The following is a 115,343-nucleotide window of genomic DNA, read 5'->3' as shown; positions in this document are numbered from 1 at the left end:
TAAGGGTGGATGGTTTGAACGAGGCAGCAACGACAATCACAGCTTGGCTATGGTCACCCGAAAGTGAGCCGATAGATTTTACCCATTATTCTAAACGGGACCATATGTTAAGTGCTTATGAAGGTATGGAAGAAATTCGTTCTACTCCAATAGGAATTGCGAACACTAGTAGGCTAACAGTTGCTTTGTATGATGAAAGTCCTACAAGTGAGGATTTATGGAATATGACGTTAGATACAATTGACGCTCCTTTAATTGTTATGGCACCAGAAAGGTACTATGAAACGAAAGTTTTCGGAGTCTGGAGTCTTCCAAACAAAGAAAATAAAACAAAAAAGTTTTTAGAAAAGCAGATGGAAGAATTATTCAATTTTTATTATAAAGAGGTTGAGCAACGAGACTGGTATGGCTTTTGGAATTATGGTGATGTGATGCATACTTACGATCCATACCGCCATATGTGGCGGTATGACTTAGGGGGATATGCTTGGCAAAACACGGAATTAGTACCGAATATGTGGTTGTGGCAATATTTTTTAAGAACAGGAAAAGAAGAAGTGTTTCGACTGGCTGAAGCGATGACAAGACATACATCAGAAGTAGATGTTTATCATTTAGGTGAGTACAAAGGTCTAGGATCACGCCACAATGTCCTGCATTGGGGATGTCAGTGTAAAGAAGCTCGAATATCAATGGCTGGTCTTCATCGCTATTACTATTACTTAACTGGAGACAGCAGGACAAAAGATTTGCTAGAAGAAGTAAAAGATAATGAAGGCGTTTTCGAAAAGCTGGAACCACTAAGAGAATTTTATTCTTCCAATGAAACCACGGTTCCAATTAGAGTGGGTCCTGATTGGGCAGCATTAGTATCTAATTGGTTTACATACTATGAATTGACGGGGGAGAAAAAATATCTCGATCAAATTATGGTTGGAATTGATTCAATTTATCATACTCCAATGAAGTTATTATCTGGCCCAACTTATCATTTTGATCCAAAAACAAAACAATTGCATTACTTTGGAACGGGAAATGTAGGTGGTTACCATATGGTTATTTCATTTGGTGCTCCGCAAGTCTGGTTGGAATTAGCTGAAAATATAAAAAATGATGGTTGGAATGAGATGTTGGCTGAATTCGGGCGTTTTTACGCTCTTTCTGATAAAGAAAAGTTAATAGAAAGTGGAGGTGATCTGAATGATAAGCATTTTGCTTGGCCAATGTTTGCAACTGGAATGATGGCTTATGCTGCAAACTACTACAAAGATGAGGATTTGGCAAAGAAAACATGGGATATTCTTCTTGATCCAGACAAGTCTGGGATTCCAGTACCGGTATTAGAAACACTTAATGAAGTAAAAACTTGGAAAAATATTAGAGAAATGCCTTGGATTTCTACAAATGTAGTATCGCAATGGTGTTTGAATTTGATGTTATGTTTAGAACTAATAGGTGAATATTTACCAACAATAAATTTTATGGAGGAAGAACATGAATAAGAAGAGAATTTTAGCGATATCATCAATGGCATCTTTAGCTTTGTTAGTAAGTGGATGCGGAAGCAGCAGCGCAGAGAGTGATACTGCAGAATCTAATAATGAAATTACTATTATGGCACCGTATATAGAAACAGAACCACCTGCTCCTGGCAATCGATTAGAGAAGGAGATTGAAGAAGCTACTGGAACAGATATTAATATTTCTTGGGTTCCTAATACATCTTATGAGGATAAAATGAATGTTACGTTAGCTTCTGACGATTTACCTAAAATCATGATTATACAAGGGAAATCAGGAGGTTTTGTAAAATCGGCAAACGCGGGGGCATTTTGGGAATTATCTGATTACCTTGATGACTACCCCAATCTTGCAAAGTACGATGAAAATATTTTGAATAACTCTAGTGTTAATGGGGAAGTATATGGTATTTATCGTCGACGTGACGTAATGCGAACTTCCGTAATGATTCGGAAAGACTGGTTAGATAATTTAGGGCTGGAAGTTCCTGAGACAACTGAGGATTTATACGATGTAGCAAAAGCATTTACTGAAAGTGATCCGGACGGAAATGGTCAAAATGATACTACTGGTTTAGTTATTCCTAAATGGCCAGGTTCAATCAATTCTAACAGTCCTTATGATGTGTTAGCAACATGGTTTGGTGCTCCTAATGCTTGGGGAGAAGAAGGCGGGAAGTTAATTCCTAGTTTCAAAACGGAAGAGTATTTAGAATCATTAATTTATCTGAGAGACATGGTAGAAAATGGCTATATTAATAAAGATTTTGCAACATTAGCTGCAGATAAATGGAATGATCCTTTCGTTAGTGAGACTGGTGGGGGAATTATTATTGATACTTTTTCCCGTGCAGGTTCCATTACAAGTATCTTTAAAGAAACTAATCCAGATGATTACAGTCAATTTATTACAGTGATAGGTAATCTAAAATCTTCTGATGGAGAACTTTTTGCACATCCAACAGACGGATATTCAGGCTTCTTGGCAATTCCAAAAGCAAGCGTAAAAACAGAAGAAGAATTAAAAGAAGTTTTATCATTTATTGATAAGACAAATGAAAAAGAAATTCAAGTTCTTTTGAATAATGGTATTGATGGAGTGAACTTTAATAAGTTGGATGATGAGTATATTGAAATTGTTCAACCAGAAACAGAAGAAGCAGCAGAAATCAACATGGCTGTCAAAAACTATGCACAAATTGGAACGAATGTGGCTGGGAATGATTACTATACTTCTAAACCGGCCGAAGGATATGAGTTAGAAGCTTGGGAAAGACGTCTAGGCTTTATGGAACATGATGCTGAATATGCAGTATTTAATCCTGCCGCTCCGTATATAAGTGAAACATACACAGAAAAAGGCGCTCAGCTAGATAATATTATTTCAGATGCAAGAATTCAGTTTATTGCTGGTCAAATTGATGAGCAAGGATGGAAAGACGCAATAGAATTATGGGTAAAGAGCGGCGGAGACGACATTGAAGCAGAAATAAATGAATTATATCAAGGTAACTAAAATCTAGGAATACATGATAAATGGGAAAAACTAAGCCCAGGTAACTAAAATTTCCTGTTATCTGGGTTTTATTGTAAACGATTAGAAATAGTAAATAAGGAGGAGTTGAAATGATTCATTCCATTGAGACAAATGATAAACCATTAAAAGTATCCAAAGTTAAAAAGATACAAAAAAATATAAAAGAAAATAAGTGGCTGTATTTACTAGCTATTCCCGGTTTATTGTATTTTTTACTTTTTAAGTATGGTCCGATGTTTGGTTTAGTAATTGCGTTTCAAGACTATGTCCCACATTTAGGGATTGCAGAAAGTAAATGGGTAGGTATAGAGAACTTCAAAGACTTTTTTATCAATCCGGACTTCTTTAGATTAATGCGTAATACACTGATGTTAGCTTTTCTAAACATTGCCATTGTTTTTCCAGCGCCGATTATATTAGCGCTTTTGTTAAATGAAATTCGAAATGCACTGTATAAAAGATTCGTCCAGACCTTAGTATATATTCCTCACTTTTTATCCTGGACGATTGTTGTCAGCATCTTTTATATTTTATTCACGGTTGATGGAGGAGCAATTGTCACTTTGGTTAATCAAATAACTGGACAAGAAATCGACTTTTTGACCAATCCAAATTGGTTTCGTCCGATGATTATTTTGCAGAACATTTGGAAAGAAACAGGGTGGGGGACCATTATATTTCTAGCTGCTCTTGCTAACGTAGATCAAGAACAGTATGAAGCGGCCATTATGGATGGAGCAGGACGATTTGCCCGTTTGTGGCATGTTACATTGCCAGCCATTCGAAGCACTATTATTTTGATGTTGATTATGCGCGTAGGGAGTATTTTGAATACTGGATTCGATCAAATCTATTTAATGACAAACGCTCTTAATAGAAGCGTAGCAGATGTATTTGATACATATGTCTATATGCTGGGGATTACTCAAGGGGCGTATAGCTATAGTACAGCTGTAGGCTTATTCAAGTCAGTCGTAGGTGTTATTTTAGTTTTCAGTACAAATAAATTAGCAAAATATTTTGGACAGAGTGGTCTTTACTAGGAGGGATACAATGAATAAGCGATTCAACACACCAGCAGGAAAAGTTTTCGATTTCTTTAATCATATTTTAGTAGCTTTTTTAGGGATTATTATGTTGCTCCCTTTTGTCTATGTGCTAGCAGCATCTTTCGCTACAGAAGCAGAAATTTCTTTACGACCATTCTTTATTTGGCCAGAAACATTTTCTTTTGAATCTTATAAGTACATATTTTCAACCAATACATTTTTAAGGAGTTTAATTGTCACAATTTGCGTGACCTTAGTAGGAACAATCGTTCAGTTAATATTAACTGTAACGTTTGCATATCCTTTATCTAGAAAACAGATGCCAGGGAGAAATTTATTATTAAATCTAGTAATTTTTGCGATGTTATTTTCTGGGGGAATGATTCCAACTTATTTAATAGTGAAAGGACTAGGTTTGTTAGATTCTTATTGGGCATTGATTTTACCAGCTGCAATAAACCCCTTCAATATGATGATTATAAAAAATTATTTTCAAGAACTTCCAGTTGAACTTGAGGAATCTGCAAAGATGGATGGTTGTACGGATATTGGTGTTTTTTGGAGAATTTTCTTACCTTTATCAAAACCAATTCTTGCAACATTCTCTTTATTTTACGCAGTAGGAATATGGAATGATTTTATGAGTGGGCTTCTTTATATTAATGACAGCACGAAATGGCCAATTCAAGTATTATTACGTCAAATTACAATGAGTTCAAATGCAGCAAATGCAATGGGAATGCTAGATCCGAATTACGTTCCGCCTGAGCAAGGGATCAAATTTGCCGTGATTATTGTTGCAACATTACCGATTTTAATTTTTTATCCATTTCTACAAAAACACTTTACAAAAGGAATGCTTGTAGGATCTGTAAAAGGATAATTTATGATCAATAGAAGGAGAAGAAAATCATGAAAGATTACTACTATGGAGCTTGCCTTTATCCCGAACATTGGAATAAAGAAGTTTTCATAAGAGATGTCCAGCATATGAAGCAATTAAATATGAATGTAACCAGAATTGGAGAGTTCATATGGTCTCTTTTAGAACCGGAAGAAGGGAAATATGATTTTCAAATATTGATTGACTCGTTAAATATCTTAAAAGAATACGAAATGAACGTAATAGTGGGGATACCGACGCCTACACCACCTCGTTGGATGACCTATAAAAATGATGATCGATTGGTAAAAAATGAATTCAACCAAACGTTGATTCATGGATCCAGACAACATGTCTGTACGAATAATGCTTTCTTTAGAAAAAAAGCAAATCAATTGGCTTCTAAAATAGCTGAAGTAATAAGAGACTATGATCATATCATTGGTATTCAGTTGGACAATGAATTTAAAGCTCATACTGATTTATGTATTTGTGATAGCTGCGTAAAGTTGTGGGGAAAGTGGTTAGAGAGAGAGTATAAAGACATCGAAAGGCTGAATGACGCATGGGGGACGAATATTTGGAGCGAAAGCTATCGATCGTTTGAAGAGGTTGTCCCTCCTGCGACCACTCCTTTTCTTCACAATTTATCTTTGAAAAATGCTTATAGAAAGTTTACAGAAGAACAACTTGTAGAATTTGTGGGGGAACAAGTAGAAGCAATTCGGGAGCATTGTATATTTCCCATTACACATAATTCTGCTTTGGGATTTAATATAGATAACTATCGGATTTTTGATCAATTAGACTTTGCCAGCTTCGATACTTACGCATCTTCAGATAACTATTCAGCTTATACACTTAATTTAGATTTTTGGAGAAATATGAAATCAAACGGAGATTTCATGCTATTGGAAACTTCTACTTCACATGGTGGGCACAGTAACTCATATGGCATTCCTCATCCAGAAAATTATCTACAAACAGAAGTTTTTTTAAATTATGCAGCTGGAAGCAGGACGTTTAATTACTGGCATTTTAGAAGGCATCGTAATGGATGTGAACAACCTCATTCAGCAGTTGTTACCCCTGTTGGGGAACCTGATATAAGCTATCGAGATGTAAAAAAGGCAGGAAGCCTGTTTACAGAAATCAAGCCACTTTTAGAAAAAAGTACTTTTGAAAGACCAGATGTTGCTGTTATTTATTCTGATAGGGCAAAGAGGTATTTTTTGAATGAACCAAGTAAAAATTACGATTACCGAAGTGAAATGACGAAGCTGTATACAAGTTTGCTAAACAAAGGAATTACGGTGGACGTAATACCGGAACAAAATGATTTTCTAAAATATAACTGTATTTTCGTCCCTTATCTACATCATGTTTCGGAAGATTTATTAGAGAAGATCACTCATTTTGTAAATCAAGGTGGAACATGTATTATCGGTCCAATGACAGGTGATCGAACAGAGGAACATAGTTGGCCAAGCGAGAATGGACTAAGCAAATTAGGAAAATGGCTCGGAATTAATAATTTTATCCAAACAGAAGCCAAAGGTATTGATATTTATGGAAAAGCTTTTGGAGAAAATGAAAAGCTAAGTGGATTAAGTTCATTTTTAACGCCTCCTAAAAACAGTAACATACTTGGAGTTGGAACAAGTGGGATTACGAAAAATAGGGTTTATAGTTTTGAAAAATCGATTGAAAAAGGAAAAGTCATCTACCTGGGTGCAGTTGCCGAAGATTTATTTTCGAGTATACAATGGAATAGATTAATTGATACTTATCTTATAAAACATAATGAACAGATAGAGTTAGAAATTGAAGTCGGAATTGTTAAGTATATCCGGAAAACAGTAGATGGTAAAACTCAAATTTGGATGGCAAATATGCAAGCAGATAGAAAAAAATATAATTTGAAAAATTCCCATCAAATCATTTGGACAAATCACAAAGATAATTTTTCTTCAAATGAATTGAATCCCTTTGAGTGTCGGATTATTGAGTTAGATAAAGAAGAAATAAAGCTGCAAACTTAAAAAAGTTTTGCAGCTTTATTTATTTTGTTCTCTAAATTTTCCAGGTGTAATCCCGATTTTTTTCTTGAAAAGTTTATTAAAATAACTACTGTTATAGCCAATTTCTTCGGCAATCGTATGAATTCGGTTATCTGTATTAATTAAAAGATATTTTGCTTGTTCAATTCTTAATTCAGTAATGAAGTCAATATAATTTAACCCCACATATTTCTTAAATTCTCGACTTAATAAAGACAAATCTAAATTTAATTCTGCGGCAGATTGTTCCAGTGATAAATTAGGGTCGTTGTAATGCAATTGTAGATAGTCACGCAGTTGCATAACCTCTGTTTGAAGTCCTTCATTTGTTCTAGAAATATAAATATCAAATACCTCGCCCAAGAATTTCTGGAACAGTTGATTTTCAATTTGTGTAGAAACAAAGTGGTCTTCTATAGAAGACAAAAGGTCATGTTTTGAAATGTATTCGTTATGAAAGATTCCATTTTCAAGAAGGAAAAACGAGAGAGTATTGTATAACTGCTTCACTGCTTCTAAAATAAAAATTTGAATATTCGAATGTTTGAGAACTGAAACTACAAATTCAGAAGTGTTTTTTTGCAGTTCGTCTTTATTCTTATTTCTAAAACTATTAAGTATTCGTTCTTCATAATGAGAAGGATAAATTGTTCGAATATTTATTTTTCTTTCTTGTTTTTCGGGAAGAACTAAGATTTGATTTTCTTTTTTCATCTCATGGAACAGACGATAGTAAGATAGATTATCAAATAGTGTTGGTAACGCTTTAAGTTTTACATAAGTAGCACTTTTACAAATGGTAACGTAGCGTTTTACGACTCTATTAATATGATGAAAAATGTCGTCAATCAGCTCTTTTTCACTTATTTTATTACAATCACTCGAAGTAACAAATAAAAAGGAGCAATTATGAATGCTATTTAAAATGGTGTAGTCGGAAAAGTACTGTTCAGCAATATCCGTAATTATATTGTGGAGAATAAAGTCAGTAACTTCATGTCGCTCTTGTTGTCGCTCACCTGCTTCAATATATTCCGTTATTTGAATGGAGTACATATGGAAACCTTGATCAATTGTATTCCAACCACTTGATTTTAATTTTATAAGTAGTTCACTTTCAGAATAATAATTAAATTCACCTCTGATCGTTCGAGAAATTAAATTCTTTTTAGCCTTTATAGCATGATTATTGGATTGAGCGATTAAAAAAGATTTCTCTTCTTGTAAATCGAGCCATTGTTTTTTCAAGTATTCTATCGCATTTTTTGAAGTTTGGTTTAAACTGTTTTCTCCAAAAATCTCGCCTATCAGCTGGAAAATAGGTTCATATTGTTTCTTAGAAAGATAATAGTTAAAAAAGATTGTAGCAATAATCAAAATTATCGATCCATAGAGAAGAATCGTGGACACAAATTGAATGGGCTGTATCAAATTGCTTACTGGAATAACAGAATAAAAAGCCCATTCATGATTAAAACGATTTTTTGTTATGGAAACCATGCTTTTTTCCATATGATTATGAGAAAATAATTCAATGGAGTGAGTAGAATGTTTAATTTTCTGCCATATTTCTTCTGGGAGTGATTCCGAAGAAACAATGGGAAGGCCATTCATTAAGTATGCGTAGTAATCGTTTTCATTTTTTGTGATTCCTGTCAACATATTGGATAGATTTTGTAAATCAATATTAACAAGTAGATGGATAGGGGAATCATTGTCTGAATCACCTAAATTTAAAGCAAAGAAGAGATTCACTTTTTCATTCGTTGCTTTTCTGATCCACTGAAAAGACCTCTCGCTTTCTAATTCGGTAAGAGATGGGAAGGAATCTTCTCCAGTATTAGGCCATGTTCCGCCAGTATCAATATAGAATGGTTCATTTCCGCCCACTGAAATAAATGTTGATTTGATTAAAGGAGAAGTATTCTCAAGAAAAAAGAGACGTTTATTAATTTCATCAATTAGTTGGTAACTTTCAGCAGTAGAAGAGAGATCAATAAAAAAGTCGTCTTTAAAAGTCTCCCCCCAATTAGAAATATATGTCTCTAATTGCTGTAAAGTATAATCAATGGAATCTACTTTTTGAGAGAATTCTTTACTGTGCTCAGCTACAAATTCCCTCTTAATAGGTCCTTGTACTAAATAAATCATAAGTGAAGATATAAATACCACAGGGATAGAAAAAGAAATAGCGATTAAAATTATTTTTCTTTTCATTACTTACCTCAACCTATTCAATGTATTTACTCCAAATAAAAAACTTCCGTCAAAGGCGTGGAAATTGGGCTGTTGTCAGCGTTTGTTTCCATCAGCGGCTCCATGTATGCCCACCATTTCTGGCAGATATCTGTTGCGCTGATTTGGTTATAATGATCTTCATCATTCACTTCAAGATAAGCAAATAGCTTTCCAGAGGCTGGTTCTAAAAAAATGGAATAGTTCGATGCACCGTGCTCCTTCAATGTGTCTTTCATCTCCGGCCATAATTCGTCATGACGTTTTTCATATTCCTCTTCCATACCAGTTTTTAGATACATAATAGATGCAATTCTTTTCATAATGAGAACTCCTTTATTCAGTATATTAAGGTTATATTTTTTTCTTCGCAAATAGCTATCCACTCTTGAGAAGGTTTTTTATCTGTAATCAAATAGTCGATTTGTTCCAATGTAAATACATTTACGAATGCAGGGACATCGAATTTGCTGGAATCTACTAACAAGATGATCTTTTTGGCACGGCTGCCCATTATTTTTTTAATTTCTGCTTCGGGTTCATTAGAATCCATTACACCGCTTGTTAGGGAAAGGCCCTTACAGCTAAACACCCCAAAATCCACATTGTATCGATTCAAAATTGATTCTGCAGAAGAACCCACCATAGCTTGGGATTGTTTGCGTATGTTGCCGCCAGTTGAAATAAGTTGAAACTCACTATTTTTGAAAGTATAGAGTATTTCAAGTGAATTGGTAATAATCGTTATATTATTGCGTAAATGCTTCAGAGTATCCATTGCTTCAAAAACAGTTGAACTAGAATCTACCATTAAAGTAGCATTGTCTGGAATGATACTCAGTATCTTTTGAGCAATGGTAGTCTTTAAGTCTTTGTTTAAAGTATTTCGCGTAATGTATGGAATATCCTGGCTGGTTTGGGAGTTCAAGGTAGCGCCGCCGTGGGTACGTGTTAATAAACCTTCCTTTTCTAGCTTTTCTAAATCTCTTCGAATGGTTTCTTCGGATACATCAAAAAGAATCGATAATTCAGAAACTAAAATTTTCTTTTCACGCGTTATTTTGTTTGTAATTGCGTCTCGTCTCTCGAAAGCTAACATCGCTTTTACCTCTTTCATTTTATCTTTCTTCTATTTTATAGAAAAATATGTTTTTTTGCAATATTCCTTTGTTTTTATCTGGATTATTCTTTTATTTCCTTGGTATTTTGTTGAATAAGCTTTGGAAATGTGGGATAATTAGGATGTAATGAAGAGGATAATCAAAAATGTTGCTTTTTCTATGAGGATTTGCGTTAGGTTTTACAATAAAAAAGGCTATGTTGAGATTAGCCGTAAAAAAATAAAGAGGTGTACTGGGATGACAAAAATGAATATTTTAGAAGCTCCATTTGTAAAGGAAATGATGGAAGTTACTGCAAACATGTATCGTTTAGGATGGGATGAACGAAATGGCGGAAATGTCAGCTATCTTTTAGAAGAGGAAGAAGTAGCAAATTATTTAGATTTAACGAATGTAAAAAGAGTGATTCCGATTCCGTTTGATGGAGAAAAATTAGCTGGGAAAATATTTATTGTAACGGGTTCAGGAGAATACTTTAAGAATGTAATCAATCATCCAGAGAGAACACTGGGGATTATCCGAATTTCCCAAGAAGGAAATAGTGTAGAATTACTATGGGGGTATTCAGAAGGAGGAATTCCAACAAGTGAATTGCCATCCCATTTGATGAGTCATATGGCTCGTTTAGAAGTGGATCCCGAAAATCGAGTGATCATGCATTGCCACACAACTCATTTGCTAGCAATGACCTTTACTCATCCATTGAATGAACGTGATTTTACGAGAACTTTATGGCAAATGTGTACTGAATGCTTGGTAGTATTTCCTGAAGGGGTTGGAATCATACCTTGGATTGTTCCTGGAACGACAAAAATTGGAGAAGCGACATCAAATAAAATGAAAGAAACACGAGTAGTTATTTGGCCGCATCATGGAGTATATGGTGCTGGAAAAGACATTGACGAAACATTTGGCTTAATTGAGACTGCAGAAAAAGCAGCACAAGTTTTCACTTATGTTCGTGCACAAGGTGAAATTTTACAAACGATTACAGATGAACAACTAGCAGCGTTAGGAAAAGGATTTAACGTTGAACCGCACGAAGGATACCTAGAAGTATAAATAAAGATGGAGGGAATATTTTACATGGAACTAAATTTAGCAGTTCGTGGACATGATTTTTATAGAGAAGACACCGCTGAAAGGTTAGCTGAAAAAATAGCTGAGACAGGATTGAAAAATATACAATTTGCTTTGCCTTTTTCTTTTCCAAGTGTGCCGTCACAATTTGAAAACATGAACCCAGGAATGGGAAATTATTACCAAAGAATTTTCTCAAAACAAGATATCCAAATTACTGTATTAAGCTGCTATATTAACATGATTCATCCAGATTTAAATGAAAGAGAAAAACTTATTGATAAGTTTTGCAGCTATTTACGTGTCGCAAAAGCGTTTGGAGCCTCTATGGTTGCCACAGAAACAGGTTGTGTCGATGAAGAAATTCATTACACGGAAGAAAACTTTACAGAGGAAGCCTTTGAAAAAGTTGTCGAATCTGTGAAAAAAATGGTAACTTATGCCGAAAAGCTGGGAATGACGGTCGCGATTGAAGGTGGACTTAATCACCCGATCTATTCACCGAAAAAAATGAGAGAGTTATTGGATCGTATTCAGTCTCCAAATATGCAAGTTATTTTGGATGTCACGAATTTTTTACGGCCTGATACAGTTCAAAATCAAAAAGAAGTAATTGATGAAGCGTTCAATTTATTTGGAAGTGAAATTGCGGCAATTCATTTAAAAGATTTTGTTGTTGAAAATAATCTTGTAAAACCAGTAGCGATTGGAACTGGTGAAATGGACTTTGAATATTTGCTGAAAAAAGTCTCTCAAGAAAAACCTTACCTCCACTTAATAATGGAAGAAACAAAAGAACCGGATATTCCAAATGCGATTGCTTATTTGGAAAAAATAAACAAGTAATTGTCATTCGGCTAAAAGTGTTTTTCATGCCGTATTTTACAAGCTTTTTCTTTATAAATTCAATCAATTCATGTAGTATTGAATAATAAAGGGGGAAGCGGAATGGAATGGGTAGAGCGAGCGCCAGCGAAAATTAACTTAACGCTTGATGTTTTATATAAGCGAGAAGACGGCTATCATGAACTAGAAATGATTATGTCTTCCGTAGATCTTGCTGACCATTTAACATTCACTCCTTTAATGGAAGATCGAATTGAAGTTTATACAAATAAAGCGTTTTTACCGGTTGATAAGCGGAATCATGTATACCAAGCAATCAAGTTATTAAAAGAAAAATATCAAATTCCGATGGGGATAAAAGTTGATATTGATAAACAAATACCCGTTGCCGCCGGACTAGGGGGAGGCAGTACGGATGCTGCTGCTACCTTACGTGCTTTGAACAGGATATGGGATTTACAATTGAGTATAGAAGAATTAATTGATATCGGCATGCAAATTGGTACAGATGTTCCTTATTCGATTGTAGGTGGAACGGCTTTTGTATCGGGAAGCGGAGAAAATGTACGACCGATCAAAGACATTCCTCCTTGTTGGGTGATTCTTGCAAAACCACGAATTAGCGTGTCGACAAGAACGGTTTTCCGTTCTTTAGAAATTGAAGCGATTGATTACACTCCGAAATCTAAGATTGTAGAAAATGCGATTGAACAAAACGATTATTATGAAATGACCAGCCATTTAAGCAACGCTTTAGAAGCCGTTACTTTTGAGCGGTATCCTCAATTAAAACAATTGAAGGACCGGATGTTACGGTATGGATTAGACGGGGCCACGATGAGCGGAAGCGGACCAACAATCATTGGCTTTAGCAGGAATTACACGCGCGTGAAACGTGTCTATAACAGCTTAAGAGGTTTTTGCGAAGAAGTGTATATATGCAGGACGTTAAAATAGAAAATTTTAAAGAGCAATTAACTTTATCTTGATAGGTAGGTTAATTGCTTTTTTGGTGTTGATGCTTCGAAAGAATCTTCATTTGGAATAACATGAAAGTTTTCTTATAGACTAGGGGATTATAAGTTCAGCCATCAATGTCTAGCTCCCAAGTCTTGACCTAGTGAAAAAAAGATAAATTTGCCCCATTGCGCGCTTCGCTGCTCGCTAACGCATATCATTCGACTAACCCGCTGAAGCGTGAAGTCTCCTGACAATTCAGGGTCAAATTTCCTATTTTTTCATAGGCCAAGGCGGACTTGTCGGTTTTTCTTATCAGTTTATTGCTCATCTTTTATGAATGAGTTTTCATTTGTTTAGATAAAATGATTGCTTTTAAAATAAAGAATTTTAAAATATTTCATTTAAGAATAAAAGCAATTATTTGATAGTTGAAAAGAGAGGTTGATTCTATTGACTAAGGAAAGAGAGCTGTGATAAAGTCTTCTTTATGAGTAAACAGGAATCGTTACGATTTATGAAGGAGAAAAAAATGAATCATTTAAAATTAAAAAAACTTGTATTAATATTTGTTATGACTATGCTCGTATTAGTTGGTTGTAATAAAGAAGAGGGCGCGGCAAACGATGAGAGCAATGGAATAACTGTCATTACAACTTTTTATCCTGTGTTTGAATTTACATCTCAAGTAGTGGGAGAGAATGGCACAGTAAGCAGTCTATTGTCGGCAGGGCAGGATTCACACAGTTACGAGCCTACGCCGAAAGATTTGGCTGCAATAGCTGAAGCGGATGTTTTCATCTATAGTAGTGAATATATGGAAACTTGGGTTCCGGATGTTCTTTCTACATTAGAAGACAGCGATGTATTAGTTATTGAAGCGGCGGAAGATATTCCATTTTATGAAAATGTGGAAGAAGCTCACAATCATGAACACGAAGAGGAACACGAACACAACCATGCAGTTGATCCGCATGTTTGGTTAGATCCTGTATTTGCGCAGGAAATGGTATCAAAAATCGCAACAGAACTATCGAGTCTTGATAATGAAAATGCGGGAAGCTATGAAATCAATGCAAATGAATATAAGCAAAAGTTACAACAATTAAATGACGACTATGAAACTGCCTTCTCTAGTGCTGAACACCGTATATTTGTTGTTCAACATGCCGCTTTTGGGTATTTGGCTAGAAGGTATCAATTAGAAGAGCTAGCAGTTTCTTCCTTAACCTCTGGCCAAGAAGTAAGTCCATCTAAAATGGCTGAAATCGGTACATTTATCAAAGAAAATGAAGTCAAAGCGATCTACTATCAAGATTCAGCGAATTCAAAAATAGCAGAAACTTTGGCTTCTGAAACAGATGTGGACTTAGAAGTTTTAAGTGCACTTGAAGGAATTACTGAAAGTGATCAAGAGCAAGGAATCGATTACCTTTATGTGATGAAAGAAAATTTAGAGGCTTTGAAAAAAACGATTCGATAAAAAATGGACGAAAGGAGAGTTTCAATGGAATATATTAATGTAGATCAGTTATCCTTTTCTTATGATGGAGAACCGGTGTTAGAGGACATCAGTTTCTCTGTTCAAGCAGGAGAGTTTGTCATTTTAACAGGGGAAAACGGTGCGGCAAAATCAACACTCTTAAAAAGTATTTTGGGCCTCCTTCATCCACAAAAAGGATCCGCTTCTATTTCAAAAAAGAATACTCGAGGAGAGAAATTAATGGTGGGGTACGCTCCCCAGCAAATATCTTCTTTTAACATTGGTTTTCCCAGTAAAGTATTGGAATTTGTTCAGTCAGGAAGATATCAAAACAATCGATGGTTCAAAAAACTGGATGAAGAAGATCATGAACATGTCAGAAAAGCACTCGAGTCTGTCGGCATGTGGGACATGCGTGATAAAAAGATTGGTGAACTTTCCGGTGGACAAAAACAACGGATTGCTCTAGCAAGAATTTTTGCGACTGATCCAGATTTATTTGTTTTGGATGAGCCAACGACAGGAATGGACAAAGAGTCACGGGAAGGCTTTTATCGTTTGCTGCGTCATAACTCAAGATTGCACAACAAAGCGATCCTAATGGTAACCCATGAACACGAAGATATTAAAGAGTATATGGATCGTCAAATAAAATTAGTGAGAAAGGAGAATTCGCCGTGGAGATGTTTTTCTATGGATTCATGCAAAGAGCATTCCAAGCATCAACATTAATTGGAATAATGGCTCCTATTTTAGGTCTAACATTAATTTTACGTAGACAATCGTTAATGGCAGATACTCTTTCTCATGTTTCGCTGGCTGGAATTGCCTTAGGAATGTTAATAGGGATTAATCCTACGATTACGACGATTTTTGTAGTTATTTTAGTGGCGATTGGCATCGAGTATCTGCGCACTGTTTTTCGAGGTTATTCAGAAATTTCGGTTGCAATCTTGATGTCTACAGGAATGGCAGTGGCGCTTGTATTAATGAGTTTTGTTTCGGGACAGCAGACAGCAAATATTGAACAGTTCCTGTTTGGTTCAATCGTTACAATCGACCAAGGGCAAATTGTAACTTTGTTTGTATTAACAGTCATTATTGCAGCACTTTATTTTATATTTCGCAGACCGCTATATGTGTTACTCTTTGATGAAGATACAGCTTTGACTGCTGGACTGCCTGTTAGATGGATTTCACTCTTTATCTCAATTATTACTGGGATTGCAATTAGCGTTATTATGCCGATTACCGGCTCGCTGTTGGTTTCTGCTATTCTGGTACTTCCAGCAGCCGTTGCCATGCGGTTAGTAAATAGTTTTAAAATGGTAATTTGGACTGGGATTGGCATTAGCTTAATCGGGATGTACGGCGGCTTGTTCGTTTCCTATGAGTTTGGGACGCCTCCTGGAGCAACAATTACTTTGATGTTTGTTGGATTGTTTGTCATTGTAAGTATTTTTAAAGCAATAAAAATTCCTAAAAGAGCTGAATAATGAGAATTTGACAAGAGCGGAACATTGCTCTTGTTTTTATTTAATAAATACAAATAAATACGAACGTTAAGGTAACAAAAGCTTTCATTTTTAAGAAATAACAGCTATAATACTTTTAGTTAAAATAAAGGAGAGTCAGCCTGTGAAAATTAAACGTAGCGATCGACTTGTGGATATAACCTACTATCTACTGAATCATCCCCATAAATTAATTTCTTTGACTTATTTTGCACAAAAATATAAGTCTGCTAAATCATCAATTAGTGAAGACCTAACTATTATAAAACGTACTTTTGAAACGAACGGCTTTGGATTTATTGATACTTTACCAGGAGCGGCTGGAGGGGTGCGTTTCACTCCTTCTATTCCAGCAGATGAAGCGAAGGTCTATGTTGAGGATTTGTGTGCGTATATGACTTCCAAAGAACGTTTGCTTCCCGGAGGATATGTGTATCTTTCTGATATATTAGGCGATCCGGAAATTTTACAGCAAGCCGGTAGAATTATTGCTGCAGAGTATAAAGACAAAAATGTAACAGCAGTCATGACGATTGCGACAAAAGGAGTTCCAATTGCTCAAGCTGTAGCGAATTACTTGAATATTCCTTTTGTAATTGTTCGCCGTGATTCGAAAATTACAGAAGGATCTACTGTGAGCATCAATTATGTTTCGGGATCTTCTGATCGAATTGAAAAAATGGAGTTATCCAAACGTAGTTTACCAAGCGGTTCACGTGTCCTAATCGTCGATGATTTTATGAAAGGCGGCGGAACTGTAAATGGAATGAGAAGTATGGTGGAAGAATTTGATTCAGAAACAGTTGGAGTTACAGTGTTTGCTGAAGCAGCTTATACAGATAACAAAGAAACAGAAGACTATACTTCATTGATTCGTGTAAATGGCATTGATTTACGCAACCGTACAATGGAAGTGGGATTAGGAAGTTATTTTGATTAAGAATCACCTTCATACAGTGAGTGTATGAAGGTTTTTTGGTTCTTATGACGATTTTCGTTGTACAGACTCAAAATAATATGAGAAAATGGAGAAAAATCGTTATTCAAGCCCTTACAAAAGTTGATTGTTCGCTTTTTTTCAGGTACGATATTTTGGTGTGATTCAGATAAACGAAGGAGAAAGTTATATGACGAAACGTTATGCAATTGTTCTTGCTGCTGGTCAAGGAACTCGAATGAGAAGTAAATTATACAAAGTCCTCCACAAGGTTTGCGGAAAGGCTATGGTAGAACATGTGATTGATCAAGTCGAAGTAGCTGGAGTAGATAAAGTAGTAACCATTGTTGGACACGGTGCTGAGACAGTTAAAGAAACTGTTGGAAATCGTTCTGAATTTGTTCTTCAAGAAGAGCAATTGGGAACTGGTCATGCTGTTTTACAAGCGGAATCGGTTATTGGTAAAGAAAAGGGAACAACCTTGGTAATCTGTGGTGATACACCTCTGCTTACGGGAGAAACTCTAAACAAATTAGTAAAACATCATGAAGAGCAACAAGCGAAGGCGACTGTTCTGTCTGCACATGCGGAAGATCCGTTTGGTTATGGACGAATTATTCGAAATAACGATCAGCTTGTAGAGAAAATCGTGGAACAAAAAGACTCGACCGAAGAAGAAGCAAAAGTAAATGAAATTAATACAGGAACGTACGTATTTGATAATGAAGCACTTTTTGAAGCACTTTCTCAAGTGAAAAACGATAACTCGCAAGGTGAGTACTACTTACCAGATGTGATTGAGATTATCAAAGCACAGGGGGAAATTGTCTCTGCTTATCAAATGGCCGACATGGAAGAAGCATTAGGCGTGAATGACCGTGTTGCATTAGCTGAAGCAGCTAAAACAATGAAAAAGCGTATCAATGAAAAACATATGCGTAATGGAGTTACCATTATTGATCCAGATCATACTTACATTGACTCAGAAGTAGTGATTGGATCTGATTCCATTATTGAGCCAGGAGTAGTGTTAAGAGGGAAAACCATTATCGGTGAAGAGTGCTTTATCGGCTCTCAGTCTGAAATTTGTGATTCTACAATAGGAGACTATGTAAAAGTAACGAGTTCCATGATTGAACATTCAGAAATGGCATCGAATAGTAATGTTGGACCTTACAGCCATATTCGTCCAAATAGCAAAATCGGCGAAGCCGTTCATATCGGAAACTTTGTTGAGATAAAGAACGCGACAGTTGGTAAAGACACGAAAGTTGGCCACCTGACTTATGTTGGAGATGCGGATCTTGGCGAGAATATCAATGTTGGTTGCGGCACAGTGTTTGTAAACTACGATGGAAAGAAAAAACATCGTTCGACAATCGGGGATAACACTTTTATCGGATGCAATGTAAACGTAGTTGCGCCAGTGACCATAGATAAAAATACGTTCTTGGCAGCTGGTTCAACCATCACAAAAGACGTACCGGAAGGCGCTATGGGAATTGCTCGTGCTCGGCAAGAAAATAAAGAAGGATATTGGGATAAATTACCACCTTCAAATAATCAAAAAGGATAGTTGTTTTATTTTTTTAAAAGCTTATTATAATAACTGAAGGGTATTTCAAAAAAAGAATAGATGGTTAGCGGAGGCAGATATGATAACAGAACAATATAAAGACCCAAAATTGAAAATTTTTTCCTTGAGTTCCAACATTCCATTGGCTGAAAAAATTGCAGAAGAAGTTGGCGTAGAATTAGGTGTTGTATCATCTACACAATTTAGTGATGGCGAAGTAAAAATTAACATCGATGAAAGTATTCGTGGAGCGCATGTCTATGTTATCCAATCAACAAGTTTTCCAGTAAATGATCATTTAATGGAACTGCTTATCATGATTGATGCATTGAAACGCGCAAGTGCAAAAACAATTAACGTTGTTATTCCTTACTATGGTTATGCACGTCAAGATCGTAAAGCTCAGTCACGTGAACCAATTACTGCAAAACTCGTTGCGAATATGATCACAATGGCGGGCGCAGATCGTGTGTTGGCACTTGACTTGCATGCCCCTCAAATTCAAGGTTTCTTTGATATTCCAGTAGATCATTTATTGGGCTCACCATTATTAGCAAATTATTTCTTAGACAACGAAATGCTAGCAAATGATGACGTGGTAGTTGTTTCACCTGACCATGGTGGAGTAACACGTGCTAGAAAACTAGCAGAATTTATTCATGCACCAATTGCTATTATCGATAAGAGACGACCAAAAGCGAACGTTGCTGAGGTAATGAATATTATTGGAGACGTAAAAGGTAAAAAATGTATCTTGATTGATGATATGATTGATACTGCAGGAACAATTACGCTGGCAGCTCAAGCATTGAAAGATGCTGGAGCAGTTGAAGTGTATGCTTGCTGCACGCATGCAGTACTATCAGGACCCGCAATGGAGCGTCTGGAAAACTCTGCTATTAAAGAAGTAATTGTAACAGACTCAATTAATTTACCAAAAGAAAAACTAACCGATAAAATTGTGCAAATCTCTGTCTCTCAATTGATTGCAGAAGCAATCAAACGAATTCACGAAAACCGTTCTGTTAGCCCATTATTCCAAGAAAAATTTAAAATGCTAGATTAAGAAGTCGTTAAGCACTTTATCTTATTATGAGATAGAGTGCTTTTTTAATTGTTGAGGATTTCTGCCATAAATGTCTAACGAAACAATCCTGGTTGCCTTATTCTGTTTACTGAACAATGATTTTGTCCCCACTAGATGAAATTAATACCTAATATCGTCAAGTGAAGGCTGAGTCGAGTTGCCACTGAATGAAATTCGTCATTATTCTCATACAGTGAAAGCATAGAAAGCTTGCCACTGAATGAGATTGGCAAAAGAACATTATAAAAAGACCCAGAATCATCGGACCGAGAATCTTTTTAGCTTTCATCTGAAGTATTCTCCAAGAAAACAAAAAAAGCAGTTAAAGGCACCTTCTAAAGCACCCTTAACTGCTAAAAAATTAATTATCCTCGCTCAATTCTAATTCTGCAAAAGAATCTCTAATGACTTTGCGCAATGTATCCGCGGAATGTTGGAGATTACCCTTTTCAACCTCATTTAACGGAATTTCAATTACTTTTTTAATTCCGTCGCGGTTAATCACTGAGGGAACTCCGATATAGACATCGTCTTGCCCATATTCTCCATCTAAATAGACAGATAAGGGTAAGATAGCATTTTCGTCATTGAAAATGGCTTTTGTAATTCGGGCTAGAGAAACTGCGATTCCATAGAAGGTCGCTCCTTTTTTCTCGATAATACGATAAGCAGCATCTCGAACAGAATAAAATACTTCTAAAAGAGAATCTTCATCTACTTCTTCATCATTTTGTTTAATCCATTCGTATAATTGCAGCCCACCAATATTTGCATGAGACCATACAGGGAATTCTGTATCACCATGCTCACCAAGAATATAAGCATGAACGTTTCTTGCATCCACATGTACTTTCCGAGCGATTTCCTGACGGAAACGAGCGCTGTCTAAAGAAGTACCTGAACCAATAATACGGCTGGCAGGTAAACCAGAAAACTTCCAAGTAGCATACGTTAAAATATCAACGGGATTTGTTGCAACTAGAAAGATTCCGTCAAAACCAGTCGCCATAACTTGATCGACAATGCTTTTGAAGATTTTTAAATTTTTATTTATAAGATCAAGGCGTGTTTCACCAGGTTTTTGGGCTGCGCCTGCAGTTAGAACGATGAGATCTGCGTCCGCACAGTCTGAATATTCTGCTGCATAGATATTTTTAGGGCTTGTAAATGCTAAAGCATCAGATAAGTCAATAGCGTCTCCTTCAGCTTTTGCAACGTTCATATCGATAATACCTAATTCACGACCGACATTTTGTGTAACAAGAGCAAAGGCGTAGCTCGATCCAACTGCCCCGTCTCCGATGAGGATAATCTTTTGACCATATTTTCTTTTTTTATCTACCATTTTGTTCCCTCCATTTGAAAATACATAATCCTACTGAGTTAAGTATAACACTTTGTTCTCAAGTATTTCATTAATTATCAGTCTTTCTTTCAGGAATTAAAAACCATCTAAACGAATAAAAATAGGATTTTCTTTCTGCATTTTATGAAATGTGTTATACTATTGAAACTACTGGACGATTACGTGCAGCTTTTTGCACGTACACACGAAAAATGAAATTAAGAATGGATGAATCTAATGAAAATGATCATCGGGCTAGGGAACCCCGGCCAAAAGTATGTAAACACCAAGCATAATATTGGGTTTATTACCTTAGATGAATGGGCTTATCAAAATAAGACAACTTTTAATAAAAATAAATTTGATGCACTTTATATGGAAGAACGCGTAAAAGGCGAAAAAATTCTCTTTATCAAACCCATGACCTACATGAATGAATCAGGAAGAGCAGTGAGACCGTTTATGGATTACTTTAATGTTGCTACTGATGAAATTGTTGTAGTTTATGATGATATGGACATGCCGGTTGGACGAATACGGCTGCGCCAAAAAGGCAGTGCAGGCGGTCATAATGGAATAAAAAGCATCATCCAGCATATTGGTACCCAAGAATTTAATCGCATTCGGATTGGTGTCGGCAGACCCAAACAGAATATGTCGGTAGTCCAACATGTTTTGAGCCCGTTTCCAGAAGAGGAACACGGAGATGTGTTGTTCTCTGTGAAGGAAAGTGTGAAGGCAATTGACGATTATATAAGTGGGAATGATTTTCTCACCAGCATGAATAAATTTAATCAAAGAAAGTAGGTTCAGCCGGTGCTGAGCCTATTTGTACGTAACCTTTCAGAGGGAATACGGATAAATCAAGGAGTGTATTATGAAAGATATTAAATCGTTTTTAAAAAAATCGCCAAATATAAAAGCAATCTTGAGTCAAATGAATGATGCTGGAAATCAATTAGTTACAGGAATTTCAAGTTCAGCTCGAAATCTTTTAACCTCCATGATTTATGAGGAAATTCAAAAGACGATAGTTGTGTGGGCGCCTAACTTACTGCAAGCTACGCAAATATTTGAAGATATTAATCAAATCAATCCAGAAATACCTAGTTTTCTTTTTCCGGTGGAAGAATCACTGCCGGTTGAGTTAGCCTTTTCTTCTCCGGAATTTCGCAGCCAGAGAATCGAGGCCTTGCACTTTTTGGAAAGTGGACAAAAAGGAATTGTCGTAATTCCAACAGCCGGTTTTAAAAAGCTGTTAGCACCCGTTTCTGTGTGGAGAAATCATATTCTTTCTTTCGTAGAAGGAGAAGAAACGGCTTTTGAAGAATTAGCTGAAAAGCTAATTGCCATGGGATATGTACGTGAAGGGATGGTCGCTTCGCCTGGTGAATTCAGCATTCGGGGAGATATTGTCGATATTTACTCACTAAATGAAGAATATCCTGTACGGATTGAATTTTTTGGTTCAGAAATCGATCGCATGCGTTTCTTTGAACCGACTACCCAAAAATCATTTGATGATCCGGTGAAGAAAGTAGTGGTATTACCAGCTCAAGATACTGTCTTTCCGCCGAACATTCTGGCTGAACAAGCGGATAAGATTGAAAAACGAATAAAAAAAGCTGAAAAATCAATAAAAAATGAAGAAGTAAGGGACCGGCTTACTGTCTTTTTCCGCGATTTTATCGAGAAAGCTCAATTAGGAGAGTTGCCCGAAAATCCTAAAATGTATACGTCTTTATTTTTTCCTGAAACAACGACAATTATGGACTATATTCCTGAAGATGCTCTGCTTATTATGGATGAATATGGCAGAACATTAGAAAGCGACCGAACTCAGGAACTTGAAGCAGCTGATTGGCAAGAAATGAAAATCGGCGAGGGTATTCTCCTCCCCAAACAAAAGATGACTGCAGAAGTTCGGGAAATAGTGAAGCAAAGCAATCACCCCAAACTGTTTTATTCTCTATTTCAAAAGGGATTAGGGAACATTCGTTTTACTGCTATCCATCCACTCCAGTACCGAGGAGTTGTTCAATTCTTTGGGCAAATGCCAATGGTGAAAGTTGAAATGGATCGTTGGTTGAAACAAGAAATGACCGTATTTATGGTTGTCCCAGATACAGAACGTGCGAACAAAGTTCATCAGATATTTGCAGATTTTGATATTGAAAGTGTCATAAAAGGGCATGACGTAATTGTGGAAGGGCATGTAAATATTGTTGTGGGGAATTTAGCGAATGGTTTTGAAATGCCATTAGAAAAAGTAGTTTTCGTAACGGAAAAAGAACTTTTCAACAAAGCTGCAAAACGGCAGCCTCGCAGACAGAAGATGTCAAACGCCGAACGACTAAAAAGTTATACAGAATTAGCACCAGGCGATTATGTTGTTCATGTGAATCATGGTATTGGGAAATATACTGGAATGGAAACCATTGTTATAGATGATGTCCACCAAGATTATATTTCGATTACTTATCAAGATGGTGCGAAGCTGTTCATACCTGTCACCCAGCTGCACCTTGTTCAGAAATATGTTTCTTCTGAATCGAAAACGCCTAAAGTAAACAAATTAGGTGGAACAGAATGGGCTAAGACAAAAAATAAAGTTGCTTCTAAAGTAGAAGATATTGCCGATGATCTGATTGAATTATATGCAAAACGCGAATCAGAAAAAGGCTATGCTTTTCCTCGAGATACCCAAGATCAAATTGATTTTGAGAATAAATTTCCTTTTACTGAAACGGAAGATCAGCTAAGAAGTATCGAAGAAATTAAAGTGGATATGCAAAAAGAGAAACCTATGGATCGTCTATTAGTGGGAGATGTAGGCTACGGGAAAACAGAAGTAGCTATGCGGGCAATTTTTAAAGCTGTTCTGGATGGGAAACAAGCAGCATTCTTGGTTCCGACAACCATTCTTGCTCAACAACACTATGAGACATTGGTTCAACGTTTTGAAGAGTTACCATTTGAGATTGGATTGCTGAGTCGTTTCCGCACGAAAAAACAACAAGAGGAGACGATTGAAGGAGTCCGTAAAGGCAGCATTGATATTGTGGTAGGAACACATCGGTTAATTTCAAAAGATGTTGTATTTTTTGATCTGGGCTTATTGGTTGTAGATGAGGAGCAGCGCTTCGGTGTCAAACATAAAGAACGCCTGAAGTCTTTAAAAGCGACTGTGGATGTACTTACATTGACCGCAACGCCGATTCCGCGTACTTTGCATATGTCTATGTTAGGAGTGCGGGATCTTTCTGTTATTGAAACTCCTCCAGCGAACCGTTATCCTGTACAAACTTATGTAATGGAGCAAGATATGGGAGCTGTACGAGACGGAATAGAGCGAGAGATGGCACGAGGCGGGCAGGCTTTCTATGTCTATAATCGTGTAGATACAATCGAAAGGAAAGCCGATGAGATTCGCTTGCTTGTACCAGACTGTCGAGTAGGAGTTGCACACGGTCAAATGACGGAAGTCCAGTTAGAGAATATTATGATGGATTTCGTAGAAGGGGCTTATGATGTACTGGTTACGACAACAATTATTGAAACAGGTGTAGACATTCCAAATGCAAACACGCTCTTTATCGAAAATGCTGACTATATGGGGCTATCTCAATTGTATCAGTTGAGAGGAAGGGTGGGCAGGACGAATCGAATTGCTTATGCCTATTTAATGTACCAACGAGATAAGGTACTGAGTGAAGTGAGCGAAAAAAGATTGCAAGCAATCAAAGATTTTACTGAATTAGGCTCTGGTTTCAAAATTGCGATGCGTGACTTATCAATCCGTGGTGCAGGTAATTTACTAGGAGCGCAACAGCACGGATTTATTGATTCAGTTGGTTTTGATTTGTACTCTGAAATGCTGAGTGAAGCAGTGGAGAGGAAACGTGGAAAAACACCTCGAAGAAAACGAATCAATGTAGAAATCGACCTAGGTGTCAACGCTTATATTCCTAACGATTATATAGAAGACGAACGCCAAAAAATTGATATGTATAAACGTATCCAACAAATGAAGAATGAAGAAGAATTTTACGAGATTCAAGATGATTTCCAAGACCGTTTTGGAGATTTGCCGAACGAAGTAACCTATTTAGCACAAGTCGGTCTGATTAAACACTATGCAGAGCTGGCAGAAGCAGAAAATATCAGACGGAATGACGATACCATTTATATTACTTTTGATAAGGATGGAACAAAGCGCCTGCAAGGAGTTACGATATTTGAATCATTAAGCAGTATTCCATTACGGGCACAAGTAAATATGAAGAAAGAAAAGCTAGTCGTCTCGATTCAAATTCACAATGTTGAAGTTCCAGCTTGGATGGATCATCTAAAAGTCTTCTTAGAAGCAAGCGCTCCTGAGAAGGAAAAAGTAGAAAGTTGATTGCTTATGAAAAATAATCAGTTAAAACAAATGATGAGTGGGGCACTACTGCTTTCGGTTGCTTCTTTATTTGCAAAAATATTAAGCGCCGTTTATCGCGTGCCATTCCAAAATATGGTCGGAAATACTGGCTTTTATGTATATCAACAAGTCTATCCCATTTATGGAATTGGAATGACTTTTGCTTTATCGGGATTTCCAGTGTTTTTTTCAAAAACGATTGCGGAGGCTAAAAGCCGTGCAGAACACCGATTGCTAATAAAACAAAGTTTGTTGATTCTATCCGTCTTTTCAGTGGGATTGTTTGGTATTCTTTACCTATTTTCCAAACAGATTGCACAATTCATGGGGGATGAACAACTCACACCGATTCTTCAATCTGTATCCTGGATGTTTCTGTTCATGCCGGTCTTAGCGACTTTTCGAGGGTATTTCCAAGGAACCTATCGAATGAAGCCGACAGCGATTTCTCAAGTAATGGAACAAATCATCCGCGTAGTAGTCATATTATTTGTGGCATACCTTTTTACAGTAGGGGGAACTGATTTGTATCAAATGGGGGCAGCTGCCATGAGTGGTGCTACTTGGGGAGCAATTGGCTCAACGATTATTTTGTTCTATGCAATTTTAAAAGAGCGGAGAGAGCACCCTTTTGAAACGGACATTTTTGTGAGTAAAGAAAGGCATTCTGAGCGTTTATCAGAACTTGCGAAGCGTTACTTGACAGAAGGGATGACCATATGTTTATTAACATCCATCCTTGTTTTATTTCAATTGATAGATTCTTTTACCTTGTATAAAGGATTAGTTGAAAATGGCATGATGGAAGAAGCTGCTAAATCTTTAAAAGGAATCTATGACCGAGGACAACCGCTTGTGCAATTGGGAATGGTAGTGGGCACAGGCTTTTCTGCCAGTTTTATCCCCATGATGACACAAGCATTCGTCGCTGAACAAAGCGATCGATTTCATTATGCAGCAAAGTCGTTAATTCGAATGACCGCCACTTTTTCTATTGCAGCTGCAGTAGGACTGCTGGCGATATTGCCGGAAGTAAACCATATGCTATTCGGGGATCGAAATGGAAATTCAGTGCTCGCTGTCTATATTTTATCGATTGTGGCGGCTTCCTTAGTAATGGCTTATCACTCCATCCTCCAAAGTGAAAATCAGTACCGGATTACGCTTTACGCACTGGGAATAGGACTGTTGATAAAGTATACGGCGAACATATTCCTTGTCAGTCATTACGGCACAATGGGAGCAAGTGTTTCAACGTTACTTGGATTAATCGTGATGACGCTGTTTCTGGGCAGTAAAATGCGTCTTTCGTTAAAGAGGGTATGGAAAACCGATCATTTTTTAGCGAAATTATGTGGTGGAAGTGTTCTGCTTTACTGCGGAGTTTATCTGAGTAAATTTTTATTAGGATGGTATTTTGTTGATGTGAATCGAACAAACTCATCCATTATAGCCTTAATAGCTGTTGCAATTGGAATGGTTATCTTCGTTGCCTATGTGTTAAGCGTGAATCTTTTTACTGCTCGTGAATGGTTAACACTCCCTTTTGGGAAAAAAATCTTAAGAAGATTGAATAAGGGATCTTCATAAAGGAGTAGAATATGCCAAAAATAGAGATTGTAGGTTTGGGTGCCGGAGACTTTAATCAGTTGCCGATCGGCGTTTATCAAAAAATAAAAAATCACGCCAATCTTATTCTTCGTACAAAGGAACATCCACTTGTAAGTGAACTAGTATCAAAAGGAATTAGCTTTCGTAGTTTTGATGAAATTTATGAACAAGAAAGTCAATTTGAATCGGTATACGAAAAAATTAGTGAGCGGTTATTGAAAGAGGCAGAAAAACAAGATATTCTGTATGCAGTGCCGGGACATCCACTTGTAGCCGAAGATTCGGTGCAATTGTTATTAAAAAATCAGCAAGGAATTGAAGTAGAGGTATTGGGCGGAAAAAGTTTTATCGATGATTTTTTTCAGGCTGTTTCAGTGGATCCGATTGGCGGGTTTCAGCTGGTAGATGGTTTATCTTTTGATGCAAATCAAATTGATTTAGGAAGTCATTTAATTATCATGCAGGTCTATAATGATCTTGTTGCAGGAGATGTAAAACTCACTTTGATGGATAAATATCCTGATGAGCACCAAGTTGCCTTGGTGGATGCGGCAGGAACCACTTTTGAAAAAGTAACATGGGTTCCTTTATACGAATTAGATCATTTAGAAGGAATACACAATTTGTTGTCTGTATATGTGCCTCCATTAGAGCGTGACGACCAGACAAAATCATTTGCGACGACTCAATTTTATATGGATGCTATCATGAACGGAGATATGTGGGTTCAAGAACAGACCCATGAGAGCTTGTTACCTTACTTAGCGGAGGAAACAGAAGAAGTCGCAGAAGCAATCAAAAAAGATGATACTGAAAACTTGATAGAAGAGTTGGGCGATGTATTATTGCAAGTCTTTTACCACGCTGGCTACGCAAAGAGCCAAGGCATGTTTACCATGGAAGACATTCTTGATACGTTGAATAAAAAACTTCGTCGCCGTCACCCGCATATATTTGACGGATACGAGGTGAACTCGATTCAAGAAATCGATGACATGTGGCAAGAAATAAAGAGAAAAGAACGGGAGGAAGAATCATGAGATTAGACAAATTTCTAAAAGTATCACGTATTATCAAACGGAGAAGTGTTGCAAAAGAAGTTGCGGATAAAGGAAGAGTACTTATTAACGATAAACAAGCGAAATCAGGTGCCAATGTAAAAGTCGGTGATGAATTAACTCTTCAATTTGGAAATAAGACATTGGTAGTGCGTATTGACAAAATACTGGACACTACTAAAAAAGATGAAGCGCAAGAAATGTATACTGTTTTGAGTGAAACGGCAAATATAGAAGAATAATGCCAAGTTCAACGTGACTTTTTTTTCATTTTCTTCTATACTGAAACCATATATGAAATTATTCGAATGAACGTAAAAAAATGTCGGTGACAGGATAGAAGACAGTGAAAGTAGGAGATGGCCTATGCTTCAAAAACAAGCCAAAACTCACAATGAAGTACCCAAGCAGAATATTACTCCAATAAAAAATGACTATACCCAAGAACAAACACTGAAAAAGAAAATTAATAGAAGTATTCAGCAAAAAGCACGAAGACGGATGATTGTTATTTTGTTAGCAGGAATGCTTATCATAGTGCCGTTAGCAGCAAATATAATCAACAACCTATTTGAAATTCAAACGATGGGTGAGAAAATATCACAAGCAAAAGAAACAAATCAGACGTTAGAAGAAGAGAATCAAGACTTGAAAGTCCAAGTAGGATTACTACAAGACGAAGAATACATTGCGAAATTAGCTAGAAGCCGATATTATCTGAGCAAAGATGGAGAAATTATCTTTAGCTTGCCAGAAGATAATCAAAGTAAAGTAGCTGAAAAAGAAGCACTTAAAGAGAAATCGGAGCAATAAGCGCTTTAGCAAGGATATCCAACTGTATTTATATTGAAGAACATGATATAATAAGCATACAAAATTTAAGGAGGAAATCTTTTTTTATGTCAATTGAGGTTGGTAGCATTGTATCAGGAAAAGTAACGGGTATTACAAATTTTGGGGCTTTTATTGATTTGGGTGAGAGAAAAACTGGACTTGTTCATATTAGTGAAATTTCTGATAGTTATATTAAGGACATTAATGATGTTTTAACTGTTGGTGACGAAGTAAAAGTAAAAATATTATCGATAGCAGATGATGGGAAAATAGGATTATCGATTCGTAAAGCGGAAGAGAAATCCGAAGAAGTTTCCCGACCTCAACGTGATTATAAACCTACCCAACGTAGCTCTGCTCCAAGAAAGACATCTTCATTTAACCAAGATAGAGGAGATCGTCCTTCACAAGGAAAAGATAACAAAAAAGAAAGCTTTGATAATTTGATGAGCACATTCTTAAAAGAGAGCGATGATCGTTTAACTTCTTTAAAACGCAATACAGAAGGTAAACGAGGCGGCCGAGGCGGAAGACGTAGTTAATAGGCTAATAATAAGAGGGGTTGAACGATAGGGGGTACTTGCCTCTGGGTTCTTCCTCTTTTTCTTTTTTAAGGGGGACGAAGTAATTGGATGAATTGCTTGAGAAAGTATGGTCAGATGTAAATTCGTATCGATATTGGGAAAAAAATGAACGAATACTTCTTGCTGTTTCTGGGGGAGTAGATTCGATGGCTCTGCTTGATGTTGTCAGAAGAATTCCCGAAGAAAGCCGACCGACCATTGAAGTGGTACATGTTCATCATCATTTACGAGAAGACTCAGATGCTGATTTATTATTGGTTAAGGAATACTGTGAAAGGTATAATTTTCTATTCCACGAAAAACATTGGGATCCTCATTTTCATCCAAAAAGTGATATAGAAGCAGCAGCGAGAGAATTTCGATATGATTTTTTTTCAGAGAAAATGAAAGAGCGAAATGCGGCTATTCTTCTTACTGCCCATCATGCAGATGATCAAATGGAAACAATATTAATGAAGCTGACTCGAGGCAGTGCCCTAAGCGGTTATTCTGGTATTCTGAGAGAGAGAAAATTCTCCATAGGAAAATTAATTCGTCCGTTATTAGAAACAGAAAAAGAAGAATTGTATCGATATTGTTTGGAAAATAATGTTCCTTATCGAGAAGATTCTACTAATCAAGAATTAAATTTCACGAGAAATCGTTATCGCAATCAAATTCTTCCTTTAATAAAAAAGGAAAATGAACAAGCTGCTCGTCATTTTCAAGCATTTTCTCAAGATTTCCTTGATATGACAAACATAGTCGAACCAGTACTAAAAGAAAAAATAGCAACTTATTTTGAAAAGAACCATGCTAGCTGGCAGTTTTCCATCCGTTTATTAGAAAATGAACCAATTGCTTTACAACGATTGTTGCTCACTTATTTTTTAGAAAAAATTTGGTCAAATGAAGGGGTTATTGCAAAAAAAATCCATGTAGCCCTTATCCTTGAACTGATGTATAATAAAAACCCTCAAAGCGAACTTTCACTTTCAGGAGGTTTGATTAAAAAGCGATATGACACCGTTATTTTTGAAAAAACTTCTGGACTAGAAGAAGATTTAAAAAAATTCCCAACGATTTATAAAGAACTTAAACTAAATCAATGGTTACAATTGCCGATTAATGGTAAAATAGGATTGTTTTCATTTAGTAAAAAGAGTGTGGCAGTTGGAAATGAAAAAATAAAAGTTTTTCAACTTTCGAACAAGAAAATTCAATATCCGTTGGTGGTCCGTAACTGGCAGCCCGGCGATCGAATCCAATTGAATCCGCGCGAACCTTTTACTAAAAAATTAAATAGAATTTTTATTGATAAAAAGATTCCAAAAGAGGATCGCGATAAAATTCTAGTCATCAGTGATGCAAATGGAATCATACTTTGGATCATTGATTATGCAGCATCTATTTGGCTGACGCCTATCGAGAATGATTTAACAAACAATGAAGATCCCGAACATCGATTTGTGGTGTTTGAAAAATAATAATGAGGTGAAGATGTGAACCATCCCGATATTAAAGAGGTTTTATATACGGAGGAAGAGATAAAGAAAGTAACGCAAGAACTGGGTGCAGTACTAACGAAAGAATATGAAGGGAAAAATCCTCTCGTAATCGGTGTTTTAAAAGGTGCAATCATGTTTATGACGGATTTATCCCGTGCAATGGATTGTGACTTGGAGCTTGACTTCATGGATGTTACCAGTTATGGGGCAGCAATCGAATCAAGCGGAGATGTAAAAATACTAAAGGATCTAGATACTTCTGTTGAAGATCGTGACTTATTGATTGTGGAAGATATTATTGACACGGGACGTACATTGAGTTATTTGATTGATATTTTCCGTTATCGGAAAGCAAAATCGATTAAGATCGTTACTCTTTTAGACAAAAAAGAAAGAAGAGCGGTTGACTTGGAAGCAGATTATGTTGGAATCAATGTTCCAAATGAATTTGTTGTCGGATACGGTCTTGATTACATTGAAAAATATCGTAACCTGCCTTATATCGGTGTGCTGAAAGAAGAGATTTATCAATAAAATAGATAGTGAAAGATGGTCAGGTATGTTATTATTATCGAGATACATAAAATAACTATCGAATAATAGGATAAGAGAAGATATAAGCCATATAGGCATACTATCTGACAGGGAGGGTCAAATGAAAAAGAATAATTTCCTCAAAAGCAGTGGTTTTTGGATTCTAATCTTCCTGGCAGTCATCGCAATCGTAACTATGATGACAAGAGGGGTAGGGAACCAATCAAGCCAAACGATATCAACTACTGAATTTTTAACTGCATTGGAAAATGAAGAAATAGATGAATTCAGTATGCAGCCCGGAGCTGGCGTTTGGGAAATCGTTGGAGAGTACCGAGAAGAAAAAACAATTGAAAGTGATTCATCTACAAGCGATCTATTGTTGTTTGACGAACAGAATTTAACAACAACCTCATTTCGTTCACGGGTATTACCAAATGACTCCACCTTAGCACAAATCGGAGATTTAGCTGCAAACTCAGATACCGAGGTAACCATCATTGAGCAAGATCAATCAGGTGCTTGGGTAAGTATTTTATTTAGTATTTTACCACTTATTATTTTTGTCTTCTTCATGTATATGATGATGGGGCAAGGCGGCGGACAAGGTGGCGGCGGCCGCAATGTTATGAATTTTGGGAAAACGAAATCAGAAGATGTTTCTAAAAAGAATGTCAAAGTCCGTTTTTCAGATGTTGCTGGCGCTGAAGAAGAAAAACAAGAGTTAGTCGAAGTAGTGGAATTTTTGAAAGATCCAAGACGTTTTACCGCATTGGGTGCACGTATCCCGGCAGGTGTTCTGTTAGAAGGACCTCCTGGTACAGGGAAAACTTTACTAGCAAAAGCTGTTGCAGGTGAAGCAGGCGTTCCTTTCTTCTCTATTTCAGGTTCTGAATTTGTGGAGATGTTTGTCGGAGTAGGGGCAAGTCGTGTACGTGACTTGTTCGAAAATGCTAAAAAAGCAGCTCCAGCAATTATCTTTATTGATGAGATTGACGCGGTTGGTCGTCAACGTGGAGCTGGAATGGGCGGCGGACATGATGAACGTGAGCAAACACTGAACCAGTTGCTAGTTGAAATGGATGGTTTCTCCGGTAATGAAGGAATTATTGTCATTGCTGCTACAAACCGTTCGGACGTTCTAGATCCGGCTTTGCTTCGTCCAGGACGTTTTGACCGTCAGATTTTAGTCGGCCGTCCAGACGTAAAAGGCCGTGAAGCAATCTTGAAAGTCCATGCTCGAAACAAACCATTAGCAGATGATGTGGATTTGAAAGTAGTTGCACAACAAACACCAGGTTTTTCCGGTGCAGATTTAGAAAACTTATTAAACGAAGCGGCATTGGTGGCTGCTCGTCGAGATAAAGTGCGAATTGATGCATTAGATATTGACGAAGCACATGACCGTGTTATCGCTGGTCCAGCCAAGAAAGATAAAGCGATCAGCAAGAAAGAAAGAGAAATGGTTGCTTATCACGAAGCAGGACATACAATTGTTGGTATGGTATTAAGTGACGCACGTACAGTTCATAAAGTAACGATTGTTCCTCGTGGACGTGCTGGTGGTTACGCAATCATGCTTCCAAAAGAAGATCGCTTCTTAATGACCAAAGATGAAATGTTCGAACAAGTTGTTGGATTGCTTGGTGGACGTTTGGCGGAAGAGATTGTCTTCAATGTTCAAACAACTGGTGCAAGTAATGACTTTGAACAAGCAACAGGACTTGTGCGCAGCATGGTTACGGAATATGGTATGAGCGACCGTTTAGGAACGGTCCAATATGAATCAAACCAACAAGTGTTTGTTGGCCGTGATTATGGAAATACTCGTTCTTATTCGGAAGACATTGCTTATCAAATTGACTCAGAAGTACGTCGTATTATGAGTGAAGCACACGAAAAAGCTCGTCAAATTATTAATGACCATCGTGCTCAATTGAATTTGATTGCTGAAAAACTTCTTGAACTAGAAACATTGGATGAGAAAACAATCAAGAGTCTCTTTGAAACTGGAAGAATGCCAGAAGACAAACAGACAGAAGAATATCCAAGCGAAAAAGCAGCTTCTTTTGAAGATGCAAAAAGAGCGCTAGAAAAGAAAGAAGCAGAAAAAGCACAGCGCGATAAAGAAGACCACGAAGAAGGGCAAGACTTTGCTTCCGGCGAAGAAGATTCAAATGAAGCAGAAGCAGATAAAAATGAAGATTACTTCTCTTCCTGGTTGGATGACCGCAAAGATGACGATTCACAAGAATAAATAAAATTAGCAGTAGAGCAGAGAAGAAAATCCTTCCTGCTCTATTTTTTTGGCAGAGGGATGTATAAGTCCTTCTCCAGTTTCAATAGTTGTTCTTTCTTTTAAAATGTAAGTTGTCTAGTTTGGTTTTTGAAGAAGCTATAGTAGAATAAGGATAGAAATAGAAAATAGGTATACTTCGGGAGGATATTAAATGTCGGATTATTTAGTAAAAGGGATGGCTTATGGTGGGCAATTCCGTGTATATGCAGTGGATGCAACAAATACTGTTGCAGAAGCTCAAAGGCGCCATGATACGTGGAGCGCGTCTTCAGCAGCGTTGGGAAGAGCGATGATAGGATCAATCTTGATTGCAACAACAGGATTGAAAGACGATCAAAAGATGACGGTAATGATCAATGGGAATGGACTAGGCGGCCGCATCATGGTGGACGCAAATGGAAAAGGCGATGTAAAAGGGTATATCGTTAACCCGCATGTGAACTTGCCGTTAAATAGTAATGGGAAATTAGACGTGCGCGGTGTGGTTGGGACAGAAGGCCTATTAACAGTCATCAAAGATTTAGGCTTAAAAGAACCATTTACTGGACAAGTTCCTCTTGTCAGCGGTGAGCTAGGAGAAGATTTCACCTATTATATGGCAAACTCAGAACAAATACCTTCAGCAGTAGGATTGAGCGTATTGGTTGATACAGACGATTCAATCAAAGTTGCCGGAGGTTTCATGATTCAAGTGTTGCCGGATGCGAGTGAAGAGGCGATTTCTTCCATTGAAGAAAACCTGGCTGAAATGCCATTAGTATCTCGTTTAATGGAAAAAGGTGTTACACCTGAAGAAGTGCTTGAAAAAATAATTGGTAAAGAAAATATCCACTTTATTGAAAAAATGCCGGTCCAATTCAAATGTGACTGCTCTCACGATCGTTTTAAAGATGGACTGGCAGCAGTTGGAAAAGAAGAATTAGAAGAAATTATTCGAGAAGATAAAGGCGCGGAAGTAATTTGTCATTTTTGTGGTGAAAAATATTATTATTCGGAAGAAGAATTAACAGAATTACTGGAAGAAATTCAAAAATAAGTTTGTATCTAGAAAGAGTGGAGGGAATCTAATGGAAAAAATCGTTAGCCATATTTCAGAACTGATTGGAGAAACACCGCTTTTTAAACTAACAAAAGTTGTTCCGTCTGGAGCAGCGGATGTGTATGTAAAATTAGAGTCACTCAATATTGGTCATAGTATTAAAGATCGCGTGGTCCTTAATATCTTAGAAGTGGCTGAAGAACAAGGTAAAATAAGTCCTAGTGATGCGGTTGTAGAAGTGACCGATGGCAATGCGAGTATTTCTTTAGCTATGCTAGCAGCTGCAAAAGGTTACCGTTCTATTTTGGTTATGCCTGAAGGGACGAGTGCTGCCTACTTGCCACAACTAAGGATGTATGACGCAGAAGTGATTGAAACACCAGAATCTGAAGGCATAAATGGCGCAATCAAAGCAGCAGTAGAACTCAGTCAACAAGATGGCTACTTTTACTTAAACCAATACCGTAATCTTGCCAATACAGCTGTTCATGAAGGGATGACAGGTCCAGAAATTGTCGATGCTTTTGATGGGAAATATCCCGATTCATTCGTTGCGACTGCAGGAACGGGTGGGACTTTGACAGGGGTAGGGAAATATTTAAGGGCTGGAAATCCCAATATTGAACTCTATGCCGTTGAAACCGAAGAAGCACCAATATTGAGCAATGAATTAAAAGGTGAGAGTGCGATTAGTGGAATCAGTTCAGATTATCTCTCACCACTCCTAGATCAAACATTGTATAACGGAGTCATTCGAATTTCTTCTCAAGAAGCAGTCGAAATGACGAAGCGCTTAGCAAGAGAAGAAGGTCTTCTACTAGCACTATCAAGTGGGGCAGCAATTGCAGGTGCCATTGAAGTTGCTAAAAAATTAGGAACGAATAAAAAAGTAATCACCATTTCAAACGGCGACTACTGATAAAAATAGAAGAACTGTACGGAAATTCCATCTGTACAGTTTTTATTGTGGGGCTTGATTTCTAAAAATTCTCCTGAGCTTGGTATTTGTCCTACTTTTCTTGTTTTACAAGAAAGAAGGTGATAGAATAGCTTGGGAGTTTTGAGTCGTTGCCATACATATAGAAAAAACAATCCAATTAAATCTCTAAGAAACCTTGCATTTTCATGCATTTCTTGGCAAGATAGATTAGATAGAATATTGATAGGAAGAGAACGGAGTGACCTCATTGAGTCAAGAAAAACATTCTGAAGAAATGAATGATCAATTGCTCGTTCGTCGTGAGAAAATGCAGAACTTACGTGAAGAAGGTACAGAACCATTTCATAGTGGTTTTCGTCGTACCCATATGTCACAAGAATTGCATGATACATACGACAGCTTAACGAAAGAAGAAATTGACGAGCAAAACATAAGTGTATCCATTGCTGGTAGAATTATGACAAAGCGTGGCAAAGGGAAAGTAGGATTTGCTCATCTTCAAGATAACAATGGACGTATCCAGATATACGTTCGTAAAGATGCGGTTGGCGAGGAAGATTACGAGATCTTTAAGCAAGCAGACTTGGGGGATATTGTCGGAGTAACCGGTACTGTCATGAAGACAAATACTGGGGAAGTAACCGTTAAGCCAAGCAAATTTGTCCATTTAACAAAAGCTTTGCGACCACTACCTGATAAATATCATGGTTTAACAAATGTAGAACAAAAATATCGTCAACGCTATTTAGATTTAATCAGTAATCGTGAAAGCTTTGATCGTTTTGTAGACCGCAGCCGGATTATTACTGAAATTCGAACATACTTGAATGGTCTTGGATATCTAGAAGTTGAAACACCCGTTTTACATAATTTGGCAGGTGGGGCAACAGCGCGTCCATTTATCACGCATCACAATGCTTTGGATATGGAATTATACATGCGTATTGCATTGGAGTTGCATTTGAAACGCCTTGTTATCGGTGGAATGGAAAAGGTTTATGAAATTGGTCGCGTATTCCGTAACGAAGGAATCGATACAACCCATAATCCTGAGTTTACGATGTTGGAATTGTATACTGCTTATACGGATTATGAAGATGTGATGAACTTAGTAGAAGGAATTTTCAAGACTGTAACAGAAAAAGTAAAAGGAACAACGATGATTTCTTATGATGGTCAAGAATTAAATATGGGCGGATCGTATGCTCGTATTCATATGGTTGACGCGATTAAAGAGCAAACGGGTGTTGATTTCTGGAAAGAGATGACGGACGAAGAAGCTCGCAGCCTAGCAAAAGAACATAAGGTTCCAATTACTGAACACATGACAGTAGGACACGTAATTAATGAATTCTTTGAAGAATTTGTTGAGGAGACATTGATCCAGCCAACATTTATCTATGGTCATCCAACTGCTATTTCTCCATTGGCACGTAAGAATGAAAAGGATCCTCGTTTTACTGATCGTTTTGAATTTTTCATTATGGGAAATGAATACGGAAATGCCTTTACTGAATTGACCGATCCGATTGATCAAAGAGAGCGTTTTGAAGCACAAGCAAAGGAAAAAGAACAAGGAAACGATGAAGCACATGGTGTGGATGAAGAATTCTTGGAAGCTTTAGAACACGGTATGCCGCCAACAGGGGGGCTAGGAATTGGAATTGACCGCATGGTTATGTTACTAACAGATAGCCAATCCATTCGCGATATTTTACTATTCCCAACGATGAGACCGCATGACGATCAACAATAAAAAATCAATTTACCAAACTCGCTTTAATTGCTGAGTTTGGTTTTTTGTTTTATTAGTGGTTATGCTTCCTGGTACAGAATAGAAACCGCAAAATGATTCCCCTAATAACATCTAAAGACAATAGTTCTGTAAAAATTCAAAAATTCATTAAAAAAAATGATTGAACAGGTTGACGGATATTATTATTCATGGTATTATTTCAAAGGTGCTTTTATACACAGTTTCCTGAAAAGAAATTCAGTCGTGCTGACTGACTGTATGGAGAGCATACCTTACTAGAATCGAAAAAAACTTCGATTTATTATTTTTTGCTAATAAATGGACCACCTGGATGTGTGGACCAAGAACAACCTATTAAGGAAGGAGGAAAAAATAAATGCCTACTATTAATCAATTAGTTCGTAAACCTCGCAAATCAGCGATTGAAAAATCTAAATCTCCTGCTTTGGGAAGAGGATATAACAGTTTCAAAAAAGCTCCAACAAATACAAATTCACCTCAAAAACGTGGTGTTTGTACGCGTGTTGGTACAATGACTCCGAAGAAACCTAACTCTGCGTTACGTAAGTACGCTCGTGTACGTTTGTCTAACCTTTTAGAAGTGACAGCTTACATTCCAGGTATCGGTCATAACCTACAAGAACATAGTGTGGTGCTAATCCGTGGTGGACGTGTAAAAGACTTACCAGGGGTACGTTACCATATCGTTCGTGGTGCATTGGATACTGCTGGTGTAAACGGTCGTATGCAATCCCGTTCTAAATACGGTGCTAAAAAACCTAAAAAATAAATCATAAATAAAAAAGAAAATTGAGGAAGGAGGAGTCAGAATGCCTCGTAAAGGTCCAGTCGCAAAACGCGAAGTTATGCCAGATCCAATTTACAATTCTAAATTAGTTACTCGCACAATTAACCGCATCATGGTTGATGGAAAACGCGGAAAAGCAGCAACTATTTTGTATAATGCATTTGACATCATTAATGAATCTACTGGTAATAATCCATTAGAAGTTTACGAACAAGCTATGAAAAACATCATGCCTGTTCTTGAAGTAAAAGCTCGTCGTGTAGGAGGTTCTAACTACCAAGTGCCTATTGAAGTACGTCCAGAACGTCGTCAAGCATTAGCACTACGCTGGTTAGTTAACTATTCTCGTCTACGTGGTGAAGATACCATGGAAGAAAGACTTGCAAAAGAAATCATGGATGCTGCTAACAACACAGGAGCTTCCGTTAAGAAACGTGAAGAAACACATAAAATGGCAGACGCTAACAGAGCTTTCGCTCATTATCGTTGGTAAGATTGTCACAACTTATGTATTCTTTCAGTTAAAAAAGAGCAGGGTATCCTGCTCGTGTCATTAAATAAATTAGAAAGAGGTGTACGAAGCAGATGGCAAAAAGAGAATTTACTCTTGAAAATACGAGAAATATTGGAATTATGGCTCATATTGACGCTGGTAAAACAACGACTACTGAGCGTATTCTATACTATACTGGTAAAATCCATAAAATTGGTGAAACCCATGAGGGTGCTGCACAAATGGACTGGATGGAACAAGAGCAAGAGCGTGGGATTACAATCACTTCTGCTGCTACAACTGCTCAGTGGAAAGGTCATCGTGTTAATATAATCGATACACCTGGACACGTGGACTTTACAGTTGAAGTTGAACGTTCGTTGCGTGTTCTTGATGGTGCGGTTGCTTTGTTGGATGCTCAATCTGGGGTTGAACCTCAAACTGAGACAGTTTGGCGTCAAGCAACTACATACGGTGTACCTCGTATTGTTTTTATTAACAAAATGGACAAAACTGGTGCTGACTTCTTGTACTCAGTTGGTACGCTTCATGAACGTCTACAAGCAAATGCTCATCCAATTCAATTACCAATTGGATCTGAAGAAAGCTTCAGCGGAATCATTGATTTAGTAGAAATGAAAGCTGAAATCTATGATTCAGAAGACGGTATTGAATACCATGAAGAAGACATTCCAGCTGAATATCAAGAAATCGCTGAAGAATGGAATACAAAATTAATTGAAGCAGTAGCAGAAACAGATGAAGAATTGATGATGAAGTACCTTGAAGGTGAAGAAATCTCAGTTGACGAATTGAAATCTGCTATCCGTAAAGCAACAATTAGTGTTGAATTCTATCCAGTACTTTGCGGTTCTGCATTTAAGAACAAAGGTGTTCAATTAATGCTGGATGCAGCAATTGATTACTTGCCAGCTCCAACAGATGTACCGCCAATTACAGGATTCGCACCTGGTGCTGAAGACGAAGTAATTGAAATTCATTCAGATGATAGCGAACCATTTGCAGCGCTAGCGTTTAAAGTTATGACAGACCCATTCGTTGGTCGTTTAACATTCTTCCGTGTATACTCTGGAACTCTTCAAGCAGGCTCTTACATTCAAAATGCATCAAAAGGCAAACGTGAACGCGTTGGTCGTATCTTGCAAATGCATGCAAACAGCCGTAGTGAAATTCCTGAAGTATTCTCTGGAGATATCGCAGCAGCAGTTGGTTTGAAAGACACGGGTACTGGTGACACATTGTGTGACGAAAAACGCCCAATTATCTTAGAATCAATGGACTTCCCAGAACCAGTTATCGAAGTTGCGATTGAACCTAAATCAAAAGCTGACCAAGATAAAATGGGTATTGCGTTACAAAAACTTTCTGAAGAAGATCCAACGTTCCGCGCTTCTACAAATCCGGAAACAGGTCAAACTGTTATTGCGGGTATGGGAGAGTTGCACTTGGACATAATCGTAGATCGTTTGAAACGCGAATTCAAGGTTGAAGCTACTGTAGGTGCTCCTCAAGTATCTTACCGTGAGACATTCCGTCAAAGCGTTGAAGCAGAAGGTAAATTTGTTCGTCAATCTGGTGGTAAAGGTCAATTCGGTCATGTATGGATTGAATTTACTCCAAACGAAGAAGGCGCTGGCTTCGAATTCGAAAATGCTATCGTAGGTGGGGTTGTTCCTCGTGAATATATTCCAGCTGTTGAAGCAGGTTTGAAAGACTCTATGGAAAACGGTGTTCTTGCAGGATATCCTTTAGTTGACGTAAAAGCTCGTCTATATGACGGATCTTACCATGATGTTGACTCTTCTGAGACAGCATTTAAGGTTGCAGCTTCACTAGCATTGCGTAACGCTGCTAAGAAAGCTGATCCAGTAATCCTAGAACCAAGAATGGCTGTAGAAGTTACAGTTCCAGAAGAGTATCTAGGAGATGTTATGGGACACTTTAGTGCACGTCGTGGTAGCATTGAAGGTACCGTTGCTCGTGGTAACGCACAAATCGTTAAAGGATTTATTCCTTTATCAGAAATGTTTGGTTATGCAACAACACTTCGTTCTGCATCACAAGGACGTGGAACATTTACAATGGTATTTGACCATTATGAAGCTGTTCCAAAATCAGTACAAGATGAAATTATTGCGAAAAGCGGTAAAGGATCGGAAGAGTAATCTTCTTTCTTGATGCTTGAAATATTGCATTTTAGAACCGAAATCGGTATACTTTACTATGATAGGCGCTTACTGTAAATGCAGAAAGTCTATAAAATAAAACACACTCAATATGAGGAGGAAAATTAGAAATGGCAAAAGAAAAATTTGATCGTTCAAAACCCCATGTTAACGTTGGGACAATTGGACACGTTGACCATGGTAAAACTACATTAACTGCAGCAATTACAACTGTATTAGCTAAACATTACGGTGGAGCAGCTGTTGACTACGCATCTGTAGACAACGCTCCAGAAGAAAGAGAACGTGGAATCACTATTAACACTTCTCACGTAGAGTACGAAACAGAAAACCGTCACTACGCACACGTGGACTGCCCAGGTCACGCGGACTACGTTAAAAACATGATCACTGGTGCTGCTCAAATGGACGGAGCTATCTTGGTAGTTTCTGCTGCTGACGGCCCAATGCCACAAACTCGCGAGCACATCCTATTGTCTCGTAACGTTGGTGTACCATACATCGTTGTTTTCTTGAACAAAGTTGACATGGTAGACGACGAAGAATTGCTTGAATTAGTAGAAATGGAAGTTCGTGATCTATTATCTGAATACGACTTCCCAGGTGATGACACTCCTGTTATTGCTGGTTCTGCTTTGAAAGCTCTAGAAGGCGTTGACGAGTACGAACAAAAAATCTTGGAATTGATGGCTGCAGTTGACGAGTACATCCCAACTCCAACACGTGATACTGATAAACCATTCATGATGCCAGTTGAGGACGTATTCTCAATTACAGGTCGTGGAACAGTTGCTACAGGACGTGTTGAACGTGGACAAGTTAAGGTTGGTGACGAAGTTGAAATCGTAGGTATCGAAACTGATACTATGAAATCAACTGTTACTGGTGTTGAAATGTTCCGTAAATTGTTGGATTACGCTGAAGCTGGTGACAACATTGGTGCATTGCTACGTGGTGTTCAACGTGAAGATATTCAACGTGGACAAGTATTGTCTAAACCAGGTACAATCACACCTCATACTAAATTTACAGCAGAAGTGTACGTGTTGTCTAAAGAAGAGGGTGGACGTCATACTCCATTCTTCTCAAACTACCGTCCACAATTCTACTTCCGTACAACTGACGTTACAGGAGTTGTTGAATTACCAGAAGGAACAGAAATGGTAATGCCTGGAGATAACGTTAAAATGACAGTAGAACTAATCCAACCAATCGCGATCGAAGAAGGAACTCGCTTCTCAGTTCGTGAAGGTGGACGTACTGTTGGATCCGGTGTTGTTTCTGAAATCGTTGGTTAATTTTTAGAAAAACACAATTAAATAATATATGTTAAGAAAAGAGAGCGAAATTTTGCTCTCTTTTTTTCTGTTTTATTTTTCCTGAGTGCTAGTATTGGTAGAATACTTTCCTCACCCATAATTTTGTTTAGCATTTTCAATTGTAAGGGGTTTTATTTGTATCCATATTTCCATATCGTTAAAATAAAGATAGTTCAATAGATTTCCGTTATTTCAAAATTTGAAGGAGGAAAGAATGTTATGAATAAAAGGGTAGAAGGAAGTTACGTATCTGTTACCGAAGCATTTAACGCTGTCAACAGACTCAGGGATGAAGGTTATCGCCGCAGAAATATTTTCTTAGTAGCAAACGAAGAGGTACGAGGATCGATTCCTTATACTATGGAAGCTGAAGTGACCACAGATGAAGGATTAAGAGAAATTGAACAAGATGATAACCGTACTCTTTGGGAAAAAATAAAAGATGCTTTTACTTTTGATGAATATGATTCATCTCATTATGAAAGTCCAAACTACAATGCTGACGAAGATCCTTTGTATGAATATCGAAGCGACATTGCACAAGGAAATATCCTCATACTTTTGGAAGAGGATGATTCCAGAACATCAGCTGACTCGAATTTAAGAGATGATGTAAAAGCAAGTGAACCTCCGCTAGCTGATGATTTAAGTACAACGAGAAATCAGATAAAGGGACCAAGCCCAGAGCTTACACCTAATGACATGAGAACAGATCCTTCATTTAGTGGAGATGTTCCGACTGATTCTGAATTGGATATTTTAGCGGAAGCAGAATCAGATTCAGATTGGGACTCTGATAGAAATACTCCCAAGGAAACGGTTAATGATGTAAATGTATCCTTAAAAGAAGAACTTGAACTTGCAGACAAAGAAAAAGACAAGGAGAATTATAATACAGAACCCGTAACGGAAGGAAGTATACTTGGTTCTAATGGGAATAGTGAAGTAGGCGATTCTATGGAAGAAGTGACGAGTCAAGGGACTGGCAATTCTGGAGCTATTTTACAAAGAGCAGAAACAGATGATTTAACAACAGCAAAGTCTAGTGATATCTTACCTGGTCAAGATGGCGATTCTTTCCAAACAGAAGGACTTTATGCCAAAAACGGAACTAGTCCAGAAGAAATAGAAGAAGAGAATAGCGAAGAAAGGGAGCGATGAAATGGATATCGTTTTAGCTTCTAGATAAAATTCGTTATAATAACCGTAGAACCATTTATTTAAAAAAAAGTAAGGGGGAATTCATCATGAGTGGATTTACAAATTCATTGGAAAGTATATGGGTATCTTTTGTCGGCATTTTACCTAGATTGTTAGGGGCTATTCTATTGATAGCGCTAGCTTGGGTAATCGCAAGTCTCGTGAAAAAAGGGGTTGTAAAAGGATTACAAGCAATCAACTTTAATCAGAGATTATCAAACTGGGGAGTTGCAAGTTCAGTAGAAGACGGTAATCGAGTCATTGATTCAATCGGTAAAATCTTCTACTACCTAATTTGGCTATTCTTTATACCAGGTATTCTGGGGCAAATTGGTATGGGGAACATTGCAACACCAATTACAAATATGTTCGATTCGTTCTTAGCATTCTTGCCTAAGCTATTTGGAGCAGTTGTTATCTTGGCAATTGGCTATTTCGTAGCGAAATTCGTTAAAGAACTTGTACGAAACTTGTTAGAAACGGTGAATGTTGACCGTTTTATTAACAAATATACATCAAAAGCAAGCAATGTTTCAGCAAGCGATGTTGAAAAGCAACGCTTTACAATTGCAAAGGTATTGGCTAATACAGTATTTATTATTATTCTAATTCCAGTTATTACAATGGCACTTGAGACATTGGCAATCAGGTCAATTTCGGAACCAATTGTAAATGTACTGAATCAAGTTTTAGCGGCAATTCCTAATATTTTAGTAGCAGTTATCTTGTTAATTGCAGGAGGATTAATCGCTAAATTTGTAGGAGACTTATTAGAAGGGTTGCTAGAAAACTCTGGTATCGATCGTTATTCTAGATACTTGAATACTTCTGGAAGCTCGTCTATACGCTTATCTACTATCATTGCCAAAATTGTTCAAACAGTTATCGTAGTATTTTTCTTGGTAGAAGCATTGAATGCATTAAACTTAGAAATCTTGAATAGCATTGGTATTGCGATCATTGCATACTTACCATCCGTATTGATTGGTCTTGTAATTTTGGGTCTTGGCCTTTTCGGGGGGAATGCACTTTCTGCATTCATTAAAGATTCTACGGGCAGTGTCATGACAGGAGAAATTGTTAAGTATATCTTATATGTATTAGCAATCTTCATGACCTTAGATCAATTGCAGTTTGCTTCTACAATTGTTAATACAGCGTTCCTATTCATTATCGGTGGATTAGCCGTAGCATTTGCGTTAGCATTTGGTTTAGGCGGAAAAGATTTCGCAAAACGACAATTAGAGAAGTTAGATAAAAAAATTGAAGAAGAAACAAACAAGACAGCAGGGACAGCACCAAAAACAGAAACAGAAAAAACAGTAGATCCCTCTGAACCAAAACAACTGTAAAGTGAATTTGTGGAAAACCCGGCTAATTAATTAGATTAGCCGGATTTTTTTGCAGACTAGGGGATTATAAGTTCAGCCATCAATGTCTAGCTCCCAAGTCCTGACCTAGTGAAAAAAAGATAAATTTGCCCCATTGCGCGCTTCGCTGCTCGCTAACGCATATCATTCGACTAACCCGCTGAAGCGTGAAGTCTCCTGACAATTCAGGGTCAAATTTCCTATTTTTTCATAGGCCAAGGCGGACTTGTCCGCTTTTCTAACAGACTTGCCTCGCTTTTCTGAGTAAAGTGCAAGCTTCAACTCTATATGAGCTGCTGAAAGTGTCACTTAGGACGAAAGTGCAAGCTTCAAGCTTAAAAAACATTGTGAAGGTGTCTCTTTTGAAAAAACTGCAAGCTTGAAATGGTAAAATACATCTGAAGCTTGCATATTTTATTAGATGCAATAAGTTGTTTGTGAAAAGCACTTATCTTCAGCATAGCTATAAGGAAATCCACTTTCCTTAGAAATTTCAAAGAAATATTTTTTTGAGAGAGAAAATTTCTTTACGCATAAAAGCGCTTACGTTATAATTATATTATCTACAAAGAAACTGTAAGAAGGAAGTGAATCAATAAGAGGAAGGTGATGCTATGAGATTTCATTTTTGGTTAAAAGATAAAAATGAAGGAATATTTCCAGAAGAGCGAAAACAAAAGACAGAAAACTTACCCATTGAAACAGCGAAAGTCCCTGATCTAATGATTTTTCCTCTTTCCATGCACATTGGAAAGCCAGCAAAAGCAGTAGTTGATGTGGGAGATAAAATAAAAATTGGAACAGTACTTGGTGAGGCAGAGGATGGGATATCTGCAAATGTTATTTCATCGGTATCCGGCGAAGTGATTGCTATTTCCGATCGAGCTACAGTAAAAGGTCCGAATACTTGTATTGTTATCCGAAATGATCATCAAGATAGGATGGAAGAGCCGCTTGTAGAAGAAGGAAAAACGTTATCTGCAGAAGAAAAGTTAGCGGTAATTCAAAGAGCTGGCATTGTAGGAATGGGAGGAGCTACTTTTCCTACTGGGATAAAGGTAAAACCTAATAATATAAAGCCTGTTGACACAATCATTATTAATGGCGCGGAGTGTGAGCTCTACTCAACGAGTGACCATCGCTTAATGATTGAACAGGCAAACGGTATCGTAGAGGGAGCAAAGATTATTCAAGAGATTCTCAAAGCCAAAACGATTTATATTGCTTTGGAAGACGACACTCCTGATTGCGAACAAGCTCTAAAAGAAGTGATTCGTTCCACTGACATCAAGCTCAAGGTATTACCGACCATGTACCCTCAAGGAGCAGAAAAAGTATTGATTCAAAAGTTAACGGGTCGTGAAGTCCCGCCAGGAGGTCTTCCAGCTGATGTCCGTGTTTTTGTTACCAATGTTGGTACCTCTAATGCGATTCATGAAGCAGTAAATTTAGGTCGGCCTTTGATTGAAAGGATTACTACGGTTTCGGGAGAAGCTGTCCAAACACCAAAAAATTTGCGGGTTCGTATTGGAACACCGATTAATTCGCTAATCGAAGAATGTGAAGGATTTTCTTCTGTTCCCGGAAAACTACTCCATGGCGGTCCGATGATGGGGATACCAATTGCTTCAGCTGATGTGCCAGTCACAAAAGGAACTTCTGTAGTGACTTTTCTCGTTCCGGAAGAATCGGAAAGAGGAGAACAAACAGACTGTATTCGTTGTTCGGAATGTTTAAATGTTTGTCCCGTAAGCTTGCAGCCTATTTTAATCAGCAATGCTTTTGAACGTGCTGACATTGAAGAGGCCGAACGTTTAGGAGCCATGGATTGCATTGAATGTGGTAATTGTTCTTATATTTGCCCTTCTAAAATACCATTACTAGATAATATTCGTAGTGCTAAAAAAGCTATTAAAGCGAAGAATGCGGGGTAATGAATATGGAAGGAAAAAGGAAGATAAACCTTGATAATTTAATTACCGTTCCATCTCCACATCTTTATGCAAAACCATCAGCTCAATGGGTAATGCTTCAAGTAATTCTGGCATTATTATTTCCTTTGGCCAGTGGATGGTATTTCTTTGGCTTCAGAGTGTTGATAATGGTAGCAGTAGGAATTACTTCTTCAGTGTTAGCAGAAGTTAGTTACCAACGAGTAAAGAAACGGAAAGTGACTGTTAACGATTTAAGCGCAGTAGTAACGGGAATGCTGATCGCTTTAAGTCTGCCATCAACTGCTCCGCTCTGGACCATTATCGTGGGAAGTTTATTTGCTATTTTAATAGTGAAACAATTGCCTGGTGGAATTGGCAGGAATGTATTTAATCCAGCAGTTGCAGCTCGAGTGATGCTGAAAGCTTTTTTCTCACCATGGATTACCAACTGGGTTTTACCCGGTCCAGATTTGATTTCGACTGCAACGCCCCTTGAATATATAGGACATTTTTCCAGAACAGTCCCGGAAGAAGTGCCCGGTCTACTCGACTTGTTCTTAGGTACAAATTTAGGAGGGCCGGTTGGTGAGACTTCAAAAATAATGATTTTGATTGGTATGGTTTACTTAATTGCTCGGAAAATTATTTCACCAAAATTACCACTGCTTTATTTATTTTCACTAGCAGCGGTTGCTACTCTATATGGAGATTTCTCCTTTGAATATATGATGACTCATGTATTAAGTGGAACTGCCATTTTTGCAGCCGTATATATGGTGACGGACTACAGCTCTCAGCCCCTGACTCCAGACGGAAAAATCGTCTACGCTTGTGCAGCTGGAATACTTACGGGGATCATCCGCATTCTGTTTGATTTCCCTGGTGGCGTAGGTTTTTCCATATTAATTATGAATGCTTGCGGCCCCCTGATAGATCGCCACTTAGCTCCCAGAATATACGGGCATAAACAGCGAATAAAAAATAATAAAACAGCAAGAGAAAAAACAATGCTTAAATAATTGCTTATATATAGGAAGAGAATATTTTGAAAGTTGAAATATTCTCTTTTTTTCGGAGACTAGGGCAATAAGTTCAGCCATCATGTCTAGCTCTCAAGTCCTGGCTTAGTGAAAAAAAGATAAATTTGCCCCATTGCGCGCTTTGCTGCTCGCTAACGCATATCATTCGACTAACCCGCTGAAGCGTGAAGTCTCCTGACAATTCAGGGTCAAATTTTCTATTTTTTCATAGACCAAAACAGACTTGTTCGCTTTTCTTGGAGAAAAAGCTTGCAATAAGAGTAAATTTCATGCAAAATATAAAAGGTTAGAGAGAAATAAAAAAAGAAGTAAATTTTCTATATAAAAAGCTTGCATTTGAACGGGAACCTCTGTATACTAATGAAGTGCGAATTTTACGGAAGTAGAAGAAAAGGCACAGAGGGGTCCTGTCATCAGGATGCCAAGTGATGAAACGAGAGGTTGCGACACGCCCGGACGCTTTGCCACGGCGGGCGAGGCCGGAAATTTTCGTGGAGCTAGTCTTATGATTTACATTTGACGAAGGAGGGAACAAAATGGCAAAACAAAAGATTCGTATCCGTTTGAAAGCATATGAACACCGTGCGTTGGATCAATCAGCAGACAAAATCGTAGAAACTGCAAAGAGAACAGGAGCTTCTGTTTCAGGTCCGATTCCATTGCCTACTGAGAGACAACTATATACAGTGATTCGTTCACCACACAAGTACAAAGATTCTCGTGAGCAATTCGAGATGCGTACTCACAAACGTTTGATTGATATCATCAACCCAACAAGTAAAACTGTTGATGCTTTGATGAAGTTGGATCTGCCAAGCGGCGTTGACATCGAAATCAAACTATAATTAATCGTTAACCCAAAATAAAAAACTAAAATAAAAACAACGGAGGTGTTACCATGACCAAAGGAATCTTAGGCAGAAAAGTAGGTATGACTCAATTCTTTACAGAAAACGGAGAATTGGTACCAGTAACTGTTATCGAAGCTACTCCAAACGTAGTTTTACAAGTTAAAACAGTTGAGACTGACGGATATGAATCAGTTCAACTTGGTTACCAAGAACTTCGCGAAGTATTGACAAATAAACCTGCTAAAGGTCATGCAGCAAAAGCAAAAACTGCTCCTAAGCGCTTCATTAGAGAAATCAAAGATGTTGAGCTGGGAGAGTACGAAGTAGGGAAAGAAATTACAGTGGATGTATTCGAAACAGGAGACATCGTTGATGTCACTGGTACATCTAAGGGACATGGTTTCCAAGGCGTTATCAAACGTCATGGCCAATCTCGCGGACCAATGTCACACGGTTCTCGTTACCACCGTCGTCCTGGCTCGATGGGTGCAGCATCTGATCCATCTCGCGTATTTAAAGGTAAAAAATTACCTGGACAAATGGGTGGCAAACGCATTACTATCCAAAACCTAGAAATTGTTAAAGTTGACGTTGAAAAGAATGTTATCTTGATCAAAGGAAATGTTCCTGGATCTAAAAAATCACTAATCGAAATTAAAGCAGCACGTAAAGCTGTTAAATAAGTATTCTAGAAAGGAGGAACGAGAAACATGCCTAACGTAACCCTATTTAAACAAGATGGTACTCAAAATGGTGAAGTTACACTAAACGAAGAAATCTTTGGTATTGAACCAAACGAAAGTGTTGTATTTGATGCAATTATTATGCAACGTGCATCTTTAAGACAAGGAACTCATGCAGTTAAAAACCGCAGCGCTGTTCGCGGAGGCGGCCGTAAACCATGGCGTCAAAAAGGAACAGGTCGTGCTCGTCAAGGATCAATCCGTTCACCACAATGGGTTGGCGGTGGAGTGGTTTTTGGACCAACACCTCGTTCTTACAAATATAAATTAAACAAGAAAGTTCGTCGCTTAGCTTTGAAATCAGTTCTTTCAGAAAAAGTTGCAGAAGGAAACCTGATTGTCCTTGAAGGATTAGCTTTCGATGCACCAAAAACAAAAGAATTTGCACAAGTGTTAACTAACTTAAATGTAGACTCAAAAGTATTAGTAGTTGTTGAAAATGACAATGACTTCGCAGTATTATCTGCACGTAATCTTCCAAAAGTTACAGTAATTGGAGAAGACGGATTAAATGTACTAGACATCGTGTCACATGAAAAAGTTGTATTGACGCAAGCTGCACTTTCTAAGGTAGAGGAGGCTCTTCAATAATGGAATTACATGATGTTGTTTTACGTCCAGTTATCACAGAAGCTTCCATGCTTGCTATGGACGAGAAGAAATATACCTTTGAAGTGGATGTTCGCGCAAATAAAACTTTGGTAAAACAAGCAGTTGAAAAATTGTTTGACGTAGAAGTTAAAAATGTGAATATCATGAATGTTCGCGGAAAATTAAAACGTATGGGCCGTTACCAAGGCTATACTAAGAAACGCCGCAAAGCGATTGTTACTTTGACTGAAAACTCAAAAGCAATCGAACTATTCGAAGAAGAATAAAACTAGTAGAAACCCAAATCATCATATAGGAGGGAATATAACGTGGCGATTAAGAAATACAAACCGATAACAAACGGTCGTCGTAACATGACAGGATCAGATTTCGCTGAAATCACAAAAACGACTCCTGAAAAAACGTTACTAGAAAAGAAAAGTAAAAACGCTGGCCGTAATAACCAAGGTAAAATCACTGTACGTCACCAAGCTGGCGGACACAAACGTGCTTACCGTATTATCGACTTCAAGCGTAATAAAGATGGCGTAGTTGGACTCGTTAAAGCTGTTGAGTACGATCCAAACCGTACTGCTAATATTGCTTTGATTCACTATACAGATGGAATTAAAGCTTACATTATTGCTCCAAAAGGAATCAAAGTTGGACAACAAATTGAATCTGGTGAAGGTGTAGATATCAAAGTTGGGAATGCATTGCCATTAGTAAACATCCCAGTTGGTACTTTCATCCACAATATTGAAACAAAACCTGGTAAAGGCGGACAATTAATCCGTTCAGCAGGTACTAGTGCACAAGTATTAGGACGTGAAGGAAAATATACCCTGGTTCGCTTGAACTCAGGTGAAGTACGTATGATTCTTTCAGCTTGTCGTGCAACAGTTGGTACTGTTGGTAACGAACAACACGAACTAATCAACATTGGTAAAGCAGGACGTAATCGTTGGTTAGGTAAGAGACCTACTGTACGTGGTTCTGTAATGAACCCGAACGATCACCCACACGGTGGTGGTGAAGGTAAAGCACCAATTGGACGTAAATCACCTATGACACCATGGGGCAAACCTGCACGTGGTATGAAGACACGTAATAAGAAAGCTAAATCTAGCAAATTGATTATTCGTGGGCGTAAGAAATAATTAAAGTAATCAAATGTAGGATACTGAAAGAAGAGAACCGAAAGGAGGCTTCACCATGGGTCGTAGTTTGAAAAAAGGACCTTTCGTCGATGAGCATCTTATGAAAAAAGTGGAAGTTGCTGCAAAGAGCGACAAAAAACAAGTTATTAAAACTTGGTCACGTCGTTCAACAATTTTCCCACAATTCATCGGCCAAACGATTGCAGTATACGATGGAAGAAAACATGTTCCAGTATACGTTCAAGAAGATATGGTAGGACATAAATTAGGGGAGTTCGCTCCTACAAGAACATACCGCGGTCATGCGGCGGACGACAAGAGAACAGGTCGTCGTTAATTACGAGGGGAGGAATTAAAATGGCAGAACAAATTACAGCTGCAAAAGCAACTGCTAACACTGTCCGTATCGCACCTCGTAAGGTTCGTCTAGTAGTGGATCTTATCAGAGGAAAAAGCATTGGAGAAGCAATCTCCATTCTGAAATTCACACCTCGCGCTGCATCTCCTGCAGTCGAAAAAGTGTTAATGTCAGCTATTGCTAATGCGGAACATAACTATGATTTAGATATTGAAAACTTGGTAGTAAGCGAAGCTTATGTGAACGAAGGACCAACTATGAAACGTTTCCGTCCTCGCGCAAAAGGGTCTGCTTCACCGATTATGAAACGTACAAGCCACATTACAATCGTGGTATCAGAAAAGAAGGAGGGATAATCTGTGGGTCAAAAAATTAATCCAATAGGAATGCGTGTTGGGATCATCCGTGATTGGGATGCTAAATGGTACGCAGAAAAAGATTTCGCTGATTTCTTACATGAAGATTTAAGAATTCGTAAATATATCGAAACTAACTTAAAAGAAGCGTCAGTTTCTCGTGTAGAGATTGAACGTGCAGCAAACCGTGTGAATATTTCAATCCATACTGCTAAACCAGGAATGGTTATCGGTAAAGGTGGATCTGAAGTTGAAAAACTACGTAAAGCTCTAAACAGCCTAACAAACAAACGTGTTCATATTAACATCGTTGAGATTAAAAAAGCAGATTTGGATGCTAAGTTAGTAGGAGAAGGAATTGCAAGACAACTAGAAAACCGTGTTGCTTTCCGTCGTGCTCAAAAACAAGCAATCCAACGTACAATGAGAGCTGGAGCTCATGGTATTAAAACTATGGTTTCAGGACGTTTGAACGGAGCAGACATGGCTCGTTCAGAATCATATTCAGAAGGAACTGTTCCTTTACATACACTTCGTGCAGATATTGACTATGCATGGGAGGAAGCAGATACTACATACGGAAAATTAGGCGTTAAAGTTTGGATTTCCCGTGGTGAAGTATTACCAGAACGTAAAGAATCTGAGAAAGGAGGGAAATAACCAATGTTAGTACCTAAGCGTGTAAAACACCGTCGTGAATTCCGTGGAAAAATGCGCGGAGAAGCAAAAGGTGGAAAAGAAGTTGTATTTGGTGAATACGGATTGCAAGCCGTTGATTCAAAATGGATTACAAACCGTCAAATCGAAGCAGCTCGTATTGCTATGACACGTTACATGAAACGTGGAGGGAAAGTTTGGATTAAAATCTTCCCTCATAAATCATATACATCCAAAGCTATCGGTGTTCGTATGGGTTCCGGTAAAGGAGCTCCAGAAGGATGGGTTGCACCTGTTAAACGTGGAAAAATCATGTTTGAAGTAGGCGGCGTATCTGAAGAAGTAGCACGTGAAGCTTTGCGATTGGCATCTCATAAATTGCCAATTAAAACAAAAATCGTAAAACGCACAGAAATTGGTGGTGAATCGAATGAAAGCTAATGAAATCAAAGAATTATCCACTGCTGAAATGATTGAAAAAGAAAAAGAGTTCAAAGAAGAGCTTTTCAATCTACGATTCCAACTTGCTACAGGGCAACTTGAAAATACTGCCCGTTTGAAAGAAGTTCGCAAATCAATTGCACGCATCAAAACTGTGTTGCGTCAAAAAGAATTGCAAAATCAGTAATTCAGCGAAGGAGGGTACTAAAAAATGACTGAACAACGTAACAAGCGTAAAGTCTACCAAGGCCGTGTTGTCTCTGACAAAATGGATAAAACAATTGTTGTAGAAGTTTCTACTTACAAAAATCATCCAACATACGGTAAACGTGTAAGATACTCTAAAAAGTACAAAGCACATGACGAAAACAATCAAGCAAAACTTGGTGATGTCGTAAGAATCATGGAAACTCGTCCATTATCCGCAACGAAAAACTTCCGTTTAATGGATATTATCGAAGAGTCTGTGATTATCTAATATTTAAAATTGAAATAATTCCTGATCCGGAAGGAGGATACTAAAGTGATCCAAACAGAAAGTCGTTTGAAAGTTGCCGATAACTCAGGAGCAAGAGAAGTCTTAGCTATTAAAGTGTTGGGTGGATCTGGCCGTAAATACGCAAACATTGGTGATGTAATTGTTGCTTCAGTAAAACAAGCTACACCCGGTGGCGTTGTCAAAAAAGGTGAAATCGTAAAAGCTGTTATTGTTCGTACAAAAACTGGTGCACACCGTAAAGACGGTTCTTACATCAAGTTCGATGAAAATGCATGCGTAATTATCCGTGATGACAAGAGCCCACGTGGAACACGTATCTTTGGACCTGTTGCTCGTGAATTACGTGACAACAACTACATGAAGATTGTTTCTCTAGCTCCAGAAGTATTGTAAGAATCGTAAGAATTGAAGGAGGTGCAACAACTCATGCACGTAAAAACTGGCGATAAAGTTAAAGTGATTACTGGGAAAGATAAAGGTAAAGAAGGAACTATCCTAAAAACTTTGCCGAAACAAGACCGTGTAATCGTTGAAGGCATTAACATTGTGAAGAAGCACCGTAAAGCTTCACAAAGCAACTTGACTGGTGGTATTCTTGAAGAAGAAGCGCCAATTCATGTGTCTAATGTAATGTTGATTGATCCTAAAACTGGTGAGCCTACTAAAGTAGGTTATAAAGTTCAAGACGATAAAAAAGTCCGTGTTTCTAAAAAAACTGGCGAAATTATCGACTAATCATTGAAGGAAGGAGGATCTCTTAAATGAACCGTTTGAAAGAAAAATTTACAAATGAAATCACACCTTCATTGGTGGAGAAATTCAACTATTCTTCTGTAATGGAAGTTCCCAAAGTAGAAAAAATTGTTATCAACATGGGTGTTGGTGACGCTGTAGCAAACGCAAAAAACCTAGAAAAAGCAGTTGAAGAATTAACATTAATCTCTGGTCAAAAACCAGTAATTACTCACGCAAAAAAATCAATCGCAGCATTCCGTCTACGTGAAGGTATGGCTATTGGTGCCAAAGTAACACTACGTGGAGATAGAATGTATGATTTCTTAGACAAACTAGTAACAGTTTCCTTGCCACGTGTACGTGACTTCCGTGGTATTAGCAAACGTTCTTTCGATGGACGTGGAAACTATACTTTAGGTGTAAAAGAACAATTGATTTTCCCAGAAGTTGACTATGATCGAGTTGACAAAGTACGTGGTATGGATATTGTTATCGTAACTACTGCTAATACAGACGAAGAATCAAGAGAATTGTTGACACAACTAGGAATGCCATTCCAAAAATAAGCGAAGGAGGCGAAATGACTTGGCTAAAAAATCAATGATTGCTAAAAATAAACGTCCAGCGAAATTCTCTACTCAAGAGTACACTCGTTGCGAACGCTGTGGACGTCCACATTCCGTTTATCGCAAATTCAAGCTCTGCCGCATTTGCTTACGTGAACTGGCTTATAAAGGACAAATCCCAGGCATGAAGAAAGCAAGCTGGTAATCAGCCATACCCGCAAGAAGGAGGTAAAAGTTAATGGTTATGACAGATCCAATCGCAGATTTCCTTACTCGTATTCGTAATGCAAACATGGTACGCCATGCAAGCTTGGAAGTACCTGCTTCTAATATGAAGGTGGAAATTGCAAAAATCCTTAAAAATGAAGGATTTATTAAAAACTATGAAGTCATCGAAGATGACAAACAAAATGTTATCCGTGTTTTCTTAAAATATGGAGTGAATAACGAACGTGTTATTACTGGCTTGAAACGCATTTCTAAACCAGGATTGCGTGTGTATGCGAAAACCGGCGAAGTTCCCCGTGTATTAAACGGACTAGGAATTGCTATCGTATCCACTTCTGAAGGCGTAGTAACAGATAAAGAAGCAAGAGCTAAAAATATTGGTGGAGAAGTATTGGCTTACGTTTGGTAATCCAAGCTTCTAACCGCAAAAAAAATAAGGAGGTGCAGCCCTGTGAGTCGTATTGGTAATAAACTAGTCGAAATTCCAGCTGGCGTAACCGTTACTCAAGATGGAAACACAGTAACAGTCAAAGGTCCTAAAGGCGAATTGACACAAACTTTTAGTAACTTAATTACTATGAGCATAGAAGGCAACACTGCTACATTTGCTCGTGCTAATGAAGAAAAGTTCACTAAATCTATTCATGGAACATCTCGCGCTTTGTTCAATAACATGGTTGTAGGTGTATCAGAAGGATTCAAGAAAGATCTAGAATTAATCGGGGTTGGGTACCGTGCACAATTACAAGGAAATAAACTTGTATTGAACGTAGGTTACTCTCATCCAGTTGAATTCATTCCAGAAGAAGGCGTAACTGTTGAAGTTAACGCAAACACAAAAGTAACTGTTTCTGGATACGATAAAGAAAAAGTTGGAGCTTTAGCAGCCAACATTCGTGCGGTACGTCCACCTGAGCCATATAAAGGTAAAGGTATCAAGTACTCTGACGAAATTATCCGTCGTAAAGAAGGTAAGACTGGTAAATAATAACCAGCTACTTTTAAAAGCAAGTTAATAAATTTAAATAAAAGAGGTGACAATTGTGATTAACAAACCAGATAAAAATAAAGTGCGTCAGTCAAGACATGCACGCGTAAGAAGAAAAATTTCTGGAACTGCTGAGTGCCCACGCTTGAACGTTTTCCGTTCTAACAAACACATCTACGCTCAATTAATTGATGACGTAGCGGGTGTGACGCTGGCAAGTGCCTCTAGTAAAAAAGATGCATCTGAAGCAGCTACAAAAACAGAAAGCGCCGCAGTTGTAGGAAAAGCTATTGCAGAACGTGCAATTGAAAAAGGGTTAAAAACTGTTGTATTTGACCGTGGTGGATACTTATATCATGGACGAGTACAAACTTTAGCTGAAGCTGCCCGTGAAAATGGACTAGATTTCTAAGAAAAGGAGGATGCCTACATATGGTATATATTGACCCAACTCATTTAGATATTGAAGATCGCGTAGTAGCGATTAATCGTGTAACTAAAGTTGTAAAAGGTGGACGTAAGTTACGTTTTGCTGCATTAGTTGTTGTCGGAGACAGAAATGGTCATGTTGGTTTCGGTACAGGGAAAGCTAACGAAGTTCCAGAAGCAATCCGTAAAGCTATCGAAGCTGCTAAGAAAAACATGATTGAAGTACCAATTACAGGAACAACAATTCCTCATGAAGTAATCGGTCGTTATAGCGGTGGGAACGTTATGTTGAAACCAGCTATTGCCGGTTCTGGAGTATCAGCTGGAGGTCCTGTTCGTGCGGTTATCGAATTAGCAGGTATTGCGGATATTACATCTAAATCATTAGGCTCTAACACACCAATTAACATGGTTCGTGCTACTGTTGAAGGTTTGGAACAATTGAAAAAAATCGAGGACATTGCTGCATTACGCGGTAAGTCTGTAGAAGAAATTAAAGGTTAAGGAGGATATACAAAATGGCAGAATTAAAGATTACTTTAAAACGCAGCTCAATTGGACGTCCTCAAAACCAAAAAGATACTTTGAAGGCTTTAGGATTAACAAAAGTAGGCAAAACAGTTGTAAAACCAGCTAATGACGCAATCAACGGCATGGTAAACACTGTTAGCCATTTAGTAGAAGTAGAAGAAGTTAAATAATTCAATCAATAATGAAGGAGGTGCCCAGTTACTATGAAACTTCATGAATTAAAACCAACAGAAGGGTCTCGTAAAGTACGTAACCGTGTAGGTCGTGGATCTTCATCAGGAAACGGAAAAACATCCGGACGTGGACATAAAGGTCAAAAAGCTCGTTCAGGTGGTGGAGTAAGACTTGGTTTCGAAGGTGGACAACAACCGTTGTTCCGTCGTATTCCTAAACGTGGTTTTACAAACATCAACCGTAAAGAATATGCTGTAGTAAACCTAGATACATTGAACCGTTTTGAAGATGGTACAGAAGTAACACCGGCATTACTTGTCGAAAGCGGCGTTGTTCGTGATGAAAAATCCGGCATCAAAGTTTTAGCAAAAGGTGCTGTTGAGAAAAAATTGACTGTTAAAGCTCATAAATTCTCCGAAGCAGCAAAAGAAGCGATTGAAGCTGCAGGTGGAACTGTTGAGGTGATCTAATGTTTACACTTCTGAAAAATGCATTTCAGGTGAAAGACATTAGAAATAGAATCTTCTTCACACTAGGTATGTTGATTGTTTTCCGTATTGGAACACATATCACTGTACCAGGTGTGAATGCGAGTGCCATCCAGAATTTGGCATCAACAGGTTTGTTTAGCTTGTTGAACACTTTTGGGGGTGGAGCACTAAGTCAGTACTCTATCTTCGCAATGGGTGTCTCGCCCTATATCACTTCTTCTATTGTCATTCAACTATTGCAAATGGACATTATTCCCAAATTTACGGAATGGTCTAAACAAGGTGAAGTTGGTAGAAGAAAGTTGAACCAAGCAACAAAATATTTAGCTGTTGTACTTGCATTCGTCCAATCAATTGGGATCTCGATTGGTTTTAACCAATTATCCAACTTAGGATTAGTTCGAAATCCAGGAGTACAAACCTATCTGATCATTGCTTTGATTATGACAGCTGGTTCGATGTTAGTCATTTTTATCGGTGACTCCATCACGATGAACGGAATTGGAAATGGGACATCACTCATTATCTTTTCTGGAATCGTTGCTCGTATCCCTGCTGATTTAGTGACGTTCTATCAAGATCGATTTGTTGATTCAAGTCAACTGACAACGAATATTATTTTTTCCGTTGCTTTATTAGTAGCGATGTTATTGGTTGTTATTTTTGTTGTGTACATTCAACAAGCGGAACGAAGAATACCCGTTCAATATTCGAAACGAGCAACTGGATCAAACCAGGCTGCCCATTTACCGCTAAAAATCAACTCTGCTGGAGTTATTCCGGTTATTTTTGCCAGCTCGTTCATGATGACTCCTCAAACAATCTTAGGATTCTTTGCAGCAAGTCATAGTGATGCTACTTGGTACCAGGTAGTTAATACATTAGTCAATTTCCGTGAACCGATTGGAGCTGCTATTTATACAATTCTAATCGTCGTTTTCACGTATTTCTATGCTCTAATTCAAATTAACCCTGAAAAAATGGCTGAGAACTTACAAAGGTCTGGAGCGTACATTCCAAGTGTCCGCCCTGGAAGAGGAACGGAAGAATATATAACAAGCTTGTTGATGCGCTTAAGTACGGTTGGCGCTGTGTTTCTCGGCTTGATTGCTCTCTTGCCTATTGTTGCTTCTGCATTATGGAACCTACCAGACTCTTTAGCTCTTGGTGGAACTAGTCTTTTGATTGTAGTGGGAACCGCATTGGATACCGCAAGACAAATTGAAGGACGAATGGTGAAACGCAATTATCAAGGATTTATACAAAAGTAAGCTGTGTGAGGGGCTAGTCCCCGCCACAACTTGCAATTGCATAAAAAGGAGACGAGTAAAATGAAGAAAAACCTGATTATTACAGGACTTCCTGGCGCTGGAAAAGGAACACAAGCTGAACGTATCATCGATGAGTATGGTATTCCACATATTTCTACTGGAGATATGTTTCGTGCAGCAATGAAAAATGAAACTCAGTTAGGACTAGAAGCTAAGTCTTTCATGGACAAAGGCGAGTTAGTTCCTGACGAAGTAACAAATGGTATTGTTAAAGAACGTCTACAAGAAGAAGATACGAAGAATGGTTTCTTGTTGGATGGATTTCCAAGAACAATGGACCAAGCCGTAGCTTTGGACAACATTATGACGGAATTGAATCGTCAAATTGATGCAGTAATCAATATTGACGTAAATCCTGAAGTCTTAATGGCTCGTTTGACAGGTCGTATTATTTGCCGTAATTGCGGCGCAACTTATCATAAACTAAACCACCCACCAAAAGTGGAAGGGGTTTGTGATCGTTGTGGCAGTACAGATCTTTATCAACGAGAAGACGATAAGCCTGAAACAGTTGAAAATCGTATTCGCATTAATCAAGAACAATCCAAACCAATTCTAGAGTTTTACTCTGAAAAAGGGTTACTCCATACTGTTGATGGTGAAATTGGAATTGACAACGTGTTTGCTGAAGTCCAAAACATCATTGGCTAAACTAGTTGATTGCAACAAAGTATTTTCTTTGCAAAAGCTTGATATTATGCTATAATATAGCAGTTAGTGTAAAATAAAGTTGCTTAGACGAATAATAACCAATCAGCCCAACAGAATGTGAGGAGGTATGAAGATGGCGAAAGACGACGTTATTGAAATTGAAGGAGTAGTCGCTGAGACGTTGCCAAATGCAATGTTCAAAGTAGAACTTGAAAACGGCCATATTGTGCTCGCGCATGTTTCTGGTAAAATCCGGATGAACTATATCCGTATTCTTCCAGGTGATAAAGTTACGGTGGAATTATCCCCGTATGATCTCACTCGCGGCCGTATAACATATCGTTTCAAATAATCACACTCCATCATTTTAAAGGAGGAAAAAATAATGAAAGTTAGAGCATCAGTAAAACCAATCTGCGAAAAATGTAAAGTAATCCGCAGAAATGGCCGTGTTATGGTGATTTGTGAAAATCCTAAACACAAACAACGCCAAGGATAATTATAAGGAGGTGCCATTAAATGGCTCGTATCGCTGGAGTAGATATTCCGCGTGACAAACGCATCGTTATTTCATTGACATACATTTACGGTATTGGAAACACAACTGCTAAGAAAGTTCTAGAAGCAGCAGATGTTTCAGAAGATACTCGTGTTCGTGACTTAACTAATGATGAGTTAGACCGCATCCGTGCAGAAGTAGATAAACTTAAAATTGAAGGTGACATGCGTCGTGAAGTTAACTTAAACATCAAACGCTTGATCGAAATCGGTTCTTACCGAGGAATCCGTCATCGTCGTGGTTTGCCTGTTCGCGGACAAAATACAAAAAACAATGCACGTACTCGTAAGGGTCCTGCAAAATCAATCGCTGGTAAGAAAAAATAATAATTAAGTGAAGGAGGTAAACACTTCATGGCTAAAAAAGTATCACGTAAACGTCGTGTGAGAAAAAATATTGAGTCTGGTGTAGCTCACATTCGTTCTACATTTAATAATACAATTGTTATGATTACAGACGTACATGGAAATGCAATTTCATGGTCTTCTGCTGGTGCGTTAGGGTTTAGAGGTTCTCGTAAATCAACTCCTTTCGCGGCACAAATGGCTGCAGAGTCTGCTGCAAAAGCTTCTATGGAACATGGCATGAAGAGTGTTGAAGTAGCAGTTAAAGGTCCTGGTTCTGGACGTGAAGCAGCTATTCGCTCTCTACAAGCAACTGGTTTGGAAGTTACTGCAATTCGTGACGTAACTCCTATTCCACACAACGGATGTCGCCCACCAAAACGTCGTCGGGTATAACACATCTTTTGTATCCAGAAGTTTTTTATCGCAATGGACTCACTAGGATGAACGAACCGTTTTGAAAGGGGTAAATTGACATATGATCGAAATTGAAAAACCAAGAATTGAGACGATTGAGATCAGCGAGGATGCTACTTTTGGCAAATTCGTTGTGGAACCACTTGAACGGGGATATGGGACTACACTTGGTAACTCTTTACGTCGTATCTTATTATCATCATTACCAGGTACTGCAGTATCTACTATTCAAATTGATGGAGTTCTGCATGAGTTTTCAACAATTGATGGCGTGTTGGAAGATGTTACGCAAATTATCTTAAACATTAAACAATTAGCTTTGAAATTCTATACCAATGAAGATAAAACAATTGAAATTGACGTAAAAGGTCCTGCAGTTGTAACAGCTGCGGACATCAATCATGACAGTGATGTAGAAGTATTGAACCCTGATTTATATATTTGTACCGTTGCTGAAGGTGCACAGTTCCATGTGCGTATGGATGCAAAAAATGGCCGTGGTTATGTTCGCTCTGAACATAATAAAACGGAAGACATGCCAATTGGTGTAATTCCAGTTGACTCGATTTTTACTCCTGTACATAAAGTAAATTATCAAGTTGAAAATACTCGCATCGGTCAAAAGAACGTATATGATAAATTAACTTTGGATGTATGGACAAATGGTTCCGTAAGTCCAGAGGAAGCAGTTAGTTTAGCTGCAAAAATCCTAACGGAGCATTTAAACATCTTTGTAAATCTAACGGACGAAGCTCGCAAGGCTGAAGTGATGGTAGAAAAAGAAGAGACTCAAAAAGAGAAAATGCTAGAAATGACAATTGAAGAACTAGACTTGTCTGTTCGTTCATATAACTGTCTGAAACGTGCGGGAATCAATACGATTCAAGAACTGACGAATAAATCAGAAGCAGAAATGATTAAAGTGCGAAATCTAGGTCGTAAATCACTTGAAGAAGTGAAAAACAAGTTGGATGAACTTGAATTAACTTTACGCCAAGATGACTAGTACTGCAGCAAAGGAGGATTTCCAGGAATGGCTTATCGTAAATTAGGACGTACAAGTTCTCAAAGAAAAGCATTGCTACGCGATTTAACAACAGATCTAATTATCAACGAGCGCATCGTTACAACGGAAGCTCGTGCTAAAGAGATTCGTAAAACTGTTGAAAAAATGATTACTTTCGGTAAACGTGGAGATTTGCATGCTCGTCGTATGGCTGCACAGTTCGTACGTAATGAAGTTGCAGATGTTCGTGAAGAAGACGAAGAAATCGTTATCGAAACAGCATTGCAAAAACTATTCAATGGCTTGGCAGAACGCTATGCAGATCGTCAAGGCGGATACACTCGTATCATGAAAACAGAACCACGCCGCGGTGACGCAGCGCCAATGGTTATCATTGAATTAGTTTAATAGAATTATTTATCTTTCAGATGAAAAGAGCGTTATGATGTTGATTTCTCCCAATTGGTTGAGAAGTTAAAGTCTAGCTCGTGGACCCTTACGGAAATGTACATTTCCGTAAGCGGCTCACCATTTGTATGATCTATAAGAGATGAACGGAAAATGTTCAGCTCTATTTTTTTTCTTATTTCCAAATATCCCGTTCAAGAAAAGATGAGACATAGTTCTCGTCTTTTTTTTGTGCATAAAATTTTTAGAGACCGTTTTGAAAGGAAAAGAACGAAATATTTTACAATTATTTAAAGTACAGCTCAGAAAAATGCTCTGCACTTTAAATAATCCATCGAATATGCCTTTCATCCTCGAATGTATTCTATTGAAATTTTTGAATAATTTCTCTTGTTAATACAGTGCTGACACTATTATCACACCAAACTCCTTCTGTAAGTGAATCATAACAGTAGTCAATTTTTGTATCATAACTTTTTTTTCTGATTTTTCGACTCTCAATGTACTCTGTAATCTGATAATGATAGTCCTGCAGTTCAGAGCTGCTATGTGTAATATCATTGAAATGCTGATTCAACTGTGAAGGAAGAATGATTGGAAGATCTGGTCGATTCCCATACAAAGTGAAATTAGGATTAACAAAAACTAATTTTTTTACAATCGGTAGCTGAATATTCTTTTGCTGCAATAATATGTCCAGTACATCATACGCACGATCAAGCTGGGTCAGAGGGCTGTAAATTTTCTTTTTAGTCGATCTGAAATGGCCATTCTCATAATAATAAATCCCGTCAAAATTTTTAACATCATATAGATGAATTACCTTTGATGTAATCACAATAAAATCAAGTTGTGGACAAAGACCTGTTTCAAACTCAGAGTCATATATAGATTGATGTGAAAAAGTTTGAAGAGCTAAATCATCTGCGAAACCAAATTCACCTTTTACACCAGATTGGTTATTTTGAAAACGATACTTTTGAGTGGAGTTAAAGCTCATTCTTTTGTTTAAAGCTTCAAAGGTTTGTACGGACACTGGTTTTTCCAAAATCATTTAAAATTCCCCCTTTATAGATAAATACGCAAAAACTATTGAAAACCATATAAATAAAATAGTTTGAATTCGAAATATAAGTTGTGCTATGATAAATAAAAGAACAGTTAGAAAGTTGGGATCTGATGTACAAAATATTGGGGCACCATCATATATCAATGATGACAAAAAATGGCGACGAAAATACTTATTTCTATGAAGAGATTTTAGGATTAAGAAGAGTGAAAGTCAGCGTCAATCAGAATAATCCACAGATGTATCATCTGTTTTATGGGGATAAAACGGGAAGTCCGGGAATCGATTTGACATTCTTTGAAAATCAACGTTTGGGACATACCCAGCGAGGAACAAACGCAATTTCGAGAATCGGCCTTCTTGTGAAAAGCGAAGAAAATTTTGCTTATTGGATAGAAAGATTTAAAGAATATAGCGTGGAACACAGCGAAGTCACTACTTACGGGAAACGGCCTGCTATTTTATTCGAAGACCAAGAAGGTTTGCGCCTGGCACTCATTGCCGGAGAGGGGCAGCAAGCAGACTTTTGGGAGTCATGGGAAAACTCAGAAGTCCCGGTGGAACATCAAATTCGTGGAATGGGTGCTGTTGAATTTACCGTTGAAAATTTACCAACGTCAAGAGATGTTCTGGTAGATATTTTTGGTTATTATGAAGTTTACCGAACAAAGGAAGAAGCTTTATATCAATCCTTCGAAGGTAGTTTAGTCGGCGAAATATTGTTAAAAGAAGAAAAAGGACCAAAAGAAAAGCCTGGAAAAGGCAGCGTCCATCATCTGGCAATACGAGTATCGAATGGCGCAGAACTCGATTATTGGCAAAAGAAAATAACGGACTTCGGTTTTAAGGTAGTCGGCCGCTATGATCGCTATTACTTTGAAAGTATGTATTTTAGAGAAGCAAACGGTATTATGATTGAGATAGCTACTGATAAACCGGGCTTCACTATAGACAGTGATGTGGAGTCGTTAGGAAAACAACTGGACTTACCACCATTTTTAAATGAAAAACGTGATGAAATTTTTGCAAAGCTGAATCCACTAAAAGGAATTAAAGAATAAGAGACTATTAAATCATTTACACTTTATTCAAATAAAGGAGGAAGAAAAAATGGAGCTTTCACAGACAGATAAGTTAAGGATACAACAAGCAAATGCCAGAAAGAGAATCATATTACCAGATGGAACAGAACTGCCTAAATTAGGTCAAGGTACTTGGAATATGGGAGACGACCTTTCAAAGCGGCAACAGGAAATAGAAGCATTGCGCCTTGGAGTAGAACTTGGCATGACCGTAATCGATACTGCTGAAATGTATGGAGAGGGAAAATCTGAAGAAATGGTAGGAGAGGCGCTGAAAGACATAAGAAATCAAGTCTTTTTAGTGTCGAAAGTATACCCCCATAATGCTTCGAAAGAGAAAATAAAGGAAGCTTGTGAAAATAGTCTGCGCCGCTTAAAGACTGAATTTTTAGACCTGTATTTGTTGCATTGGCGAGGAAGCGTGCCTTTAAAAGATGTCGTGGAAGGAATGGAGCAACTAAAGGAAGAAGGAAAAATTAAGCGTTGGGGTGTTTCAAATTTCGATGCATCTGCTATGGAGGAATTATTATCAATTCCTGGAGGGGAAAATTGTCAAATCAATCAGGTACTCTATCATTTGGGATCGCGGGGAATTGAGTATGAATTGATTCCTTGGCATGAATCCCATCAAATTCCACTAATGGCATATTCACCATTAGCACAGGGTGGAGATTTAAATAGCCGGTTACTGAGCAGTGCAAGTGTAAATGAGATTGGAGAAAAATATGGTGCAAGTCCACAACAAATTCTTCTTGCATGGGCGATTCATAAAGAAGGAATAATGGCAATCCCTAAATCCGGAAACCCAACGCACACGGCAAGCAATGGGGCCAGCGTAGAGATCAATTTTACCGAAGAAGAATTAAAAGAATTAGACAGAGCGTTTCCTGCACCCAACCACAGAACATCCCTAGATATCATTTAAAGAGAAAAAGGGGCTGGGAAAAAACTCCCGGCCCCTCTAGTATTAACGAATAATAGTGGTGTAAACGTGCTCAAAAAGGCAGATCCGACATCCACTTCACGAATCATGCGCGGATGGTCTTCGTCCATCCTGTGCTTATTCGTTCCAGTGATTCGGATCTAAACGCCTTTTTTCCCACTCTCCTTTTAATATAATCAAACCCATTCATTTTTTTGTAAATCTTCGATCCATGTGAGGACTTTTTGAATTTGATTATCCCAAAAAATCCAATTGTGCTCACCAGCCTCTTCTATATAAGTATAATCCAAACCAGCATTTTCCATTTTATGGTGGAATCCTCTATTATTTTCATACAAGAAGTCTTCTGTTCCACAAGATTGAAAGAAAGCAGGCTTTTTGTGCTTCTCTGCAAGCTTTTCAAGCAAATAAACGAGATCATTATTTGACTCTTGCAACTCTTCCAGTGAGCCAAAAATGTGGGAAAGACGTACATCATTGGATGAATCTGTCTTCCATAAGCTTACTAAGTCTACTACACCTGACAAAGATGCTGCACCTCGCCAATTTTCAGGAGCATTTAAAGCTAATTTATAAGCCCCGTAACCGCCCATCGACAAACCAGCTACAAAACGCTCTTCTGGTCGATCACTTATATTAAAAATGCGATCCATTTTTTTAGGGAACTCTTCGTTAATGAAATCCCAATATTGATTTCCATATTTCATATTTGCATAGAAACTTAAATGGACTTGGGGCATAAAAATAGCGAGCTTCTGCGTACTTGCATAACGGACAAGAGACGTATTATAAAGCCAAGCATGATCATCATCGGAATAACCATGCAGTAAATAAATAGTGGGATAAGGACCTTCAACTTGTTCCGGTAAGATTGCTGTATAAGAAATATTCATTCCTAATGCATCTGAGAATAATGAACCCTGGATAACACCCATTTTTAATCAACTCCGCTTTTCTTTTTATTCTACCTTAACTTGCTTCGATTAAGAAAGATAAATTTTTTCAAAATCATTTAAAAGTGACAAGACACCTAATGCTTTTTTCATAACTTTCCAGTATACTAGATAAGTGATAAATGAAAATCTACGATACTAAAGATGTACTAATGGATATTTTAGTAACAAGAAGGAAGTAGGGTATCTAATGCAAGAAATAATCCAATTAAAAAACATAAATTTTACTTATACAGAAGAAGATTTGCGTCCTGCCTTAAAAGATGTTTCTTTCTCCATTAACAAGGGAGAATGGATTGCGATTATCGGGCCAAATGGATCCGGTAAATCTACTTTAGCAAAAACCATCAATGGTTTAGTAGAAGCGAAATCAGGGGAAGTCATTATTGGTGGAACGACTTTATCGGAAGAAACCGTATGGGAAATCCGTCGAAAAGTAGGAATGGTTTTCCAGAATCCAGATAATCAGTTTGTTGGTTCTACTGTTCAAGATGATATTGCTTTTGGTTTAGAAAATATTGGGGTTCCACGCGAAGAAATGATTGAGCGTGTGCTCGCTTCTGTAGAAGCTGTTAATATGACTGGTTTCATAGACAAAGAACCTGCTCGTCTTTCTGGCGGTCAAAAACAACGTGTCGCAATTGCAGGAATCATCGCTCTGGCACCAGACATTATTATTTTGGATGAAGCGACGACCATGCTGGATCCAAAAGGTCGCCGTGAAGTGATTGAGACGATTCAACGCATTAAAAAAGAACAGAATTTAACAGTGATTTCGATTACTCATGATATCGATGAAGCTGCAAAAGCGAATCGGATTTTTGTGATGGAAGCTGGAGAATTAAAACAAATCGGTACGCCTGAAGAAATATTTGCGGTAGGAGCAGATATTATCGCAATGGGACTGGATATTCCTTTCCCAGAGAAATTAAAATATCAATTGAAACGTCAAGGACTGGAAGTACCGGAAGAATATTTGACTGAAGAAGGGATGGTGGATTGGCTATGGACATTATATTCCAAGATGTAGGCTTTGCCTATTCAGCTGGGACACCATTTGAGAGTCGTGCATTGTATGATGTAAGTTTGCAGATACCAGATGGCTCTTACACTGCTTTGATTGGGCATACAGGAAGTGGAAAATCGACCGTTACTCAGCATTTAAATGCATTGTTAAAACCTACTGAAGGTTCCGTAACAATTGGCGACCGTATCATTACCAAAGAGACAAGTAATAAGAATTTAAAGTTTTTGCGTAAAAAAGTAGGAATTGTTTTTCAATTTCCTGAATCACAGTTGTTTGAAGAAACAATTGCCAAAGATATTGCTTTTGGACCTATGAACTTTGGAGTTTCTGAAGAAGAAGCGATGAATATGGTTCGGAAAGTTTTACCGTTAGTGGGATTGGATGAAACCTTCATGGAGCGCTCACCATTTGATCTGTCAGGTGGCCAGATGCGACGTGTAGCGATCGCAGGAGTGCTCGCAATGAATCCGGAAGTATTGGTTTTGGATGAGCCTACTGCTGGTCTAGACCCCGCAGGACGCCGGGAGATTATGAATATGTTTTATCGTCTCCATAAAGAAGAGAATATTTCAATCGTATTAGTAACCCATCAAATGGATGACGTGGCATCTTATGCGGATCATGTGATTATTATGGAAAAAGGAACGGTGGTAAAAATGGGACTGCCGGAAGAAATTTTCTTAGACGAACAATGGCTGCAAGAAAAACAACTAGGCTTGCCGGCATCTTTGCAGTTTATGCAGAGATTCAGCAAAAAAACAGGAATTGACTTTGGTGATATACGGCCGCTTGGTACTGAAAGGCTTGCTGAAGTAATTATTTCCAAGCTAAAAGAGAAGGAAGAAGGTGCTCTGGATGCTTGATAAGTTATTATTCGGACGTTATATCCAAGGCGATTCATTTATCCATAAGATGGACCCCCGTGCGAAATTAATCGGTGCCTTTTATTTCATCGTTATCATCTTTTTAGCAAATAACTGGGAAACCTATCTCGCAATGACGCTCTTTACGTTTTTATGTGTTTATTTATCGGGGATTTCCTTGAAAGTATTCCTTAACGGAGTGAAGCCCCTCATTTGGTTGATTGCTTTTACCGTTGTCCTGCAGATTCTATTTACAACAGGCGGTGAGACATATTTCAGCTGGGGAATTATTAATATTACTTCTTTCGGTTTATTAAATGGTGCTTTTATTTTTATGCGGTTTGTGCTGATTATTTTTATGTCGACACTGCTTACATTGACAACTATGCCATTATCATTAACAGATGCAATCGAAACCTTGCTGGGACCATTGAAAAAATGGAAAATGCCTGTGCACGAAATTGCGTTGATGTTATCAATCGCCTTGCGTTTTGTGCCAACCTTGATGGATGAAGCAACGAAAATCATGAACGCTCAACGTGCAAGAGGGGTAGACTTTGGAGAAGGAAATATTATCCAGCAAATGAAAGCTGTGACTCCCATCTTAGTTCCTCTTTTTGTCAGCTCTTTTAACCGGGCAGACGAATTGGCGAATGCCATGGAAGCACGCGGCTACCAAGGTGGCGAAGGAAGAACCAAATACCGCCAATTGAAATGGCAGACACGAGATACCATTTCGATGATTGGGTTTGTGGTATTAACAGCACTATTAATTCTCTTGAGAAATTAATTTTAAAAGGTCCAGCACAACATGTACTGGACCTTTTCTAATGGAATAGGATATATCAGGTAAAGAAGGACTTAAATTTCCCTCGTTTCCTTGATAAACGAGGGATATCAAGCAAAGAAAGGCTTAATACTTGCAGCTTTCCTTGATAAACGGATATTATCAGGTAAAGTTGGCTGAAAAAAGCTTGTCTTTCCCTGATAAGTATCATGATTTATTTTTTCGAGACCAAAGAATTTCCTAAGAGGAGGGAAAGAATGTCGACACAACGATATAAGTGTATGATTCAGTATGATGGAACGAATTATGTTGGTTATCAAATTCAAAAGAATGGAATCAGTGTGCAGGAAGTGATTCAAAAAGCGCTGAAGAAAATGTTTAAAGGGCAAAAAATACTGATTGAGGCCTCTGGACGAACGGATTCCGGCGTACATGCACTAGGTCAAGTGATTCATTTTGAATGTCCAGCAAATATCGAACCCATTCATTTACAAAGAGCTTTGAACAGTTTATTACCAGCTGATATTTCGATCAAGCATACAGAACGTGTATCCGATGAATTTCATTCACGCTTCCATGCAAAAGGGAAAAAGTATATGTACCGTGTAGATTTAAATCGATTCGCTGATCCGTTCAAACGCCTGTATACTTTACACCATCCTTATCGAATCGATTTAGTTAAACTGCAACAAGCATTGGATAAATTGGTAGGGGAGCATGATTTCACAAGTTTTTGTTCTACAAAAACGATTAAAGAAGACAAAGTGCGCACCGTTTATCAAGCGAAATATGAAATGGATGAAGAAAAAAATGAATTAGTTTTTACTTTTGTGGGAAATGGTTTCTTGTATAATATGGTACGGATTTTTGTTGGAACCTGTCTGCAAATTGCGGATGGCTTAAAAGAGCCCGAGGAAATTGACCGCCTTTTTGAAGTAAAGGACCGCAATGAAGCAGGGCCGACTGCTTCAGGAAAAGGTCTCTATCTGGTCGAAGTGTATTATGATAATCAATTTTTGGAAAAATTAGAAAAGCGGACAAGTCCGCCTTGGCCTATGAAAAAATAGGAAATTTGACCCTGAATTGTCAGGAGACTTCACGCTTCAGCGGGTTAGTCGAATGATATGCGTTAGCGAGCAGCGAAGCGCGCAATGGGGCAAATTTATCTTTTTTTCATTAGGTCATGACTTGGGAGCTAGACACGGATGGCTGAACTTATCATTCCCTAGTCTATTAGATAACCGCTAAGAATGTTAGAAAACAATCTTAGCGGTTTTTTGTGGATTTGTTTATATTATCGTTGGAAAGTGTTGATAAGTATTTTTAAATGTGGTACCTTCATTTGGAAGGGTTTTCTAAAAAGTTAAATGGAGGAAAACAGTTATGAAAATTATTCTGGCAGGCGATTCTACAGTTGCAAATTGTCCTGAACATGAAGCCCCTATGGCAGGATGGGGGCAGTATTTATCTGCTTATCTAGAAGAAGATGTCCAAGTAAATAACATTGCTAAGGGAGGATCTACTACGGTTTCTTTTAGAGAAGAAGGCAGATGGGAAACTGTTTGCGGTCTTATTGAGGAAAATGATATTGTCTGCATTCAATTTGGACATAACGACCAGAAACCAGAAAAGAAAATTTACAGCCAAGATTTTTACCGAAATCTAAGTAAGATGGTCCTAGATGTGAAAGACAGAAAAGGGCAGCCCATACTTTTAACACCGCCCGAGCGCAATAATTTTTTTCGTAATCAACTCTTTCCAACTTTGGAAAAAGAGGCAACTATTATTCAAAAAGTAGCAGAAGAAAATCAAATGCCTTGTATCCAACTGCACCATTATACAAAAAGATGTTATCAGGAAAATGGCGAAGAGAAAAACAGGGATTATTTTATGTGGACGATGCCGGGAGAATTTGCAAATTATCCACAGGGTTATCAAGACAATACTCACTTCAAGGAATCAGGTGCCCGATTGATTGCTGAGTGGGTTGCCCAAGAATTAAAGAAATACTTGCACGAATAACGATAGGAGCGATAGAGTTGTTAAGAGATATTTACTATGGAGCAGCCCTATATCCAGAATTATGGAAATGGGAGACTGTTAAAAAAGACATCAGCGAAATGAAAAAAATAGGCATGAATACAGCGAGAATTGGCGAATTTGCATGGTCTACATTCGAGCCTAAAAAAGATCAGTTTGATTTCACAATACTTGAAGATACATTGAAAGAATTAGAAAAGCAAAACATGTATGCCATTCTTTGTACACCAACTATGACGCCGCCGATTTGGCTGACAGCCGGCGAAACGAACATGATGCACCAAACAAACGAAGGTTTGACGTTTATTCATGGTGCTCGCCAACATGTATGTACGAATAATCCGTTTTTCCGTGATCGTGCAAGAGTTTATGCTGAAAAACTGGCGGAATTCTTGAAAGATTACGACAACGTGATTGCGGTTCAACTGGATAATGAATTTAAAGCACATGTTGGTCCTTGTTACTGTAATAATTGTAAGAATGAGTGGCATAAGTGGCTTGAAAAAGAATATCAGGATATCCAGTTGTTGAATGAAAAATGGACGACAAAGATTTGGAGCCAGGAATATACGAGTTTCGATCAAGTTGTTATCCCTAAAAAAACTGCTTTCTTACATAATCTTTCTTTAGAAGAAGCCTATACACGTTTTACACATGATTTAATCAATGATTTTGCCAAAGACCAAGCCGACACCATTCGTCAAATATTGCCAATACCGATTACTCATAATTCTTCTTTTGCATTTGACTTGGATAATGTGGGCTTGTTTGAAAATTTAGATTTTGTTTCTTTCGATACCTATGTGGATACTCCGACAGCCTTCGTAATGAACAGCTCTTACTGGCCAAACATAAAAAAAGACGTTGCTGCCCATATTTTAATGGAGACAAGCACATCTTATCCTGGTCATATTAAAGAGTATCGCAAAATCCATCCAAAAGGCTTTGTAGAAGCGGAAAGCTTTATTACTTATGCATCAGAAGGAAAAGGCTTTTTATTTTGGCCATTCCGCCAACAAAAAGGCGGCATCGAGCAGCCGCATGGTTCCGTAGTGAGCAGTTGGGGAGAACCTACCATTGGCTATCAAGCAAGTCAAAACATCGGAGAACTTCTAAGTAAAACAAAAGACTTATTACTTAAATCAAGAGCCATTCAACCAGAAATTGCAGTCATCTATTCCGATCGCGCGAAATCTTTCTTAAATAAAGAAAACGGCGGTGCTCTGGATTATCGAAAAGCATTGACGGATTATTTTGACTACTTTGTAAAAAATGGACAACGGGCAAGTTTGTATAATGAAAAAAGTTCTTTTGATCAATTAAAATTACTTTGCACGCCTTTCATGCATCACATTTCAGATTCATTCAGAAATCGAGCGCTCGAATTTGTTGAAAAGGGCGGTATTTGGCTGATTGGTCCGATGTCGGGAGACCGCACAGAGGAACACCAGTGGTATACGGATACTGGCTTAGGGAAGCTGGGGCGTATATTGAATGTTGAAGGGATGATGCAGTTTCCTTCTATGGAGACTGAAATAAAGGCTAAATTTGAAGGACAAACAATATTCTTGCGAAATATGGTTACGGCTGTGAGTGGCGCAGCAGGAGCGAAAGTACTAGGTAAGATTGATAGTGATGAGTTTGGTGAAGGGTTGGCATTCTTATTCGAAAAACAAGTAGGAAAAGGAAAGATTGTTTTTATTGGTGCAGACCTTGTGGATGCTGAAGAACAATCACTCAATCATCTTGTTATTCAAAAATATGTGGAAGAACTATCACTGAAGCACGAGGCAGTTCAGACGGGGGCAAGCGTCTTGGACTTTGAAAGACGAGATGAAGACGGTACAATTCAACATTGGCTTGTTAACTTTTCAGGTGAAGAAAGCAATTTTGTTTTAGAAAAAGAGATGGTTGATATAATAAGTGGTCAACCATTCGGCAAAGGCAAGCACACTGCTTCACCCTATAAATACTATGTTTTTATAGACTAGGGGATTATAAGTTCAGCCATCAATGTCTAGCTTCCAAGTCCTGACCTAGTGAAAAAAAGATAAATTTGCCCCATTGCGCGCTTCGCTGCTCGCTAACGCATATCATTCGACTAACACGCTGAAGCGTGAAGTCTCCTGACAATTCAGGGTCAAATTTCCTATTTTTTCATAGGTCAAGGCGGACTTGTCCGCTTTTCTTATAGATAGATAACCATATAAAAAAACCATCACTTCTAAGTCTAAACAACTTGAGGGTGATGGTTTTCGTATAGGGTGTAATTAGATTTTTATTCATGTAGAAGGAGGATCATTTTATTGAGTAGCGTATTTTTTATAAAGTTTATTCTTAATAAAGAGGAGGAAGAATAGAGCGACTATGACAATAACATTTAAATAGAATCCTAAATAATTAGGCAGCAGCTGAATAAGCAATGCTAATACAACCAAGTTCACAATATCAACGCCTAAAAATGGTAACTTCTCATTACTAAAAATAAATAAAATCATGCTACATAAACCAATAAGTAACCACCAGATGGATGATGTTTCCGGATTTTGCATGGCACCAAACAACGAGCTGCATCCTAGAAAATAGGCAACAAGATTAAAATTATTTTCGAACACAAGAATCCCTCTTTTGCTTAAAATTTTCTTTAAATAATCATAACATGAAAAAACAATAATTTTCCAAAATAGTCATATATGAATAAAATCAAACGCTCAATTCGTCAGGTGTTTTATTTTGATTTAATTTTGTAAATTTTAATGGGGTAATTCCGATGTGTTTTTTGAATACAAGATTGAAGTATTCTGGATTATTTTCATATCCCACCATCTTAGCAACTTCATAAACTTTATAGTTTTCGATCAATAATTTCTTGGACATCTCAATGCGATACTCTGTCAGTTTTGTATTGAATTTCTTACCTACTCGATGAGAGTATTCTCTGCCTAGATATTCAGAATTGAAGAATAGAATATTCTTAGAAATCCATAGCAAGGATAAATCAGGATTCATGTAGTGTTCTTCAATAATTTGATTAATTTTCGAAGCTAAATCATTAGCTGAAGTATTGGCGATCTTCTCCAATTCAATTTGTTCAATAATCGTTTCAATTTGCTTGCGGACATCTTGGTAATAAACGGCCAGAGAGATGTTTTTATTAATTTCCGTTATTGATTCTATATTTTGTAATTTAAAATGAATAATCAGCTTCGTAATCAATGAATGGCTTTCTGCTAACACAATTTTTTTGGGCTGATTCAATTCTTTATTCTCGGTGAAGAATTGATTCAAGAGTTCTTTTGAATGAGTGATGTCTTTGGTCTCAATCAGATGAATCATTTTTCCAAGAAAAGAATCAAAGCGTCTCTTATATTTATTTTCATCTAAGTAGTTATGATGGTTGATTTCTAAGACATGAAATTCAGGATAGTAAAATTGCAAGTTCAACATTTTCTCTCCTTGAGCGGTTATTTCTTTTAAAGAAGTCATATCCACATCATGTTTGTATAATAGCAGACCTTCCTCCGCAGTCAATTGATTTATAAATGTTGTTACTTGACTATAAGTATCTGGATGATGAATTAAGTAATAGCTGTAGGCATGGATGGTTCCAGAAATAAGTTCTTGTTCCGGAAAGTAATTTTTAAATTGCGAATCAAAAATATCGGTATGCATGGTGTCAATCATGAACCAGCTGAATGTATTGTCGATCTTAGGCTTTTCTTGGCTGTTGCTAGTCAAGTAATGGTTCAATTGGTCTGCTGTAAACAGCGAATGAACTTTTTTTGATCTTTCGGATGCTTCCACAACATGTTCAAGCGCTTTTGTTAGCTCAAGAGGGTTAACGGGCTTTTGAAAAATAAACTTAACACCTAATTCCATGGCTTGCTTTGCGTATTTAAATGTACCAAAGCCAGTTACAATAATCATTTGTATAGAAGAGTTGATGTTATTGATTCTACTGATCAGTTCCAGACCATTTATTTCGGGCATTTGGATATCAGTCACAACGATATCCACGTCATGATTTTCAATATAGGACAAAGCACGTTCACTTGAGTAAAAAATATCGACTACTTCTAAATCTACACAAAATTTTTGAATCAGTTTTGCGATGCTATTTGCAATGAACTGCTCATCGTCAACAACAATAATTTTTTTCAATGTCACACCTCCGTGAAGTCGGCTGGTAGTAGAATAGAGACAATAGTTTCTTGATATGCTACAGATGAAATGTTGAGTTCTGCCTTTTTTCCGTAATACAATTTAATTCTTTCGCGAATGTTTTTGATTCCGACACCGCTTGATTTCCGTTTATCGTGCTGACTATTCAAGAAACCAGGACCATTATCCAAAACAGAAATGCTGATATGCTTTTCATCGAGTGGAATAATAGTTAAAGAAATCGAACAAGCTTGATTCATTTTTTCTAGTCCGTATTTCAGAGAATTTTCGATTAATGGCTGGATAATAAGACGCGGAATAACAAAGTCCGTCATCTTTTCGTCGATATGATAGGAAAAACAAAGTCGTTCACCAAAGCGGAATTTTTGGATCATTAGATACGCATCAATGATCTCGATTTCTTCAGCGATGGTATGCAATGGATTGGTATTGGACAACTTTCTGCGAAACAATGTAGCCAGAGAAGTAACCATATCCGAAATCTCCATTGCTTCTTGATTGACAGCCAACCAATTAATGGAATCAAGTGTATTATATAAAAAGTGCGGATCTAGCTGAGATTGTAATGCTCGAAACTGGATCTCTTGATAGAGGATTTTTGATTGGTAATTTTCTTCGATTAACTGATTTATTTCAGTGATTAAGGCGTCAAAATTCGAATATAGGGCGCCAATTTCATCTGGACGTTCACTCATTGTGGAATCTTTTTCTTCAATGAGCGTCTGGAAATCATTCTTGTCTTTGTCAAAAGAAGACATTTTTTTGGCTAGTTGATTGATTGGACTGACTAAAGAACGAATAAAATGTTGGGACAAAGCAATCATAGAAACTACTAACAAAAAGAATAAGGAAAGAATGATTGTTTCAAGAAGAATAATATTTTGCAGAACTTTATTTTTGGGCAACATACCGGAGATATTCATTTTTCCGTCATTAAACGAACCACTAGCTATAAAATAATCAGTATGACCAATTGTTTCAATGCTATTGTTGACAAATACCGTATTTTCAATAAAGTCCTTCACTATTTTTGGAAGATCATTTTCTAAAGGATAATTTTTTTCCTCATAGCTGATAATAAAATAGTCATCCGAACTGTAAAGACTGGTATTACGGATCGTATTGACAATAAAAGAAGTATCTAATGAAACAATAATAGTCCCCAGTAAATCCAATGTATCAGTAGAAAAAATATTTCGAGCAAGAACTGCCCTCGTTCCATCTTCCGATAAAAACCATTTTCCTTTTTGGGGCTGGTTCCCTAACTGATTAATCATATCGCTAGAAGTAAGACCATCAAAAAAAATAATCGAGGAAAATAGGTTACTCTCTAAGTTCTCTTTTTCTGCATCAAACAAATAAAAACTATTCACATTCTTTTCATAAGAACTTAGCGTATAGACTTCATCCCGAAGCTTTGTTTTCAGCTGAACCTCTTCCTGGAAGGGGAGATTTCCTAAATTGAGTCTTGCCAAAAGAGATTGAATATGGGCATTATCAATGACCTTATAAGTAAAAAATTCCAAGCTGATAAATTCTTCATCAATAGTATCGGCGATTGTTAAAATATTATCTTGATTATTTTTGTATTCTTGTTTGCTAAGTCCTCTAATAAAAATGAAATTGGTTGCAACAACGAACAAAACAAATAGAGAAAAAATAAAATAGAAAAGAAAGTTGAATTTCTTTGAATAAGTCAGCTTTCTCCAATAGTTTGCAAGCCTTGTCATTGTAAAACTCCAAAATCAGGAAAGTCAGCAATGAATTTATTGAATATTTTCCCCTGAAGATAAGCGATTATAGCAATGGGAAGAGAAGCGCCAATAAAAATAAAAAAGGCTGATTTTATAGAAATAATGGTGTAACAACCAATCCCTGTGAAGATAATCGGTAAAAAAGAGAGCGGGTAACGCATAAATAAAAATAGAGACAATTTAAAGCGTTCAATAATCTTCATATAGGGATAAAATAAAAACGATTGTAAAGACATACTATTCATGAAAACTAAGATTACCATAACCGTTAAGTAGAAGATTGGAATAATCCCCGTGACATTCATCAAAGTAATCAAAATTCGGGAACTAAAAAATAGTGAGAGAATTGCAGATAAATAAATGAGCTGCAGCTGGTTTGTTTTTTTGAAAGATTCTTTATAATAAGTAAAAAATATTTTGATTGGGATGTAATCAGCATCTAAATGAAAGCCTTCGAGACTCTTTATCAAAGCAACGGATGCCGGAGCAAAACCAAAAATAACCAGTCCCAGCAGACTAAATAGAAGCCATAAAATATTAAGATAAACAATATTTGTAATTGCAAACAAAAACTTCATTAAAAAACTACGCCATTGAATTGTCATGTATGAATCAATCCTCTTTCTTTTTTATATGGATAAGTGTTGATTGCGCTTACTTTTTGGAGCGAATGAAAGTAAGTGGAGCTTTCCCTACTATTTATTATATTTTATTCTGGATTCATAACAAGGATGAAACAGAATAAAAGTTTCAAAAACTTCAATAACTTGTCAAAAAAGACAAAGAAGTCGATTTTTTCAAATTTTACATCGTTATTTTTCATTCAAGATAAAAGTTGGAAGGGGTATCATATAATTTGTAAGCGCTATAAGAAAAGGAGAGAAAAACATGAAATTATTTAAAAAACTTTGTTTAGGGCTGGCAACTGTCGCTTTAACAACAGCACTTGTCGGATGTGGCAATTCTTCTGCTGACGAATCTGGAACGACTGCAGATGGGAAACAGAAGATTACTTTTGCTTGGTGGGGTTCAGAAACAAGACATAATAATTATATTAAAGCAATTGAGTTATTCGAAGAAGAAAACCCAGATATTGAAGTTGCTTATGAGTTCTCAGCTTGGGATGACTATTGGAAAAAATTAGCAACCAAAGCTGCAGCGGGAGAACTACCTGACGTGATTCAAATGGGCGATTCTTATCTAGGAGAGTATGGAAATAAAAATTTATTGTTAGATTTAACAGATGCAGTTTCAAATGGCATTATCGATACTACAAACTTGCCTGACACAATCATAGATGCAGGGAGTATAGATGGACAAGCATACGCAATTGGGCCAGCTATGAATGCCATGAGTGTAATGGCAAATGACTCATTATTAGAAGAAGCAGGGGTTTCGCTGAATTGGGAAGATTATAGCTATGGAGATTTCACTGGAGCCATTCAAAAAGTCAAGGATGGAAGTGGAGAGTACGGTTTTATTGACGTCATTGATAATTATGTATTAATGCAATATTTCTTCCGTACAAAAGGTGAGGAATTTTACGAATACAATGAAGATGGGAAACCAGAGATTGCTTTCAGCAAAGAATCGGCTCTTGAATTCTTCGAATCAATCGCTAATTTAGCAGAAACAGGAGCAGTTTCGACAGCAGAAGTTGCATCAAACGTAAAATCATTTGAAGAGAATCCATTCGCGTTAGGGGGAGCAGGATTTTACCAAGTATGGCAAAATCAATTTTCTCTAATAAATGATGCTTTAGCAGATGGGATAGAAATCTCATTACATCTACCTTATGGTGCAACGAATTCTAAAGCATTATACTATCGACCAAGTTTCTTTTATTCAGCAGCAAACACAACAAAGAATAGTGAAGCAGCAGCTAAATTGATTGATTTTCTAGTAAACGATGAAGAAGTAGCAAAAGTTATGGGAACAGAAAGAGGTATTCCCGCGAACACTGCCAATTTGGATGTTATCTATGATGAACTAACAGATACAGAAAAAGTAGCAGCCGACTATCTAAATGAAATTGCAGATTATGTAGGAGAACCTTCCGCTGTTCCTCCAATTGGATTTGCGACAATCTCACAAGCAGCTAAAGATGTTTATGCCGAACTGACATACGGAACAATGACACCAGAGGAAGCTTACGATTTCTTGGTAGAAAAAATGGAAGCTTCTTTCGCAGAAAATTATGAATAATGAAAAAGGAAGGAGAGAAAAACATGTTAAAATCATTTAAAAAGTTATCCACTGCAAAACAGGATTTGGTTTCTGGATACTTGTTTATCTCCCCATTCATTATCGGATTTTTAATGTTTATTATTGTTCCAATGACCATTTCACTTTTTATTGCTTTTCATAAGTATGATATGTTGACTCCCGTTAAATTTGTTGGCTGGGACAACTTTAAACAAATATTGTTTAGTGATGATAAATTTAGAACGTCATTGTCTGTAACATTAAAATATGTTGTAATGGCTGTGCCGCTGCGTTTAGCGGTGGCACTGGCTGTTGCTATGTTGATTAATCGCCCATCAAAACTGTCCGGATTATACCGTGTACTATTTTATATTCCATCAGTAATTGGGGGAAGTGTAGCCGTTTCGATAATGTGGAGAAATATTTTTGGAGATACAGGTTTAATTAATGGTGTGTTGGAAGCGATCGGACTCGATCCCATTTACTTCTTCAAACAGCCTTTCACAGCGCTTCTTATTTTAGTCTTATTAGCTGGATGGCAATTTGGTTCTTCTATGTTGGTATTTTTAGGTGGATTAAAGAATATTCCGAATGAACTGTACGAAGCAGCAGAAGTTGATGGCGCAGGAAAATTACGACAATTTTTCAGCATTACATTACCTGTATTGTCGCCAATCATCTTCTTTAACTTAGTTATGCAGACCATTTCCTCATTCTTGACCTTTACACCTGCGTACATTATTTCTAATGGAACAGGTTCTCCCAGAAATGGAACATTGGTATACGCCCTATATATCTACCAACAAGCATTTGGTGAATTTAAGATGGGGTATGCGTCAGCATTAGCTTGGATCTTGATTCTGATTGTCGGACTGATTACATTGCTTCTATTTGTGACATCTAAATACTGGGTATTCTCAGAGAATGGAGAGAAATAGCATATGAAGAAAAATCATGCAAATATTTTATTTAATACGGTCATCCTTCTTGTGGCTCTTTTGATGCTGTATCCCGTTCTTTGGTTAATTTTCAGTTCGTTTAAACCAAACTCTGACATTTTCCAAACAGCAACAGAATTATTCCCGCGTTCATGGACGATTCAAAATTTTGTAGATGGCTTCAACGGAATTGGGGGAATTCCTTTTGTTCAATTTATTATGAATTCATTGCGTATTTCTCTGATTGCGACAGCTGGAGCTGTTGTTTCTTCTGCAGTTATTGCTTATGGCTTTGCTAGAATCCCATTTAAGACAAAAGGCTTCTGGTTCGCTTGTGTATTGGTAACAATGATGATGCCAAGCGAAATTATTATGGTTCCGCAATATCTATGGTTCAATCAATTAGGCTGGATCAATACTATCTTACCTGTAACGGCGCCATACTATTTTGGTCAAGCATTCTTTATTTTTATGATGGTCCAATTTATTCAAGGGATTCCAACTGAACTTGACGAAGCAGCTAAAATGGATGGCTGTGGACGATTCCAAATTTTCTTGCGTGTTATTATTCCATTGTTGAAACCATCTTTAGCAACAACTGCTATTTTCTCATTCTATTGGAGATGGGAAGAGCTGGTAGGCCCAATGCTTTACTTAACAAGACCAGAAAGCTATACTGTCTCTGTTGCCTTGAAGCAATTCTTGGATTCATCAAGTGCATCAAACTGGGGAGCAATGTTCGCTATGTCAGTTGTTTCGCTGACACCAGTACTAATTGTCTTCTTCTTGTTCCAAAAATATATCGTTCAGGGAATCAGTACAACTGGATTGAAATAGTAAAAAACGTTCATTTTTTACTCTGTTTTTAAAGAGAAAAGATGAACGTTTTTTATCCAAAAAAATACGATTTTTATTTGACAAATAGGGTCTGATGGAGTAAGATATAAGACGGTATTGTTTGCCCCACTAATGAGCCCCGGAAACTCAAGATGGATCAAACATTCAGATAAGATATGGAGGAAATAACGTGCGTACAACATACATGGCTAAAGCTAACGAAATCGAACGCAAATGGTACGTGATCGATGCAACTGATATTCCCTTAGGACGAGTATCAACAATTGCAGCATCAATCCTACGCGGAAAAAACAAACCAACCTACACTCCACATGTGGATACAGGTGACTTCGTAATTATTATTAACGCTGACAAAGTAAAATTAACAGGTAAAAAAGCATCAGACAAAATCTATTCTCGCCACTCAGGTTTCATTGGTGGACTAAAACAAGTTTCTGCTGGCGAATTGCGTGAGAAAAATTCTCGTCGTTTGTTAGAGTATTCTATCAAAGGAATGCTTCCTAAAAACTCTTTAGGTGCACAACAATTCAGAAAATTACACGTATATGGTGAAGAAACTCACCCACATGCAGCACAACAACCAGAAGTTTTAGACATCACAAACCTAATTTAAGGAGGGAAATTCATTGGCTCAAGCACAATACATCGGCACTGGTCGCCGTAAAAACTCAACTGCTCGCGTACGTTTAGTACCAGGAACAGGAAAAATCGTCTTCAACAAGAAAGAAATGGAAGAATACATCCCATTCCCTTACTTGTACGAAGTAATTAAACAACCATTAAACATTACAGATACACTAGGAAGCTACGACGTTTACGTAAACGTAAACGGCGGAGGATTCACTGGACAAGCTGGAGCAGCTCGTCACGGAATCTCACGCGCACTATTGTCAGTAGATCCTGACTTCCGTGCACCACTTAAAGAAGCTGGACTTCTAACACGTGACCCACGTATGGTAGAACGTAAAAAACCAGGTCTTAAGAAAGCTCGTAAAGCTTCTCAATTCTCAAAACGTTAATTGCTGGAGCCGTTGCGAATTCATTCGCTTACGGATACAGTATGGGACGGAGATTTCGCAGAAATCGAGTACCATTCAATTATACAGTTCAAGGCACTTTCCAAGAAATTGGAAGGTGTCTTTTTTTGTTAAAACATGATTTAGTCCACTAAAAAGTCCACAATAATAGGATTAATTAAAGAATAATGGATGATGAATCTAGCCTATACATGTTTATATTGTATAATAAATCATAAAGAATAACTCTAATAATGTGAAGCTAATGTAGAATTATAGTTTGTAAAAAATAGTAATATAAAAATGAAAAATGCTATTCTAAAATGCTCAATTTAATCCAAATTTTGTGAGTAATTATTACGCTCTTTATAAAATAAAAGTTAATCACGATAGATCTATAAAAATAAGTTTAAGAAAATCTTTTAAAGGATTTTTTAAGTTAGTAGAAAAGAATCTAATATAAAAATCTATTTACATTTAAATCGAAACGAAAGAAAGGAGGACGTAATTTATGTCGAGGCTCAATAGAATTCAAAACGAAATTAAACAACTAGAGGGAGGTAGATTTCAAAAATTATGTGACAGCTATCTCTACCGTAAAAGAAATTGGGATGGTCTAGTATCGCTTGGTTCCATGGAGGGAGCAGATAAGACCACCAAAGGAATACCTGATACATATTTCTTTGACAATCGAATAAATAAATACATCTTAGTTATGTATGGAACTAGAAAAGATTCTACAGCTAAGCTAGAACAAGATATAAAAGAAGCAATTGAAAAAACAAAGATTGATAAAAATGATATTAAAGAAATAATTTGTTGTCACACTTCTTCTAATTTAACTATAGAGAAAGACAAGAAACTAAGAGCTTTAGCGGGGCCAATCGAATTGACTCTTATAGGGATAGATACATTATCTCATGACCTTCTTCAGTTTAAATATCAAGACATTATAAAAGATTTTCTTGGAATAGATGAATCAACAGAGCAAGTTTGGAATATAGAACAATTTATATCCATCCATGACAGAAGCAAAACGAACGCACCTTTAACCACCGCCTATATAGATGGAGTAGATACAGTTGAAGGATTAGTAAATAAATTAAATAATCATCAAATCCTTTTATTATCTGGAGTAGCAGGAGCAGGGAAAACTAGGGCAGCTATTGAGTTGTGCAAAAAATTACCTAAAGATAGTAATATAATTTGTGTTAAGAGTAATAACATGCCTGTTTACCAAGATATTAAGGATGCATTAGATAATAATAGAGTAAATTATTTACTTTTAGATGATGCAAATACAATTACTAATTTTGAAGCGATTGTTAATTTATTGAGGTTAGATGAGTATGAGAAAAATTTAAAAATTATCATTACGGTTAGAGATTATGCACTTTCAGGAATTATTAATTTATTAGAACCATTTCAAATAAAAATACAAGAGATTTACTTGATGGATGATGAGCAACTTGAATTACTTATTAATAGTATAACTAAAATATCTTCTCGTAATCTTAGAAAAATAATGGAATTATCTCATAACAATCCTAGATTAGCAGTAATTGCAGCTATTATGATGAAAAATCATAATTATGAATTTCTCGAGAATGGCAAAGATATATTGGGTAATTACTATAATCAAATTATTAAAGAAAATGCTCTTTCTCAGAATGAGAAGATTAGTCTATTTATTTTAAGTTTTAAAAATAAAATAAACCTGACTAATTCAGAATCCTTAGAGGAATTAGCAACTTTTTTTAAAATAGATTTTGATATTTTTTTAGATTCGTTAAATAACTTACATGATAAAGAGTTATGTGATGTATTTCAAGATAAAGCAGCTAAAGTTAGCGATCAAAGTTTGTCCGATTTTATTACTATAGATTTTATTGTAAATAGTAGAATTTTTAAAATAAGAGATTTTTTTATAAATTTGTTCCCAAAATATAAAAAAGAGATATTGAAAATGCTTGTACTTGTTAATAATTTTGTAACTTTAAAAAGCTGGACAAACTATTTGGAAAATGAAATAAAATTTATTTACAATGAAGTTATTGAACATTTTAATAAAGAGCTTTTTTTGGAACAATATGCAGTGTTAATACCTATTGAAGCACTATCCTATATTAATCAAAAAATAAAAGATGCTGAGAGTACCGAATATCAAATAACTCAAAAAGAATTTGAAGAGAAAAAAGGAACTAATAGAGTTAATGATCCAATTATTAAGATTCTTTGTTCATTATCAAATAGTGAAAGATTTAATGATGCTGGTATGTTTCTTATGAAATACTTTAAAAAAAGACAGGATAAAGTTTATGAGGTCTTTTCAGCAATCGAGTCGAAGTTTGATATTGATGAGGACTGGAAGTTTTATTTAGAAAAAAGGTTTTGTATTTTTGAAATCTTTTCAAAACAAAAAAATATTAGTGAATTAACAGCTTTGTTAATTGTTAATATTGCTGAAAAATTCCTAAAGTTCTCTGGGGAAAAGTTAATTGCTAATGGTCGATCAGTAGTCATTAATCGTTACACATTAGTAGATGGAGATTACTTAAGTGAACTTCATAAAAAAATTTTTGATACGCTGTTTGAAGTTTATAATTTGGATTATGTGGAAGTGAATAACTACATAGATAAACTATTATTTAATTATCCGACTTATGAGGTAAGTAACGGTTTTTTTAAAACTGTTACTTCAGATTTAAAATATTTAGAAAATCTCTTTTTTAAAGATTTAGGTAAGCTAGATATAAGGAAAGAAGCAATAGTATTTAATTTGTATTCAGAAACGAAAAAGTTAAAGTTAAAACCGCAACCATTTCTTGGATATAAACTATCAATTACTCAAAGTATTTACAATACATTCTCATCAAATATGTTAACATACGACGATTCCAATTTTAATTATGAGGAGTCTCAAGTGCTTAGGTTAAAGAAACTTAACAAAGTTTATGAGGAATACTCAGATAGCTTACCATGGTTATTCAATACCTTATCAAAATATCAATCAGATGAATTACTGGATAAATATGAATTACAAGAATCAATATTTATGTTATACACTCATTCAAAAGTAGATGAAAAAATAAAAATACTAATAGCTTTATTAAACAGTGAATTTAGTATCCAAAATTATCATTATGATTGCTTTATGGAGAAATTATCATTTAAAAATGGAAAAAAAGTTTTAAATAGCGTCAAAAATGAAGTTAAAGAAAGCTGGTATCTTTCAAATCTTATAACTTCTAAGAATATTGATAAAGATATGTTGGAAGAACTTATTTTGTTGTTACGGAAACTTAAGAATTATGAGATATTAAATTGTTTTAGTATTTTATGTTTTGAAAGTTATATCCAACTGGATACTAACATCTTAGATATATTAGTTAGTAAGTATAGAGACGGTGAAATACTAGAAAGCTTTTTCTTACCTAACTATGTATCTGAAGAGCAAGCCAATAAGATAGTAGCAATAGTTGGTCATAAAGAATTAGAAGAAATTTATTTGGATAGTTTCAATACAAAAAATGCTGATAAATCAGGAGAGATTTTTAAAAGACTAATAAGAAAAAGTGATGCTAACTTTATTTATTTATTTCTTACTAAAATGAATATAGAACAAATGAAATTAAATTTTGTAAATCGTAATGTTCAGCTTAAAAATATATGGGAATCACCAATCGCATTGGAAGGAATTAAAAAATATCTAGATTTTTTAATCCAATCAAATCGTGTAAATCATTTTGGTATAGATCCATATTTAGAAGAAATTTTTAAGACGAATATTGAAAAATCTGTAGAGTTTATAAAAAAAGAAGTTTCTAATACCAACGATGAAAATAGGTTAGTCGAACTGTACAACCTATCTCTAGAAATATTTGATGATGAGATATTACTAGGTCTGTTGGAACTACTTAAAGAAAAAAATGTAGAAATGGATTTTTTTGAAAAATTACATTTAACAATGCGTATTAAAAGTTGGTCAGGAAGTTTAGTCCCATATTTAGATAAAGAGATTAGTTTTTTGAATAAACTACTTAACATTTTTGATGATATAGAGTATATTTCTCACTCCTTAGTAATTACATCAAGAATAGATTCACTCAAAATCCAAAAGGAAAAAGAACTTCTTTCCGATTATTTAGAATGAAAACGAAGGATAGGGCCTTTTTTAAAATTTACTTTAGTTGTTAATTTTTAATATATATATCGTTTCACATTAAACTGTTTAAGTTAATTTTCAAAATAGCTCCTAATTCACCTCAATGTTTAAACCGCTCATAACGCTATCCGTAGTAAATGAAGTCTTTACGGCTAAAATAATGAGACGGAGATTCATAAGAAATCGACTACCATTCAACTATATAGTAAAAAAACATACTAAAATTAGTATGTTTTTTTAGCTTTTCTGTTCATGTAATTCTACTATTCCGACTAACTCTTATAAAAGCTAGGAGATCGATTTTTTAAAGTTTTTTAAAAGTTAGTAGAGAAAATATTGTTGTAAACTTCTTCAATATCTGAATCAATGGCAGGAGTGTCATGGTCTACGCCCTTAAGTACTATTTGGAGAGCATCAGCATTTTCTTCGTTCGGTGGCACAATAGTTTTTGAAACGATATCATAGTCACCTTTAAACCTATAGTATTCAAAACCCTTGATAAAACCTAGTAAATTCAGATAAGTAAGATATTGTTTAATAGCTTCTAGAGCAGGACTCCTTTTGTATTGCTTATTTCCAGCTCTAAAGCGATATGGAGCAATATAATCCCAATTTATAAATTTTTTTCCATCATATTCTATAAACCATTTCCAAATTCTAACTACTGAAATAACAGAATTTTCTTTTCTGTGATAGAAAAATTGTTCAAAAAGAGCCATTTGCCAAATCCTTCTATCACAATTAAAGGCAATTTGTCCGCTTACGGGAATGTCTAAGTAAAATGGTATATTTTGTTTTGCTCTATAAAAGAATCGCGTTTTCTTGAAGTGTTCGTAAACACATTTATCATTTTTTAAATTAGAAACGATTATTTTATAGTTGTCTGATATAAATGCCTGCTCTAAATTTTTTATTTTCTTTATTGCTAGATATTTTTTACGTTCCTCATCCTCCAAAAATTTTTTTCGCATTTTATTAGCTTCCAATTCCCTAGCAGCAGCTTTTTTAATTGTATTATTTAATAGTTCCTTATTTCTATCTATAAGTTTTTTCAAATTTTGTTCATAATGGATGTTATAAATCCATTTCTTTGAATCTAGTTTATCGATAATAACTTCTTTTAAGTCGGCTCTATCGAACTCTTGGTTATGAAAATGGCTGATATCTATTTCTATAGCGGAAACCCCTAATTGTTCAATTTTCTTTTTTTTAACTTCGTCAACGAAATGAGTTACTGCAATCTCAACAATTAATTGTCTGGATTTCCCTTTTTTTGAGATTAAAATATCAGGAATAATATCACTGATATTTTTTTCTAAGACTACATTATCAAAATGGAAGTCATATACATCAGAAACGCTATAGAGTTCTGATTGCCGATTAAGGCAATCGTAGTCATAAGGATCATTAAAAATACAGCCTTCTTCTTCTGGATTTAAAGTATAAGCTGGAAGGATAATATGCTGATTTTCTTGTAAAATTTCTTTTGCAAGTATATGTAAAGCTGTTTCCTGGGCAGTGATTATGTTACAGGCGTCGTTGTGATGAGCGAAGTGTGGGCGCCTTTTTCCATTACCCAGTCTGGCTTGTAAAGGGACACCACAAGCAGGGCAAGTACAGGAGCAAGCCAATCCGCGTTCATTTTCAGAAATTTCTGAAATATGGACAATGATTTCGTTACGGATACCAAACTGCAATTGAATATCAGTATACTTATAGGAAGATAGTAGTTTCTTTAATAAAGTATTATCGATATTTGCAAATGTATAGTTTATAGCAGACTTAATGCTGATCCATGTATATTGAACGGCATTGTTTTGTTCAATCTTATGAGGAGCAAATGCTTCAAAGCATAAATAAGAGTTGCATGAAAACTGTTCTTTTAGAGTAGTTATTTCTAAGTTATACTTCTTCTTTATCATATTTTCAATACTAGAAAGGGAATCATGATCACTTATATTAGGTAATATATATTGATTGTTATTAAAGAGTTCAACCAAGATTTTATTACCATTTCTAATAACAAAAAACAAAGTCTGTTTCAATTTAACACCTCCAACTATTAGTTGAAATAATAGCAAATGTATTAGTGAGTTAATAATAATACTTTGCTATCTATCGAATAATCAAACCTCAACCACCACATCTTCCACAATCTCAAACGGTCCTGGCGTTATCTCTGCTCTCTTATTCCCAAAAAAATCAGTATCAAAGTTATAGGGTAATCCATCAGCTTTTTCGTATGCCATATCAGCATGATATGTTTTGCCTAGTAAGTCTGTAGAAACTAATTCAACGTTCGTTCTGCTCAAACATTCCGCGTCTTTAACTGTAATCTTAACAACCCCAGTCTCTGAATCCGTTGTAATATCAAAACCACTGTTCTCATAGACTGTTGCTTCTGCTTCATGACGACTTGGTAGGGCGTCATTCAGATAAAGATTACCGTCTGCTGCTACTGGCAATATGACGTTTCCGACAAAGAAGTCTTTAGCAGTGTCACCTAAAGCAATGAGTTCCTCTTTAGAATATTCCCATAATTGTTTATCGTTGGCGTTTGGATGCTTGTTATAACTACCTAGTCCAACGGGGTACAAGTAACAAATGGAATCGTCTGGCACGCCATCCATTACCGTTTTCCCATCACCAAGCACTTCGCGCGGTTTAAGTGGCAAATGCTCAAAGAATGTGACGGGAACGGGCTCTTTTTTTGTTTCACCGTCACCTAAGAAAATGTTGTTGTAGTAGCGGTCATCACCGCTTGATATACTCGAAAAACCAGCCATAGCTGTTTCATGAGGGAAATGATAGGGCGTAATCCGTGATAGTTCTGATTGGACAATAAAACGGCCAGCAAATAAGTTATGCACAAAGGCACCACCTTGAGCCATATTTCTAAAGTTCATCGGCGATAAAAATAAGTTGTTATCCACAAGGTAAGGGCCGTGACAAACTTCAACGAATAAGTCTTCAGACAAGTTATCAAAGAAGGTATTTTGATTGATGCGTGTGCCTTGTGCTTGCCAATCTAACCAAATACCGCGGTAGCTACTGTGGATTTTATTTTCACTAATTTGTGTATCCAGTGCGGCATGCAACTTAATACCAGCAACTTCAGCGCCGTGACGTAGGCGTTTGTGGTGAATATTGTAAATATGATTTTGGTAAATGCTACTGAATGCACAGCCCATATGACCGACAATCGCAGCTTGCTCGCAGTCATGAATCACGTTTCCACGCACAATGTGACTACCAATGGTATCTCTATGCCAACCAGCTCGCAAAGCTTGTAAGATAACTTCTTGTTCGCGCTGTGTACCGCCTTTTTATGCTTTCCGTTATATTTATCATGACCAGTACCAATTGACGTTCCCAAGCTTATACCAACATTTTTCGATTCAGAAATATGGTTATTTTCAATAATCCAGCCTTTGCTCCAGTGTGGGCAATTAATTCTTCTTGATAGCTTGTCGGTGGCGCCCATTGCGGTGAAGCTTGTCGCAATGTGAATCCGCTTACGGTAATGTAGTCAAGACCTGGCTTTTCAGGCCAAAAACAATGCGGACGGACGTTAATTTCAACCGTCTCGGTACGAGGATCTTTGCCACCGAAATTTGCCCAAATGGTTGTCGTAGAAGAATCGACTTCACAGTACCATTTCAAGAGGGAGTCTTCTGGGTATTTAGCATCGGACCACACTTCAGGATGTTGAACTTCTGCTAAACTGCCACATTCGTAAAGTGAGTGATGATCTAAATACACCTCACCTAAATGGGCGTTCAAGGCGCCGTCGAATAACCAGTCACCGCTTAATAATACATCATAGGGATTACGAAATTTGAAGAGGGTGTTCGGTACTTCTGTACGCCACACATTGTCTCCTTCATATGCCCAATCAGTGATTCGGTCGGCACCAGTAATAACAACTTCGCCGTCACCCGCAGTCTTATAGGTAATCGGTTGATCAAAGGTACCACCATTGGCTGAATTTACCCACTCACGGTAAATATCGCTATGAACAATGACTGTGTCGCCAGGCATTGCAACTTCGGCCGCGCGTGATATGGTTAAAAATGGTTGTTCCTCCGTTCCACTAGAGTGATCATTTCCTTGCTTTGATACGTGATAATTCATTAAATCGCTCCTCGCTTCAAATTAATAAATAAAGCCCTTATAACAATATATAGAAGATAGGTAAAGAGATGCAAGCTAAGATTAGTCAATAATATTTTGTAATTTTTAAAAATTACAGAATATTATTGACAATTAAAAATATAATGCTAAACTAAAAATATACAAAGTAATTCTTTTAAATTACAGAAAGGAGAGTCGTTTTGAAACTTGAACAACTAGCTGAAATATCAGTAGGTGTGAATGTAACGAGGATTAAACAAACTGCATACGAATCGCGACTGCTTTATTCAAATGATGATTTATTGAATGATTTAAGTATGGGCATACGAACAAAAGAGATTGAGCAGATATCAGCTGATACAAGGAATACAGAGAAATTCATCATTAGTGAGGGAGATATCCTGTATAGCTTTGTTAGTTCCAAGGTAGCAATTGCAAGTAAAGACAGTGAAGGAAAAGTATTAAATCAAAATTTCGCAAAGTTGGATCTTAAATTTAAAGAAATTAATCCACGTTATCTGTGCTATTCTCTCAATGAATCTAAATGTGTAGAGAAGCAAATGGGAGTGCTAATGCAAGGTAGTGTAGCACCCAAGATGACACCAGCTATTTTAAGACAGGTAGAAATTGAAATTTTACCAAAAAAGCAACAACAAAGAATAGGAGATTATTATTTCTATGTCTTGAGAAAAAAGTCTCTTGTATTACAAGAGCTAGAATTACAACAAAAAGTATATTATGAGATACTAGAACGAATGAACAAATAATAGGAACGAGGAATATAAATGAGTGCAAATTTAAATCAAAGACTTTTTAGTGCAGCGGATAGTTTACGTAGCAAAATGGATGCATCAGAATATAAGAATTATTTGCTAGGACTAGTTTTCTACAAGTATTTATCAGACAAATTATTACAAAAAGTGGTTGAATTAGCAGATGAATCTTTAGAAGAATACGACACAGCTGATAAGCAAACAGATCTTTACACAAGCCTGTTAGCAGATGAGGAAGTAAAAGAAGATTTGATTGCTACGTTAGTAGATACATTAGGTTACGATATTGAGCCACAATATTTATTTAATGTTCTAACGAATCAAGCTAAAAAAAATATTTTCCAATTAAATGATTTGAGTAGAGCTTTTGTAGAACTTTCAAATAAATATGATAAATTTACTGGTTTATTTGATGATGTTGATTTGCAATCTCGGAAACTGGGTGGCGATGATCAGCAGCGTAATGTCACGATTACAGAAGTACTTAAAAAGTTGGATGACATCAATGTTATTAGCCATGAAGGAGATGTCATTGGAGACGCTTATGAATACTTAATCAGTCAGTTTGCTTCCGATGCTGGGAAAAAAGCTGGAGAATTTTATACACCGCAAATGGTTTCAGATATGATGGCGCAAATTGTAGCGCTGGGACAAGAAGATAAACGACATTTCAGCGTGTTTGATCCAACGATGGGATCAGGATCATTAATGCTAAATGTCCGTCACTATTTAGACTATCCCAATGGTGTTTCCTACCATGGACAAGAGATGAATACAACAACGTATAATCTAGCTAAAATGAACTTAATTCTGCACGGGGTAGACTCAGAAAATATGCGTCTACGTAATGGAGACTCTTTGAATAAGGATTGGCCAACAGAAGAACCTTATACTTTTGATTCTGTTGTGATGAATCCGCCTTATTCAGCGAAGTGGTCTTCTGATGATACATTCTTAGATGATTCACGTTTCAATCGTTATGGAAAACTGGCGCCAAAATCTAAAGCGGACTTTGCATTCTTATTACATGGTTTCTACCACTTAAAAGAAACAGGAACAATGGCTATTGTTTTACCACATGGTGTTCTGTTCCGTGGTGCAGCTGAAGGAACTATACGTAAAAAGCTGTTAGAAGACGGTAGTATTTATGCAGTTATTGGAATGCCAGCAAACTTATTCTTTGGGACCTCAATTCCAACGACAGTTATCATTTTGAAAAAGAACCGAGAAAGTCGTGATGTTCTCTTTATTGATGCAAGTAGTGATTTTATAAAAGACAAAAGTCAAAATAAACTGACTAAAGAAAACGTTACTAAAATCGTAGAAGCTTACAAATTAAGAAAAGATATTGAAAAATACGCACATTTAGCAACATTTGATGAGATTAAAGAGAATGATTTTAACCTAAATATTCCGCGCTACGTTGATACGTTCGAAGAGGAAGAACCAATCGATATGGTTGCGGTTGGGAAAGAGTTAAGAGAGATTCGATCTGAGAAAAAAGAATTAGAGAAAGAATTAAAGGAAATGATTTCGTCACTACAAGCTGGGCCAGAAAATGAAGAGTGGTTACAAGCAGCATTAGAGGTGTTTATGCATGACTAAAAGAGTACCTGAGATTAGATTTGAAGGTTTTACTGATGATTGGGAACAGCGTAAGTTAGGTGAAGTAGCTAAAATTATTGATCCTCACCCAAGTCATAGAGCACCTATTGCGGTTATAAAAGGAATACCATTTATTGGAATTGGTGATGTTGATGAAGATGGAAATATTAATTACAAGTCATCAAGATTAGTGGATGAAAAAATTTATGATGAACATCATAAACGTTATGATTTAAGTAAAAATTCTATAGGAATTGGTAGAGTTGCTTCTCTCGGTAAAGTTATTAGACTTAGAAATGACATTGGTAAATATGCAGTCTCTCCAACGATGGCTGTTATTCAATTTCATGAAAATAGTTATAATGACTTCATGTATGCAACAATGAGCAACCCTGAGTTTCAAAAACAATTTAAATCTTTAAGTAATGGATCAACAAGACAATCTGTTGGTATGCAAGATTTGAGGGTGTTAGAAATTCAACTACCTAACAATATAAATGAACAAAAGAAAATAGGGGCTTTCTTCAAGAACCTTGACCATACTATCGCTCTTCATCAGCGTAAACTAGAACAACTTCAGTCGATTAAGGACGGTTTTTTACAAAAATTATTTCCAAAAGATGGAGAAAAAGAACCTGAAATTAGATTTTTGGGGTTTGCTGACGATTGGGAACAGCGTAAGTTGGGGGAATTGTCTGAAATTTCAAGAGGCGCTTCACCAAGGCCAATTCAAGATCCAAAATGGTTTGATAAAGATTCAGATATTGGATGGCTAAGAATAGCTGATGTTACGGAGCAAAATGGTAGGATAACTCAGTTGGAACAGAAAATATCAAATTTAGCTGAAGAAAAAACAAGAGTATTACTAACACCTCATTTACTATTGAGTATTGCGGCAACAGTTGGTAAACCAGTGATAAACTACGTTAAAACAGGAGTTCATGATGGATTCTTGATTTTTTATAAGCCTCAGTTTGACCAAGAATTTATGTTTCAATGGTTGGAAATGTTTAGACCAAAATGGCAGAAGTATGGACAACCAGGTAGCCAAGTTAATTTAAATTCTGAATTGGTAAAAAATCAAGAGATTCTATTGCCATCGTTGGATGAGCAAATAAAGATTAGTACTTTTTTCAAAACACTCGATGATGCTATCGCCCTTCATCAGCGTGAACTAGAATTACTTAAGCAAAGCAAAAAAGCATTCTTACAAAAAATGTTTGTATAGGAGGTGTGAAGTATGGGTAAAATTGTTTTTCAAGATGAAAGCGAAATTGAAGAACGCTTGATTGAAGTTTTGGGAGAAGGGCGTAATCAGTGGACCTATCGCCCTGATTTGAAGTCAGAAGAAGACCTTTGGAGTAACTTGAGACAGAAGATAACGTATAAGAATTTGTCCGAATTAGGAGAAGTACCGCTAACCGATAAAGAATTTGAATTGATCAAAACACAAATCCTATCTCGCACCCAAACTCCATTTGATGCGGGAAAATGGTTGCGCGGAGAAAACGGGATTGCTAGAGTTACAATCGATAGAGAAGATATCACACTTGGACAAGTTTCTTTAGTTGTAAATTCAAACCAAGATATAAACGGCGGAACTGCCTCTTATGAAATTGTGCATCAAATAGCTAAAAATAGAAGTAGTATCGAGAATCGCGATCGTCGCTTTGACATTACACTCTTGATTAATGGATTACCAATCATCCAAATTGAATTGAAAAAAGTAAATGCGAAAGATGGTATCTATCAAGCATTTAATCAAGTAAAAAAGTATGCAGAAGAAGGCTTATTTAGAAATAATATTTTTTCAACTCTACAATTATTTGTTATTTCGAATGAGAAAACAACCCGCTATTTTGCAAATGCGATGCCAAAAGATATGCATAAAAAGTTTCTATTTAGCTGGCGAACAACGGACAATAAAAAAGTAGACAACTTATATGAATTCAGCAAACAAGTTTTAAATATTCCTGATGCTCACCATTTAGTGGCTATTTATACCATCCTAAGTGAAGACCAGGATAATCGAAACATAATGGTTCTACACCCTTATCAAATTCATGCTATTGAAGCACTTTTTCAAGCAGTTTCGAAAAGACAATCAGGTTATATTTGGCATGCGACTGGATCTGGGAAAACACTGACTAGTTTTGTAGCGACAAAGCTCTTAGCCAAAGCAAATGGAATTCATCGAACGATCATGTTGGTAGACCGAAAGGACTTAGACAACCAAACGACTAGTGAGTTTACCAAATTTGCGTCAGAGTATAATACGGGTGTTTCGAGTGGTAGCGGCAAGGCCAATACGTTAATAGTTGGAACTGGGAGTTCTAAAGAATTAAGTGATACATTATTGGCTGATGCAAATTCTAATGTTGTCATTATTACAACACGTCAAAAGCTAGATGCAGCAATGAAGTATGCTAGAAAGCAAGAAGAGAAAAATGGTGCAACTCGCTACAAGAAGTTAATCGGGCAACGAATTGCTTTTATAGTAGACGAATGCCATCGTGCGATTAGTCCTGAAAATATGGAAGAGATTAAAACCTTCTTCCCTAATTCACTTTGGTATGGCTTTACGGGTACACCTATTTTTGAAGAAAATAAGAAACAAGCAAAAGGACAGCTTGCCCGCACAACGCTTGATCAGTATGGCGATAATTTACATACTTACACGATAAAAAATGCTTTAGAAGATGGTTCTGTACTCGGTTTTCAAGTCGAACACGAAGATACGATTGAGCCGATTTCTCTGGAAAATCAAATCCATAAGCAATTAAAAACTTCGGAGAAATATGAAAGCTACTCGCCAGAACAGCTGAATAAAGTTATCGATGATTTTGATAATATCAAAAAAGAAACATTTATCAAACCTGCTACTTATGAGCGAGAGGAGCATATCGAAAAAGTTATCAAAAAAATATTTAGGCCAGATAACGCCTATACCAAATTTGATTTTAAAAATGGTAAACCACAAAAGTCTGCTATTTTAACAACGAGTTCGATTGAAATGGCTAAAAAATATTATAAAGCCATTAAAGAAATGACGGCTAGTGAAAACTGGATGGAAAAAGAATTTGCCAAGCATCCTATTCGAGCAGGACGGACAATGGATGATCCTGATTTCCCAAGAATTGCGATTACCTATTCGCTAGATGAGAATGATGATAATGCCAAAGACCAACAGGATGACATGAACGCAATTATTGCCGACTATAACGCCTACTATCATACTGCATGGTCATTATCCGATATTGAACGTTATAATGGTGATATCAATAACCGATTAGCACGAAAAAAGGCAGAATTTAAGCAATTTGGTAAGCAAGTTGATTTGGTTATTGTAGTTGATCGCTTACTAACTGGATTCGATGCGCCGACAGTTCAAACACTATTTATGGATCGTACGATGGAATATGCAGGTTTAATTCAAGCTTTTTCGAGAACAAATAGAACCTATCCTGAGAAGGAAAAGGGCCTTATTGTGACATTCCGTAAACCATTTACTATGGAAAAAAATGTTGAGAAAGCTACAAAATTGTATTCAGAAGCAAAGGAAGAAGCGGGTCTCATTTATCCGACATACAAAGAATCAAAGAAAAGATTTGAAGAGGCATATAAGAAGATTAAAGAATTCGTTATTACCTCTGACTCCGTTGATGAGCATACGACCTTAGAGACACGTATTGAATATATAAAAGCCTATCAAGCTCTTTCAAATGCCTACGAAGCTCTTGTGACTTACGATGATTACAATGACGAGTCAACGAAGCTAAAAGATAAAGTCTTTGTTTTAGAAGAACAAATGGGTGTTTATCAAACAGTAAAAGGTTCGATTGTTGACGAAGATGTTGAGGGAACCCATCCAGATTTATCTGAAATTGAATTTTTCAGTGGAAACAGTGCAAAACTCTATGACATTGATTCGACTTATATCGATCAACTATTGGGAACTTATTATGCTAATAGCCCAGATGTACGAGACGAAATTGAAAAAGCGATGATGAAATTAAATAAAGCTGAAATTGTTCGAAATGTATATCGTGAAATCCTAGATGCCATAGATAGTGATGACGTAGATGAAAATGCAGATATCTTTAGCATTAAACGTTTGTATTTTACGAATGCTAAGAACAATGTTATTCATAGTTTTGCAGAAGAATGGGCTGTGGATGTTGATCAACTTTATTCTTCAGCCGTGCAGTATACTCCAGGAACAGAGAATACACCGAATATTGGAAATATTATTGATAGCAGCAACTTTGAAATATACAAACAAAAGAATTCAAACATCAAGCGATTTAAATACTTACAAAATATTAAACGCGCGTGGCAGATAGTCTTGGATGAAGTTGTGATACCGTTGGAGAATGAGTTAAGATAACGAGGCAGACACCAGAAGCTATTTAAGTGAAGGTGTCTGTTTCTATATATTAGAAAGGAGATCGCATCATGGATGCAATCGAATTGAGAACCCAAAAGAAATTTACTGAAGATATTGAAACTTTGAAAGATAACTTTGAAGAATTTATTAATATTCATCAAAATGCAACAAATTATGCTAATACAGAGGGGGCTATACTGTGGATTATCAGAGGCTGTATTGACTACTTTTTTGAATTAGAAACTCATTTTTTAGGAACGGACAATAATAGTGGTGTTCCCGATATAAAGGCGGATCGCTTTGCAAATAATTTCTATAGATTAGTAAATGCAATAGATTATTTAAAAGAATTATGGAAATTTGATATTGATAAAAACGAAGACATTAATTTTCTATTAGACATTCGTACTTTAATTGTTCACTCAGGTGAAAAGTTAGATAAAGTAAAGTCACTAAAATTGAAAGATTACAAGGATAGTCAGTTAGGTCGTATATTTGTTCGTGAAAACTGTAGAGCGTTTCGTTTTCCAGATGAATACTCTGATATGGATTACTTAATACAGATTTGGAGTGATAAGCATGACAAGTCAAAGAAACATAATTTAGAAAAAGTTGATCATCATATTACGAATAAAAGTTATCATGATACAGATATTTTTTTGAAATCTGAAGATGTAAAAAATATCATACTTTGCTACATTTCAGAACTTTGCCATTGTAGAGGTAATGTGGAAATTACTCCAAACCGATATTTTCCAAAAGAAGTAAGAAAAGAGCAATTTATAGATAAACACACAGGAAAAATCGAATTCGATAAAATAGTTAACTTAATATCTAAAGATACAAATGGGGGATACTTTGAAGAAAATAAGGTAGGTTATTGGAAAGGTTTTGGGTTGAAAAAGATGTATGAATATACAAAAAAATATCTAATGGAATCTAATCCTATTCAGAAAATTATTTTAGATAAGATATACGATACGATGTCTCAATATTGGGATGACTATGAAAATAACTCCCTACAATCTCATGAAATAATAAATCTAGATATTAGAAGTGTATTTTCCGATTATACACCTAGATATAAATTTAAAGGATATTTAGAAGGACAAAAATTATTTAATTACATAGCACCTTACTTCAATACAAAAAAACAAACGTTAATTACAGATCAAGATTATTTGGAAAAGTTTGTTTTCTCGGCCAGTGAAGCACTTGGAGTGGAAATTAATATCAAACAAGAAATAGATAATTTAGTATGTGACTATTTTGTTAAGTCAATTGAGTTAAACCTAAATACTCAATAAGTAATAAGAATGGGTTAGTGTTGTTAAGAATTGAGAAAATATACTATGCTGAATTTTCCAAATAGGAGGAATATATTATGTAGATATCAGAAATATTTAAATTAAACAAAAGCCAGCATGAACTAGATTTTGTAGATATTGATTTATCCAATGAATTACCTTTATTTTTAGATGCCTATATATTTACTTTGAAGAATGATGTATGGTCAAAAAAATGCGATGACATTATTAGTGATTTTTTTAGAAATATTTATGAAGCAGTAGAGTTGAATAAAAAAATAAAACTAAAAAACTTATGTCTTAATCTCACAGAGCCTAATGAAACCTGTTTAGGAAGATCTAAGGGGGAGCCAAGAGGAGCTTTTAAAAGTAATGAAAGTATGGTAGAAATATTTGAACAGTTATTTGAAATAAAAAAAATAGATAGTAAGCAATTTGCATCTATAAAAGTACTGTCAGATATGAAATTTTATGTTGATGGAGTAGGAAATGACACGATATCTGATATTGTAACAACTTTAATTCGTCGTCAACTACTTATTTATACAAAAAATCAATGTGATTTGTATGGAATACCAACAGAAAAAAGAACATCAAAACCTTTTTGGAATGAAATAACTTCACGATGGGAAAAGGAAGAAGATATAGAGCAACTAATAATCTCAGGAAAAAGAATATTGCTAGTTCCTAAAAATATTGTCTTTGCAGAAGGATATTACACATTTACAAAGGAACAATTTGTTCAACATGATATGCTAAGTTACCTTCAGAAAATAGAGTTGCAAACTCCAAATAGTACTTTAATTAAGCATAGAGCACCTAAGAAAAACCAAACCGTTGGAGACCCATTTGTTACCAAAGAGAGTCTTAGGGATAGAGACAAGGTTGATAAAAAGAAAAATATACTTGAATTTAGTAGTAAGTACCCAGAAATTATGAATAATTTTAAAGATAAAGAACATTTTAGTAGTTTAAATATTATAGAGTTCTTTGAAATTAGTAATAACGAGTTAACAGATAGTCAGTATAATGAACTAATAGAGGCATTTATAAAAACGTTAAAAAAAATTCCAAAAGGAAAAATGTATGCTGATGAGTACCACGAATTTATACTTGGTTTATTAACATTTATTTTTTATCCATCATTGTCTAATCCTAAAAAGGAAACTCCTATAGATAATAAGAGGAAAAGAATTGATATAACGTATATAAATACTGCTGATAAAGGTTTTTTTAGTAATTTAAAATCAGAAATTACATCAAATTATATATATGTTGAATGTAAGAATTATTCATCTTCAATTTCTAATCCAGAGTTTGATCAACTTGCTGGAAGATTTAATGAGTCTACTAGTAAAGTAGGGATGTTAGTTTGTCGCGAATGTGATAACTTAGCTTTTGAACGTGCGTCTGGTCAATTTCGTAGAAAAAATGAACTCTTGTTGATAATCACAGATGAATTATTGATTGGTATGTTAAAAAATATGAAGTTAACAGAACTAAATACTGATATTAGTCTGTTAGCTCATGAAAAACACTTATATGAACTTAAAAGAAAAACAGAGGTTGAAAAGTATTAAAGACGTAAAATGCTGCAAACCCTCTGCATTCATAATGAGTTCGCAACATTCATTTTATTATAGACTTTTTGTTTAGCTCTTGGTTTTTTCAGATATTAAAATCCTATAATAATTTTTAACTCTAACAATGATGCTTTATGTATCTTGCTTGCTGATGCTATATAAAGATGGATATACCTATTGTTTCTCTGAATCTATTCGAATGCCTAGCTGCAACAATTCAAGAGATTATTAGGCACGCCACTGTTTCAATATACGCTCATCCATAGAAAGGTTGAGAATCAAGTTTTTGGTCTTGGACGGGCTAATTTTTACTTTTCCGTCCAGATCGGCAAGCCCCTTTTCGAAGTCAATGTCAGACCATATGAGAGGCATCATTTCATCCTTGAGTAATCTAGAATAACCAAATGTGTGTAAAATGGCATAGCCTTGTAAAGATAAAATTGAAACAATTTATAATAGGAACAAGAGGTGCGAAACTTATTTTGCTGATTCAAATTGATTCAAGTAATATCATATTCAATCCTTTTACATAAATTTTTGTCCACATAGCAATTCATAAAACGTTAATTGCTGAATCCATTACGAATTCATTCGCTTACGGATACAGTATGGGACGGAGATTTCTCAGAAATCGAGTACCATTCAACTATACAGTTCAAGACACTTTTCAAGAAATTGGAAGTTGTCTTTTTTGTGAGGTCATTTTTTCTTGAAGAAAAAACTCTTCCAAATAATATATCTATTTCCACTTCTTCAATATCATTTCTTTTGGAATAGATGATGCTGTCAATTCGTTATTTATAAACTCTTGAAGTTACTGCTATACTAATTGTCCTTAAAGACTTAAAGAGTGGTTGAGTGTGCACGAATGGGAGATTCTGGGAATCTAGCTTTTTGATTTTCTTAAAAATATAACATATAATATGTATATAAAGGAGAGGGTGAAAGTGGAAAAGGCATTGAATAAAAAGATTGAACGAAAAGTACGAAAAGTTGGCAGCAGTTTAACCGTGACACTACCAAAAGATGTGTTGGAGTTTGCTGACATTAATGAGGGTGACACGATTGAATTTTCGACGAAAAACGGTGACTTAGTCATCAAAAAACGCGAAGAAATTGTATCAGCGGAATTTATGAAACTTGTAGAGGAGATTTACAACGAACAAGAACCCGTATTCAAGGCATTGGTAGAGCGATGATCAAAACGCCTAATGAAGTAGAACTCATATTCATGAATGCATATCTGATAAAGAAAGATTCTCCAGCTGAAACGATAGGTGTGAAAGATGCTTCAGCTCTAAACATGTGTGTGCGCTCTGTCCATCAATCAGTCTTTGACGAGGACTTGTATCCGACTGTGGAAGATAAAGCATCCATCCTCTATATTAACCTTATCAAGAAACATTGCTTTCACAACGGCAATAAAAGGACAGCTACTATGGCTATGAACTATGTCTTAAAAATAAATGGCTTGGAATGGATCATGAACCACGACGACACTGTTGAACTGGCAGTGAAAGTTGCTACTTGGAATAACTCGGACTTTGATAGTCTAAAAGACTATGTCGTTCAAACGATTAAAGAGAACACTAAAAAACAGCAAAAATAACGAAACGCTTTCCAATTAGAGGGCGTTTTTTTGTAGACTAGGGGATTATAAGTTCAGCCATCAATGTCTAGCTCCCAAGTCCTGACCTAGTGAAAAAAAGATAAATTTGCCCCATTGCGCGCTTCGCTGCTCATTCAGGGTCAAATTTCCTATTTTTTCATAGGCCAAGGCGGACTTGTCCGCTTTTCTTATTTGGATCAAAAAAAATACTGATTTGATTTTGCTGTCCTATGCTACATCTATGAGAGCGAATACGAAATCATTAAGGATTCAGCCAGCGCTAAGCGCTAGTAATATTCAATAAAGAAAAGTACAACGCAATAAACTGATCACAGCCACGAAAAATTGAGAATTATTATTCTACTGACGGGTTTCATTTCTCTAAAAAGGTATGTTTTTTCGTATCTAATTAAAAATTCTGTATCAAAGATGCTTATTCATATTAGATTATCAAAAACAATAAAAAGCATAAATTTTATATAAGTTATGCTTATCTAATGAAGGTCAGATGGGCTAAGTATTTATGGTTTTTGCAAACAGTTTAGAAAATTAAAGGAAAAGATATTGACATCTATTGTATTTCGATATATCCTTACATTACAAAAAATAGTCTTCAGGGCAGGGTGCAAGTCCCTACCGGTGGTAAAGCCCACGAGCCGTAAGGCAGATTCGGTTAGATTCCGAAGCCGACAGTATAGTCTGGATAAAGCGAAGGCAGGATAGTTGCAGAGAAGTTAAGATACCCACAACCTTTTTTTAACATGTAGCGATTATGGGTTTGTGAAGCAATTATTAAATAGTCTTATTTAACTATAAGCCGAAGCCCTGGATATAAAATTCTGGAGCTTTTTTTGTATAGTAACATAAAAATTAAATAGTCTTCAGGGCAGGGTGCAAGTCCCTACCGGTGGTAAAGCCCACGAGCCGCGAGGCAGATTCGGTTAGATTCCGAAGCCGACAGTACAGTCTGGATGAGAGAAGACGTCAGTTTAAAAGAACAACAACCACATACGAAAGTATATGGATTTATTTGTGGTGTCTTTACAAACAGAATGACAAAAGCCCTGAGACAAAATCTTGAGGGCTTTTTTATTTTGGAAGGAGTGAGATGGTTGGATGATCAATATATGAGGATGGCACTGAACTTAGCAAAAAAAGGAAAAGGTTGGACATCTCCCAATCCCTTAGTGGGTGCTGTAATAGTGAAAAATGGAAAAGTTATCGGGCAGGGATACCACCAAAAATATGGGCAGGCTCACGCGGAAGTAAATGCTATTGAATCTGCAAAAGAGGATGTGGCTGGAGCAACGTTGTATGTGACGTTAGAACCTTGTTTTCATTTTGGGAAAACACCTCCTTGTTCTAACTTACTAGTAGACAAGAAAATCAAACGAGTAGTCGTGGGGACACTCGATCCCAATCCGCTAGTTGCAAGAAAGGGAATCGAAAAACTTCGTAGCAATGGAGTTGAAGTGGTTACAGGTGTGTTAGAAGAAGAGTGCCAAAAATTGAATGAGATTTTCATGAAATTCATTGTTACCAAAGAACCATTTGTGGTTATGAAAAACGCGATGTCTCTAGATGGAAAGACAGCTACAGTGACTGATGAATCTCAATGGATTTCTGGCGAAACATCCAGGAGACAAGTGCACTCCTTGCGCCACGAACTATCGGGAATTATGGTAGGAGTAGAAACGGTTATCAAAGATAATCCTCGACTAACCTCCAGGATAACGAACAGTCGTAATCCTATTAGAATTGTTGTCGATAGTCAGCTAAGGATTCCAAGCACTTCAAAGGTACTAACTCAACAAGATGAAGCAAAGACAATAGTGGCGACCACAAGAAGAGCTCGTAAAGAAAAAATAGACATGTTAAAACAAATGGGTATTGAAGTGATTGTAACCAAAGAAAAACACGGAAGAGTTCATTTACGAGAATTAATGAATATATTAGGCGCTAGGGGCATCGATAGTATCTTGTTAGAAGGTGGGGCAACTCTGAATTTTTCAGCCTTGGAAGAAGGGATTGTGGACAAAATACAATTTTACATTGCACCAAAAATAATCGGAGGGAAAGAGGCTAAGACTGCTGTAGAAGGGGCGGGGATTCACTCATTAAAAAATGTATTCCAAATTGAACGGATGACAGCTGTGATGGTCGGGGAAGATTTATTTGTGGAAGGGTATATTGCTAAATAAAGAGAAAAAATTGAATGGAGGAATACGATGTTTACTGGAATTGTTGAAGAAGTGGGAACCATTCAATCAATTAAACGAGGTAGAAAATCTTCGGTACTCAAAATAAAGGGACAAAAAGTATTACAAGGTACTCGTATCGGAGATAGTATCTCCACAAATGGTATTTGTTTGACGGTGACGAAAGTAGGAAATGATTTTTTTGAGGCAGATGTCATGTCCGAGTCCTTGAACAGGACTAACATAGGGGAATTAGTACCTGGAAGTTACGTGAACCTGGAACGAGCATTAAGTTTGGCAACGCGACTTGGCGGTCATATAGTTAGCGGGCATATCGATGGAACAGGGAAGATTAGAAACTTGAAGCGTGACGATAATGCCGTTTGGATTACGATTGAAACAGCTCCGGAATTATTGCGTTACATTATCGAGAAGGGTTCCATAGCCATTGATGGTGTTAGTTTGACAGTAGTCACGGTGAATGATCAGTTTTTCAAAGTCTCTATTATTCCTCATACAGGGGAAGAGACAATCCTATTACAAAAGAAAATGGGTGATACCGTAAACCTTGAATGCGATATGATTGGAAAGTATGTTGAGAAGTTACTAGGATTGGATTCCAAAGAGGATGTTCAAGAGGGACAAGTAACAGCGGAGTTATTAAGAGAGAATGGGTTCTTTTAGAACGGAATGGAGAGGGACATGTTTAATACGATTGAAGAATTGCTTGATGATTTAAGAGAAGGGAAAAACATCATATTAGTGGATGATGAAGATAGAGAAAATGAAGGAGATATCATCTGTGCTGCTGAATTTGCTACTAAAGAAAATATAAACTTCATGGCTAGTTATGCCAAAGGTCTAATTTGTATGCCAATGCCTAAAAGCTATACAAAAAGATTAGCATTGCCTCAAATGAGCCTAAATAGTACAGATAATCAGGGGACTGCATTTACTGTTTCAGTGGATCATGTGGATACTACAACAGGTATTTCAGCTGGAGAACGGTCCCTGACGGCTATGAAGCTGGTGTCCAAGGATGCAAAGCCGGAAGATTTTAGAAGGCCCGGCCATATGTTCCCGCTAGAAGCGGTTGATGGAGGTGTACTGGTACGAAATGGACATACAGAGGCAACGGTTGATTTAATGCGTTTAGCAGGTTTGGAACCTGTTGGCCTGTGTTGTGAAATCATGAATGAAGATGGATCGATGGCAAGAAGAGATGATTTAATGGCTTTAGCTAATCTTCATGAGTTAAAAATCGGTACAATTGCTGATTTAATTGAGTATCGTAAAATCAAAGAACAGGTTATTTTCTGCCAATCCCAAGCACTGTTACCTACTAAATATGGTGATTTTGAAATCTATGCTTATGAACATGAGGTAAGTGGTGAGCACCATATCGCCTTGGTTATGGGGGAAGTCAGTGAGGGTGAACCGGTACTTTGTCGTATTCATTCAGAATGTTTGACAGGAGATGTATTTGGTTCTAAAAAATGTGACTGTGGACAACAGTTGGATGCAGCAATGAAAAGCATTGCTGATGAAGGAAGAGGGATTTTGATTTACATGCGTCAAGAAGGACGTGGAATTGGTTTGGTAAATAAAATAAGAGCTTATGCATTACAAGATCAAGGACACGATACAATTGAAGCTAACTTGGCGCTTGGCTTTCCAGCTGATTTGCGAGAATATTATGAATGCAAACAAATTTTTGATGATTTAGGTGTTTCGCAACTACGACTGATGACCAACAATCCTTTGAAAGTAGAAAGCATGAATAAATATGGTTTAGATATTGTAGAAAGAATTCCGCTTCAAATGGAGGCTTTTACAGAAGATGAAAGCTATCTAAAGACCAAGCAAGAAAAAATGCATCATTATCTGAATTATTAAGAAAAAAGGTAAGTATTCAGTATTAAAAAAATAACATAAATGGTGGTATTAAAATGAACATACTTGAAGGACAATTAATTGCAAAAGATATAAAAGTTGGTATTGTTATTGCACGGTTTAATGAATTTATAGGATCAAAATTATTAAGCGGAGCTGTGGACGGTTTAAAAAGACATGGCATGTTAGAGGAAGAAATTACGGTCGCATGGGTGCCGGGAGCTTATGAAATTCCTTTAGTTGCACAAAAAATGGCTGCTTCAGGAAAGTATCATGCCATTATCACTTTAGGAGCAGTAATTAAAGGATCGACATCGCATTATGATTATGTATGTGCAGAAGTTTCAAAAGGAGTAGCGACGGCTTCAATGAACACAGGAGTGCCAATAATATTCGGGGTCTTGACGACAGATAATATCGAACAAGCCATAGAGCGTGCCGGTACGAAAGCTGGAAATAAAGGATATGATTCAGCAGTCTCAGCGATTGAAATGGTCAATTTGCTGAAAGGGATGTAAGTAGAATCTTGATTTAAAATGCTTCAAGGACTTGTCATGGCTTACCCTGTGAAGCAAATGTTCTCGAACAATGTTAGTACAATGGGAATGCCTATCGAACACTACGAGCTTGCTGCAAAAACCAGTGAAATGAGTGGGAGTCGAATATCAGAAACAACTAACGTTGCTTATCAAGAAGGTTGTATAGCTGAATATTATTTTTTTATAAAAGTGCAAGCTTGAGATGGGAAATTACATCTGAAGCTTGCACTTTTTATCGAAAGCTAGAAAGAGCCTAGTACCGAACCGTTTTACTATTAAAAACGGCATAATTTTTCTACATCTATAGTTCTTTTACTCATCTTTAGTATAATGAATAGTATCGAACAAATTTGACTGATCATTTGCTAAGAGTCTCCAGTACTACCGGCAAAGCAAAATTTTGAGGTGAAGAAATGGAAAAGACGGTTTATCCAACAGAAATACTAGATGTAACAATTGAGAAAATTAATTCAAAAGGGTACGGCTACACGCGTTACATTCATCCGCCAGATAAAGGGTCGAATGGGAAGCATTTAAATATCAATGTGAAAAACGTTGTACCTGGCGATGTGGTAAGAGTAGCGGTCGAAAATGCAAAAGGACGTAACAAGGTAGTTGTGGATTATGATGAATTATTAAAAGCGGGGTCCACACGCAATTTGAAAATACCAACCCACAAAGCTGTTTCAGGAGGCACACCGCTTCAATACATGTATTATGATAATCAATTGGTCTATAAAATGGATACGGTAAAAGAGTACTTAGAAGGAGCTGGTTTTGATTCTAGCTTCGTTCAACCAATTATCGGAATGGATGACCCAAACCGTTATCGCAATAAAATGGAACTGACTTTTGGAACAAACGGTGAGCTCGGTATGCACCAGCAGGGGAACCATCGTCAGGTCATTGACTTAGAAGATTCGATTTTAGCGCCTAAAGTTTTGGTGGACGTGAAACATGTTATTAGTCAGTGGCAGAAGGACTATCAATTGCCAGGCTATAACAAAACGTCTCAGAGTGGTTTGTTGCGTAATTTATTGATGCGTACTTCTTTTGCGACGGGTGAGTTGATGGTTGTTTTATATGCAACAAAGGCGCCTAGTGAGCTTCAAGAAGCAACGAATGACTTGGTAGAGCGCCTGACATCGCAATTTGATAACTTAGTCAGCTTGCAATGGGCGGAGTATGCAGCTGCAGGAGAACGGGTTCAAGCAGATAGGATACATGTTCTACATGGCCGCGACTATATCAATGATGAATTAAATGGTTTTAAATATCGAATCTGGCCAGACACCTTCTTTCAAGCAAACCCTGTTCAAGCGGAGAAGTTAGTCGAATTAGCTTTAGAAATGGCAGATGTCCATAGTAATATGAGGGTGCTGGATTTATTCTGTGGCGTAGGAACCTTCAGTTTACCTTTTGCCAAACGCAGCAGGGAATTAGCCGGAATTGAAATTGTTGAGAACTCGATTCTGTCAGCGAGACGCAATGCAACAGAAAATGGCTTGGATAATACTTACTTTATGACAAACGATGCCCGCATCGGCTTGAAAGAATTGAAAGAAACTTGGGGCAGCCCCGATTTATTAGTCTTGAATCCACCTAGAAATGGTGCTGGCGGTAAAGTAATGCGGAGCATCGGCCGTTTTGGTACTGATAAAATAATCTATATTTCATGCAGTCCAAAAAGTTTGGCTGAAGATCTGGTATGGCTAAAAGCTTTTGGTTATGAGTTGGTAACTGTGCAGCCAGTCGATCAATTTCCGCATACCACACATGTTGAGGCGGTAACACTACTTGTGAAAGAGCGTTAGCGACAGAAGAAGTAGATGTTTCACCCATACACGGACTTCCCAAGAAGACAAGCCGATAGGCGCAGTCTGACTGGTAGAAGTCGTCTGCTGAGTGTGTGGTGTTGATGTCAAGAAATTCACTCAGTAATTAAATAAAGTGTTGAAAATAAAGGCTTATCCTAAAGCTATCGTTACAAGGTAATGGTAGTAGGGGATAAGCCTTGTTTTTTATAAAAAGAGATTAAGTGGAAACGTATCCCACAGGCAAGAGTTAACACTAGGGGATGGATAACAGAAAAAATGCACCACTTGCACCTATCTCAAATATGTGATTTTACGTAGAAAAAGGCTCCCTGTATCGTATGAATAGAACGCTAGCAAAAACTTTTCATCCAGCACTTATCAAGAGAAAAAATAAGATATTGGAAAATTTAAAGGAACCACTTAAAGATTTTAGATAGAAATTGAAAAATGTGTAGACAGAATAAAATATGTCTGCTTCCTGAGTTTGATAGCTGAAATGCGAAAAACTCACTTGAAAGACTATTATAATAATCTTCTAGGGAGTTTCGATTTTTTAAAGTTGTATATATACAACGATCGTTGATTTAAAAGAGATTTAAGAAAAAGAATCCTTTGATTACATTTTAGTTTAATTCGTAAAATTCACAAGTATATATACGTGTAGATATACTATTTAAAAGAATAATTCAAGAGATAAATACTGATTTGATAGCGTTTATAGCACTAAAATAAAAAAGTAACTGTCAATCTCAGGAAAATGTGTCTGCTTCTTTTGGTGGAAAGCGAGCTTGACATTTGTTTCGAAAAGAATTATATTTATGTAAAGCTAGCTTTACATAAAAGGAGGGAATGTAATGTGAAAAATAGACTTGAGGAAATTAGAAAAGAAAAAGGAATAACACAAGAAGAACTTGCTAATGCTCTTGAAGTATCAAGGCAGACGGTTGGTTCTTTAGAAAATGGAAGATATAATCCATCAATTATATTGGCATTTAAAATTGCTAGATTCTTTGATTTATCAATTGAAGAAGTCTTTATTTACGAGGAGGATAAAAATGAAAAATAATAAAATATGGTATTTAGGATATATAATAGGAATTTGTAGTTTAATTCTAGTGTTTGCTCTTAAGCTAAATGAAGCCGTTGAGATTGCATTGACTTTTGTTTTTGCTATTTGTGTATCTCTTTCTCATGTAAAAATTGTGCATCATAAAATGATGGAGAAAGATCATAATTACAAAATCAGTGTAAATGATGAAAGAAATGAAAAAATAAGAGATAAGGTAAATGCAACGATGGCATCTATACTAATGCTTTTAATGGGAATGATTGCAGTTGTTTGCATTTCAGTAAAAGCATATTTACCAGCTGCTCTTTTAGCTGTTTCAGTTGGATGCTCTCCGTTAATTATGTTTTTTATCAATAGATATTATGAGAAAGAATATTAAGATAGGTCCTGACCTGTCTGTTAGGGACCGGGCTATCCTTTAATAAAGTATGTATTAGAGTGTGCTTTATAAATGAAATTCGAGAGAAAACAGGCTTGATTAGAAAAGCAATCGAGTATTACGAATAAGATGAATAGCACCAAATCATCCATAGTAATCAGCCATACTCCCTCTCCCGCATACCAAAATTAATCCAACTCTTATACCCGACACATGTTGAGGCGGTAACACTACTTGTGAAAAAGCATTAGCGACAGAAGAAGTAGAAGTTCCGCCCATGCACGGACTTCCCAAGAAGACAAGCCGATAGGCGCAGTCTGATTGGTAGAAGTCGTCTGCTCAGTGTGTAGTATTGCTTGAGGCTGTTAGAGCTTAGCGATATACAGCCTCAGCTGCGTAACGAAGTGTAACTGATGCAAAAGGTTAGAGACTAAAATCTTGATGTTATAATGTTCTTGATGGACCACATAAGAACTCCCACTAATATTAAAAGGAGTAAACTTAGTTTAAAGATTAAGTGACTCCTTTTTATTATGCAAGCAGGGGTATGTCTGTGGGAACTAGTCAATAAGAGTAAGGGTGTTAGGTTGGATAGGAAAATTATCAAACCTATGAAGAAAGTAGTCAGCACGTGAGTACAGGTACACTTACCATTACTTATAGAGCTTTTATATAAGCTTGAATTCAAAGCCTACATTGATAGTTTTGAACATGTAGGCGTATGTTTGTTTTAAGTTCCTTATGTGACTTTAGCAGTTATGACGGTATCGGTAATCGTCGTTTATCTAGTTGAATTTCTTTTAATCTAATTAATAGACTCAGTATATAAGCTTTTCGCTGACTTACTGAGTCTTTTGCTTTATTTAAAAATAGTGACTAAAGCTTGAATAGCTTGATCAATTTCATCAAGCTCTAGCCCACCATAACCTAAAATATAACTTTGGTCGAACCGGTTCTTTAATTTAGCGTAGTGGTTGACCGGTTGTAAGCGGATCTTATTTTCAGCTAGCCTAGCTTGAATCACGTCAGTCGGTGGAATCTCACCCTCAAAGTTAATAATTAAGAAAAGTCCAGCCCCTGCTTCCTTAATGGTTAGGGGTAGTTGGGTTTGGTTAAGCGCTGCAAGAACCGCTTTTTCCTTACGACGGTAATTAGTCCGCAGGCTATTAATATATTTAGGAAAATGGGCAGAATTGAGAAAATCAGTCATTAAATATTGCTCAAAGCTGGAAATATCACTGGTTTTTAATTTAGCTTGATGGAATTTATTCATTAATTGATCGGGTAAAACTAAATAAGACATCTTAAAAATTGACCCCATACTTTGACGAAAGGCCCCTAATAAAATGACTCGCTCTTGGTCGTCCAGACTAGTCAAAGCAGGAACAGGACGGCCCTTAAGGCGGAACTCATTATAGTAGTCATTTTCAATAATATAACGGTTTTCTGCCTGATAGGCCCATTTTAATAAACGCTGACGTCGACGCATCCCCATGATAATGCCAGTGGGAAACTGATGGCTGGGAGTAGTTATCACGATGTTAGCTGAGGTAGTCTCCAAATCTTTAACTGAGAAACCATATTTATCAATCGGAATTCGAATAGTCTTTTGCTGATAGTCTGTAAAGAGATCTAAATTTTTATAATAGCCAGGATCTTCTAAGGCATAAATTGCATCTTCTAATAAGGCAAATAGAGTCTGTAAGCTAGCCGTATGACCACCTGTAATGATGATATTGTCAGCTGAAGTCATCACTCCCCGGTATTTACGTAAATAATTAGCGATAGCCAAGCGTAAAGAGAGAGCACCCAAGTCATCTTTAAAATTACAATTAACCACGCTTCTGGCTAGCGCTTCGGGTGCATACTGTAATAATTGTTTGGGATTTAAAGTAGATATATCACGGTTGGCAAAGTGGAAATCATAAGTATATTGGCTGGCTTCACTTATTTGAGAATGCTCATGTTTTAGCGGCTTTGTCTCCATTTCCTCAGAGGGCAACATATCAATCTCTAGTAAATCCACATAATAACCAGATCTTTCCCTCGGCACTATATAGCCTTCATCAGTCAGTTGGTCATAAGCGTTAATGACCGTATTAAGACTGACTTTTAAATGATCTGCCAAGGCCCTCCGTGAGGGGAGTTGGTCTCCACTTTTTAAATGTCCTTGGGCAATTTGCCGGATGACTTCATCGACTATTTGTAAGTAGAGGTGTTGGTCTTCGTTAAAGTTCACCGTAATCATGCTTTTCCTCCTCTCGTATTATCCATTATACAATAAAAAACTATTTGGACCCATAAAAATATCTGTTTTTGCATCTTAAGAAATATCCAAAAGACTGTTAAAGTGGAGACAATATTTGTAAAGGAGTAATCAAAATGAAACTATCAATTGAAGAAGTACATAAACAATTAGCTGGTGGCGTAATCATGGACGTGGTAAATGTGGAACAAGCTAAAATTGCAGAAGCAGCTGGTGCCGTAGCGGTCATGGCTTTAGAAAGAGTTCCGGCAGACATTCGATCTGCTGGTGGTATTAGTCGGATGAGTGACCCTCAAATGATAAAAGAAATTCAAGCAGCAGTTTCTATACCAGTCATGGCGAAAGTAAGAATTGGTCACTTTGTCGAAGCTCAAATCTTAGAAAGTTTACAAGTTGACTATATTGATGAGTCAGAAGTTTTATCAGTAGCTGATCATGTTTATCATATTGATAAACAACCATTTGAAACACCTTTCGTTTGTGGAGCTAGAGATTTAGGTGAAGCTTTACGCCGTATTCAAGAAGGGGCTAAAATGATTCGTACTAAAGGTGAAGCAGGAACGGGGGATGTCAGTCAAGCGGTTAGTCACTTAAGAAAAATCCATGAACAAATCCGCTATGTGGCTTCATTACAGGATGATGAGCTCTTTAACCAAGCTAAGGAATTAGGCGTCTCTTATGATTTATTAAAGCGAGTCCATGATACTGGTAAATTACCTGTGCTGAACTTTTCAGCTGGCGGGGTGGCAACACCTGCTGATGCGGCTTTAATGATGCAATTAGGTGCTGAAGGAGTTTTCGTTGGTTCAGGCATTTTCAAATCAGGTAATCCAGAAAAACGTGCCAAAGCCATAGTTGAAGCAGTAACCAATTACAAAGATGCTGCCAAATTAGTCGAAATCTCAACTGATTTAGGCGAAGCGATGGTAGGTATTAACGAAGACGAAATTAAAGTCATCATGTCTAAGCGTTAACCATTAAAAACAAGGGTTTCAAAAGTCAGTGGGCTTGGTCTCCTGACTTTTTTATAGACTAGGGGATTATAAGTTCAGCCATCAATGTCTAGCTCCCAAGTCCTGACCTAGTGAAAAAAAGATAAATTTGCCCCATTGCGCGCTTCGCTGCTCATTCAGGGTCAAATTTCCTATTTTTTCATAGGCCAAGGCGGACTTGTCCGCTTTTCTTATTTTATCCTAAGCCGTCTGGGAGCTCCTCTTCCGTGGGGAGTTATCGAGGAGTTACTTAACACCACTTTGAATGATATTTGTAATAGAGAGTATGGTATAGCTGTATCTAAATATAAACTCTCGATAAAAGCAAAAAAGTTCATTAATAATCTTTATTATAATCACAATATAAATCTTCTTGCTTGGTCTCATCATTATCTTGATTTTTATTTCAGCGCGTCATACTTTGGCCTCATAGTCGTAGAATCACTATGGAGAATGAAAAAAACAATTATTAAATATGAAATTATGCTAATAGAAATTTATTTAATTTACTTAGCATATTTAATAACTTGATGAGAGAATTTATTTAATGCTGAGATAGTAAGGAATAAAGTTTAAATTAATGAACTGTTAAAAGAAATCAGTAGAGTGAGCTTTTCAGAAAGTTATTTTATTAAATCGATAAAAAAGGCTATTAAAACCACAGTGCTGCGACACTTTAATCAATTAATAGCTTAATCACGTTACAAGTTCCGCCCATGCACGGACTTCCAAGAAGACAAGCCGATAGGCGCAGTCTAATTGGTAGAAGTCGTCTGCTGAGTGTGTGGCTTTGATGTCGCGTTCATCCGTAAAAAAAAGTATAATAATAGGGTTCCTGAGTATTTAAAAATCTTAGGAACCCTTTTTAATTATTGATCACCGGCAAAGATGACTAGCGTTGGTCTGAGTAGCATCGGCATCTTTACCATTGATTTTCTAAGAATAAATCAAGTCTTTTTGATTTTGTCGTTTCCATAGAGTCATCTTACTCGGTGAATCTGATTGCTGTTCATCCGGATTCTCGGACTAGATTGAGCAGCTTTTTATAAACTGGAGGAACCATTCTAGTTTAATTTAATGAATACAACTATTGGAATGTCAACACTAAACTGGACAAAAATTATAAGGTGAGTTGCTTGAATTCCACAGGCGTTAAATAGCCTAGTGTTCCGTGAATTCGAATGTTGTTGAACCAATGAACGTCATCATTAAGTTCAAGAGCGAGCTGTTCAAGTGAAGAGAAGTGAGCTTGATTAACGAATTCTGTTTTAAATACCTTGAACATTGCTTCAGCCACAGCGTTATCATAAGGGCATCCCTTCATGCTTAGCAATCGCTGGATACCAAACGTTTCAAGTGCCTCTGAAATTAGCTTATTATCAAACTCTTTTCCTCGGTCGGTATGAAACATTTTGACATCATTTAAATTAACTTGGATGCTCGCAATCTTTTGATACACAAGCTCTGCCGTTTTGTTCGCACCTGCACTATGCCTAATAATTTTACGATTAAACCGGTCGACAAACAGGCATACATAGTGCCAATTTTTTTCCGACACGGACATATGTTAAACCGCTAACAATCACTGCTAATTGTTCATCATGCTTGAAGTGACGCTTTAGTTCATTTTTTACTGGAGCTTCGTTACAACTTGATTTATGTAGCTAAAATTGCGCCACGGTATAGTTTGATACCAAGCCTCATTCATTCATTCATTCATTAGACGCCCAATTGGACGACGTGAAACATGTTTCGGTTCAGGTCATTTCTCTAATTCTTTTTTGATTTTACGAGAGCCATAATTATGACGGATTTCTTTAAAAATACGGGTAATTTCCTTTGAAATCTCTATATCTTTGGACTTTTTGACATCTTTACCAGATAAATAGGCATGATAATAATAGGTGCTTTTCGGAATATTGAGGACATTACACATCGCTGATACTGAATATTTATGAGCATTATTTCGAATCACATCTATTTTCGTCCCATGATCAGCGCTGCTTGCTTTAAAATATCGTTCTCCATTAATAATCGTCGGTTTTCTTTGCGTAATCGAGCGAGTTAACTTTCTTCTTCAGACCGATTATCTTTGGCTGCGAAAGAACCTGTTTCTTGATGATTTTTAACCCAGAGATCTAATGCAGAGGGTGTAATATCGTATTCTCTCGCAATGTCTGCACGAGATTTACCATTTTCATAAAGCTTCACTAATTGTAGTTTAAATTCG

General features: G+C 36.8%; 109 protein-coding genes, 1 pseudogene and 2 riboswitches (2 of these 112 only partly in view). Of the genes and pseudogenes, 95 read left to right on the top strand and 15 right to left on the bottom strand.

What is annotated here, in order from left to right; translation table 11 throughout:
• The 5 genes from EJN90_RS03775 to EJN90_RS03755 all read left to right on the top strand — a co-directional run.
• On the top strand, nucleotides 1-1,502 hold the 3' portion of the coding sequence (locus EJN90_RS03775) for an exo-rhamnogalacturonan lyase family protein (RefSeq protein ID WP_126108942.1). It extends 1,006 nt beyond the left edge of the window; only the last 1,502 of its 2,508 coding nucleotides appear in the window; the start codon falls outside the window, past its left edge; the stop codon is at nucleotides 1,500-1,502.
• Nucleotides 1,495-3,036, top strand: coding sequence for an extracellular solute-binding protein (locus tag EJN90_RS03770; RefSeq protein WP_126108941.1), 1,542 nt, complete (start codon nucleotides 1,495-1,497; stop codon nucleotides 3,034-3,036). The genes EJN90_RS03775 and EJN90_RS03770 overlap by 8 nt, the downstream gene beginning before the upstream one ends.
• A 110-nt stretch (nucleotides 3,037-3,146) precedes the next feature.
• A complete protein-coding gene (locus EJN90_RS03765) occupies nucleotides 3,147-4,100 on the top strand; it encodes an ABC transporter permease (RefSeq protein ID WP_126108940.1) in 954 nt (317 codons plus the stop codon).
• Between the two features lie 10 nt (nucleotides 4,101-4,110).
• The gene (locus tag EJN90_RS03760) at nucleotides 4,111-4,989 is read left to right on the top strand and encodes a carbohydrate ABC transporter permease (RefSeq protein ID WP_126108939.1); all 879 of its coding nucleotides are present in this window, start codon (nucleotides 4,111-4,113) and stop codon (nucleotides 4,987-4,989) included.
• Between the two features lie 29 nt (nucleotides 4,990-5,018).
• A complete protein-coding gene (locus tag EJN90_RS03755) occupies nucleotides 5,019-7,031 on the top strand; it encodes a beta-galactosidase (protein WP_126108938.1) in 2,013 nt (670 codons plus the stop codon).
• Nucleotides 7,032-7,046: 15 nt separating this feature from the next.
• Here the strand turns inward: EJN90_RS03755 and EJN90_RS03750 are convergent, their stop codons facing one another.
• The 3 genes from EJN90_RS03750 to EJN90_RS03740 are packed head-to-tail and all read right to left on the bottom strand — an operon-like array spanning nucleotide 7,047 to nucleotide 10,401.
• The gene (locus tag EJN90_RS03750; RefSeq protein ID WP_126108937.1) at nucleotides 7,047-9,266 is read right to left on the bottom strand and encodes a helix-turn-helix transcriptional regulator; all 2,220 of its coding nucleotides are present in this window, start codon (nucleotides 9,264-9,266) and stop codon (nucleotides 7,047-7,049) included.
• A 26-nt stretch (nucleotides 9,267-9,292) separates the two neighbouring features.
• Nucleotides 9,293-9,607, bottom strand: a complete 315-nt coding sequence (gene rhaM, locus EJN90_RS03745; protein WP_126108936.1) for an L-rhamnose mutarotase — start codon at nucleotides 9,605-9,607, stop codon at nucleotides 9,293-9,295.
• Nucleotides 9,608-9,624: 17 nt separating this feature from the next.
• Nucleotides 9,625-10,401, bottom strand: coding sequence for a DeoR/GlpR family DNA-binding transcription regulator (locus tag EJN90_RS03740; protein WP_227872569.1), 777 nt, complete (start codon nucleotides 10,399-10,401; stop codon nucleotides 9,625-9,627).
• A gap of 241 nt (nucleotides 10,402-10,642) precedes the next feature.
• Between EJN90_RS03740 and rhaD the strand changes: the two genes are divergently transcribed.
• From rhaD to EJN90_RS03695, 9 genes are all read left to right on the top strand, one after another.
• Nucleotides 10,643-11,467 (top strand): rhamnulose-1-phosphate aldolase, encoded by an 825-nt coding sequence (gene rhaD, locus EJN90_RS03735; RefSeq protein WP_126108935.1) that lies wholly within the window; start codon nucleotides 10,643-10,645, stop codon nucleotides 11,465-11,467.
• Nucleotides 11,468-11,491: 24 nt separating this feature from the next.
• Nucleotides 11,492-12,331, top strand: coding sequence for a sugar phosphate isomerase/epimerase family protein (locus EJN90_RS03730; protein WP_164543996.1), 840 nt, complete (start codon nucleotides 11,492-11,494; stop codon nucleotides 12,329-12,331).
• A gap of 102 nt (nucleotides 12,332-12,433) precedes the next feature.
• Nucleotides 12,434-13,288, top strand: coding sequence for a 4-(cytidine 5'-diphospho)-2-C-methyl-D-erythritol kinase (gene ispE / locus EJN90_RS03725; RefSeq protein ID WP_126108933.1), 855 nt, complete (start codon nucleotides 12,434-12,436; stop codon nucleotides 13,286-13,288).
• Between the two features lie 532 nt (nucleotides 13,289-13,820).
• On the top strand, nucleotides 13,821-14,771 hold the full coding sequence (locus tag EJN90_RS03720) for a metal ABC transporter solute-binding protein, Zn/Mn family (RefSeq protein ID WP_164543995.1): 951 nt from the start codon (nucleotides 13,821-13,823) through the stop codon (nucleotides 14,769-14,771).
• Between the two features lie 24 nt (nucleotides 14,772-14,795).
• Nucleotides 14,796-15,503: a metal ABC transporter ATP-binding protein gene (locus EJN90_RS03715; RefSeq protein WP_126108931.1), complete on the top strand. Its 708-nt coding sequence runs from the start codon at nucleotides 14,796-14,798 to the stop codon at nucleotides 15,501-15,503.
• Nucleotides 15,449-16,267, top strand: a complete 819-nt coding sequence (locus EJN90_RS03710) for a metal ABC transporter permease (protein WP_126108930.1) — start codon at nucleotides 15,449-15,451, stop codon at nucleotides 16,265-16,267. The genes EJN90_RS03715 and EJN90_RS03710 overlap by 55 nt, the downstream gene beginning before the upstream one ends.
• A 142-nt stretch (nucleotides 16,268-16,409) precedes the next feature.
• A complete protein-coding gene (purR, locus tag EJN90_RS03705; RefSeq protein ID WP_126108929.1) occupies nucleotides 16,410-17,225 on the top strand; it encodes a pur operon repressor in 816 nt (271 codons plus the stop codon).
• A gap of 187 nt (nucleotides 17,226-17,412) precedes the next feature.
• Complete coding sequence (gene glmU, locus EJN90_RS03700; protein WP_126108928.1) at nucleotides 17,413-18,798, top strand: bifunctional UDP-N-acetylglucosamine diphosphorylase/glucosamine-1-phosphate N-acetyltransferase GlmU; 1,386 nt, start codon at nucleotides 17,413-17,415, stop codon at nucleotides 18,796-18,798.
• A gap of 82 nt (nucleotides 18,799-18,880) precedes the next feature.
• Entirely contained in the window at nucleotides 18,881-19,864 is a 984-nt protein-coding gene (locus tag EJN90_RS03695) for a ribose-phosphate diphosphokinase (RefSeq protein ID WP_126112247.1), read from the top strand.
• A gap of 382 nt (nucleotides 19,865-20,246) precedes the next feature.
• On the opposite strand, the gene EJN90_RS03690 is transcribed toward EJN90_RS03695, so the two are convergent.
• Nucleotides 20,247-21,230, bottom strand: coding sequence for an L-lactate dehydrogenase (locus EJN90_RS03690; protein ID WP_126108927.1), 984 nt, complete (start codon nucleotides 21,228-21,230; stop codon nucleotides 20,247-20,249).
• 237 nt (nucleotides 21,231-21,467) lie between these two features.
• On the opposite strand from EJN90_RS03690, the gene pth reads away from it, so the two are divergent.
• The 50 genes from pth to rplQ all read left to right on the top strand — a co-directional run bounded on the left by pth (nucleotide 21,468) and on the right by rplQ (nucleotide 62,680).
• Complete coding sequence (gene pth / locus EJN90_RS03685) at nucleotides 21,468-22,037, top strand: aminoacyl-tRNA hydrolase (protein WP_126108926.1); 570 nt, start codon at nucleotides 21,468-21,470, stop codon at nucleotides 22,035-22,037.
• Nucleotides 22,038-22,107: 70 nt separating this feature from the next.
• Nucleotides 22,108-25,632 (top strand): transcription-repair coupling factor, encoded by a 3,525-nt coding sequence (gene mfd, locus EJN90_RS03680; RefSeq protein ID WP_126108925.1) that lies wholly within the window; start codon nucleotides 22,108-22,110, stop codon nucleotides 25,630-25,632.
• A 6-nt stretch (nucleotides 25,633-25,638) separates the two neighbouring features.
• Nucleotides 25,639-27,243 carry a putative polysaccharide biosynthesis protein gene (locus tag EJN90_RS03675; RefSeq protein WP_126108924.1) on the top strand — a complete coding sequence of 535 codons (1,605 nt, stop codon included), beginning with the start codon at nucleotides 25,639-25,641 and terminating at the stop codon, nucleotides 27,241-27,243.
• Between the two features lie 11 nt (nucleotides 27,244-27,254).
• Nucleotides 27,255-28,304 carry a MazG nucleotide pyrophosphohydrolase domain-containing protein gene (locus EJN90_RS03670; RefSeq protein WP_126108923.1) on the top strand — a complete coding sequence of 350 codons (1,050 nt, stop codon included), beginning with the start codon at nucleotides 27,255-27,257 and terminating at the stop codon, nucleotides 28,302-28,304.
• Nucleotides 28,301-28,564: an RNA-binding S4 domain-containing protein gene (locus EJN90_RS03665; RefSeq protein WP_126108922.1), complete on the top strand. Its 264-nt coding sequence runs from the start codon at nucleotides 28,301-28,303 to the stop codon at nucleotides 28,562-28,564. The genes EJN90_RS03670 and EJN90_RS03665 overlap by 4 nt, the downstream gene beginning before the upstream one ends.
• A gap of 124 nt (nucleotides 28,565-28,688) precedes the next feature.
• Nucleotides 28,689-29,135 carry an FtsB family cell division protein gene (locus tag EJN90_RS03660; RefSeq protein WP_126108921.1) on the top strand — a complete coding sequence of 149 codons (447 nt, stop codon included), beginning with the start codon at nucleotides 28,689-28,691 and terminating at the stop codon, nucleotides 29,133-29,135.
• An 86-nt stretch (nucleotides 29,136-29,221) separates the two neighbouring features.
• Nucleotides 29,222-29,698, top strand: coding sequence for a S1 domain-containing RNA-binding protein (locus tag EJN90_RS03655; RefSeq protein ID WP_126108920.1), 477 nt, complete (start codon nucleotides 29,222-29,224; stop codon nucleotides 29,696-29,698).
• An 86-nt stretch (nucleotides 29,699-29,784) separates the two neighbouring features.
• Entirely contained in the window at nucleotides 29,785-31,206 is a 1,422-nt protein-coding gene (tilS, locus tag EJN90_RS03650; RefSeq protein WP_126108919.1) for a tRNA lysidine(34) synthetase TilS, read from the top strand.
• Between the two features lie 15 nt (nucleotides 31,207-31,221).
• Nucleotides 31,222-31,761 (top strand): hypoxanthine phosphoribosyltransferase, encoded by a 540-nt coding sequence (gene hpt / locus EJN90_RS03645; protein ID WP_126108918.1) that lies wholly within the window; start codon nucleotides 31,222-31,224, stop codon nucleotides 31,759-31,761.
• Nucleotides 31,762-31,882: 121 nt separating this feature from the next.
• Nucleotides 31,883-34,018 (top strand): ATP-dependent zinc metalloprotease FtsH, encoded by a 2,136-nt coding sequence (gene ftsH / locus EJN90_RS03640; protein ID WP_126108917.1) that lies wholly within the window; start codon nucleotides 31,883-31,885, stop codon nucleotides 34,016-34,018.
• Between the two features lie 193 nt (nucleotides 34,019-34,211).
• Nucleotides 34,212-35,096, top strand: a complete 885-nt coding sequence (hslO, locus tag EJN90_RS03635) for an Hsp33 family molecular chaperone HslO (RefSeq protein WP_126108916.1) — start codon at nucleotides 34,212-34,214, stop codon at nucleotides 35,094-35,096.
• Nucleotides 35,097-35,127: 31 nt separating this feature from the next.
• Nucleotides 35,128-36,018 (top strand): PLP-dependent cysteine synthase family protein, encoded by an 891-nt coding sequence (locus tag EJN90_RS03630; protein WP_126108915.1) that lies wholly within the window; start codon nucleotides 35,128-35,130, stop codon nucleotides 36,016-36,018.
• A 295-nt stretch (nucleotides 36,019-36,313) separates the two neighbouring features.
• Complete coding sequence (lysS, locus tag EJN90_RS03625; protein WP_126112245.1) at nucleotides 36,314-37,795, top strand: lysine--tRNA ligase; 1,482 nt, start codon at nucleotides 36,314-36,316, stop codon at nucleotides 37,793-37,795.
• Between the two features lie 376 nt (nucleotides 37,796-38,171).
• Entirely contained in the window at nucleotides 38,172-38,585 is a 414-nt protein-coding gene (rpsL, locus tag EJN90_RS03620; protein ID WP_126108914.1) for a 30S ribosomal protein S12, read from the top strand.
• 40 nt (nucleotides 38,586-38,625) lie between these two features.
• Nucleotides 38,626-39,096 (top strand): 30S ribosomal protein S7, encoded by a 471-nt coding sequence (rpsG, locus tag EJN90_RS03615; protein WP_126108913.1) that lies wholly within the window; start codon nucleotides 38,626-38,628, stop codon nucleotides 39,094-39,096.
• A gap of 92 nt (nucleotides 39,097-39,188) precedes the next feature.
• Nucleotides 39,189-41,282, top strand: a complete 2,094-nt coding sequence (gene fusA, locus EJN90_RS03610) for an elongation factor G (protein WP_126108912.1) — start codon at nucleotides 39,189-39,191, stop codon at nucleotides 41,280-41,282.
• Nucleotides 41,283-41,413: 131 nt separating this feature from the next.
• A complete protein-coding gene (gene tuf, locus EJN90_RS03605; protein ID WP_126108911.1) occupies nucleotides 41,414-42,601 on the top strand; it encodes an elongation factor Tu in 1,188 nt (395 codons plus the stop codon).
• Nucleotides 42,602-42,841: 240 nt separating this feature from the next.
• Nucleotides 42,842-43,783: a general stress protein gene (locus tag EJN90_RS03600; protein WP_126108910.1), complete on the top strand. Its 942-nt coding sequence runs from the start codon at nucleotides 42,842-42,844 to the stop codon at nucleotides 43,781-43,783.
• 86 nt (nucleotides 43,784-43,869) lie between these two features.
• Nucleotides 43,870-45,174: a mechanosensitive ion channel gene (locus tag EJN90_RS03595; RefSeq protein WP_126108909.1), complete on the top strand. Its 1,305-nt coding sequence runs from the start codon at nucleotides 43,870-43,872 to the stop codon at nucleotides 45,172-45,174.
• 632 nt (nucleotides 45,175-45,806) lie between these two features.
• Nucleotides 45,807-47,126, top strand: coding sequence for an electron transport complex subunit RsxC (gene rsxC, locus EJN90_RS03590; RefSeq protein WP_126108908.1), 1,320 nt, complete (start codon nucleotides 45,807-45,809; stop codon nucleotides 47,124-47,126).
• Nucleotides 47,127-47,131: 5 nt separating this feature from the next.
• Nucleotides 47,132-48,145 carry an RnfABCDGE type electron transport complex subunit D gene (locus EJN90_RS03585; protein ID WP_126108907.1) on the top strand — a complete coding sequence of 338 codons (1,014 nt, stop codon included), beginning with the start codon at nucleotides 47,132-47,134 and terminating at the stop codon, nucleotides 48,143-48,145.
• A gap of 557 nt (nucleotides 48,146-48,702) precedes the next feature.
• Nucleotides 48,703-49,011 (top strand): 30S ribosomal protein S10, encoded by a 309-nt coding sequence (rpsJ, locus tag EJN90_RS03580; protein WP_076768489.1) that lies wholly within the window; start codon nucleotides 48,703-48,705, stop codon nucleotides 49,009-49,011.
• 53 nt (nucleotides 49,012-49,064) lie between these two features.
• Complete coding sequence (rplC, locus tag EJN90_RS03575) at nucleotides 49,065-49,700, top strand: 50S ribosomal protein L3 (protein WP_126108906.1); 636 nt, start codon at nucleotides 49,065-49,067, stop codon at nucleotides 49,698-49,700.
• Nucleotides 49,701-49,727: 27 nt separating this feature from the next.
• Complete coding sequence (rplD, locus tag EJN90_RS03570) at nucleotides 49,728-50,351, top strand: 50S ribosomal protein L4 (RefSeq protein ID WP_126108905.1); 624 nt, start codon at nucleotides 49,728-49,730, stop codon at nucleotides 50,349-50,351.
• On the top strand, nucleotides 50,351-50,638 hold the full coding sequence (gene rplW, locus EJN90_RS03565) for a 50S ribosomal protein L23 (RefSeq protein WP_126108904.1): 288 nt from the start codon (nucleotides 50,351-50,353) through the stop codon (nucleotides 50,636-50,638). Before rplD ends, rplW begins: the two co-directional genes overlap by 1 nt.
• A gap of 42 nt (nucleotides 50,639-50,680) precedes the next feature.
• A complete protein-coding gene (gene rplB, locus EJN90_RS03560; RefSeq protein ID WP_126108903.1) occupies nucleotides 50,681-51,511 on the top strand; it encodes a 50S ribosomal protein L2 in 831 nt (276 codons plus the stop codon).
• 55 nt (nucleotides 51,512-51,566) lie between these two features.
• A complete protein-coding gene (gene rpsS / locus EJN90_RS03555; protein WP_126108902.1) occupies nucleotides 51,567-51,848 on the top strand; it encodes a 30S ribosomal protein S19 in 282 nt (93 codons plus the stop codon).
• Nucleotides 51,849-51,868: 20 nt separating this feature from the next.
• Nucleotides 51,869-52,225, top strand: coding sequence for a 50S ribosomal protein L22 (gene rplV, locus EJN90_RS03550; RefSeq protein WP_126108901.1), 357 nt, complete (start codon nucleotides 51,869-51,871; stop codon nucleotides 52,223-52,225).
• Nucleotides 52,226-52,228: 3 nt separating this feature from the next.
• Nucleotides 52,229-52,885 carry a 30S ribosomal protein S3 gene (gene rpsC / locus EJN90_RS03545; RefSeq protein ID WP_126108900.1) on the top strand — a complete coding sequence of 219 codons (657 nt, stop codon included), beginning with the start codon at nucleotides 52,229-52,231 and terminating at the stop codon, nucleotides 52,883-52,885.
• 3 nt (nucleotides 52,886-52,888) lie between these two features.
• Nucleotides 52,889-53,323 (top strand): 50S ribosomal protein L16, encoded by a 435-nt coding sequence (gene rplP / locus EJN90_RS03540; RefSeq protein ID WP_126108899.1) that lies wholly within the window; start codon nucleotides 52,889-52,891, stop codon nucleotides 53,321-53,323.
• Nucleotides 53,313-53,510 carry a 50S ribosomal protein L29 gene (gene rpmC / locus EJN90_RS03535; RefSeq protein WP_126108898.1) on the top strand — a complete coding sequence of 66 codons (198 nt, stop codon included), beginning with the start codon at nucleotides 53,313-53,315 and terminating at the stop codon, nucleotides 53,508-53,510. Before rplP ends, rpmC begins: the two co-directional genes overlap by 11 nt.
• Nucleotides 53,511-53,534: 24 nt before the next feature.
• A complete protein-coding gene (rpsQ, locus tag EJN90_RS03530) occupies nucleotides 53,535-53,801 on the top strand; it encodes a 30S ribosomal protein S17 (RefSeq protein WP_126108897.1) in 267 nt (88 codons plus the stop codon).
• A gap of 45 nt (nucleotides 53,802-53,846) precedes the next feature.
• Nucleotides 53,847-54,215: a 50S ribosomal protein L14 gene (rplN, locus tag EJN90_RS03525; protein WP_126108896.1), complete on the top strand. Its 369-nt coding sequence runs from the start codon at nucleotides 53,847-53,849 to the stop codon at nucleotides 54,213-54,215.
• Nucleotides 54,216-54,248: 33 nt separating this feature from the next.
• Nucleotides 54,249-54,557, top strand: a complete 309-nt coding sequence (gene rplX / locus EJN90_RS03520; RefSeq protein WP_126108895.1) for a 50S ribosomal protein L24 — start codon at nucleotides 54,249-54,251, stop codon at nucleotides 54,555-54,557.
• Nucleotides 54,558-54,583: 26 nt separating this feature from the next.
• On the top strand, nucleotides 54,584-55,123 hold the full coding sequence (gene rplE / locus EJN90_RS03515) for a 50S ribosomal protein L5 (protein ID WP_126108894.1): 540 nt from the start codon (nucleotides 54,584-54,586) through the stop codon (nucleotides 55,121-55,123).
• A gap of 19 nt (nucleotides 55,124-55,142) precedes the next feature.
• Nucleotides 55,143-55,328 carry a type Z 30S ribosomal protein S14 gene (locus EJN90_RS03510; RefSeq protein WP_076768503.1) on the top strand — a complete coding sequence of 62 codons (186 nt, stop codon included), beginning with the start codon at nucleotides 55,143-55,145 and terminating at the stop codon, nucleotides 55,326-55,328.
• Nucleotides 55,329-55,361: 33 nt separating this feature from the next.
• Nucleotides 55,362-55,760 carry a 30S ribosomal protein S8 gene (gene rpsH, locus EJN90_RS03505; RefSeq protein WP_126108893.1) on the top strand — a complete coding sequence of 133 codons (399 nt, stop codon included), beginning with the start codon at nucleotides 55,362-55,364 and terminating at the stop codon, nucleotides 55,758-55,760.
• Nucleotides 55,761-55,802: 42 nt separating this feature from the next.
• Nucleotides 55,803-56,339, top strand: a complete 537-nt coding sequence (gene rplF / locus EJN90_RS03500) for a 50S ribosomal protein L6 (RefSeq protein ID WP_126108892.1) — start codon at nucleotides 55,803-55,805, stop codon at nucleotides 56,337-56,339.
• 46 nt (nucleotides 56,340-56,385) lie between these two features.
• The gene (rplR, locus tag EJN90_RS03495) at nucleotides 56,386-56,751 is read left to right on the top strand and encodes a 50S ribosomal protein L18 (protein ID WP_164543994.1); all 366 of its coding nucleotides are present in this window, start codon (nucleotides 56,386-56,388) and stop codon (nucleotides 56,749-56,751) included.
• Between the two features lie 20 nt (nucleotides 56,752-56,771).
• Nucleotides 56,772-57,272 carry a 30S ribosomal protein S5 gene (rpsE, locus tag EJN90_RS03490; protein WP_126108890.1) on the top strand — a complete coding sequence of 167 codons (501 nt, stop codon included), beginning with the start codon at nucleotides 56,772-56,774 and terminating at the stop codon, nucleotides 57,270-57,272.
• Nucleotides 57,273-57,286: 14 nt separating this feature from the next.
• Nucleotides 57,287-57,469 (top strand): 50S ribosomal protein L30, encoded by a 183-nt coding sequence (gene rpmD, locus EJN90_RS03485; RefSeq protein WP_126108889.1) that lies wholly within the window; start codon nucleotides 57,287-57,289, stop codon nucleotides 57,467-57,469.
• Between the two features lie 33 nt (nucleotides 57,470-57,502).
• Nucleotides 57,503-57,943: a 50S ribosomal protein L15 gene (gene rplO / locus EJN90_RS03480; RefSeq protein ID WP_126108888.1), complete on the top strand. Its 441-nt coding sequence runs from the start codon at nucleotides 57,503-57,505 to the stop codon at nucleotides 57,941-57,943.
• Nucleotides 57,943-59,235, top strand: a complete 1,293-nt coding sequence (secY, locus tag EJN90_RS03475) for a preprotein translocase subunit SecY (RefSeq protein WP_126108887.1) — start codon at nucleotides 57,943-57,945, stop codon at nucleotides 59,233-59,235. The genes rplO and secY overlap by 1 nt, the downstream gene beginning before the upstream one ends.
• 60 nt (nucleotides 59,236-59,295) lie before the next feature.
• Nucleotides 59,296-59,946, top strand: coding sequence for an adenylate kinase (locus EJN90_RS03470; RefSeq protein ID WP_126108886.1), 651 nt, complete (start codon nucleotides 59,296-59,298; stop codon nucleotides 59,944-59,946).
• A 133-nt stretch (nucleotides 59,947-60,079) separates the two neighbouring features.
• The gene (gene infA, locus EJN90_RS03465) at nucleotides 60,080-60,298 is read left to right on the top strand and encodes a translation initiation factor IF-1 (RefSeq protein ID WP_126108885.1); all 219 of its coding nucleotides are present in this window, start codon (nucleotides 60,080-60,082) and stop codon (nucleotides 60,296-60,298) included.
• A 33-nt stretch (nucleotides 60,299-60,331) separates the two neighbouring features.
• Nucleotides 60,332-60,445 carry a 50S ribosomal protein L36 gene (gene rpmJ / locus EJN90_RS03460; protein WP_062470716.1) on the top strand — a complete coding sequence of 38 codons (114 nt, stop codon included), beginning with the start codon at nucleotides 60,332-60,334 and terminating at the stop codon, nucleotides 60,443-60,445.
• Between the two features lie 20 nt (nucleotides 60,446-60,465).
• Entirely contained in the window at nucleotides 60,466-60,831 is a 366-nt protein-coding gene (rpsM, locus tag EJN90_RS03455) for a 30S ribosomal protein S13 (protein ID WP_126108884.1), read from the top strand.
• A 27-nt stretch (nucleotides 60,832-60,858) separates the two neighbouring features.
• Nucleotides 60,859-61,245: a 30S ribosomal protein S11 gene (gene rpsK / locus EJN90_RS03450; RefSeq protein WP_126108883.1), complete on the top strand. Its 387-nt coding sequence runs from the start codon at nucleotides 60,859-60,861 to the stop codon at nucleotides 61,243-61,245.
• Nucleotides 61,246-61,327: 82 nt separating this feature from the next.
• Nucleotides 61,328-62,272 carry a DNA-directed RNA polymerase subunit alpha gene (locus EJN90_RS03445; protein WP_126108882.1) on the top strand — a complete coding sequence of 315 codons (945 nt, stop codon included), beginning with the start codon at nucleotides 61,328-61,330 and terminating at the stop codon, nucleotides 62,270-62,272.
• Nucleotides 62,273-62,299: 27 nt separating this feature from the next.
• The gene (gene rplQ / locus EJN90_RS03440) at nucleotides 62,300-62,680 is read left to right on the top strand and encodes a 50S ribosomal protein L17 (protein ID WP_126108881.1); all 381 of its coding nucleotides are present in this window, start codon (nucleotides 62,300-62,302) and stop codon (nucleotides 62,678-62,680) included.
• Between the two features lie 364 nt (nucleotides 62,681-63,044).
• On the opposite strand, the gene EJN90_RS03435 is transcribed toward rplQ, so the two are convergent.
• Nucleotides 63,045-63,734, bottom strand: a complete 690-nt coding sequence (locus tag EJN90_RS03435) for a nuclease-related domain-containing protein (protein WP_126108880.1) — start codon at nucleotides 63,732-63,734, stop codon at nucleotides 63,045-63,047.
• A 125-nt stretch (nucleotides 63,735-63,859) separates the two neighbouring features.
• Here EJN90_RS03435 and EJN90_RS03430 point away from each other — a divergent pair, with 125 nt between their 5' ends.
• Both EJN90_RS03430 and EJN90_RS03425 read left to right on the top strand, forming a co-directional pair.
• A complete protein-coding gene (locus EJN90_RS03430; RefSeq protein WP_126108879.1) occupies nucleotides 63,860-64,810 on the top strand; it encodes a VOC family protein in 951 nt (316 codons plus the stop codon).
• 49 nt (nucleotides 64,811-64,859) lie between these two features.
• A complete protein-coding gene (locus EJN90_RS03425) occupies nucleotides 64,860-65,756 on the top strand; it encodes an aldo/keto reductase (RefSeq protein ID WP_126108878.1) in 897 nt (298 codons plus the stop codon).
• A gap of 194 nt (nucleotides 65,757-65,950) precedes the next feature.
• Here EJN90_RS03425 and EJN90_RS03420 read toward each other — a convergent pair whose 3' ends face one another.
• The gene (locus EJN90_RS03420) at nucleotides 65,951-66,709 is read right to left on the bottom strand and encodes an alpha/beta hydrolase (RefSeq protein ID WP_126108877.1); all 759 of its coding nucleotides are present in this window, start codon (nucleotides 66,707-66,709) and stop codon (nucleotides 65,951-65,953) included.
• 208 nt (nucleotides 66,710-66,917) lie between these two features.
• On the opposite strand from EJN90_RS03420, the gene EJN90_RS03415 reads away from it, so the two are divergent.
• The 6 genes from EJN90_RS03415 to EJN90_RS03390 all read left to right on the top strand — a co-directional run bounded on the left by EJN90_RS03415 (nucleotide 66,918) and on the right by EJN90_RS03390 (nucleotide 73,435).
• Nucleotides 66,918-67,757 (top strand): energy-coupling factor ABC transporter ATP-binding protein, encoded by an 840-nt coding sequence (locus EJN90_RS03415; protein ID WP_126108876.1) that lies wholly within the window; start codon nucleotides 66,918-66,920, stop codon nucleotides 67,755-67,757.
• Nucleotides 67,733-68,617: an energy-coupling factor ABC transporter ATP-binding protein gene (locus EJN90_RS03410; RefSeq protein WP_126108875.1), complete on the top strand. Its 885-nt coding sequence runs from the start codon at nucleotides 67,733-67,735 to the stop codon at nucleotides 68,615-68,617. Before EJN90_RS03415 ends, EJN90_RS03410 begins: the two co-directional genes overlap by 25 nt.
• Nucleotides 68,610-69,407, top strand: a complete 798-nt coding sequence (locus tag EJN90_RS03405) for an energy-coupling factor transporter transmembrane component T family protein (protein ID WP_126108874.1) — start codon at nucleotides 68,610-68,612, stop codon at nucleotides 69,405-69,407. Before EJN90_RS03410 ends, EJN90_RS03405 begins: the two co-directional genes overlap by 8 nt.
• Nucleotides 69,408-69,661: 254 nt before the next feature.
• Nucleotides 69,662-70,471 (top strand): tRNA pseudouridine(38-40) synthase TruA, encoded by an 810-nt coding sequence (truA, locus tag EJN90_RS03400; protein WP_126108873.1) that lies wholly within the window; start codon nucleotides 69,662-69,664, stop codon nucleotides 70,469-70,471.
• Between the two features lie 316 nt (nucleotides 70,472-70,787).
• Complete coding sequence (locus tag EJN90_RS03395; RefSeq protein WP_126108872.1) at nucleotides 70,788-71,426, top strand: rhamnogalacturonan acetylesterase; 639 nt, start codon at nucleotides 70,788-70,790, stop codon at nucleotides 71,424-71,426.
• 17 nt (nucleotides 71,427-71,443) lie between these two features.
• Nucleotides 71,444-73,435 (top strand): beta-galactosidase, encoded by a 1,992-nt coding sequence (locus EJN90_RS03390; RefSeq protein WP_164543993.1) that lies wholly within the window; start codon nucleotides 71,444-71,446, stop codon nucleotides 73,433-73,435.
• A 312-nt stretch (nucleotides 73,436-73,747) separates the two neighbouring features.
• On the opposite strand, the gene EJN90_RS03385 is transcribed toward EJN90_RS03390, so the two are convergent.
• The 4 genes from EJN90_RS03385 to EJN90_RS03370 all read right to left on the bottom strand — a co-directional run bounded on the left by EJN90_RS03385 (nucleotide 73,748) and on the right by EJN90_RS03370 (nucleotide 77,985).
• Nucleotides 73,748-74,059 carry a hypothetical protein gene (locus EJN90_RS03385; RefSeq protein ID WP_126108870.1) on the bottom strand — a complete coding sequence of 104 codons (312 nt, stop codon included), beginning with the start codon at nucleotides 74,057-74,059 and terminating at the stop codon, nucleotides 73,748-73,750.
• Between the two features lie 88 nt (nucleotides 74,060-74,147).
• On the bottom strand, nucleotides 74,148-75,605 hold the full coding sequence (locus EJN90_RS03380) for a response regulator (RefSeq protein WP_164543992.1): 1,458 nt from the start codon (nucleotides 75,603-75,605) through the stop codon (nucleotides 74,148-74,150).
• 2 nt (nucleotides 75,606-75,607) lie between these two features.
• The gene (locus EJN90_RS03375; RefSeq protein ID WP_126108868.1) at nucleotides 75,608-77,356 is read right to left on the bottom strand and encodes a sensor histidine kinase; all 1,749 of its coding nucleotides are present in this window, start codon (nucleotides 77,354-77,356) and stop codon (nucleotides 75,608-75,610) included.
• Nucleotides 77,353-77,985: a DUF624 domain-containing protein gene (locus EJN90_RS03370; protein ID WP_126108867.1), complete on the bottom strand. Its 633-nt coding sequence runs from the start codon at nucleotides 77,983-77,985 to the stop codon at nucleotides 77,353-77,355. Before EJN90_RS03370 ends, EJN90_RS03375 begins: the two co-directional genes overlap by 4 nt.
• 283 nt (nucleotides 77,986-78,268) lie before the next feature.
• Between EJN90_RS03370 and EJN90_RS03365 the strand changes: the two genes are divergently transcribed.
• The 6 genes from EJN90_RS03365 to EJN90_RS03340 all read left to right on the top strand — a co-directional run bounded on the left by EJN90_RS03365 (nucleotide 78,269) and on the right by EJN90_RS03340 (nucleotide 86,550).
• Complete coding sequence (locus EJN90_RS03365; protein ID WP_126108866.1) at nucleotides 78,269-79,585, top strand: ABC transporter substrate-binding protein; 1,317 nt, start codon at nucleotides 78,269-78,271, stop codon at nucleotides 79,583-79,585.
• 23 nt (nucleotides 79,586-79,608) lie between these two features.
• Nucleotides 79,609-80,523 (top strand): carbohydrate ABC transporter permease, encoded by a 915-nt coding sequence (locus tag EJN90_RS03360; protein ID WP_227872568.1) that lies wholly within the window; start codon nucleotides 79,609-79,611, stop codon nucleotides 80,521-80,523.
• Between the two features lie 3 nt (nucleotides 80,524-80,526).
• On the top strand, nucleotides 80,527-81,360 hold the full coding sequence (locus tag EJN90_RS03355; protein WP_126108864.1) for a carbohydrate ABC transporter permease: 834 nt from the start codon (nucleotides 80,527-80,529) through the stop codon (nucleotides 81,358-81,360).
• A 190-nt stretch (nucleotides 81,361-81,550) separates the two neighbouring features.
• A complete protein-coding gene (gene rplM / locus EJN90_RS03350; RefSeq protein WP_126108863.1) occupies nucleotides 81,551-81,994 on the top strand; it encodes a 50S ribosomal protein L13 in 444 nt (147 codons plus the stop codon).
• A gap of 13 nt (nucleotides 81,995-82,007) precedes the next feature.
• Nucleotides 82,008-82,400: a 30S ribosomal protein S9 gene (rpsI, locus tag EJN90_RS03345; RefSeq protein ID WP_126108862.1), complete on the top strand. Its 393-nt coding sequence runs from the start codon at nucleotides 82,008-82,010 to the stop codon at nucleotides 82,398-82,400.
• Nucleotides 82,401-82,908: 508 nt separating this feature from the next.
• Complete coding sequence (locus EJN90_RS03340; protein WP_126108861.1) at nucleotides 82,909-86,550, top strand: nSTAND3 domain-containing NTPase; 3,642 nt, start codon at nucleotides 82,909-82,911, stop codon at nucleotides 86,548-86,550.
• A 326-nt stretch (nucleotides 86,551-86,876) separates the two neighbouring features.
• Here EJN90_RS03340 and EJN90_RS03335 read toward each other — a convergent pair whose 3' ends face one another.
• The 3 genes from EJN90_RS03335 to EJN90_RS03325 all read right to left on the bottom strand — a co-directional run bounded on the left by EJN90_RS03335 (nucleotide 86,877) and on the right by EJN90_RS03325 (nucleotide 90,696).
• Nucleotides 86,877-88,607 carry a competence protein CoiA family protein gene (locus tag EJN90_RS03335; protein ID WP_126108860.1) on the bottom strand — a complete coding sequence of 577 codons (1,731 nt, stop codon included), beginning with the start codon at nucleotides 88,605-88,607 and terminating at the stop codon, nucleotides 86,877-86,879.
• 81 nt (nucleotides 88,608-88,688) lie between these two features.
• Complete coding sequence (locus EJN90_RS03330; protein WP_164543991.1) at nucleotides 88,689-89,846, bottom strand: right-handed parallel beta-helix repeat-containing protein; 1,158 nt, start codon at nucleotides 89,844-89,846, stop codon at nucleotides 88,689-88,691.
• Nucleotides 89,847-89,940: 94 nt separating this feature from the next.
• Nucleotides 89,941-90,696: a hypothetical protein gene (locus EJN90_RS03325; protein WP_126108858.1), complete on the bottom strand. Its 756-nt coding sequence runs from the start codon at nucleotides 90,694-90,696 to the stop codon at nucleotides 89,941-89,943.
• A 200-nt stretch (nucleotides 90,697-90,896) separates the two neighbouring features.
• Between EJN90_RS03325 and EJN90_RS03320 the strand changes: the two genes are divergently transcribed.
• The 16 genes from EJN90_RS03320 (at nucleotide 90,897) to EJN90_RS03245 (ending at nucleotide 109,855) form a co-directional block, all read left to right on the top strand.
• Nucleotides 90,897-91,463, top strand: coding sequence for a restriction endonuclease subunit S (locus EJN90_RS03320; protein ID WP_126108857.1), 567 nt, complete (start codon nucleotides 90,897-90,899; stop codon nucleotides 91,461-91,463).
• An 18-nt stretch (nucleotides 91,464-91,481) separates the two neighbouring features.
• Complete coding sequence (locus tag EJN90_RS03315) at nucleotides 91,482-93,074, top strand: type I restriction-modification system subunit M (protein ID WP_126108856.1); 1,593 nt, start codon at nucleotides 91,482-91,484, stop codon at nucleotides 93,072-93,074.
• Nucleotides 93,067-94,302, top strand: a complete 1,236-nt coding sequence (locus EJN90_RS03310) for a restriction endonuclease subunit S (protein ID WP_126108855.1) — start codon at nucleotides 93,067-93,069, stop codon at nucleotides 94,300-94,302. Before EJN90_RS03315 ends, EJN90_RS03310 begins: the two co-directional genes overlap by 8 nt.
• Nucleotides 94,303-94,314: 12 nt before the next feature.
• Nucleotides 94,315-97,461, top strand: a complete 3,147-nt coding sequence (locus tag EJN90_RS03305) for a type I restriction endonuclease subunit R (protein WP_126108854.1) — start codon at nucleotides 94,315-94,317, stop codon at nucleotides 97,459-97,461.
• A gap of 68 nt (nucleotides 97,462-97,529) precedes the next feature.
• Nucleotides 97,530-98,768 (top strand): hypothetical protein, encoded by a 1,239-nt coding sequence (locus EJN90_RS03300; protein WP_126108853.1) that lies wholly within the window; start codon nucleotides 97,530-97,532, stop codon nucleotides 98,766-98,768.
• 188 nt (nucleotides 98,769-98,956) lie between these two features.
• Complete coding sequence (locus EJN90_RS03295) at nucleotides 98,957-100,348, top strand: hypothetical protein (protein ID WP_227872567.1); 1,392 nt, start codon at nucleotides 98,957-98,959, stop codon at nucleotides 100,346-100,348.
• A 950-nt stretch (nucleotides 100,349-101,298) separates the two neighbouring features.
• Entirely contained in the window at nucleotides 101,299-101,550 is a 252-nt protein-coding gene (locus tag EJN90_RS03290) for an AbrB/MazE/SpoVT family DNA-binding domain-containing protein (protein WP_164543990.1), read from the top strand.
• The gene (locus EJN90_RS03285; RefSeq protein ID WP_265415843.1) at nucleotides 101,547-101,960 is read left to right on the top strand and encodes a type II toxin-antitoxin system death-on-curing family toxin; all 414 of its coding nucleotides are present in this window, start codon (nucleotides 101,547-101,549) and stop codon (nucleotides 101,958-101,960) included. The genes EJN90_RS03290 and EJN90_RS03285 overlap by 4 nt, the downstream gene beginning before the upstream one ends.
• 605 nt (nucleotides 101,961-102,565) lie before the next feature.
• Nucleotides 102,566-102,680: riboswitch (FMN riboswitch) on the top strand.
• Nucleotides 102,681-102,833: 153 nt separating this feature from the next.
• A riboswitch (FMN riboswitch) is annotated at nucleotides 102,834-102,947 on the top strand.
• A 140-nt stretch (nucleotides 102,948-103,087) separates the two neighbouring features.
• Complete coding sequence (gene ribD, locus EJN90_RS03280; protein ID WP_174919291.1) at nucleotides 103,088-104,161, top strand: bifunctional diaminohydroxyphosphoribosylaminopyrimidine deaminase/5-amino-6-(5-phosphoribosylamino)uracil reductase RibD; 1,074 nt, start codon at nucleotides 103,088-103,090, stop codon at nucleotides 104,159-104,161.
• A gap of 27 nt (nucleotides 104,162-104,188) precedes the next feature.
• The gene (locus EJN90_RS03275) at nucleotides 104,189-104,842 is read left to right on the top strand and encodes a riboflavin synthase (RefSeq protein ID WP_126108849.1); all 654 of its coding nucleotides are present in this window, start codon (nucleotides 104,189-104,191) and stop codon (nucleotides 104,840-104,842) included.
• Between the two features lie 18 nt (nucleotides 104,843-104,860).
• Nucleotides 104,861-106,054: a bifunctional 3,4-dihydroxy-2-butanone-4-phosphate synthase/GTP cyclohydrolase II gene (locus EJN90_RS03270; protein WP_126108848.1), complete on the top strand. Its 1,194-nt coding sequence runs from the start codon at nucleotides 104,861-104,863 to the stop codon at nucleotides 106,052-106,054.
• A gap of 53 nt (nucleotides 106,055-106,107) precedes the next feature.
• On the top strand, nucleotides 106,108-106,569 hold the full coding sequence (gene ribH / locus EJN90_RS03265; RefSeq protein WP_126108847.1) for a 6,7-dimethyl-8-ribityllumazine synthase: 462 nt from the start codon (nucleotides 106,108-106,110) through the stop codon (nucleotides 106,567-106,569).
• 36 nt (nucleotides 106,570-106,605) lie between these two features.
• Complete coding sequence (locus tag EJN90_RS03260; RefSeq protein WP_126108846.1) at nucleotides 106,606-106,791, top strand: hypothetical protein; 186 nt, start codon at nucleotides 106,606-106,608, stop codon at nucleotides 106,789-106,791.
• Nucleotides 106,792-107,003: 212 nt separating this feature from the next.
• Complete coding sequence (gene rlmD, locus EJN90_RS03255; RefSeq protein WP_126108845.1) at nucleotides 107,004-108,404, top strand: 23S rRNA (uracil(1939)-C(5))-methyltransferase RlmD; 1,401 nt, start codon at nucleotides 107,004-107,006, stop codon at nucleotides 108,402-108,404.
• 859 nt (nucleotides 108,405-109,263) lie between these two features.
• On the top strand, nucleotides 109,264-109,473 hold the full coding sequence (locus EJN90_RS03250; RefSeq protein ID WP_126108844.1) for a helix-turn-helix transcriptional regulator: 210 nt from the start codon (nucleotides 109,264-109,266) through the stop codon (nucleotides 109,471-109,473).
• Complete coding sequence (locus tag EJN90_RS03245) at nucleotides 109,463-109,855, top strand: DUF2178 domain-containing protein (RefSeq protein WP_126108843.1); 393 nt, start codon at nucleotides 109,463-109,465, stop codon at nucleotides 109,853-109,855. The genes EJN90_RS03250 and EJN90_RS03245 overlap by 11 nt, the downstream gene beginning before the upstream one ends.
• Nucleotides 109,856-110,714: 859 nt before the next feature.
• Here EJN90_RS03245 and pdxR read toward each other — a convergent pair.
• Nucleotides 110,715-112,103, bottom strand: a complete 1,389-nt coding sequence (pdxR, locus tag EJN90_RS03240; protein WP_126108842.1) for a MocR-like pyridoxine biosynthesis transcription factor PdxR — start codon at nucleotides 112,101-112,103, stop codon at nucleotides 110,715-110,717.
• Nucleotides 112,104-112,237: 134 nt separating this feature from the next.
• On the opposite strand from pdxR, the gene pdxS reads away from it, so the two are divergent.
• Entirely contained in the window at nucleotides 112,238-113,095 is an 858-nt protein-coding gene (pdxS, locus tag EJN90_RS03235) for a pyridoxal 5'-phosphate synthase lyase subunit PdxS (protein ID WP_126108841.1), read from the top strand.
• A gap of 1,138 nt (nucleotides 113,096-114,233) precedes the next feature.
• Here pdxS and EJN90_RS03225 read toward each other — a convergent pair.
• Nucleotides 114,234-115,343, bottom strand: a pseudogene (locus EJN90_RS03225) (IS3 family transposase); it runs 29 nt beyond the window's last position.

It is taken from the genome of Jeotgalibaca ciconiae, assembly GCF_003955755.1.
GTDB classification, from domain to species: domain Bacteria; phylum Bacillota; class Bacilli; order Lactobacillales; family Aerococcaceae; genus Jeotgalibaca; species Jeotgalibaca ciconiae.
Note: the sequence above shows the minus strand (reverse complement) of the source record. Positions and strands in the feature narration are given on the sequence as shown.

Bases quoted from the DNA above. Each gene is read 5' to 3' on its own strand.
- EJN90_RS03760 (WP_126108939.1), top strand. From the start codon at position 4,111: ATGAATAAGCGATTCAACACACCAGCAGGAAAAGTTTTCGATTTCTTT.
- rpsK (WP_126108883.1), top strand. From the start codon at position 60,859: ATGGCTAAAAAAGTATCACGTAAACGTCGTGTGAGAAAAAATATTGAG.
- rpsJ (WP_076768489.1), top strand. From the start codon at position 48,703: ATGGCAAAACAAAAGATTCGTATCCGTTTGAAAGCATATGAACACCGT.
- truA (WP_126108873.1), top strand. From the start codon at position 69,662: ATGTCGACACAACGATATAAGTGTATGATTCAGTATGATGGAACGAAT.
- EJN90_RS03360 (WP_227872568.1), top strand. From the start codon at position 79,609: ATGTTAAAATCATTTAAAAAGTTATCCACTGCAAAACAGGATTTGGTT.
- ftsH (WP_126108917.1), top strand. From the start codon at position 31,883: ATGAAAAAGAATAATTTCCTCAAAAGCAGTGGTTTTTGGATTCTAATC.
- EJN90_RS03270 (WP_126108848.1), top strand. From the start codon at position 104,861: ATGTTTAATACGATTGAAGAATTGCTTGATGATTTAAGAGAAGGGAAA.
- secY (WP_126108887.1), top strand. From the start codon at position 57,943: ATGTTTACACTTCTGAAAAATGCATTTCAGGTGAAAGACATTAGAAAT.
- rplX (WP_126108895.1), top strand. From the start codon at position 54,249: ATGCACGTAAAAACTGGCGATAAAGTTAAAGTGATTACTGGGAAAGAT.
- rpsE (WP_126108890.1), top strand. From the start codon at position 56,772: ATGGTATATATTGACCCAACTCATTTAGATATTGAAGATCGCGTAGTA.
- rpsS (WP_126108902.1), top strand. From the start codon at position 51,567: ATGGGTCGTAGTTTGAAAAAAGGACCTTTCGTCGATGAGCATCTTATG.
- rplE (WP_126108894.1), top strand. From the start codon at position 54,584: ATGAACCGTTTGAAAGAAAAATTTACAAATGAAATCACACCTTCATTG.
- EJN90_RS03720 (WP_164543995.1), top strand. From the start codon at position 13,821: ATGAATCATTTAAAATTAAAAAAACTTGTATTAATATTTGTTATGACT.
- rpmC (WP_126108898.1), top strand. From the start codon at position 53,313: ATGAAAGCTAATGAAATCAAAGAATTATCCACTGCTGAAATGATTGAA.
- rpsG (WP_126108913.1), top strand. From the start codon at position 38,626: ATGCCTCGTAAAGGTCCAGTCGCAAAACGCGAAGTTATGCCAGATCCA.
- EJN90_RS03730 (WP_164543996.1), top strand. From the start codon at position 11,492: ATGGAACTAAATTTAGCAGTTCGTGGACATGATTTTTATAGAGAAGAC.
- EJN90_RS03715 (WP_126108931.1), top strand. From the start codon at position 14,796: ATGGAATATATTAATGTAGATCAGTTATCCTTTTCTTATGATGGAGAA.
- EJN90_RS03405 (WP_126108874.1), top strand. From the start codon at position 68,610: ATGCTTGATAAGTTATTATTCGGACGTTATATCCAAGGCGATTCATTT.
- EJN90_RS03325 (WP_126108858.1), bottom strand. From the start codon at position 90,696: ATGAATTATCACGTATCAAAGCAAGGAAATGATCACTCTAGTGGAACG.
- rsxC (WP_126108908.1), top strand. From the start codon at position 45,807: ATGAGATTTCATTTTTGGTTAAAAGATAAAAATGAAGGAATATTTCCA.
- rplD (WP_126108905.1), top strand. From the start codon at position 49,728: ATGCCTAACGTAACCCTATTTAAACAAGATGGTACTCAAAATGGTGAA.
- infA (WP_126108885.1), top strand. From the start codon at position 60,080: ATGGCGAAAGACGACGTTATTGAAATTGAAGGAGTAGTCGCTGAGACG.
- lysS (WP_126112245.1), top strand. From the start codon at position 36,314: ATGAATGATCAATTGCTCGTTCGTCGTGAGAAAATGCAGAACTTACGT.
- rpsL (WP_126108914.1), top strand. From the start codon at position 38,172: ATGCCTACTATTAATCAATTAGTTCGTAAACCTCGCAAATCAGCGATT.
- EJN90_RS03435 (WP_126108880.1), bottom strand. From the start codon at position 63,734: ATGATTTTGGAAAAACCAGTGTCCGTACAAACCTTTGAAGCTTTAAAC.
- ribD (WP_174919291.1), top strand. From the start codon at position 103,088: ATGAGGATGGCACTGAACTTAGCAAAAAAAGGAAAAGGTTGGACATCT.
- rlmD (WP_126108845.1), top strand. From the start codon at position 107,004: ATGGAAAAGACGGTTTATCCAACAGAAATACTAGATGTAACAATTGAG.
- EJN90_RS03395 (WP_126108872.1), top strand. From the start codon at position 70,788: ATGAAAATTATTCTGGCAGGCGATTCTACAGTTGCAAATTGTCCTGAA.
- glmU (WP_126108928.1), top strand. From the start codon at position 17,413: ATGACGAAACGTTATGCAATTGTTCTTGCTGCTGGTCAAGGAACTCGA.
- EJN90_RS03300 (WP_126108853.1), top strand. From the start codon at position 97,530: ATGGATGCAATCGAATTGAGAACCCAAAAGAAATTTACTGAAGATATT.
- EJN90_RS03670 (WP_126108923.1), top strand. From the start codon at position 27,255: ATGCCAAAAATAGAGATTGTAGGTTTGGGTGCCGGAGACTTTAATCAG.
- EJN90_RS03660 (WP_126108921.1), top strand. From the start codon at position 28,689: ATGCTTCAAAAACAAGCCAAAACTCACAATGAAGTACCCAAGCAGAAT.
- EJN90_RS03470 (WP_126108886.1), top strand. From the start codon at position 59,296: ATGAAGAAAAACCTGATTATTACAGGACTTCCTGGCGCTGGAAAAGGA.
- rpsH (WP_126108893.1), top strand. From the start codon at position 55,362: ATGGTTATGACAGATCCAATCGCAGATTTCCTTACTCGTATTCGTAAT.
- EJN90_RS03365 (WP_126108866.1), top strand. From the start codon at position 78,269: ATGAAATTATTTAAAAAACTTTGTTTAGGGCTGGCAACTGTCGCTTTA.
- EJN90_RS03420 (WP_126108877.1), bottom strand. From the start codon at position 66,709: ATGGGTGTTATCCAGGGTTCATTATTCTCAGATGCATTAGGAATGAAT.
- rplO (WP_126108888.1), top strand. From the start codon at position 57,503: ATGAAACTTCATGAATTAAAACCAACAGAAGGGTCTCGTAAAGTACGT.
- EJN90_RS03245 (WP_126108843.1), top strand. From the start codon at position 109,463: ATGAAAAATAATAAAATATGGTATTTAGGATATATAATAGGAATTTGT.
- EJN90_RS03415 (WP_126108876.1), top strand. From the start codon at position 66,918: ATGCAAGAAATAATCCAATTAAAAAACATAAATTTTACTTATACAGAA.
- EJN90_RS03315 (WP_126108856.1), top strand. From the start codon at position 91,482: ATGAGTGCAAATTTAAATCAAAGACTTTTTAGTGCAGCGGATAGTTTA.
- rpsQ (WP_126108897.1), top strand. From the start codon at position 53,535: ATGACTGAACAACGTAACAAGCGTAAAGTCTACCAAGGCCGTGTTGTC.
- EJN90_RS03600 (WP_126108910.1), top strand. From the start codon at position 42,842: ATGAATAAAAGGGTAGAAGGAAGTTACGTATCTGTTACCGAAGCATTT.
- EJN90_RS03305 (WP_126108854.1), top strand. From the start codon at position 94,315: ATGGGTAAAATTGTTTTTCAAGATGAAAGCGAAATTGAAGAACGCTTG.
- EJN90_RS03675 (WP_126108924.1), top strand. From the start codon at position 25,639: ATGAAAAATAATCAGTTAAAACAAATGATGAGTGGGGCACTACTGCTT.
- rpmJ (WP_062470716.1), top strand. From the start codon at position 60,332: ATGAAAGTTAGAGCATCAGTAAAACCAATCTGCGAAAAATGTAAAGTA.
- ispE (WP_126108933.1), top strand. From the start codon at position 12,434: ATGGAATGGGTAGAGCGAGCGCCAGCGAAAATTAACTTAACGCTTGAT.
- pth (WP_126108926.1), top strand. From the start codon at position 21,468: ATGAAAATGATCATCGGGCTAGGGAACCCCGGCCAAAAGTATGTAAAC.
- rpsM (WP_126108884.1), top strand. From the start codon at position 60,466: ATGGCTCGTATCGCTGGAGTAGATATTCCGCGTGACAAACGCATCGTT.
- EJN90_RS03655 (WP_126108920.1), top strand. From the start codon at position 29,222: ATGTCAATTGAGGTTGGTAGCATTGTATCAGGAAAAGTAACGGGTATT.
- EJN90_RS03750 (WP_126108937.1), bottom strand. From the start codon at position 9,266: ATGAAAAGAAAAATAATTTTAATCGCTATTTCTTTTTCTATCCCTGTG.
- pdxS (WP_126108841.1), top strand. From the start codon at position 112,238: ATGAAACTATCAATTGAAGAAGTACATAAACAATTAGCTGGTGGCGTA.
- mfd (WP_126108925.1), top strand. From the start codon at position 22,108: ATGAAAGATATTAAATCGTTTTTAAAAAAATCGCCAAATATAAAAGCA.
- pdxR (WP_126108842.1), bottom strand. From the start codon at position 112,103: ATGATTACGGTGAACTTTAACGAAGACCAACACCTCTACTTACAAATA.
- hslO (WP_126108916.1), top strand. From the start codon at position 34,212: ATGTCGGATTATTTAGTAAAAGGGATGGCTTATGGTGGGCAATTCCGT.
- EJN90_RS03410 (WP_126108875.1), top strand. From the start codon at position 67,733: ATGGACATTATATTCCAAGATGTAGGCTTTGCCTATTCAGCTGGGACA.
- EJN90_RS03445 (WP_126108882.1), top strand. From the start codon at position 61,328: ATGATCGAAATTGAAAAACCAAGAATTGAGACGATTGAGATCAGCGAG.
- EJN90_RS03755 (WP_126108938.1), top strand. From the start codon at position 5,019: ATGAAAGATTACTACTATGGAGCTTGCCTTTATCCCGAACATTGGAAT.
- rplV (WP_126108901.1), top strand. From the start codon at position 51,869: ATGGCAGAACAAATTACAGCTGCAAAAGCAACTGCTAACACTGTCCGT.
- tuf (WP_126108911.1), top strand. From the start codon at position 41,414: ATGGCAAAAGAAAAATTTGATCGTTCAAAACCCCATGTTAACGTTGGG.
- EJN90_RS03585 (WP_126108907.1), top strand. From the start codon at position 47,132: ATGGAAGGAAAAAGGAAGATAAACCTTGATAATTTAATTACCGTTCCA.
- EJN90_RS03375 (WP_126108868.1), bottom strand. From the start codon at position 77,356: ATGACAAGGCTTGCAAACTATTGGAGAAAGCTGACTTATTCAAAGAAA.
- EJN90_RS03425 (WP_126108878.1), top strand. From the start codon at position 64,860: ATGGAGCTTTCACAGACAGATAAGTTAAGGATACAACAAGCAAATGCC.
- EJN90_RS03770 (WP_126108941.1), top strand. From the start codon at position 1,495: ATGAATAAGAAGAGAATTTTAGCGATATCATCAATGGCATCTTTAGCT.
- EJN90_RS03630 (WP_126108915.1), top strand. From the start codon at position 35,128: ATGGAAAAAATCGTTAGCCATATTTCAGAACTGATTGGAGAAACACCG.
- rplC (WP_126108906.1), top strand. From the start codon at position 49,065: ATGACCAAAGGAATCTTAGGCAGAAAAGTAGGTATGACTCAATTCTTT.
- EJN90_RS03740 (WP_227872569.1), bottom strand. From the start codon at position 10,401: ATGAAAGAGGTAAAAGCGATGTTAGCTTTCGAGAGACGAGACGCAATT.
- EJN90_RS03430 (WP_126108879.1), top strand. From the start codon at position 63,860: ATGTACAAAATATTGGGGCACCATCATATATCAATGATGACAAAAAAT.
- EJN90_RS03690 (WP_126108927.1), bottom strand. From the start codon at position 21,230: ATGGTAGATAAAAAAAGAAAATATGGTCAAAAGATTATCCTCATCGGA.
- EJN90_RS03765 (WP_126108940.1), top strand. From the start codon at position 3,147: ATGATTCATTCCATTGAGACAAATGATAAACCATTAAAAGTATCCAAA.
- EJN90_RS03275 (WP_126108849.1), top strand. From the start codon at position 104,189: ATGTTTACTGGAATTGTTGAAGAAGTGGGAACCATTCAATCAATTAAA.
- EJN90_RS03595 (WP_126108909.1), top strand. From the start codon at position 43,870: ATGAGTGGATTTACAAATTCATTGGAAAGTATATGGGTATCTTTTGTC.
- rhaM (WP_126108936.1), bottom strand. From the start codon at position 9,607: ATGAAAAGAATTGCATCTATTATGTATCTAAAAACTGGTATGGAAGAG.
- fusA (WP_126108912.1), top strand. From the start codon at position 39,189: ATGGCAAAAAGAGAATTTACTCTTGAAAATACGAGAAATATTGGAATT.
- rplW (WP_126108904.1), top strand. From the start codon at position 50,351: ATGGAATTACATGATGTTGTTTTACGTCCAGTTATCACAGAAGCTTCC.
- EJN90_RS03260 (WP_126108846.1), top strand. From the start codon at position 106,606: ATGGCTTACCCTGTGAAGCAAATGTTCTCGAACAATGTTAGTACAATG.
- EJN90_RS03665 (WP_126108922.1), top strand. From the start codon at position 28,301: ATGAGATTAGACAAATTTCTAAAAGTATCACGTATTATCAAACGGAGA.
- rhaD (WP_126108935.1), top strand. From the start codon at position 10,643: ATGACAAAAATGAATATTTTAGAAGCTCCATTTGTAAAGGAAATGATG.
- ribH (WP_126108847.1), top strand. From the start codon at position 106,108: ATGAACATACTTGAAGGACAATTAATTGCAAAAGATATAAAAGTTGGT.
- rplP (WP_126108899.1), top strand. From the start codon at position 52,889: ATGTTAGTACCTAAGCGTGTAAAACACCGTCGTGAATTCCGTGGAAAA.
- EJN90_RS03340 (WP_126108861.1), top strand. From the start codon at position 82,909: ATGTCGAGGCTCAATAGAATTCAAAACGAAATTAAACAACTAGAGGGA.
- rpmD (WP_126108889.1), top strand. From the start codon at position 57,287: ATGGCAGAATTAAAGATTACTTTAAAACGCAGCTCAATTGGACGTCCT.
- rplQ (WP_126108881.1), top strand. From the start codon at position 62,300: ATGGCTTATCGTAAATTAGGACGTACAAGTTCTCAAAGAAAAGCATTG.
- EJN90_RS03285 (WP_265415843.1), top strand. From the start codon at position 101,547: ATGATCAAAACGCCTAATGAAGTAGAACTCATATTCATGAATGCATAT.
- EJN90_RS03355 (WP_126108864.1), top strand. From the start codon at position 80,527: ATGAAGAAAAATCATGCAAATATTTTATTTAATACGGTCATCCTTCTT.
- EJN90_RS03370 (WP_126108867.1), bottom strand. From the start codon at position 77,985: ATGACAATTCAATGGCGTAGTTTTTTAATGAAGTTTTTGTTTGCAATT.
- EJN90_RS03310 (WP_126108855.1), top strand. From the start codon at position 93,067: ATGACTAAAAGAGTACCTGAGATTAGATTTGAAGGTTTTACTGATGAT.